Source organism: Rhizobium laguerreae (assembly GCF_002008165.1).
GTDB classification, from domain to species: domain Bacteria; phylum Pseudomonadota; class Alphaproteobacteria; order Rhizobiales; family Rhizobiaceae; genus Rhizobium; species Rhizobium laguerreae.
The window spans coordinates 287363-402705 of record NZ_MRDM01000017.1 but is presented as its reverse complement, the minus strand read 5'-3'; the positions used below and the strand labels follow the sequence as shown (position 1 = coordinate 402705).

Here is a 115343-nt window from a genome sequence, read left to right as displayed (position 1 = left end):
CCGGACCGCAATGGAGCGCTCGCACCATCGGCGTCTTCGCGACCCCCATTCTGGAGCGGAATGCCAGAGGCCGGTGGCAAGCACCACCAGCCTGACGCGAGATATGAGGATTGTTCAATCTTTGCCTGAAGGCGCCTCTGTACAGCGCATGAGGAACGATTACAGTCCCGCCTGATCGATGAAACAACGGACCCGCCCATGTCGTTCGAGCAAGCATCCCTGCTGATCCTTCTGCTGGCGATGCTCATTCTCTTCTCGCTCGATCGCATCCGCATCGAGGTGGTCTCGATCGCCGGCCTGCTTGGCGGCTATGCGCTCGGCCTTTATCCCGCCGAGCAGATCTTCACGGGCTTCGCCAGTCCCGTCGTCATCACCGTCGTCGAGATCCTGCTGATCGTCCAGGTGCTGGCGCGCGCTAGGCTCTTCGACAGTCTCGCCGCCCGTTTCGCGGCCGCAAGACCCTCGGACTTCAGGGTTATCTGCGGCACTTCCGCGCTCGCCGGCTTCATGTCCATCTTCATGAACAATATCGGCGCCTTTGCGATCACCTTGCCGGTCGCGCTACGCTTGGGCACGGTCCTGACGATCCCCCGCCGCCAGCTCGTCATGCCGGTCTCGTTCGCGGCTCTGCTCGGCGGCCTCGTTTCGCTGATCGGCACGCCGGCCAACCTGCTCGTCAGCGATGCACTCGCCAAAGCGACCGGAACCGGCTTTCACTTCTTCGATTTCACCTATGTCGGCCTGCCGGTGGCCATCGCCGGCATTTTGCTCATCGCCTTTCGCGTGCAGCACCTGTTTCCGGAACCGGACGAAACACCCGCAACAATCTCCACGGCGGCGCGGCGCATCGTCGTCGAGCGTCGCATCCCTGACGTCTCACCGCTGATCGGCGTGCGGCTTTCCGATTGCCTGGCACGGTTCGCCATCAAGCCGTACGCGCTGATCCGTGACGACAACTTCGCGTTCGGTCCGCTCGACCAGTTAATGATCGAACCCGGCGACGTACTGCTTGCCGAGGGCGCCGATGCGACCTTTGCCGATCTTGCCGCCACACGGGCGCTGATGGCCGACGCCCACGCGCTTGGTCTGCAGCCGGATTTCACCCGTATCGAAGCCGTGGTCATGCCGGAAAGCACGCTGGTCGGTTCGCGCGTCCGCTCACTTGAAGTCTTCCATTCTCGCGGCGTTGCTGTCACCGCCCTTTCCATGCGCGCGCCACGCATCGAGGGCCGCTTCCTCGACCTGCAATTGTCGATCGGCGATATATTGACGCTGGAGGGGCCCCGCATTGCCATCGGCGAAGCGTTGGAGGAAAGCGAGTGCCTGCCGCTCGCCTCGACAGCGCAGAGCGAACCGGCGCTCCTATCCTGGCGGCCCTTCGCGCTCTTTGCCTGCGGCGTCGCCGCCTCGGCGGCCGGCCTGCGTCCCGACGTCGCTTTTGCCGGCGTCGTGCTCGTGCTCGCTCTGCTCAATCATCTGAACATCCGTCAGGCGATGGCCGATCTCAACTGGCCGATCATCATCATGCTGGCGGCGATGATCCCGATCGGCCAGGCGGTGGCAAGCACCGGAGCGGCCGAAACCATTGCCGGCTGGCTCAGCCTCGTCGTGCCGATCACCCACCCGCTCTTCGGCATCGCCCTCATCCTCTTCCTCGCCATGGCATTGACGCCTTTTGTCAACAACGCGACGGTCGCAATCGTCCTGACCCCGATCGCACTGGAATTTGCAAGAGCCGGCAGGCATGCGCCGGACGCCTATCTGATCGCGGTGGCCGCCGGAGCGTCGCTGGATTTCCTGACGCCCTTCGGCCATCACAACAACACGCTGGCAATGGGCATCGGCGGCTACCGCTTCCGTGACTTCATGCGCGCCGGCTGGCCGCTTGCCGTCGCAAGTTATGGTCTCGCCCTGCTTCTTACCGGTCTGTTCTGGCTGTGATGCGATACTCGATCGGCTTGACTTCCCCAGCAATGAAACTAGAGCAGGAAGTCTTCACCCAATAATTAAGGACAGTCGAGCGCCGTGCGAATTCTCTCCGAAGCCCATTTCCCGGAATTGCCGAACTATTATCGCGGCAAGGTGCGCGAGAATTACGATCTTCCGGACGGACGCCGCATCATTATCAGCACCGACCGGCTGAGCGCTTTCGACCGCATCCTCACCTGCATCCCCTATAAGGGCGAGGTACTGACGCAGACGGCGCGCTACTGGTTCGAGGCGACGAAGGACATCTGCCCGAACCACGTTCTCGACTATCCCGATCCGAATGTCGTCATCGGCAAGCGGCTCGACATCCTGCCGGTCGAGATCGTCGTGCGCGGTTATCTCGCTGGCACCACCGGCACCTCGATCCTGACGCTTTATAAGAAAGGCGAACGCGAGATGTACGGCATGCGTCTGCCCGATGGCATGCGCGACAACCAGATCTTGCCGGAACCCGTCATCACGCCGACCAGCAAGGAATTCGACGGCGGCCACGATGAGCCGCTGACCCCGGCCGAAATCATCACGCGTGGCGTTCTCACCAATGAACAATGGCAGACGCTGTCGACATATGCGCTCGCCCTCTTTGCCCGTGGCCGGGAGATGGCGGCGAAAAACGGGCTGATCCTGGTCGATACCAAATACGAGTTCGGCACCGATGGTGACGGCAACATTATCCTCGCCGACGAGATCCACACGCCGGACAGCAGCCGCTACTGGCTTGCCGAAAGCTATCCGGCAAGCTTTGCCGCCGGAAAACGCCCGGAAAGTTTCGACAAGGATTTCGTCCGCGCCTGGGTGGCGGAGCGCTGCGACCCCTATAAGGACGAGATCCCGGAAATCCCCGCCGAACTGATCGAGCAGACCTCGGCCGTCTATATCAAAGCCTACGAGGCGATCATCGGCGAGCGCTTTGTCCCAGACGATAGCGGCGAGACGCCGCTTGCCCGTGTCCGAAACAACCTCGCTCCCTATTTTCCTTGAAAAGGCGACAGACGAAAGCCGCCGGCCCGATCATCAGCTTGCGGCATCCCTTCCAATCGCGCTAGCATCGGAAAAAAGGGGTATCGGGCTCAGCCCGGCGGGGAACAAATGACAAGAAGGCCAAGACGCAAGGCCGAGGAAACGCGGGAAGACATTCTCTCCATGGCGGAGATGCTGTTTCGCGAGCGGGGCTTCGTTGCGGTGTCGATCGCCGATATCGCCGGCGCGCTCCACATGTCGCCCGCCAATGTCTTCAAGCATTTCCGTTCCAAGGTCGCACTGGTCGATGCGATCGCAGGACGTCATCTCGACGATGCCGCCGAGCGCTTCGCCGCCTTCGATGAGAAGCTGCCGCCAAAGGAACAACTGCTCCGCTTCATCCTGCGCCTGCTGGAAAGCCACCTGCAGGACATCCAGAAGAACCCTTACATCTTCGAAATGGTGCTTTCGACGATCGAAGCCAAACTCGAGGCCGGCAATCGCTATCGCGCCCGCATCGAGGCAAAGCTCGGCGAGATCATCCGTGAGGGCATGGCGGAGGGAAGTTATCATTGCCGCGATCCCGAAAGCGCGGCGCATACGGTGGCAGACGTCCTGGCCTGCGTGCTGCACCCTGTCCTGATCGCTCGCGACGACAAGGAGACGCTCGTGCACCGCGCCGAAAAAATCGTGTGTTTCGTCCATGCCGCACTGCAAAATAGCGCTTGCTAAGTGATGATTGCTGAATTACGTCACTTCGTAAAGCTTTTCTTAAATTCGGATGACGGCATTTGAAGCCAACGCAATCCTGACGCTTATGTAAGCCTGCGCTCGATCAAGCCGAGCCCGCAGGCCCGAGCTCGTAGATTGAACGGCGATTGCCACCGCACAGGAATTCAGCATGATACGGCGTGCCCTCCTCATCTCCTCGGCCCTGGCATTCGCAGCCCTTCTCGCCGCTTGCAGCGACAGTGGCTCCAAGCCCGCCGGCAATGCGGGTGCAGGCGCGGCGCAGCAGGCTGCCCTCGTCGGCGTGATCGCGTTGACGAAGGGCACGTTCCCGATCACCACGATCCTGCCCGGCCGTGCCGAGACATTTCAGACCGCCGATATCCGGCCACAGGTTAGCGGCCTGATCCGCGAGGTCGCCTTTAAGGACGGCGGCGAAATCAAGAAGGGCGACCTTCTCTACCAGATCGAGGATGCACCCTACATCGCCGCCGTCGAGCAGGCCAAGGCGGCGATCTCCAAGGCGCAGGCGAGCGTGCCGAGCGCTGAAAGCAATCTCGACCGCTACCAGCGCCTCGTCGGCAGCGGCGCCACCCAGATCGAATTCGAAACAGCCAAGACGACGCTGCTCCAGGCCAAGGCCGAAGTCGAGTCGGCGAAGGCCTCGCTTTCCGCTGCACAGATCGACCTCGACCACACCAGGATCGTCGCCCCCTTCGATGGCATCATCGACCAGACGGCCGTTAATGTCGGCAACGTCGTCTCGGCCAACCAGACGACGGCGCTGACGACGATCCGCCAACTCGATCCGATCTACATCTCGCTGACGGAATCGAGCACCAACCTCTTGAAGCTGCGCGATGCTATGGCCGCCGGCGACATCAAGGGCGAAGCCAACGTGGTCTTCCATCTGATCCTGGAAAACGGCAAGGAATACAATCAGCAGGGCAAGCTCGACATGTCGAAGCAGGTGGTCAGTGAGACGACCGGCACCTTCATCATTCGTGTGCTCTTTCCCAATCCCGACCGTATCGTGCTGCCCGGCATGTATGTGCGCGCAACCGTCGAGCTCGGCGCCGAGGCCGGCTATGCGCTGCCGCAGCTGGCGACGAGCCGTGACGCCAACGGCCGGCTGACGGCACAGTTCGTTTCCGCCGACGGCAAGGTCGAAACCCGCGCCTTCGAGAACAGCTCGCCCTCCAACAATTCCTGGCTCGTGACCGAAGGCATCAAGGACGGCGATCAACTGATCGTCAGCGGCCTGCAATCGATCACCTCAGGCATGCCGGTGAAGCCGGTCCCGATGAAGATCAATGACGCCGGCGTGGTCGTGCCTGCCGAGCAGCCCGCGGCCGGTGACGTTGAGAAGCCCGCGGCGAAGTAATCGCCGCAGGCCCGCATCGTCACCGTCTCAGCCGCACAGGAACAACCGATGGCCAAGTTTTTCATCCGACGTCCGATTTTCGCCTGGGTCATTGCGATCACCATCATGCTCGCCGGCCTGCTGGCGATCTTCACGCTGTCGATCTCGCAATATCCCGACATCGCCCCGACGACGGTTCGCATCAACGCCACCTATCGCGGCGCCAGCGCCCAGACTGTCGAGAAGTCGGTGACGACGATCATCGAGGACGGCATGACCGGCCTCGACGACCTCACCTACATGACCTCGACCTCGTCGACGGGTTCGGCCAGCATCCAGCTCACCTTCGGGACGAGCGCCGACCCCGATATCGCCCAGGTGCAGGTGCAGAACAAGCTGCAGCTGGTTCAGTCGCAGCTTCCAAGCGACGTCATCGACGCCGGCATCAGCGTCACCCGCTCGACCTCGAGCATCCTTCTCGTCGGCTCGCTCGTTTCGACCGACGGCAAGCGCAATTCTGTCGACCTCGGCAATATCATGTCGACCTCGATCGAGGATCAGATCCAGCGCCTGGAAGGCGTCGGCAGCATCAATGTCTTCGGTTCGGGATACGCCATGCGCGTCTGGCTCGATCCGTTCAAGCTTTTGAAATACCAGTTGACGCCGAGCGACGTGACGTCTGCCATCCAGGCGCAGAACACCCAGGTTTCCGTCGGTTCGCTCGGTGCCCAGCCGACGATCCCCGGCCAGCAGCTGAACGTCACCATCACCGCCCAAAGCCAGCTGACCACCGTCGCCGATTTCGAGCACATCATCCTGAAGGTCGAAAAGGACGGCGCGACGGTGCGCCTGAGCGACGTCTCGCGCATCGAGATCGGTCAGGAAAGTTACGGCGGCAGTTCGCGGTACAACGGCCAGCCGTCGACCGGTTTCGCCGTCAACCTTGCGATCGGCGCCAACGCCATCGATACCGCCGCCCGCGTGCGCTCCGCGCTCGAGGTTATCGGCCGCGGTCTGCCGGCAGGTGTCGAGATCACCTATCCCTACGACACCACGCCCTTCGTGGAACTGTCGATCGAGAAGGTCGTGCACACGCTGATCGAGGCGATCGTGCTCGTCTTCGTGGTGCTGCTCGTCTTCCTGCAGAATCTCCGCGCGACGCTGATCCCGACGATTGCCGTTCCCGTGGTGCTGCTCGGCACCTTCGGGGTGCTGGCGGTGACCGGCTACTCGATCAATACCTTGACGATGTTCGCCATGGTGTTGGCGATCGGTCTTCTCGTCGACGACGCGATCGTCGTCGTCGAAAACGTCGAACGCATCATGTCCGAAGAAAAGCTTTCGCCGCTCGAGGCGACGGAAAAATCGATGGGGGAGATCACCGGCGCCATCGTCGGTATCGCGCTCGTCCTCACTGCCGTCTTCATTCCGATGGCCTTCTTCGGCGGTTCGACCGGCATCATCTATCGCCAATTCTCGATCACCATTGTCTCGGCCATGCTGCTGTCGGCACTCGTCGCCCTCGTACTGACGCCCGCACTTTGCGCCACCATGCTGAAGCCGGTCGGCGAGCACAGGAAGCACCGCGTCGGCGACTGGTTCAACCGCAACTTCACGCGCTCGACCAACGGCTATATCAGCGCCATCGGCTATCTGCTGAAGCGGCCGATCCGCGTCATGCTGGTCTTCCTTCTGGTTGGCGTCGGCTGCGCCTATCTCTTCACCCGCCTGCCGAGCTCCTTCCTGCCGCAGGAAGACCAGGGCGTCCTGTTGACCATCGTCACCACGCCGCCGGGCTCGACCACGCAGCAGACCCAGGCAGTGGTCGAAAAGGTCGAGAAATATTATCGTGAAAACGAGAAGGACGCCGTCGATTCCGTATTCGGCGCCCTCGGTTTCGGCTTCAGCGGTTCTGGCCAGAACAGCGCCATCGTCTTCACCAAGCTCAAGGATTTCTCGCTGCGCACCGATCCGACGCTGAGCGCTCAATCGGTCGTCAACCGGGCGCTTGGCAATTTCTTTGCGATCCGTGAGGCGCAGGTCTTCGCGCTGCTGCCGCCGGCGATTCAGGGTCTCGGCGTGTCGAGCGGCTTCTCCATGTATCTCGTCGATACCGGCGGTCATGGCAACGACGCCCTGACGGCCGCCTCCAAGCGGTTGATCCAGATGGGCAATAGCTCGGGCAAGATTGTCGCGCTGCGCAGCAGCAACAAGGAAGTCGAGCCGCAGATGCGCATCGTGCTCGATCAGGAAAAGATCGGCGCCATGGGCGTCGACATTACCTCGGTCAATTCGATGCTGTCGATCATCTTCACCGGCCGTGACGTCAACGACTTCACGCTGAACGGCGAGATCAAGCCGGTCTACGTCGAAGGCGATGCGCCCTTCCGCATGCAGCCGAGCGATCTGAACCACTGGTACGCCCGCAACAATGACGGCGAAATGGTGCCCTTCTCCGCCTTTACCCGCACGGAGTGGGTGAAGGGCGCGCCCTCGCTTGCCCGCTTCAACGCCGTTAGCGCCATTCCGCTCGACGGAGCGTCTGCACCCGGAGTTTCCTCCGGCGATGCGATGAACGAAATGGAAGCACTGACCAATCAGCTCGGCGGCGGTTATACGGTCGCCTGGCAGGGCATCTCCTATCAGGAGCGGCTGTCCGGTTCGCAGGCGCCGATGCTTTACGCGATCTCGGTTCTGGTCGTCTTCCTCTGCCTGGCAGCGCTTTACGAAAGCTGGTCGATCCCCTTCTCGGTGATCATGGCGGTGCCTGTCGGCATCCTCGGGGCGCTGACGGCGGCAACGGTCTTCGGGCAGGCAAACGACGTCTATTTCAAGGTCGGCTTGCTCACAACTATCGGGCTGGCGGCGAAGAACGCGATCCTAATTGTCGAATTCGCCAAGGACCGCATGGAAAGCGGCATGGGGCTCTACGAGGCGACATTGGAAGCGGCGAGGTTGCGGCTGCGGCCGATCATCATGACCTCGCTCGCCTTCATTCTCGGCGTCGTGCCGCTGGCGATCGCGACAGGCGCGGGCTCGGCGGCGCAGAATGCCATCGGTATCGGCGTTCTCGGCGGCATGCTGGCGGCCACAATGCTCGGAATTTTCTTCGTGCCGTCGTTTTTCGTCGTCATTCGACGCATCTTTGCCACACGCGCCAAAAATGCGGCAGGACTGTGATATAAATACACTGTGATAATGCAGTTCCCGTTGCTACATTGCGCCCGACTGCTTCGGTGTGTTTTTTTGGTATGACGAGGCGCGGCGGCGATAGTGAAGCATGAAGCTTCGGACAAGAATTGACTTGCTCGAGTACAGGATGAAATGAATGGTATCTCTTCGTTTTGCCACACCGGCATTATTGTTATTGTTGTCGGGCTGCGTCGTAGGCCCGGATCATGCTCCTCCTGAAATGCCGCTGCCCGCCAAATTCGGAGAAGGCGGAACGAAGAGTGTAGGCGACGTTGCAACCGCAGCTTGGTGGACCGCCTTCAGCGATCCCAAACTGAATGGCTATGTCCAGGCCGGACTCGATCAGAACCTGACCGTCCAGCAGGCGATCGAACGCATCAATTCGGCTTCCGCCAACGTCATCGCCGCCGGCGCCGGCGGCCTGCCGAACCTGAACGTCGGCGCTTCGCACACGATCAGCGGCCAGAAGGGCGAGCTCCGCACACAGTTCGACACGCGCAACACCAGTGCCGGCGACGTCCAGCTGAGCTGGCTGCTCGACCTCTTCGGCCTCTACAAGCGCAGCACCGAGAGCGCGCTTGCGTCGCTCGATTCAGCATACGCATCCGCTGATGTCGCCAAGCTGACCCTCGTGCAGGATCTCGTCTCGAGCTATATCGACGTTCGCTATTATCAGCAGCGCCTGGCGCTTTCGAGGGCCAACCTGAAGTCTCGTCAGGAAACCTACGAACTGACCAAGTTCCAGCTTGAAGCCGGCGCCGCCTCGCGTCTCGACGTCGTTCAGGCCGAAGGCCTGGTGCAGTCGACGCTCGCCGAAATTCCCGGCCTCGAGACCAACATCCGCATATCGGCCCATCACATCGCCACGCTGCTCGGCCTGCCGGCCTCGTCTCTCGTCGATGAATTGCTGAAGGGCCGTGGCCAGCCGGTATTCCGCGGCGGCATCACCTCCGGCATTCCGGCAGATCTGATCCGCAACCGTCCCGACATTCGCGTAGCGGAGCGTGATCTCGCCGCCGCAACGGCCAATATCGGCGTTGCCCAGGCGCAGCTTTATCCGAGCATCTCGCTCAGCGGCTCGATCTCGCCGTCCTACATCAACCAGCGCGGCGTCCATGGCGGCCTGACCGGCTGGTCCTTCGGCCCGACCCTCAATCTGCCGATTTTCGACGGCGGTGCCCTGCGCGCCAACGTCAAAACTGCACAGTCCAATGCCGCCAGTGCCTATCTCAACTGGAAGTCGACGGTGCTGTCCGCCGTCGAACAGGTCGAGAATGCACTTTCGGCCGTCCGGCGTGACGCGCGCACGGTCGCAGCACTTCAGGCCCAAGTGAAGACCACGCAGGAAACGCTTGAGCTTTCCACAGCATCCTACAAGGACGGCGCCTCTTCGCTGCTCGACGTTCTGGACGCCCAGCGCCAGGTTTCGCTCGCTCAGGCAAGCCTTGCCGCAGCCGTCCAGCAGATGGCCAAGGACTATGTCTCGCTGAACATCGCAATCGGCGGCGGTTTCGCCCCCGGGGGCAAGACCACCGCACCGGCGGTGAAAGCTGTAGCCGTCAAGAGCTGATCTGCGTTTCGCCCTTCTAGAAAATACAGAGCCCCGCGATCATCTCGCGGGGCTTTTTCGTAGGTGCCGCGTGCCGCCACCGATAACTGCGCATAAGATGAATTTGGATTCGACAAGCTTCGATCTGCCGCTTGCCGGCGCGGCAAGCCTCAAACGGTTCGGGTGAAATCATGGGCGTCTGGATCGACACTGACATGGGCTTCGACGACATCGCCGCCATTCTGGTGGTGGGACAGTCGGAATTCGAGATCGACGGAATATCACTGGTCTTCGGCAATACGCCGCTGCCGCAGGTGAGGATAAACGCCGCCGGCGCCGCCGGCGCCTTCGGCTGGACGTTCCCGATCCACACCGGCCGCGCCATGCCCGTGCTCGGCAAGCTCGAAACCGCTCAGGCGATCCTCGGCGAAACCGGCATCTCCACCATCGGCAGGAGCCTGCCGCAGGCGGCTGCCCTTGCCAAAAGCGATGCCTTCGCAGCACTCTGCCGCTGGCTGCACCGCAAAGGCCAGCACCGTATCCTGGCGCTTGGCCCGCTCACCAACATCGCCGCCGTGGCACTCGCCCGGCCCGATCTTGCCGCCCGCATCACCGAACTTGTCTGGATGGGCGGCGGCGTCACGTCAGGCAACCATACGGCCTCCGCCGAGTTCAACGCGCTCGCCGATCCCGAGGCACTCTCAATCGTCATTGCCCATGGCCTGCCGCTGCGCATGGTCGATCTCGACCTCTGCCGCAAGGTGCTGGCCAGGCCCGAAGACGCCGAGCCGATGCGCAATGCCGGCGGCGCCAACGCCGAACTCATCGCCGATATGTTTTCGGGTTATATCCGCATCGGCACCAGCCGCGGCCGCCCGGCGATGGCGATCTATGATCCTTCCGCCGCCGTCGCCTTCGTCGCTCCGGATATCGTCAGCTTCCGCCCTGCCCGTATCGACGTCGAGCTGCAGGGCGCCTTGACCCGCGGCCGTACCGTCGTCGAGACCCGCGCCACGCATGCGACCTTCAATGCTCAATTCGCCGCCGACATCGATGCCGACATGGCGCGTGTCATCATTCTCGCTGCCCTGGTCAACGAGGCCCGCAAATGAACGTCACCGCTCGCCAAGAACCCGCCGATCTCAACGATCCCGCTTTGCGCGCCCGCGCCGTCACTGCTGCGCGCGGCGATGCCCCTTTCGACATGCTGATCACCGGCGGCCGGCTGCTCGATACGGTGACGGGCCTGATCCGGCAAGTCGATATCGGCCTCGTCGGCGCGCTAATATCAAGCGTTCATGCCCCGGCGAGCCGCACCGATGCCGCCGAGATCATCGATGCAGCGGGCAGTATCCTGACGCCCGGCCTGATCGACACGCACATGCATATCGAAAGTTCGATGGTGACACCCGCCGAATATACGAGCGCCGTCTTGCCACGCGGCGTCACCACGATCGTGTGGGATCCGCATGAATTCGGCAATGTCCATGGGCTCGACGGCGTGCGCTGGGCGATCGAGGCGGCGCGCAGCCTGCCGCTGCGTATGATCCTGCTCGCGCCCTCCTGCGTGCCCTCCGCGCCGGGCCTGGAACTTGCCGGCGCCGATTTCGATGGCTCCATGATCACCGAGATGCTGCACTCCTCCGCCATCGGCGGCGTCGCCGAAGTGATGAATATGCGCGGCGTCATCGACGGCGATCCGCGCATGACTGATATCGTCAATGCCGGCCTTGCCGCCGGCAAGCTCGTCTGCGGTCATGCACGCGGCCTCGAAGACGCCGATCTCAACGCCTTCATGGCATCGGGTATCACCTCCGACCACGAACTTACCTCCGGCGCCGATCTCCTCGCCAAGCTTTCCGCCGGCCTGACCATCGAACTGCGCGGCTCTCACGACCATCTGCTGCAGGAGTTCGTCGAGGTGCTGAACGGTCTCGGCCACCTGCCTGCGACCGTCACGCTCTGCACCGACGACGTCTTTCCCGACGAACTCCATGAAGGCGGCGGCCTCGACGACGTCATCAGGCGCCTGGTGCGCTACGGCATGAAGCCGGAATGGGCGATCCGTGCCGCGACCTTCAACGCCGCACAACGTCTGAAGCGCTCCGATCTCGGCCTCGTCGCCGCCGGCCGCCGCGCCGACATCGTGCTCTTCGAAGACCTCGCGGAATTCCGGGCGCGGCTCGTCATATCAGGCGGCCGCATAATTGCCCGCAACGGCAGCATGCAGGTTGCCGTCCAGCAGATCGATACGGCGCCGCTTGTCAATTCGGTGAAGCTGCCGCCGCTGACCGAGAATGATTTTCGCATTCCGGCGAAGGGCGAACGCGTCCGCGTCGCCACCATCGACCGTCCGCGCTTCACGCAATGGGGCGAGGCCGAAACCGAGGTCAGGGACGGTTTCATCGTGTCGCCGGCCGGCAGCGCCATGATTTCGGTCGCCCATCGCCACGGCAAGGCCGCCGCTGCCCCACGCATCGGCTTCCTCACCGGCTGGGGTGAATGGCGCGGCGCGTTCTGTACCACCGTTTCGCATGACAGCCACAACCTCACCGTCTTCGGCGGCAATGCAGGCGACATGGCGCTTGCCGCCAACGCCGTCATATCAGCCGGCGGCGGCATGGCCGTCGCCAAGGACGGCCGGATCGAGGCGATGTTGCCGCTGCCGCTCTCCGGCCTGGTGACCGATGCCTCGCTGAAGGACACGGCCCTGGCCTTTGCCGGCATCCGCAAGGCGATGGAAAAGATCGTCACGTGGAAGCCGCCCTATCTAGTCTTCAAGGCCTGCTTCGGCGCCACGCTCGCCTGCAATGTCGGCCCGCATCAGACCGATCGGGGGATTGCCGATGTTGTAACGGGCAAGGTGCTGGAAAACCCGGTACTGGCTGTTTGGTAGATCGACAAAGCGCGGCTCCGCCAGAAGGCGCGCCGTGTGCTCCTCAAACATCTAACCGATCGAAGCATATCCCGGTATGCGTTGTTCGATGAGGTTGGCCAGCCCGTCGAGCCCTGCCGTCATCTTTTTCGACCTCTCGTTCGGATCATTGTTGCAATTCATTCTTAATTGCACAATAGTCGAAGCAAGGGTCGTCAAGTATTTTTTGCAAATCATTCCGAATCGCAACTTGTTCGACTCTCCGCGAATTTTGCAATTCGGTCGCAATAGCAGAAAGAGGAGAAACATATGCTCTATGGGGAAAGACGGTCGGTTTTGGCCGGACTGATAGGGGTGGCATTCGCAGCCGTGCTGGTGGCCTTTCCCGCCGCTGCCCAACAGACAACCAATTCGAAGTTCAAGGTGGTGACGACCTTCACCGTAATTGCCGACATGGCAAAAAACGTGGCCGGTGATGCCGCGATCGTGGAATCGATCACCAAGCCGGGCGCGGAGATCCACAACTATGCGCCGACGCCGGGTGACATCCAGCGAGCACAAGGTGCACAACTCATTCTCTGGAACGGCCTCAATCTGGAGCGCTGGTTCGAAAAGTTCTTCCAGAACCTGCACGACGTCCCCGGTGCCGTCGTCTCCGATGGCATCGAGCCGATGGGCATCTCGGAAGGCCCCTACGAAGGCAAACCCAATCCCCACGCCTGGATGTCGCCGAAGAACGCCCTGATCTACGTCAACAATATCCGTGATGCTTTCGCAAAGTATGATCCGGCGAATGCGGAGACATACAAGGCCAACGCCGAGGCCTACAAGCAGAAGATCGAAGCGACGATCACGCCGATCCGCGCCACCCTCGAAAAAATTCCCGAGGACAAGCGCTGGCTGGTTTCCAGCGAGGGCGCCTTTTCCTATCTCGCACGCGATTTCGGGCTGAAGGAACTCTATCTCTGGCCAATCAACGCCGATCAGCAGGGCACGCCCCAGCAGGTCCGCAAAGTGATCGATGCGGTGAAGGCAAACCAGATTCCAACCGTCTTCAGCGAAAGCACCGTTTCCGACAAACCGGCCCGTCAGGTGGCGCGCGAAACCGGCGCGCATTATGGCGGTGTGCTTTATGTCGACTCGCTGAGCGAAGCCGACGGCCCGGTGCCAACCTACATCGACCTTCTGCGCGTGACCTCCGATACCGTCGCGAAGGGTCTTGCCGATGGGTTGTCGCAATGACCGTGCTGCTTGGCAATCTTGTCCGTCCCGCATCCTCGGATGCGGGATCGGGGATCACGGTAAAGGATGCGACCGTCACTTACCGCAACGGACATACGGCCCTGAGGGACGCGAGTTTCCAGATCCCCACGGGCACGATCGCCGCGCTGGTCGGTGTCAACGGTTCCGGCAAGTCGACGCTCTTCAAGTCGATCATGGGTTTCGTGCGTCTCGCCAGGGGCCACATTCGCGTGCTTGGCATGCCGGTCGAAGAGGCGCTGCGCAAGAACCTCGTCGCCTATGTGCCGCAATCGGAAGAAGTTGACTGGAACTTCCCGGTGCTGGTCGAGGATGTCGTGATGATGGGGCGCTACGGCCACATGGGCATGATGCGCATCCCGAAGGCCGCAGACCACGAGGCGGTTGCGGCCGCGCTCGCCCGCGTCGCCATGAGCGAGTTCCGCAAGCGCCAGATCGGCGAGCTCTCCGGCGGTCAGAGGAAGCGGGTGTTTTTGGCGCGGGCCCTGGCACAGGACGGCCGGGTCATTCTGCTCGATGAACCCTTTACCGGCGTCGACGTAAAGACCGAGGACCAGATCATCAGGCTCCTGCGCGAACTGCGGGATGAAGGTCGTGTCATGCTGGTCTCCACCCACAATCTCGGCTCCGTTCCGGAGTTCTGCGACCGGACCATTCTGATCAAGGGCACGGTGCTCGCTTACGGCCCGACCGTCGAGACTTTTACGCAGGAAAATCTGGAAAAGACCTTTGGCGGCGTGCTGCGTCATTTCGTGTTCAGCGAAGCGCAGAACGGCAGGCCAACGTCGATCGGCGTCATAACCGATGATGAGCGCCCCCTGATCCTGCAGGGTGGCAAAGCGACTGCCCGAGGCCCCGATGGTGGCAATGGGGGCGGGGAATGATAGCCGACCTCCTGCAGCCCTTCACCTATGAATACATGCTGAATGCCATGTGGGTATCCGCCCTTGTAGGCGGCGTCTGCGCCTTCCTCTCCTGTTATCTGATGTTGAAAGGCTGGTCGCTGATCGGCGACGCACTATCGCACGCGATCGTTCCCGGCGTCGCCGGCGCCTATATGCTCGGACTTCCCTTCTCGATCGGAGCCTTCTTTTCCGGAGGGCTCGCTGCCGCAGCGATGCTTTTCCTCAACCAGCGCACCAAGCTGAAGGAAGATGCCATCATCGGCCTGATCTTCTCCTCCTTCTTCGGGCTGGGCCTGTTCATGGTTTCGCTCAAGCCTATGGCGGTCAACATCCAGACGATCGTGCTCGGCAACATTCTCGCCATCACGCCCGAGGATACGCTGCAACTCGCCATCATCGGCTTCGTGTCACTCGCTGTCCTGCTCGTCAAATGGAAGGACCTGATGGTGACGTTCTTCGATGAGAGCCATGCCCGATCGATCGGTCTCAATCCGACCGTTCTCAAGGTCATTTTCTTCACGCTGCTGTCTGCCTCCACCGTCGCGGCGCTGCAGACAGTCGGTGCATTCCTCGTCATCTGCATGGTGGTGACGCCTGGCGCGACCGCCTATCTGCTGACAGACCGCTTCCCGCGGCTGCTTGTGATCGCGGTCATCATCGGATCGATGACCAGTTTCGTTGGCGCCTATGTGAGTTACTTCCTCGATGGCGCAACAGGCGGCATCATCGTCGTGCTACAGACGGCAATCTTCCTGATCGCGTTCTTCTTCGCACCCAAACACGGCATGCTGGCGGCACGTAGACGCGCCGCGCAGGCGCTGGAGGCAGCGCCATGAACATGGTCGAGACGCTTCTTTCGCCTTTCCAGTTCGGCTTCATGGTCAATGCGCTGGTGATCTCGGTGCTGGTTGCAATCCCGATGGCGCTGTTGTCCTGCTTCCTGGTTCTGAAAGGCTGGTCTCTGATGGGAGACGCCATCAGCCACGCCGTCTTCCCCGGCGTGGTCATCGCCTATATCGTCGGTATACCGTTTGCGGTCGGCGCCTTCGTGGCCGGCATGTTTTGCGCTATCGCCACCGGTTTCCTGAAAGATAACAGCCGTATCAAACAGGATACGGTGATGGGCATCGTTTTCTCCGGCATGTTCGGGCTAGGTCTGGTCCTCTATGTCAAGATCCAGTCCGACGTGCATCTCGACCACATCCTGTTCGGCGACATGCTCGGTGTCTCCTGGCGCGACATCGGGCAATCGGCCGTCATTGCCGCGATCACGGCTGTCATTCTTGGTGTGAAGTGGAAGGACTTCCTGCTGCACGCCTTCGACCCCGCCCAGGCGAGGGCGGTGGGCCTCAGGATCAACCTGCTGCATTACGGCCTTCTCGCCCTCATCTCGCTGACAATCGTCGGCGCCTTACAGGCGGTAGGCATCATCCTTTCGATCGCCATGCTGATTGCGCCGGGAGCCATCGCCTTCCTGCTCACCCGTAAGTTCAGCACGATGCTGCTCCTCTCTGTCGCCATTGCCGTGATCGGTTCCTTTGTCGGCGTCTACCTGTCCTTCTTCATCGACAGCGCACCGGCGCCGACCATCGTGCTTGTGCTGGCGATCGGCTTCGTGCTGGCCTTCATCCATGCCACGCACGGGACGGCCCGGGGGGAGGAATCGCCGATAGACTGATGGACATTGCGAAGTCGCTGTACGGACGGCAGTCGTTGACCAACGCAGGTTGACCAACGCAGAATGCAGAGAGGCGCGCAACGGTCGCCTTTGAATTGCTGCCTAATTCCTACAATCTATTCCGATTTAGGCAATTAGGCAGCAGATAATCAAACCTTCAACTCCCGCTCAACCAGCGCCACCCAATAGGCCGCCCCATGTCCAAGCGCTTCATCGTTGAAATCATAGGCCGTGTTGTGATGCAGCGCCCCATCCACCGCCGGACCGTTGCCGAGCCAGACATAGCAGCCCGGCGCGTTCTGGGCGAAGAAGGCGAAATCGTCGCCTGCCGTCGACGGTGGAAAGCTTGTCTGCACCTTCCCGCCGAAGACCGAGCCGGCCACTGCCAGCGCCCGTGCGGTCGCATCCGCGTCATTGATGACGGGCGGAATCCGCCGCTCGAATGCATAGTCCACAGCGATGCCGTACATGGCCGCAGTGCCATGCGCCAATCGTCCGATCTCGGTCTCCAACTGGTTGCGCACTTCGGGCGAATAGGCTCGCGCCGTCCCACCGATCTCGACGATATCAGGAATGACGTTCAGCGCCTTCGGGTCGCCCGCCTGCAGGAAACAGGCGCTGACGACGGCCGGCTGCAGCGGATCGACCACGCGCCCGACGATCGTCTGCAGCGATGACAGCAAGGTCCCGGCCGCCGTGATCGGATCGCGGCCGAGATGCGGCTTGGCGCCGTGCGTGCCGGTCCCACGGAAGGTGATTCGCCAGCTGTCGGAGGAGGCAAGCTGCGGCCCCTCGACCACGGCGATCTCATCGACCGCAAGCCCAGGCATGTTATGCAGCCCATAGACGGCATCGCAGGGGAAAAGCGTGAACAGGCCCTCCTCGACCATGCGCCTTGCTCCGCCTCGCCCTTCCTCGGCCGGCTGGAAGATGAAATGCACCGTGCCGGAAAAATCCTGCGTTGCCGCAAGATGCCGCGCGGCGCCAAGCAGCATCGCCGTATGGCCGTCATGGCCGCAGGCATGCATCTTTCCGGGCACGGTCGATTTATAGGGCCGCTCCGCCATTTCAGGCATGGCGAGCGCGTCCATGTCGGCCCGCAGCCCGATCCTGCGTGTGCCGTTGCCGAGCCGCAGTGTGCCGACCACGCCGGTACCGCCGAGACCGCGATGCACGGTGATGCCAGCCTCTTCGAGAAGCCTCGCGACGATGCCGGCGGTGCGCTCCTCCTCGAAACCGAGTTCGGGATGGGCGTGCAGGTCGTGGCGCAAGGCGGTCAGAAACGGCAGATCGTCTTTGATCCGGGCGGGAATGCTCATGAGCCTGGATATCCTGTCATACGAAACGGGCGCCCAACCGGCGCCCGCGTCAGATCATTCCTTGTTCACCAAGCGACCCACAAGTTCAACCCCCAGAACAGGATGATTTAGGCCGGCCTAAAATCCGAATCCTGTTCCAAATGAAAGAGTTAGGGCATGATGTCATCCGAAACCCGATCACGCTTTTCGGTATCATGCTCTAGGCCTCCTCGACGAACACCTCCTCGCGCTTCTTCTTGACGCTCGGCAGGAAGACGACGATCAGCACGGCGACCGCAATGGCCAGAAGAATGGCGCTGATCGGCCGAGTAACGAAGGTGGTCGGATCGCCGCGCGACAGGATCATGGCGCGCCGGAGGTTCTCCTCGAGCAATGGCCCGAGCACGAAGCCGAGCAGAAGCGGCGCCGGCTCGCAGCGAAGCTTCGCCAGCACATAACCGATGAGCCCGAAGAAGGCCACGGCGTAGAGATCGTAGACGTTGGCGTTGACGCTGTAGACCCCGATGGAGCAGAAGGCCATGATGATGGGGAAGAGTACGTAATAAGGCACGGTCAAGAGCTTCACCCAGAGCCCGATCAGCGGCAGGTTAAGGATGACCAGCATCAGGTTGCCGATCCACATCGAGGCGATGATGCCCCAGAACAGCGCCGGCTGCTCGGTGGCGACGTTCGGACCGGGTACGATGCCTTGGATGATCATCGCCCCGACCATCAGCGCCATGACGGGATTGGCCGGAATGCCAAGCGTCAAGAGCGGAATGAACGAGGTTTGCGCGCCGGCATTGTTCGCCGATTCCGGTCCGGCAACGCCGGCAATCGCACCCTTGCCGAATTCCTCCGGCGTCTTCGACATCCGCTTTTCCACCGTGTAGGAGGCGAAGGCCGCGAGAATGGCACCACCACCCGGCAGGATGCCGAGCGCCGAACCGATTGCCGTACCGCGAATGACCGGCGCAATCATCTCCTTGAATTCCTGGCGGGACGGCAAAAGGCCGGTGACCTTGGCCATCAGCACCGTGCGTGTCGACTCGCCCTCGAGGTTGCGCAGGATTTCCGCCACGCCGAACACGCCGACGGCAAGCGCCACGAAGTTCAGCCCGTCCGCATATTCACGGATGCCGAGCGTGAAGCGCGGCGTGCCGGTGTAGATGTCGGTGCCGACGAGGCCAAGCAGCAGCCCGAGCGCCACCATGGCCAGCGCCTTGACGACCGAGCCATGCGCGAGTGCGATCGAGGAGACGAGGCCGACTATCATCAGCGAGAAATATTCCGCCGAGCCGAATTGCAGCGCGATTGCAGTCAGCGGCGGTGCGAAGATCGCGACGAGGAAGGTCGAGACCGTGCCGGCAAAGAACGAGCCGAGCGCCGCGATCGCAAGCGCTGCGCCGGCCCGGCCCTTGCGGGCCATCTGGTAGCCGTCGATCGCGGTCACGGCCGAGGAGGATTCGCCCGGCATGTTGATCAGGATCGCCGTCGTCGAGCCGCCGTACTGCGCGCCGTAATAGATGCCGGCGAGCATGATCAGCGAGGAAACCGGTTCAAGCTGGAAGGTGATCGGCAAGAGCATGGCGATCGTCGCCGTAGCGCCGATCCCGGGCAGCACGCCGATCAACGTGCCGAGCAGCACGCCGATCAGGCAGAAGAGCAGGTTTTCCGGAGTGCCGGCTGTTGCAAAGCCGAGCGCGAGATTGCTGAAAAGATCCATCATCGTCTCCTAGAACCGGACCCAGGGGCCGAAGCGCTCGAACGGCAGGCCGAGCCCGTAGCTGAAGACCCCGACCGAAAAGATCGTCAGCAGCAGCGACAGCACGATCGCGAAGAACACGTTCATCTTTTGCGATGCGAAGCAGGCGATGAAGGCGGTGAGGAACAGTGACGGCGCGAAGCCGAGACCGCGCACCGTCAGCCCGAAGAACACCGGCGCCGGCAGGATGAAGAGCATGCCGCGCCAGGCAAACGGGTCGATCGGCTCGCCCTCGACCCGCAGCGCCTGAATGAAGATGATCGCGCCGAGAAGCACGAGCACGGCGGCAAGCACCAGCGGGAAATAACCAGGCCCCATGCGCACTGACGTGCCGAGGTCGAGCCCCAGCGACTGGATGGCGAAGAAAGCGCCGGTCGCGACGAAAAGCGTGCCGCAAATCGCATTGGTGGTATCGAAACTGATGGATTTCATGGTTTCTCCTGGGGAGATGGTTCGTGACGCTGCTGCTGCGATTGCCCTCATCCGTCTGCCGGCACCTTCTCACCGCATGCGGGGAGAAGGGAAGTAGCTGCGAGCCCTTTGCCCTCTTGCCGCCGTTGAGTGACGCAAGTCCCCTCTCCCCGTTCACGGGGAGAGGGTTAGGGTGAGGGGCTCATCCAGCATGTCCTGACGAGGATAATCCTCAGTCGGCATATTCGCCAGCGGCCTCGATCACCGTTTTCCAGCGGGCAATCTCGCTTTCGAGCTTGGCCTTCAGCGCAGCCGGCGTCGCATCGGCGTCGGAGGATGGCGCCGTGCCGAGCTCGGCGAAGCGGGCGCCGACATTTGGATCCTTCAACGCCACCTGCAGCGACTTCGACAGACGTTCGTTGATTTCGGCAGGCGTGCCCTTCGGCGTGTATATGCCGTGCCAGATGCCGACTTCAAAACCGGGCAGACCGGCTTCGACGGCCGTCGGAATGTCCTTCATCACGTCGAGACGCTTCGGCGAGGTCACGGCATAGGCCTTGATCGTGCCGCCCTGGATCTGCTTCGTCGTGTTGGTCGTCTGGTCGCACATGACGTCGACCTGACCGCCGAGAAGATCGGTCATGGCAGGGCCGGTGCCCTTATAGGGAACGGTCGTCAGCGGCGTCTGGATGGCGCTCATGAACATCATGCCGCAGAGATGCGAAGCCGCACCGATGCCGGCATTGGCGACCGTCACCTTGTCCTTGTTGGCCTTGATATAATCGATCAGCCCCTTGAGGTCGGCCGGCTCCATGTCCTTGCGGGCGACGATCGTCATCGGCACCTCGGTGACGAGGCCGACATAGTCGAATGCGCCGAGCGTGTCGTAGGCGAGCTTGCGGTAGAGCGTGGCGCTGGTCGCCATGCCGATATGATGCAGCAGGATGGTGTAACCGTCGGGATCGGCATTCGCCACGCGGCCGGCGCCGAGCGTGCCGCCGGCGCCGCCGACATTTTCGACGACGATCTGCTGGCCGAGATCCTTCGACATGGATTCGGCGACGAGGCGCGCGACGGTATCCGTCGGGCCGCCGGCCGCAAAGGGCACGACCATGGTGATGGTGCGCTCGGGATAAGTCTGCGCCGAAGCGGCGCCGGCGAGAAGAGAGACCGCGGCAGCCGCGGTCAGGCCGAGCATGGCCTTCAGAATTTTCATCGTTTCCTCCCTGAAAATAAGCAAGCCCGCCGACACATCCTCCGCGCCGGTTCGGATAGCCTATTTGCCGCCTGGAAAAATCGATCGGCAATCATTGCAGTCGCTTTCGAAGGACGATTTTACGACAGTGCGATGCAGCATGGGTCGATTTGGAAACAAACGGCTCTGGCGGTGGGTGGAAATCCACCCATCGCACCGCAAAAATTGCAGCGCGCCCCAGCACCCGGTTTAGCTTTCGGTGGTCAGCATCCGCTTGTCGAGACCATATTTCTGCATCTTCTCGTAGAGGGTCTTCCGGGAAATGCCGAGCGACTCATAGACCGGCCTGAGGCTGCCGCCATGCGCCACCAGCGCGCTGGCAATGACCCCGCGTTCGAATTCGGCGACGCGCTCCGCAAGCCCGGTCGCCTCCTCGGCTTGCCGCCCGCCATTGTCGAGACCGAGGACCAGACGGTCGGCTGCATTCCTCAGCTCACGCACATTGCCGGGCCAGTCGCGCTGAGCAATGTCGGAAATAACGTCTGGCGGCACGGTCATCTCGTCGCGGCCGTAGCGGGCCGCCGCCTCCCGCACCAGCTGCAGGAAAAGCAATGGAACATCCGCCCGCCGCTGCGACAGCGACGGCACGTGCAGCGTCGCGACGTTCAGCCGATAGAAGAGGTCGGCGCGGAAGCGCCCCGCCGCCACCTCCGCCTCCAGATCGACCTTGCTTGTCGCAATGAAGCGCACGTCGAGCGCCACCACCTCGTTCGAACCGAGCCTGGAGATCACCCGCTCCTGCAGCACCCGCAGGAACTTCGCCTGCAGGTCGAAGGGCATGGAGCCGATCTCATCGAGCAGGATCGTGCCGCCGCGCCCGTGTTCGAATTTTCCATAGCGCGGCCTTACCGCGCCCGGAAAGGCACCCGCCTCATGGCCGAAGAGCTCGCTTTCGATCAGGTTCGCCGGCAGTGCGGCACAATTGATCGCGATGAACGGCCGGCTCGCCCGGGCGCTTATGTCGTGGAGCGCCCGCGCCACCACCTCCTTGCCGGCCCCGGTCTCGCCGACGATCAGCGTATCGGCGTCGCTCGCCCCGATCGCCCGGATGCGGTAGCGCAGATCCACCATCACCTGCGTGCGCCCCGGCAGCCGCGCCTCGATATCGTCGCGCTTGCCGGCGACCGCTTTCAGCAGCCGGTTTTCGAGCACGAGGCCGCGCCGCTCCATCGCCCGGCGGATGACGCCGGCAAGCATCTCAGGCGTGAACGGCTTCTCGATGAAATCATAGGCCCCTTCGCGCATCGCCTTCACCGCAAGCTGAACGTCGCCGTGGCCGGTAACGAGAATGACCGGCACCTCCGGGTCGAGTTCGCGGATCTTCTGCATCAGCGTCATGCCGTCGATGCCGGGCATACGGATATCGCTGACGACGACGCCGGGAAAGCTGTAGCCGATCAGCTCCAGCACGTGGTCGCCGTTCGAATAGGTCTCGACACTGAAGCCGGAGAGCTCCAGCGCCTGCGCCGTCGAACGGCGCAGTTCCTCCTCGTCGTCAACCAGCAGGATCTTCGCATCGTTCATTCCGCTGCCTCCGGCATCAGCCCTGCCGCCGATTGCAGATCGATGCGGAACACCGCGCCCCCTTCGGGATGATTGGCAGCACCAAGGCTGCCGCCGAAATCCTTGATGATGTTGTAGGAGATCGAAAGCCCGAGGCCGAGCCCCTTGCCGACGCCCTTCGTCGTGAAGAAGGGATCGAAGATGCGCTCGGCGATCGCCGCCGGCACGCCCGGCCCATGGTCTCGCACCGTCAGCACCACCTTGCCGGCCTCCTCGAAGGCCGATACCTCGATGCGCCGATCATCCAGCCCCTCCACCGCATCGGCCGCATTCGAAATCACGTTCACCAGCACCTGCTGCAGACGCACCGAACCGGCGCGCACCACCGGCGGACGCGGCCCGAGAGCGAGCAGCAGTTCGGCATCCGCCGCCTTCAGCCGCCAGGCGATAATCTCGAGCGTATCGCGCATCGCCTCGTCGAGGGAAACGGGACCGAGCTTCTCGTTCGGCTTGCGGGCGAAGTTGCGCAGGTGCCGGCTGATTGCAGCCATACGGTCGATCAGCCCGCCGATACGCCGGATATTGTCCCGCGCCTCCTCCGTCCGCCCACGGTCGATGAGAACGGAGGCACTGTCCGTATAGGTCTTGGCCGCGGCGAGCGGCTGGTTGAACTCGTGCGAAAGGGCAGCAGACATCTGCCCTAGCCCAGCAAGCTTGCCCGCCTGGATCAGATCGGCCTGAGTCTGCCGGAGCTGTTGCTCGGTCAGCCGCCGTTCGGCGATTTCTTCTTCGATGCGGCTGTTGACTCGGGCAAGATCGGCTGTGCGCTCCTCGACGCGCCGCTCCAGCTCGTTGCGGGCTTCGGCTTGCATCTGCATGCGCTCGGCAAGCCGCGCCCGCCGCTGGCGCAGAACCGCGACTGCGAGCCCGGCGATGCAGAGGAAGAGAAAGACTGCCGCAAGCGCCGTGCGTGCCTGGGCACGGATGGAACTCGTCTCCATCAGCACGTTCACCGTCCAGTCCTCGGCCGGCATGTAATGCGAGAGCACCAGATATTCACTCGAACCGCGCTCGCCGGCCAGCGTCATCAGCTCATGCTGCTCGAAGTGGTGACGCGTCACCGGCAGCGCCGCCAGCCTGGCATTGGCATAACGTCGCGACGCCTCGGTGCGGGCGACGCGGTCGGCCGTCAGCGGCAGGATCGCGCCATAGAGCCATTCCGGGCTGCCGGACATGAAGATGATGCCCTCCGGATCGGAAACGAAAATCTTGTATTCGCCGCCGCCCCAGGAGGATTCGATCATGTCGATATCGACTTTGAAGACGATGACGCCGCGAATATCCGCGCCGGTTCGGATCGGTGCGGCAAAATAATAGCCGCGCTTCAGCGAGGTGGTGCCGAGCGCGTAAAATCGTGCCTGCCGGCCTTCGACCGCATCTTGGAAATAGGGCCTGTAGCTGAAATTCTGCCCGACGAAGCTTGCAGGCCCATCGTAATTGCTGGCCGCGATCGTCTCTCCGTCTGGCTTCACCACATAAATATCGGAGGATTTCAGCAGCCCGTTGATCTCCTTGAGATAGAGATTGGCCGCATCGCGCAGCGCCGCATCTTCAGGCGCGCTCACCAGTTCCTTGATGTCGTCGTGATCGGCGATCAGCGCCGGCAGCGCCTCGTAGCGGTTGAGATGACCGCTGAGTGCCGAAACGGCAAGGCGCAACGCCGTCCCCGCCTGCGCCGAGGCTTCCTCCATATAGGCGCGCGTCGCAATCGCGCTGCCATAGTTGAAGAAGGCGAAGATGATCAGCGGCACCACCAGCAACGCCGCTATCGCACGATATCTCGAAGACAGAACCGGCTCCTCCCCTTTTCTGCCTCCACTCCCCAGCGAGGCATATCCAACGGACCGAGTTTAGAGGGGTGGGTAGGGATTTCCAAGGGGCCGCCGAAACTTGACACCCGGCAGGGGCCGATGTCCTATTGCTGCACCGCAAGGAGGCTCCGCCCATGAGCGACGACCAGACGCCCGCCGACAGCAAACTCACCACATCCAAGCGTCGCTGGGCGGCAGAGGGCAAGTTCCTGACCGGCCGTATCAGCCGTCCCGAAACCGAGCGCCTGCCGCCCGGCCAGCACCTTGTCAAGAACTGGCCGGTGCTCGATCTCGGCCAGCAGCCTGTCATCTCGACCGAGACCTGGCGGCTCGACGTGCGCGGCCTCGTCGAAACGACGCTCGCCCTCACCTGGGCCGACTTCCAGGCGATCGAACAGAGCACTGGGGTGAGCGATATCCACTGCGTCACCACCTGGTCGCGCTACGACAACAAATGGAAGGGCGTTTCGACCCGCGATCTGCTCGACCTCGCCATGCCGAAGCCGGATGCGGCTTACGTCATGCTGACGAGTTACGACGGCTATACCACCAACTTGCCGCTCGCCGATTTCGCCGCCGAGGATGCGATTCTCGCCACCGTCTGGGAAGGCCTGCCGCTGACGCCGGAGCACGGCGGCCCGATGCGCCTCGTCGTACCGCATCTCTATTTCTGGAAAAGCGCCAAATGGCTGCGCCGCATCGAGCTGATGCCTGCCGACCAGGCCGGCTTCTGGGAAAAGAACGGCTACCACATGTATGGCGATCCGTGGCGCGAGCAGCGCTATTCCGACGATTGAGCTTTTGGCCGCGAGAAACGGCGAAGCGCAAACACGCCAAGGCCGAACAAAGAGGCAAGCCCCGTCAGTGATGCCACGCTGGCGGCATGGAATGGGATCCCGCTCCAGCGCGGCTTGACGATATCGGCTGTGTTGAAGGCTTCGCCGCTGAACCGGCAGCTGATCAGCGCAAGACCGCGCCGCACCATGTCGGCGTCGACCGCGGAAATGATTTCACCCGCCGCAGCAGCCTCCCGCGGCATCTCGCGCATCGAAAGCAAGACCGCCTTGGTCGCGGCGAGATAGGCATGGGCGCATTCGTTGAACGGGCTTTCCTCATCCGTCACGCTGCCCGGCATCCGGCCCCATAGACAGTAAGAATACTGGATCTCGGCATAATTCAGCACGCGCCGGAACGGCTCGTTCGTATCGACGGCGCGGGATGCAAGACCGATGATCCGACCGCGATAGTCAGACATGACAGCCATCTCGCCATGGGAAATCTCCGGGATATCCAGCCCGGCATGGCTGCCGCCGTCGCTGCTGCGGCTATGGGCAAAAGCGCTTCCAGCGACCACACAAAAAAACGCGGCGGCAGAAAGCGCCGTCAGCAGCAGTGATCTGGCTCTGTCGTTTTTCATAATCGCCCGAAAGTTCAGGGCGCCGGCAAAGCGGCGCCCTTCGATGCGTTCAGTGAAATGCCGTTGCCGGCCGGCTGCGTTGTCCGCCCCTGACCGCAAGTCGCTTTTCCGCCAGCGCCCCGAAGGCGAGACCGAGCGTTGCCCAGAGGATCACATGCATGCCGAGTGAGGTCGTGCGGAACCGCCAGAGCACCATCGCCGAGAAGTTCTCCGGCACCTCGTTGATCGGCGGCAGCAGGTAGAGCACGACGCCGATGAAGACGAGATAGGCGATGCCGGCGATAATCGCGCCGTTCCAGAGACCGAAGCGCTCGGAAAGACGACGCGACAGCGCCACAGCAGCGACGAGCGCAGCAAGCGACACGAAGATCATCAGGAAGAACAGTTCCGTCCTGACGCCGATCGTATCGGGATTGCCGACCGCCGGCGGGTTGGCCGGATACTTGATGCCGGGAACGAGAACAATCGCCACGAAGGCGGCAATGGCGGTGACGGCCGAGGTGCCGCGCGGCGAAAGGCTGCTGAAGCGGCCGTGCACGAAAGCGAAAGCGAGCGCGAAGAGCCCGCCGACGGCGACGCTGTAGGCCATGACGCCGGTGAAAAGGCCGAGACCGGCCTGCGTGGCGCGGCTGACGATTTCAGGTTCGGCAGCCTCGCCGGCCGTCTGGGCGCTCGCCTCTTCAAAGGCGATCGCCGCATCGACCAGCGGCTCGCCGAAGGTATGGGCGAAAGCGAAAACGAGAATGCCAGCCATCAGGCCCGCGAGCATGCCGCGAAGCAGAAGGTTTCCAACCATGTCAGGAACTCCGATCGCGACGCGATTAGTGGCAGGGAAAGCCGAGGAGATGGCGGCCGTCATGCACGAATTCATGCACATACATACCGTTGAACAGCGCTATTGCGCCTTCTTCGGTGCCGACGAAATAGAGGACGATGAGCATCAGCAGGCCGCCGAAGATCGCCCAGGGCAAGATCTCTCCTACAGGGATCGGCGCCGGTACGGCAACGGGCGCGAAAGTGGTGTCAGACATGTATTCCTCCGGGAATGACGCGTTCAGTCGAAAGAGTGCTTGTGCAGTAGGGTCTGACTTCCAGCGCGAAGAGCTTTCGACGCGCTGGTCACAGTGGCGCGACCGCGCCGGACTTACACCGGCTTCCAAACCCGCAACAGCACGGTTATATCTGCACGCCGAAGAGACTGTCAACGAAACTTCACAAGCCGGCGAAGGACGCCGTCACCGCATTCCGGGAGACAAGAACGACCGTGAACACGCGCCTCACCTGGATCTGCCATGGCGCGACGGCAGCGAGCCGCAAGGCCTTGTTCCCGCTCGACGAACCGCTGGAGGACAAGGCAATGGAGGAGGCCGGCAGGATGATCGCCCCGCCCCGCGCCGACCGTATTGCCACGAGCCCCGCCTTGCGCGCCCGTCAGACTGCTGACGCGCTCCGCCTCGAAGCCCGGATAGATCAGGCGCTTTGCGATTGCGACCATGGCCGCTGGGCCGGCAGGTCGATCGCGGCGATCGGGACCGAAGAGCCGGACAACCTCATAGGGTGGATGAGCGATCCGGAAGCGGCCCCGCATGGCGGCGAGAGCCTTGTTGATCTGCGCAAGCGCATCGCCGGCTGGATGGATGGCCAGACCGTCCTCGGCGGCCATGTCATTGCAATCAGCCATGCGGCCGTCATCCGGGCAGCGATCGTGCATGTGCTGCAGGCGCCGCTCTCCTCCTTCTGGCTGAGCGACGTCGAGCCGCTTTCCATCATCCGCATGACCAGCAACGGACAGCGCTGGTCTCTGCGCTTCCAGCATTAGAGACTGCTGATCTTATCCAGCTTTGCACAAGCAAATCGCGTCATCTCTGTTGAACCCGGCTTTGCGGGGACTACTTCCTTGTCCCAAGGAGATGGAAGAATGACATATGATTGGAGTGGCGAGCGCACGCGACGCCTGCGTTTCATGCGTGTCGCCACAGTCACGGTTCTGGTCGGTCTCATCGTCAGCGTCCCGCTGCTGATCGTCACCGCCTGAAGCACGAGAAAGGGCGAGCGATGCACTGGCACGCTCGCCTTCGTTCTTTTCCCGCATCAGCCAGTCTCCCGACCACGAGGGAATCGCGCTGACAACAACGCCTTGGTTCCCCACAAGCCCCGTCGGGACTCTCTGCGGCACAGCAACAGGCTGCCGCCTCCGATAATTCGCCTTCTGGTTTCAACAAACATTTCAGACTTTCGTGATATTTCCGCGAAGGTGGAGATGGAGAAGGCATAATGCCGGTGTTTTTCCAAAGCAGGGCCGGACGGCAGTGCGTGTCGATCGTGGTGTCTGGCGTGACCCTCTGGCTTCTCGGCACGCTGCTGCAGCTCGACGACAGCCTGGTCGCCTTCATGACCGGTTTCGGCGAGTACGGCGCCGACAAGCTTGTTCTGGCGCTCGGCATCGCCGGCGCCATGAGCTTCATCTATTCGGTGCTGCGTATCGCCGACCTGCGCAAGGAAACGGAACTGCGCGCCGCCGCCCAGGCAAAGGCCGATTGGACCGCAACCCACGACCATCTGACCAAGCTGCCGAACCGCTACGCCTTCGAGCGCAAGATCCTGTCACGGCCGATCACGGACGACGAGGCCGAGATCGAGGAGTGGGACCGCAACGTCACTATCTTCTGCGTCGACCTCGACGGCTTCAAGAAGGTCAACGATCTCGTCGGGCATAAGGGCGGCGACATCCTGTTGATCGAGGTTGCCAGACGCATCTGCGCGCTCGGCAATGCCGACTGCGTCTATCGCTTCGGCGGCGACGAATTCATCATCGTCGCCTTCGCCCTGACGGCGCAGCGCGAGGAGCGTTTTGCCAAGCTGCTGATCCAGGCCGTCACCCGGCCGATCCATATCGATGGCTTTGCCGTCGAAGTCGGCGCCAGCGTCGGCTACGACCGCTGGGCCGAGGGAGCCGAACCGCTGGAAGATGCGGCCCACCGTGCCGACCTCGCCATGTACGAGGCGAAATCACGTGGACCCAACCACTATTTCGTTTTCGAAGCCTCGATGCAGAACAAAGTAACGGAACGCGCCGCGCTGGAAACCAGGCTGCGCGCTGCAATCTCCAACAAGGCGATCAAGCTCTTCTATCAGCCGCTGATCGACCTGAAGACCGGCCAGCTCTGCGGCTTCGAGGCCCTAGCGCGCTGGATCGGCGACGACGGCGCCAACATCCCGCCGCCGGTCTTCATCGGCATCGCCGAGGAAAACGGTATGATCACCGCATTGTTCGAGGATCTTCTTGCCCAGGCCTGCTGCGACGCCCTCACCTGGCCGGAGCATGTGATGTTGTCCTTCAACGTCTCGCCGGTGCAAATGGAAGACAAATTGCTGACCTCCCGCATCCTCAAGGTCCTTTCGGCCAGCCGGCTGTCGCCGCAGCGCCTGGAAGTGGAGATCACCGAAAATGCGCTGATTCAGGATCCCGCCGCGGCCGCGGCCATTCTCGATGAACTGCATGCAGCCGGCATCCAGATCGCCCTCGACGATTTCGGCACGGGCTATTCGAGCCTCGCCCAGCTCGCCCGCTATCGTTTCGACAAGATCAAGATCGACAAAAGCTTCATCGCCACCTACCGCGACGACGAGCGCCAGGAAAAGATCGTTCGCGCCATGCTCGGCCTCGGCAGGAGCCTCAACATCAAGACGACAGCCGAAGGCATCGAGGAGCACGGCCAGCTTGCCTTCCTGCTGCAGCTTGGTTGCGACATCGGCCAGGGCTATCTCTTCGGCAAGGCGATGCCCGCCGCCGAGGCGGGCATCTTCATCAGCGATCGCAATGCCAGTCTGGCCTCCACGGCCTGATGGTATACTTATAAGCGGAACTGTGGAGCGGGTGGGAAGCGTCGCTATGAACCCGGCTGGGGGCAATATCGGCCATGGCATAGGTCCTTATTCCGTTTTGCAAATTTGCCTTTTGTTAATAATTCCGCAGCGTGAAACTCTCATGACGCCTTGCCCGGCCCGGCCCGTAAGTCACTGACATCGGGCGATATTCACTGTCACATGCCTCCATCCCGGCACATTCATGCAGGATGCCGCGGCACGATCCCGGCGGCACAAGAGGACAGGCCGGGCAGCGACAAAAATGCGGGAATGGCGATGAGATACCTTTTCGTCCAAGGCCCCGGCACTAAGTTCGGCCATCGTCACCTCCACACGGAGTCTGAGAGGACATGTCATCGACCGACCTCCTGCTGACCTTCAACGCCGGCTCCTCCACGATCAAGATCGGCATCTTCGCGATAGATGGCGCCGAGGCGCGGCGCATCGGCAAGGGCGTCATCGATTTCCGCGCCGAACCGCTCTCGCTCGGTCTGACAAAAGGACAGCAGACAGTCGAGATGCCGTTGAAGGCCGAGGTGACGGAAGATCTGCACGGCGTCATCGATGAGACTCTCGCTCGTCTCGCCGATCACTTCGACATGACCGCCACGCGTGCTGCCGGCCACCGTGTCGTCCATGGCGGCGACCGCTTCACCGGGCCGATCGCCCTCGACGCCGCCGCAATCGATGCCGCCGATGCGCTGACCCCGCTGGCACCCCTGCACCAGCCGCAGGCGCTGCGTTTCATCCGCGCCCTCCGGCATCTGAAACCGCATCTTGCCCAGACGGCCTCCTTCGACACGGCTTTTCACGCCACGCAGGACGATCTCGTTCGCCGCTTCGCCATTCCCCGCGCGCTGCATGACGAGGGCATCAAGCGCTACGGCTTCCACGGCCTCTCCTATAAATTCATCGCCGGAGAGCTTCGCCGGAAGGCGCCGCACGCGGCAAAGGTGATTGTCGCCCATCTCGGCAGCGGCGCCAGCCTCTGTGCGCTGGATCACGGCGTTAGCCGCGACTGCAGCATGGGCTTTTCGACGCTCGACGGCATCCCGATGGCGACGCGCCCGGGCTGGCTCGATCCCGGCATCGTCCTGCATCTGGCCGGTCAGAGGAAACAATCCTTCGAGGAGATCGAGGACCTGCTCTATCACCGCTGCGGCCTGCTCGGCGTCTCCGGCATCAGCGCCGATACGCGCGACCTGTTGGAGGATGGACGCCCGGAGGCGCGCCAGGCGATCGACCTCTTCACGCTGCGCATTGCCGGCGAAATTGGTCGCATGGCGGCAACGCTTGGTGGCCTTGACGCCATCGTCTTCACCGCCGGCATCGGCGAACACCAACCGGAGATCCGCGCAGGCGTGGCCAAACGGCTGTCCTGGCTTGGCCTCGCGATCGATGAAAAGACCAATGCCGCCAATGATTTCACCATCAGCACCAGGGAAAGCCGCATCGCCGCCCATGTCATCGCCACCGATGAGGAGCAGATCATCGCCGATGAGGCATTGTCCGTTCTTCGCGGTGGCTGATCCAGATCAACAGCTTGCCGGCACCAGCCGGTAGAATTGACGTTGAAGACGTTTTCGAACGGGAGAAACCCATGGAAAAGCATGTCTCGACCGCCACCCTGACCGACACCGAACTCACCCTCATCGACCGCTACTGGCGCGCCGCCAACTATCTCTCGGTCGGCCAGATCTACCTGCTTGCCAATCCGCTGCTGCGCGAGCCGCTGAAAACAGAGCACATCAAGCCCCGCCTGCTCGGCCATTGGGGCACGACGCCGGGCCTCAACTTCATCTATGCGCATCTGAACCGCCTGATCCGCGCCCGCGACCTCGATATCATCTATATGTGCGGCCCCGGCCATGGCGGGCCTGGCATGGTCGCCAACACCTATCTCGAAGGCATCTACAGCGAGATTTATCCCGATATCTCCGAGGATGCCGAAGGCATGCGCAAGCTCTTTCGGCAATTCTCCTTCCCCGGCGGCATTCCGAGCCATGCGGCACCCGAAACGCCAGGCTCGATCCATGAGGGCGGCGAACTCGGTTACGCCCTCGTCCATGCCTATGGCGCTGCCTTCGACAATCCCGACCTGATCGTCGCCTGTGTCGTCGGCGACGGCGAGGCCGAAACCGGGCCGCTTGCCGCGAGCTGGCATTCCAACAAGTTTCTGAACCCTGCCCGCGATGGCGCCGTGCTGCCGATCCTGCATCTGAACGGCTACAAGATCGCCAATCCGACCATTCTTGGCCGCGCCAGTCACGAGGATTTGCAGAGCCTCTTTGAAGGCTATGGCTACGAGCCCTTCTTCGTCGAGGGTCACGAGCCGCGCGACATGCACCAGCAGATGGCCGCAACCTTCGACAGGGTCTTCGATCGCATTCGCGATATCCAGGAGGAAGCTCGCAATGGCAAGGCGCCCGATATCTGCCCGCGCTGGCCGATGATAGTGCTGCGCAGCCCGAAGGGCTGGACAGGACCGAAGGAAGTCGACGGCAAGAAGGTCGAAGGCTTCTGGCGCTCCCACCAGGTGCCGGTCTCCAACTGCCGCGAGAATGAAGGGCATCGCAAGATCCTCGAGGACTGGATGCGTGGCTATGATCCGGAGGACCTCTTTGGCAACGACGGCCGGCTGAAACCCGAGTTGCGGGCGCTAGCCCCCGTCGGCGAGCGCCGCATGGGCGCCAATCCGCACGCCAATGGCGGCTTGCTGCGCAAGGAACTCGATGTTCCCGATATCCGCGACTATGCGGTCGATATCGGCAAGCGCGGCAGCGCCATGGTGCAATCGACGGAGATCCTCGGCCATTACCTGCGCGACACGATGAAGCGCAACGAGAAGGCTGCCAATTTCCGTATCTTCGGCCCCGACGAGACGGAATCGAACCGTCTCGGCAGCGTCTTCGAAGTCACCGACCGTGTCTGGATGGAGCGTATCGAACCCTACGACGTCCACTTGTCCCGCGACGGCCGCGTCATGGAGGTGCTGAGCGAACATCTCTGCCAGGGTTGGCTGGAAGGCTATTTGCTGACTGGCCGCCACGGCCTGTTCTCCTGCTACGAGGCCTTCATCCACATCATCGATTCCATGTTCAACCAGCACGCCAAATGGCTGAAGGTGACGCGCGAGCTCGAGTGGAGAAAGCCGATCTCGTCGCTGAATTACCTGCTGACCTCGCATGTCTGGCGCCAGGACCACAATGGCTTCAGCCACCAGGATCCGGGCTTCGTCGACCTCGTCGCCAACAAGAAGGCCGATATCGTCCGCATCTACCTGCCGCCGGATGCCAACACCCTGCTTTGGGTCGGCGACCATTGCCTCCGCACCTATGACCGCATCAATGTGATCGTCGCGGGCAAGCAGCCGGAGCCGCAATGGCTATCGATGGACGAGGCGGTGAAACACTGCGAGGCCGGCATCGGCATCTGGCACTGGGCGAGCAACGAGGACGATACCATTCTGCCCGACCTCGTCATGGCCTGCGCCGGCGACGTGCCGACCATGGAGACGCTTGCCGCCGTCGACCTGCTGCGAAAGGCCATTCCGGAACTGAAAATCCGCACCGTCAACGTCGTCGATCTCCTGGCACTGCAATCCAGGGATCAGCATCCGCACGGCCTGACCGAGGAGGCCTTCGACGCGATCTTCACCGCCGACAAGCCTGTGATTTTCGCCTATCACGGCTATCCCTATCTCATCCACCGCCTGACCTATAAACGCACCAACCACCGCAACATCCACGTCCGCGGCTTCATCGAGGAAGGCACGACGACGACCCCCTTCGACATGACCGTCCTCAACGAACTCGACCGCTTCCACCTTGCCATCGAAGCGATCGAGCGTGTGCCGGGCCTGAAGGAAAAGGCAAGCGAAGCGCTCGCCGCCTTCCGCCGCAAGCTTGCCGAGCATCACGACTATGTCCGTGAATATGGCGAGGACATGCCGGAGGTGCGAAACTGGAAATGGCCGATGGCGTGAAGCGAAAACCAACGGCAGTCGCATGGAACTGGTCGGCGGAGATCATCCGGCGGAAACAATCGTCAAGCAAAGTCTAAAGTTGGTGAAAACCATTGGCGCACTGTTCCTGGAAGACCGCATCGTAGGCTATGTGTTTTGGGCAAGCTTCAAGGCCGTCGACCGAGGAAACGACATGAAAAGTTTCGCTGCCACGCTTACCGCCGCCCGGCTGGAAAAGGCGCTCGCCTTCTACATGACGCCCGAAGCCCAGCGCGATGGCTCAGACGATGCCGTCAAGTCAGCTGAGCAACGAGACGCATACGAGACCCGCGCCGGCGAACGCGCCCGCAACACGGAAGAGGGCGTCGAAGCCTGGTAGGCAGTTGCGCCCCCGCAACCCTTGCGGGTGGCCTATACACCTTCAAGCCGAACCTTCTCCTTCATGCGCCAGACCCGCGGCGTTTCTCCGGTGTATTTAACGAAGAAGCGCGAGAAATAGGCGGGGTCGGCAAAGCCGAGCCGAAACCCGATCTCCTGAACGCTGCCTAGCGTAAAAACCAGTTGGCGTTTCGCCTCTTCGACGAGTTTGCCGGCGATCAATTCATGCGGCGTGTTGCCGGTCATCGACCGGACGATGCGGGTGAGATGTGTTGGCGAAAGCCCAAGCTCCCTGGCGTAGAAGGACGCGGGCTTGTGTGATCGGAAATGTTGCTGGATGAGCTCGCTCAGAATTTCCATCCGCCGCTCGTTCTCGTTTGCCGGAAGCTCGTGCGCATTCCCCTCATGGGAAATCCTCGCCGTCAGCCGTAGCGCCAGAGCGACATAGGCGACCAACGCCTCGTTGCGGCCGCTGCGGCGGTTTTCGAATTCGTCGCCCAGCCGCTTCAACGTCTGCATGACATAGGCGGCCTCGGCATGATCGGGGTCGAGCGGCGTCAGGTGCGGCGCCGCCAGCCACTCGCCGAGCTGGCTTCTATCACCGAGCGGATGGCTGAGATGGGATCTCAACAGGGTGATCACAAGGCCGTCGATATCGCGTGAAAAACGAAAGCCGTGTTTGAGCCCGGGCGGCACGGTGATGATTGCCGGCGGACGGATGGCATGGCTGTTTTCGCCGAAGATCGCATCGCCCGAACCGCCTTCAATGTACAATATCTGAAAGAAACTCTCGTGACGGTGCGGGCGAATCTCCCATTGATGCAAGCTGCTGCGGGAGCGAATTGTTTCGCAATGCAACCAAAAATCGGGCTTTCGCCCGGTATTTTCACCGTAGAGTTCGTAGGTAGGGACATGTCTGCTCATGGGACTCCTCGGTGGCTCCTCCCGCACAATGTTCGATTAGTGCAATTTTTAGGTCGGGATGTCCATTGCTGCGGCAGGGACGACACGGCAGAATCCGGCAAAATGCAGAAATGCAGGGAGGAAGTAGTTGCGAACGCAGGTCGCCATTATCGGTTCGGGACCATCCGGACTGCTGCTCGGCCAGCTTCTGACCGAAGCCGGCATCGACAATGTCATTCTCGATCGTGTGAACAAGGATTACATCCTCGGCCGGGTTCGTGCCGGCGTTCTGGAGGAAGGCACCGTCGGGCTGCTGGATCAGGCCAAATCAGGCGCGAGGCTGCATGCCGAAGGCCTGCCGCATGACGGCTTCTCATTGGCCTTCGACGGACGCGACCATCGCATCGACCTCCACGAATTGACCGGCGGCAGGCGCGTGACGGTTTATGGACAGACCGAAATGACGCGCGATCTCATGGAGCGGCGTGAAGCGAGCGGCTCCCTGTCGATCTACGATGCGGTCGATGTCGCGCCGCATGATTTCGACGGCCATTCTCCCTTCGTCACCTATATGAAAGATGGTGTCGCCAAGCGCATCGATTGCGACTTCATCGCCGGCTGCGACGGGTTTCACGGCGTCAGCCGCAAGGCCGTCCCGGAACGGGCGATCAGGAGTTTCGAGAAGGTCTATCCCTTCGGCTGGCTGGGGGTGCTTGCAGACGTGGCGCCCGTCAGTCATGAACTGATCTACGCCAACCATCCAAGGGGCTTTGCGCTCTGTTCGATGCGCTCGGCGACCCGCAGCCGCTACTACATCCAATGCGCGCTCGACGAGAAGATCGAGGACTGGAGCGACGATCGCTTCTGGGATGAACTGAGGCGGCGGCTGCCGGTGCATCACGCCGAGGCCTTGGCGACCGCGCCGTCCTTCGAGAAATCGATCGCGCCGCTGCGCTCCTTCGTCGCCGAGCCAATGCGTTTCGGCCGGCTTTTCCTGGTCGGCGACGCCGCCCATATCGTCCCGCCGACCGGCGCCAAGGGACTGAACCTTGCCGCCAGCGACGTTCATTATCTTTTCTCCGGGCTGATCGAGCATTACCGCGAGGGATCGGATGGCGGCATCGACGCCTACTCGCAGAAGGCGCTCGCCCGTGTGTGGAAAGCCGTGCGGTTTTCCTGGTGGATGACGACGATGATGCATCGTTTTCCGGATACCGGGGATTTCGACCAGAAGATCCAGGAAGCAGAACTCGACTATCTCACGCATTCCCGCGCCGCCTCGACGGCGCTTGCGGAGAACTATGTGGGACTGCCATTCTGATAGGAGTGTCTGAGGCGGGCCATGGACCAAAATTCGACCGTAGAGCGGGCCGCCGATAGTTCCACTCCTCGACATACAATCATAATTGTACAGTTATGGATTACGGTATTTATTTCATTTTACATCACCATTTCGCATGACAGGTTAGCGCTAAATTTTTAGCGGCTAGCGAATACGGCGCTGGAGCGCGCCAAAAAGGGAGAGAGAGAGAATGAAGAAACTATTTCTGGCCGCCATTGCGGCAGTCGTCGTGGGCACGAGCGCCTATGCCGACACCATCAAAGTCGGGGTCATCGGTCCGTTCTCCGGTCCGTTCGCGCTCCAGGGCAAGAATTTCAAGGCCGGCATCGACGCCTATATGGGGGTCAACGGCAACAAGGTCGGCAACGACACGGTCGAGATCGTCTATCGCGACGTGCCGCAGGCCGATCCCGCCCAGTCCAAGGCGCTGGCGCAGGAACTGATCGTCAAGGAAAAGGTCCAGTATCTCGCCGGCTTTTATTTCACCCCCGATGCCATGGCGGTGACGCCGATCCTGAAGCAGGGCAACGTGCCGATGGTCATCATGAACGCCGCCACCTCGGCGATCGTGACCAAGAGCCCGCTCGTCGTCCGCACCTCGTTTACCACCTGGCAGACGTCGACGCCGATCGCCAAGGTCGCCTTCGACGCCGGCGTCAAGAAGGTGATTTCGGTCGTCAGCGATTACGGCCCCGGCATCGACGCCGAGAACGCTTTCAAGGCCGGCTTCGAAAAGGCCGGCGGCCAGGTGGTCGAGGCAATCCGCATGCCGCTTGCGACCAACGATTTCAGCCCGATCATGCAGCGCATCAAGGATTCCGGCGCTGAGGGCGTGTTCGCCTTCCTGCCGTCAGGTCCGACGACGCTCGGCTTCGTCAAGGCTTACAACGACAATGGCCTGAAGGCTGCCGGCATCAAGTTCTTCGCGCCGGGTGACCTCACGCAGGAATCCGATCTGCCGGCGCTCGGCGATGCCGCACTCGGCATCCAGACGACCTTCCACTACGCCGTGTCGCACGATTCTCCCGAGAACAAGGCTTTCGTCGAGGCGGCGACCAAAGCGATCGGCAACAAGGCCGAACTCTCCTTCCCTTCAGTCAGCGCCTATGACGGCATGCATGTCATCTACAAGATGATCGAGGCGACGGGCGGCAAACAGGATGCCGAGAAGGCCGTCGATGCGGTCAAGGGCCTTGCCTGGACGAGCCCGCGCGGCCCGGTTTCGATCGATCCGGAAAGCCGTCACATCACGCAGAACATCTATCTGCGCGAAGTGACGAAAGCCGATGACGGGACCTACATCAACAAGGAGCTCCAGACCTTCGAGAAGCAGGGCGATCCGGGCCTGGCGGCCGTCAAGTAACATCGAGCGTCAAGACATGCGACGGGTTTGGCGTACGATCAGGCCGAGCCCGTCGCTTGGAAGCAAGGTATTTCCATGCAGACAGTCTTCAGCATAGCCGTCGACGCGCTTGCCTATGGCATGGTGCTCTTCGTTATATCGATCGGCCTTTCGGTGACCATGGGGCTGATGCGTGTCGTCAACCTCGCCCATGGCGCCTTCGCGATGATCGGCGGCTATATCGCCTCCTATGTCGCACGCGACCTCGGCCTCGGTTATGCCGTGGCGGTTCTCGCCGCCGTTGTCGTCACGATCGTCGTCGCCATTCCGATTGAGCGTTTTCTTTACCGGCGGATTTACGGCGCGCCGGAACTGACCCAGGTGCTGATGACGATCGGCATCACCTTCTGCGTCATCGGCATCGCCAATTATACAATGGGGCCGACGCTGAAGACCATTCCGCTTGCCGGTGCGCTGCAGGGATCGGCCGATCTCGGCTTCCGCACCATTCCCGTTCACCGGCTTTTCGTCATCCTCTGCGGCCTCGCCGTGGCGCTCGCCCTCTGGTTTGCGATCGACAGGACCAGCTTCGGCGTCAAGCTGCGCGCCTCCGTCGATGATGCGGCAATGGCTGCAGCACTCGGCGTGCGCACCGAGATCATCTATGCGGTGAGTTTTGCCGTTGCCGTCGGACTTGCCGCCTTCGGCGGCGTGGTCGGCGCCGAACTCCTGCCCGTCGAACCCTATTACGCGCTGCGCTACATGGTCACCTTCCTGGTCGTCGTCTCCGTCGGCGGGGCGGGCTCCATTCCAGGCGCCCTGATCGCCTGTTTGCTGTTGGGCGCGATCGATACGACAGGACGGTATCTGATGCCCGAATTCGGCGAATTCTTCTTCTATCTCGCGGTGATCGCAATCATCTGCGTCTTCCCGCGCGGCCTTGCCGGAAGGGCGAAATAAGATGGCGCTTGTCATGAATGACGAAACCGAAGCTCTCCAGCATCGTCGCAGGTTCATCGGCCGCGATCTTATCGGAATAGCGGTCATCATGGCCATTGCCGCGACCGGCTATTTCGCCTTCCCCGATAATCTCGCCCTTCTGACCCGGATGATCACGATCGCGCTGCTCGTCCTGTCGCTCGATCTCGTGACCGGTTATTGCGGCGTCGCGACCCTCGGCCATGCAGCGCTTTTCGGCTCCGGCGCCTATGCCGCCGGGATCCTGTCGGCGCATTACGGCATCAATGACCCGCTGCTGATGATGCTTGCCGGCATTGCCGGCGGCGCAGTTGCCGGGCTACTCTGCGGCGCCATCATCCTGCGTGCGCATGGACTGCCGCAGCTGGTGCTGTCGATTGCGCTGATCAACCTCTTCCATGAATTCGCCAACAAGGCCTCGTCCTGGACAGGCGGCAGCGATGGACTGTCCGGCATCGCGCCGGATCCGGTCTTCGGCCTCTTCGAATTCGATCTCTATGGTCACACCGCCTTCTTCTTCGGAATGGCGCTGCTGCTGATCGTCTTCGTGCTGCTGAGGGTCCTGGTCCGCTCGCCCTTCGGCATGCTCTGCCGCGCCATCAAGCAGGACCCGCTGCGCATCCGCGCCATGGGCGCTTCGCCGAAGGCAACTCTCATCAGGATGTACGCAATATCAGGCGCCGTTGCCGGTGTCGGCGGCGCCTTGAATGCGATTTCGACACAGGTCGTCGGCCTCGACAGCCTGTCTTTCACGCAGTCGGCCGAAGCGCTTGTCATGCTGGTGCTCGGTGGCACCGGTTCTCTCTTCGGAGCACTTTCCGGCACTGTCATCTTCATGCTCTTCGAGGACTATGTCTCCGCCGCCAATCCCTTCCATTGGCTGACCATGGTCGGTGCGCTGCTGATTGCCGTCGTGCTCTTTGCGCCGAAAGGTCTCTATGGCACGGCCGCAGCCTTCATTGGCCGCCGCAGGGAGCAGCGCTGATGAGCCCGGTCTTCGAAGTCGCCAATCTCAAGAAAGCCTTCGGCGGCCTGGCCGTCACCAATAATGTCTCGCTCACGATGTCGCCTGGCGATCGCATCGCGCTGATCGGCCCGAACGGCGCCGGCAAGACCACCTTCGTCAACCTCGTGACCGGTAATCTCTCACCCGATTCCGGCGAGGTTCGCCTCGGCGGCGAGCTGGTGACGAAGGTCGATGCGATCGGCAGGGTCAGGCGCGGTCTTGTCCGCTCCTTTCAGGTGACACGGCTCTTCCAGGACATGACGCCGGCCGAACATGTGGGACTTGCCGTCCTTCAGCGCGATGGAAAGACCGGGCACATGTTCGGCAATTTCCTTCGTATGCCCGACGTGATGGCCGAGGTCGATGACCTCCTTGAAAAACTCGGGCTGGCTTTCCTGATGCATCGCAAGGTCAGCGAAATCGCCTATGGCCAGCAGCGGCTTCTCGAGATCGCCGTGGCGCTGGCGCTGAAGCCGAAGGTGCTGCTGCTCGACGAGCCGGCAGCCGGTGTGCCGCAGAGCGATACCGGCCGCATCGAGCAGGCGCTCGCCGATCTGCCCGCCGATCTCGCCGTGCTGATGATCGAACACGACATGGATCTCGTCTTCCGTTTTGCCAGACGCGTCATCGTGCTTGCATCAGGCGCGATCATCTTCGACGGCCTGCCTGAAGACGTCACCAAGGATGCGCTTGTGCGCGAGGCCTATCTCGGGAGCTATGCCAATGCCAGCCCTGTCGCTTGAGGTCGAGAACCTATCGGCCGGATATGGGCCGACGAGAGTGCTCGAAGGCATTTCCTTCTCGGTGCTGGCAGGCGCACGGCTTGCCGTGCTCGGCCGCAACGGCATGGGCAAGACCACGCTCTTGGCAACACTTGCCGGGCAGACCAGGCGATACGAGGGCAGCATCCGCCTCGGCGATTCGGATGTCACGACGGCGCCGAGTGCTGCACGCGCGCATAAAGGCCTCGGATATGTGCCGCAGGCACGCTGCGTCTTCCCGACGCTGACAGTCGAAGAAAATCTCTTCGTCGGCTTGAAGTCGCGGCCGAAGACGGCGCTGGAGGAAGCCTATGCGATGTTCCCGCGCCTGAAGGAGCGCCGCCGCAATCTCGGCAGCCAGCTCTCCGGCGGCGAGCAGCAGATGCTCTCCACCGCCCGCACCATTCTCGGCCGCCCCTCCGTTCTGCTGCTCGACGAACCGCTGGAGGGCCTGGCGCCCGTTATCTGCGAGGAACTGATGGCGGCCTTTACCGACCTCGCCAAGACGGGAGACATGACCATCCTGCTGGTCGAGCAGCGCATCCAGAGCGCGCTCGATTTCGCCGACCAGGTCGTCATTCTCGAACGCGGCAGACTGGCCTGGACCGGAACGCCGGAAAATCTCACCAGGGATCACGAGGCTGTCGAGAGCCTGCTTGGGGTCGGCGGCCTGCATTGATGGGGTGGTCGGCAGAAGCTCAGGCTCCGCCGATTGCTCCCCTTTCGCCATTACGATTGCTCTTGGCGCGTCGAGCAATTCATGCAGTATATCGTCATGACGATGTCATGATTGACCTATCATTATTATCTGCCCGAAAGTTATCCGCTGGCCGAATTGGTGGATCGCCTGAAAGGGCGAGAAACACCATGATCGATGAAGCGGCAGCAATGTAAGACAAGGCGTAAATCCTGGTTCATAATTAGGATCGACGTTTATGCGCTCCCTTTACTTGAATAGTTGAGCTGTAATCGACCGGAATCTGTGACGTTGACGGGTGGAATTGCTCTGACGCTCCCTCAATTTCGGTTGCCAGACACCCTATAGGGTTGCATAGTCGAAAAGAACATCAAACGGGGGGATAGAAATGGCGAACCACAAGCCGGTTGCAGGTGACGTATACCAGCCTATTTTCAACATCGACAATCCGATCGACGGCAACATTCTGGACAATACCAGTTCCACGGATGTCGACGGAGATCAGGTACGTCTCAACTTCGTCAATGGACAGCGAATTCCGCAACCGGCCGATCCGAACGGGCCTGCCACGACCACCACAGTCGAGGGAAAATACGGCACTCTGACCGTCTATTCCAACGGTAACTACACCTATGAGCTCGATCACACCAACCCGGTGGTAGCAGCGCTCGGCCCGGGAGACCAACTGGTCGACCAGTTCAATTTCAAGATCTCGGATGGCAAAGGCGCGACCGACTTCGGCTTGCTCAACATCGCGGTCGACCTGCCGGAACGCGGCGACGTCTTCGTCAATTTCGAGGATGTCGGCAATCACGACTTCCCGACGGGCTACAAAGGCTTCGATTGGGGCGCTTGGTACGATGGTGACGACGCGACTGTGCGGGAGGAAGCGGATGGCAACCACTATCTGGGAGGAGGCGTGTTCTGGACACCCATCCAAGCCGCCGATGGCGGCAACTTTCAGATCGAGCAATTCAGTGTCGCAAACGGCACATCGGACTATGACAACGTTCTGACGATCGAAGGTAAGCTGGACGGCGATACCGTATTCTTGGTCACGGTCAACGTCACCGCCGACAGCATTCATGACCCGCAAGTGATCGATCTCAGCGCCTACGGCGAAATCGACCAACTCGTGCTCGACACCGAACCCGTCATCAACGAAACGAGCGGCCCGGATTATTACGGCGCGCAATACGACAACTTTCACTTCATCGTTTGATTGATGGGAAAAGGCGCCGCATCACCGAAATCTGTGCTCCTTCACCGACTGCGTCCTGCGGCGCCTATCTGGGTACCAATTTCTTGCGATAGCTGACGGGCCTGCATCTTGCTAGCATTGGATCGTTCGAGGGGCACGATTATGCTGGGATGGAGGACATGATGCAGCCAGTCGGGATCAGGTTAGCGGCGGTCATGTTCTCGCTCGCCGTATGGGCTATTATTATCGCTGTCGCATCCCACCTTTGGACGACGAAGATGCCTCTGTTGTTTCTGACGCTCTACAGATAGGCCTGTCCTCGCCGTTGGCGCGAATCCTGCAGATCAGGGCCGGACTGGTTTTGTCCCTCGCCGCCACGCTTGGCGCTGCGACCAATGTGCCATAGCGGCCATCGAAGCCGGCTCAAAATCGAGCCGCAAAAATCGTTAATTGTGCAATGAGGAGATGGTAGCGGAGGACCGTAACAAACGATACGGCCCCACATGGTCCTTTGAAGCTAAAGCCGCGAAATAGTGAAAAGGCCCCGTGCGACAACACGAGGCCTTTGAGGAAGAAAACCATGGCCCTGCTAATGACAAAGGAAATCCTCTCGTGAATGATTGCTATGAAACATCCGATGTTGTCAACGACACTGATGCGTACAGCATCAAAGTGTCGTGCTCATTTTCGCAAGGAATGCGACATGATATTTTTAGCGCGACCGCCTCCCAAAGCCCTGTGGACTATCGGTTTTCTCCGATGCCAGCTACGCACGATGTCGCGTTCATAAGTCAATCTAATGTCGCCTGTCACACCGCTGAGAAAGCTCCCCCACTTCCGCGCGATCACATCGCTGACTGCGACACGCTGACCAAGATGGAACTGCGCAGGCGTTATCCACAGGAGGAGAATAGTCACAGAAACATGCTTTACAGGCGAAAGACCGAAGGCGCTCTCATCCACCCCGATTTATACGAATTCAGATCGTTTCTTCGTATCTTGGGACCGAAGCCCGCGCGCGGCGTGACGGTCGAGCGTATAATCAACGATGATCGTGAATACGCACCTGCCAAAGTTTGTTGGGCTGATAAACGCACCCAGAATAGCAACAAGGGCGACAGTCACGTCTTTTTCGAAGCGGCGACTGGTCAGTCAGTAACCACGTCCCAACTTGCACGCCGTCAAGGTGTTAGTCCGGCAGCGATCCGCAAGCGGCTCGAACGAGGTTGGAAGGATAATGAGATCGTCGCAGGGAAAACACACCGCATTGCATCGGTTCCATCCGCAAGATCGAATACGGCTGGAATGGCTTCTAGCGTTCCCAAGCGCCGAGAGCTGACGTGGGCCGAGCGTGAGTTCGCTTCCACAGCTGCTACCTACCGCGAACAACGCGAAGAGGACGGCACCGAGGCCTTCCTCCCAACCTATGAGTTTTGCAAAGAATTCCGAGCAGAGTGTGGTCTTCCATACAGCGAAGCAGAGTATGAGGGATATGCAAGGCGACTTTGGCCACAGCATCGTCCTCATCTTAACTATTTCAATCCGAAACTACCGGAAAGCCAAAGGCAATTGATCGCAAAGATCGATCCAGGCTATGTGCAGCGGATAACGGCAGAACGAGCTGCAAGATCAAACCTCAAAGAGGTACTGTAGTGTTTCGAACTGTCGACGTGATTTGTCACCACCATCGGCACGACAGATGTCGCCCACAAGTTACTCATCGCGAATTTTAACGCACGTCCGTTTTCAAATAAGGGATTACGCCGTTGCTTGGCTGCGAGAATACGGGCGCTCTTTTTTCCTAGACACTTCTTGCAAATGAGGTCGACTAAGTCAGAGTACGTCGTGGGTCACCAGAAACTAATCGGCCTCCTTTTTCACAGGAGGTTAGAATGCCTACTTCATTCCAAATCCCGCCAATCGACGCCTGGACCGCCAGCTCTTTAATGCAGAAGGCTATTCGCCGTGGCGAGGTCGAATATGCTGAAGCGGCTGCGCTGGCATTTCACCGTATGCGCGGAAATTCAATCTGGCGACGACTGACGTTAATCTCATTCGAAGATATTGGGCCGGCGGACCCAAGTCTCTGCACCCTCGTTACCGAGCTCTCAATAAACATTTCCGCCAGACGACAGATTGGTAGCGATCAAGAGACAATTATATTCCTCGTGCGCAAAATGTGTGCGGCCGCGAAAAACCGCGAGGCAGACTATTTGATTTGCGCCGCAAAGCAGGCGCCATTTAATGAGCCGATCAGGTCTCTCATGGCCGGAAGATCATTAAGTGAGCGGATAGCTATCGCAATCGATCCTGATGCTCCTCTTTTGAACCGCGCGGTCGCGGCCTGGATGGCCTCGGGTATCAATGGCGGGGGTCCCGTCGTACTCTCACGTGGCGATATGTCCGGCTTGATGCAGAACTTCACTCGCGCCAGTAACACCCATGCGTTCATCAACGCCGTTGTCTATGCTTGCGCAAAGACGAGTGAGCCCATCGTTCTAATGGCGCCGCTTCTCGCTCTGGCTTCCGGCGAGCGCAGTGAAGTTGCATCCATCATTGAGGAACCGTTGCCGCCAAGCTTGATGTGTGCGGGGCTACCGAGCTGGACTTTTGACAAACACACCCGGCTCGGCAAATCGGCGATCAGGCAGTTGCTAGTTCAAGACCAACCTTTTCGGGATTGCATTGCAGATTTTGTTCCCGAATATCGTTCGCTTGAGACCGCCGCGATGGCGGCCTTCTATGCCGATGCAATTTCCGTCAAACGCAGAGCAGCTTGGAGCCTCTCATCTGAGCTGTACGCTCTTGGACTTCGCACTGACATGACCAAAATCGGCGTCCCGGAGAATGGTGTTGAGCCAATAGTCTCCGCTATGAATTGTGCGCTGGAACACCTCAACGATATTCGGCAACGCTTGCGGATCACTGCCACGTGTCGCTTCACGTGGCATGCAGAAGAGCTGGAGACAGGCCAATGCCCGAGTTAACCTTTGATAACTCTCATTATCGGAGCTCTCCCGGAAGTAAATTGGTCGACCAGATCGATCAATTGCAATTAATTGCACAAAAAGATCGATCAATTGATGTACCGACTTCCGTACGGGATTTGGTAGCCGCGAGTGTCGCGGACAATAGTCGGAGAGCATATACTGCGGACCTGCGTCGCTTCAGCTCGCACGGGGGCGCTTTGCCATCCGATAGCACCGCGGTCGCGGTCTGTCTGGCGGAACATTCAGACACACACTCCATCTCGACCTTGCGGCGCTGGATGGCGTCGCTCTCCAAGGCGCACATAGCGGCGGGATATCCTGACCCGACGAAGATGGAACCAGCGAAATCCACCCTTAGGGGCATTTGTCGAAATCGTGGAGAAGCGGTTCACAATGCAGCACCGCTCTTGCGAGATGACATCTTCGCAGTCCTTGATGAAATCGGAAGCGGTATCCGTGATGTCAGAGACCAAGCATTGCTGCTGATCGGCTTTGCAGGTGGCTTCAGGCGGAGCGAACTCGTGGGGTTAGACGTTTCCGATATCGTATTCGTTCGCCGAGGGCTCGTCATCAACCTCCGCCGCTCGAAAACCGATCAGGCGGGCATTGGACGAGAGATTGGCATTCCTTTGGGCAAAACCCGCCACTGCCCAGTTTCGGCTTTGGAGGACTGGCTAAGGGTCGCATCTATCGAAAGCGGTGCGGTCTTCCGGCCAGTGGATCGGCATAGCCACGTTGGGGCAGGTCGACTTTCGAGTGAAGCTGTGTCTGTCATCGTCAAGGAACGTGTTGCGGCAGTAGGTATCGATCCTGGGCGATATTCTGGGCATAGCCTTCGAGCTGGTTTCTGCACTTCAGCAGCACAGGCGGGTGTATCAAGTTGGAAAATCCGGCAGCAGACCGGACACGCCAGTGACGCGATGCTAGCGCGCTACATCCGTTCGGCTGAGCTCTTTGACGGGAATGCTGCTGGAGCCGTCTTATGAAAGTACGAAGCTAGTAGACATATGGATCGAAGCTGATAATCGTGCTTTTGGGGGTGAGCATGGTTCGGTCGCTGAATTTTGAGTTTCTGAAAATCCACGACAATCGCCTCACCGTTTTGGGCGGGTTCGCCGAACAATATTTCCGTGACGATCCACCCACTGCGATCTTTAAGCTTCGGCAATTCGCCGAACTGATAGCCAAATTGATTGCTGCCAAGCACGGAGCTTATCGCGACGAGCGTGAGACTTTCGAAGAGACGCTTAGACGGCTGTCGTATGATCGCATCATACCAAGAGAGGTATCCGACATCTTCCATACCCTTCGGAAGATCGGGAATTCTGCCGTTCACGAAGCTAAAGGCGGACACACTGAAGCGTTAACCGCCCTCAAGTTCGCTCGCTCGTTGGGGGTATGGTTTCACAGGACCTACGGCTGGCAACGTGATTTTCGGCCTGGAGCGTTTATTCCCCCTACCGAGCCTGAGGATGCCACCGTTGCTCTGAAGGAAGAGATCGAGATTTTACGACGCAAGGTCGCGGAGAGCGAAGATGCAGCCGCTGCTGCCCGTCGCGAAGCCGACGAACATGCACATGCTCGCGAGACGGTCGAGGAGCGGTTAGGACGAGAGGCAGAGGAACGAGTTGTTTGGGAACAACTGGCCCAGGAGACAGAGGCCGAAAGGGCAAGTATCGCCGCTAAGTTGGCCAGCCTTCAGGCTGAGGCTGAAGCCGCACCTCGCATGGCATTCGTAGAATTCCTCGAGCGCGGGGAGGAAGCCGCCGCCAAGCTTGATTTAGACGAAGCTGAGACCCGCACCCTGATAGACCAACAGTTGCGCGACAACGACTGGGAGGCTGATACCAAGACTTTCCGCTACAGTGTGGGCAGTCGACCTGCGAGGGGCCGCAACATGGCGATCGCAGAGTGGCCCACAGGCAATGGTCCTGCCGATTACGCACTCTTCATCGGCACTACCCTGGTTGGCGTGGTTGAAGCGAAACGTAAGCGTAAGAACATCTCCGCAGCCATTGACCAGGCGCAGCGATACTCTGTCGGTATCAGGGATAGTGTCGACTTCGTATCTGCGGGCGGACCGTGGGACGAGCACCGTGTCCCATTCGTCTTCGCCGCGAATGGTCGGTCCTACCTCAGGCAGATCGAGACCGAGAGTGGTATCTGGTTCCGCGACACACGCCGCAGTGCTAACCATCGTCGCGCTCTAGTCAACTGGCCGACGCCGCAGGGATTGAGCGGGCTTTTGGAGGTCGATCAGGATGCCGCAGACGCCGCGTTGAAAGCCCAACCGTTCCAGTTCGGATTTCCGCTCCGCCCATATCAGGAAGCCGCCATCCGAACTGTTGAGACCGCACTGTCGCACGAGCAGCGGTCGATGCTAGTGGCCATGGCGACCGGCACCGGCAAAACCAAGCTCGCGATCGCGCTGCTCTACCGCTTGCTGTCTGCTAAACGCTTCCGTCGCATCTGCTTCGTCGTGGATCGCTCCGCCCTTGGACACCAGACTGAGGGCGAGTTCTCGACCACTAAGGTTGTGTCCGGTAAGACTTTTGCTGAGATTTTTGGGCTGAAAGGGTTGGGCGACGTGTCGCCTGATGTCGAGACAAAGGTCCACATCTGCACTATACAGGGGCTCGTGAAGCGGGTGCTCTATGCCGCTGATGCCTCCGAGACACCGCCCGTCGATCAGTATGACCTAATAGTGATAGACGAGTGCCATCGCGGCTACTTGCTCGATCGTGAGATGTCTGATCAGGAGATGAGCTTTCGGGGGCAAGAGGACTATATCTCGAAATACCGACGCGTCCTGGACTACTTTGACGCAGTGAAGATCGGCTTGACGGCTACGCCGGCACTGCACACGACCGAAATCTTCGGTGATCCGATCTTTCGCTACTCTTATCGGGAGGCCGTGATCGACGGCTTCTTAATCGACCACGAACCGCCGATCAGGATCGAGACCGCGTTGGCGCGCGCGGGGATAAAGTTCGAAAAGGACGCGCAACTTAATCTTCTGAACACGCAGACCGGCGAGATCGACCTTGCCTATGCTCCCGATGAAATCCGCTTCGAAGTCGAGCAGTTCAATAAGCAGGTTATCACGCCGCAGTTCAATCGGGTGGTTGCTGAGGAGCTCGCGAAACACATCGACCCGGCTTTACCCGGCAAGACCTTGGTCTTCGCCGCCACTGACGCGCATGCCGACATTGTGGTCAGTGCGATCAAGAAAGCATTCGCCCAAGCTTATGGTGAGATCGACGACGACGCTGTGCGGAAGATAACCGGCAGCGTCGACAAGGTGCAAAATCTGATCCGCTCTTTCCGCAATGACTCCAACCCCAAGATCGCTGTGACTGTTGATCTACTCACCACCGGCATTGATGTGCCGAAGATCACAAATCTCGTGTTCTTACGCAGGATCAATAGCCGCATCCTCTACGAACAAATGATCGGGCGGGCGACCCGTAAGTGCGACGAGATCGGCAAAGAAGTCTTTCGTATCTTCGATGCCGTTGATCTTTACCCGCATCTTCAGAACCTAACCGAGATGAGGCCGGTCGTGGTCAATCCGTCGATCAGCTTTGAGCAGCTTGTCGCCGAGATGATCGGAGCATCCGAAAACGCCCTGCGTGAGACAATCCGAGAGCAGATCGCGGTGAAACTGCGCCGCCGAATGAAAAAGCTGCCCGATGACGCGCGGCAGAGGTTTGAGGCCGTGGCAGGGGAGACACCCGAGGCGATGCTACACCGCCTGCTGTCGGGGGATGCGTCCGATCTCGCCGACTGGCTGAGGGATCGGACAGCTCTTGGTTCGATCCTCGACTGGCAAGCGGATGGTGACAATCCTCGATACATCCCGATCGCTCATCATTCTGATGAGGTCCTCGCTGTCAGCCGTGGCTACGGCGATGCCGATAAACCCGAGGACTTCCTTGACAGCTTCTCCGCCTTCGTGCGCGACAATATCAACCATATCGCTGCGCTGAAAATTGTAGTTCAGCGTCCACGTGATTTGACGCGAGCCGATCTGAAGGAACTTCGCCTGGCGCTCGACCGTAAGGGCTACTCCGAGGCGAACCTGCGGCGCGCGTGGGCGGACGCGAAGAATGAGGAGATCGCGGCCTCCATTATCGGCTTTGTGCGGCAGGCAGCCATCGGCGATCCTCTTGTGCCTTACGAGGATCGTGTCCGAAAAGCGATGCGCTCGATCTTGGTCAGCCGCCAGTGGTCCGAGCCGCAAAAGCGGTGGCTCAGGCGCATTGGCGACCAGGTCGAGAAAGAGGTGATCGTTGATCGTGACGCCATCGACAAGGAACCGTTCATCGCGGATGGGGGCTTCGACCGACTTAACAAAGTTTTCGGAGGTGAACTTGAGACCATTTTAAGCGGTATTAATGATGAGATGTGGCGGCAGCAGGCCTCTTGATGCGACATCAACAGCAAATCAACCGATCCACTGGTTGCGGCGTTGCGTGCATCGCGATGCTTGCAGGAGTGACTCAGGAGTACGCGGCCCAGGTCATGTTCGGCGACAACAGACGAAATCTCCGCTCACACTGGCCCGATCTGCGTAGAGCCTTGAAGGAACTTTCAATCCTGCATGCTGACCGTCCACTGAGAAAAACTCGTTGGGATGCCATTGACAAGATTTCGTTAGTCGCGTGTGGGCTAAGGCTAAAACCTGATGGGACACGCGAGTGGCATTGGGTTATTTTCGACCCAAAAAATGGGTTGGTTTATGACCCATTTCGCAATCATCCAATCTCTTTCAAATCCTTGAGGCGTAGGCCTTTCTCGTACCTGCCTGTGGAACCAAAATGACCAACACCATCGACATCGTGGCTAAGCTGTGGAGCCTGTGCAACGTGCTCCGCGACGACGGGGTTACGTACAATGAGTACGTCACGGAAATTACCTATCTCCTCTTCCTAAAGATGCTGGAGGAGACGGGGCGTGAAAATCGCCTGCCGGACGGTTATCGCTGGGGCACCCTTACCAAGAAGGAGGGAATGGAACAGCTCGACCACTACAAGGCGCTACTCCTTGATCTTGGTAAGGCAAAGGACGGTCTTGTCGCGGCAATTTTCACGGATGCACAAACCCGGCTTCGCAAGCCGACAAATCTGAAAGCACTTACTTCGAATATCGACTCGCTCGACTGGTTTTCCGCCCGCGAGGAAGGGTTGGGCAAGATGTACGAAGGACTGTTGGAGAAGAACGCGGCTGATAAAAAGTCTGGCGCTGGCCAGTATTTCACGCCGCGACCATTGATCGACTCCATCGTGCGTCTCATGCAGCCGCAGGCGGGTGAGATAATTCAGGACCCGGCAGCGGGTACGGCTGGCTTCCTCGTGGCGGCTGATCGATACATTAAGGATCACACCGACGATCTCTACAAGTTACCGGAGGCAAAAGCTTACTTTCAACGCCACAATGCATTTGCTGGAGCCGAGCTTGTTCCGGATACGCACCGGCTCTGCATGATGAACCTTCTGCTGCATGGCATAGAGGGTGGCGTTGAGCTGATCGACACGCTCTCGCCCGACGGCGAGGCTCTGCCCAAGGCCGATCTGATCCTGACAAACCCGCCCTTCGGCTCCAAAAAAGGTGGTGGACGCCCGACCCGCTCAGACTTCTCCATAACGGCGGACTCGTCGAACAAGCAGTTCGCCTTTGTCGAGCACATCGTTCGCGCCCTGAAGCCGGGAAGCCGCGCCGCCGTAGTCGTGCCCGACAACGTTCTATTCGAGGACAATACGGGCCGCCGCCTGCGCACGTGGCTGATGGACCTAACCAATCTCCATACGATCCTTCGCCTTCCTACCGGCATCTTCTATGCGCAGGGCGTTAAAACCAACGTACTGTTCTTTCACCGTGGCAAGACCGACAAGGCGAACACGAGCGCAGTGTGGGTCTATGACATGCGGGCCAACATGCCCGCGTTCGGCAAGACCCGGCCATTGGCTGTCGCTGACTTTGCAGATTTCGAGACCGCCTATGGCTCCGATCCAAATGGCGGGGCTGAGCGGATGCCACAGGGCAATGACGGGCGCTGGAAGATGTTCAGCCGCGAGGCCATCACCGCCCGCAATGACAACCTCGACCTAGCATGGCTGCGCGACACCGAGGCTGAGGCCGAGGAGGCCCTTACTGAGCCTGAGGACATCGCCGCCGCTATCATCGGCCACCTCAAGGCTGCATTGGAAGAGATCGAGGCGCTGGCGGAAGAGATCGAACCGGACAGTGTCGAGGAAGCCGCCGTAGTCGCGGAGGCCGCGGAATGAGTGAGTTACCGAGCAATTGGAGTTCGTCCAGCCTGGGTGATGTTTCGAATAGCATTACGTATGGCTTTACAACGGCGTCTACGATGGGCGGCACGCGACCGAAACTGTTGCGTATAACCGACATCCAGAATGGAGAGGTAAACTGGGATACCGTCCCGCGGTGCACAGATGCGCCGGACGACCGCGCGCTCCTTGATGCTGGTGACATCGTAATTGCTCGCACAGGCGCAACAACTGGCAAGAGCTTCCTGATCGGCACTGTTCCGGAAAAGGCAGTTTTTGCTTCTTACCTTATTCGCGTTCGCTTGGGTAAGCAGGTTGACCCTCGATATGCGTGGGCGTTCATGCAATCGAATGAGTACTGGTCACAGATACAAACCGTATCGAAAGGGACGGCGCAGCCCGGCGCTAACGCGTCCATCCTATCAGAACTTAGCCTGCCTGTTCCTCCATTCCCCGAACAGCGGCGGATCGTAGCGAAGATCGACAGCCTCACCAGCAAAACCAAGCGTGCGCGAGATCACCTCGACCACATCCCCCGTCTCGTTGAGAAATACAAGGAGTCCGTTCTGGCCGCGGCGTTCCGGGGTGATCTCACGCGGGCGTGGCGTGAAGAAAACGCGGCAGCCGCGTGGCAAAGCACCACTCTCGGCATGGTCGTGAACATCGCCAGCGGACAAACGCCGAAAGGGATCGAGGAGCGGTTGTCGCCGAATGGCGAGATACCATGGTTCAAGGTATCGAGCATGAACGAGCCCGACAATCTTACCGGCCTTCGTACCTCCCAATTCAGGTTGTCACGGGAGGATGCGGGCGCGCTCGGCCTACGAATAGTCGCTGCAGGTTCGATTACCTTTCCCAAGAGGGGTGGTGCCATAGCCACCAACAAGAAGCGTAGATTGTTGGCGGACGGTGCTCTCGATCTAAATCTCATGGTGTTGACTGCAACGATTATCTCCGCAGACTTTTTATGGTGGTGGATGCAAAAGCTAGACTTGGCTTCAATCAGCAATGGTTCCAATGTCCCGCAGATTAACAATGGTGACATCGCGCCGCTTCCCATCGAGGTCCCGTCGCCGTCAGAACAAGCAGAAATTGCTAAGCGCCTCGGCACTGCATTTTCGTGGATCGACAGCCTCGCTTCCGAGGCGACCAGCGCTCGCACGCTCGTCGACCGGCTCGATCAAGCTGTTCTCGCCAAAGCATTCCGAGGCGAACTTGTGCCGCAAGACCCCGACGACGAGCCGGCCAGCGAGTTGCTGGAACGGACCAAGGCCGAATGCAGAGCCGCGCCGAAGGCCAAACGCGGGAAGAAAGCCAAGTCGGCATGAAGGTTTTCATCACCAACTTCGGGCGCGAAACAGCGATTTCACGGAGCGGCTTTGAAGCAGGCCAATATCGTTGTCGTTAACGACAATGTGCTGCTGAATTTTTCAATAAAGCAGATTGGCGCCACTTAACTTTCGTCCGACGGCGATTAGAGCGTCGGCGTTTTCTCGACGGCTGTGGATTAGGCTCAGGCATCCAAACCATGAGCCTCCGCAGATGCGAACTTTAACCTCGCCCTCTTGGTCTGAGCGCAACATCAAGAAGCGCCTTGACCCAGGCAATATCCTCATCGGATAGAGCAGAAAGGCGAGCAACGAGATCGCCGAGGCTTTCACTGAACCTACCATCGTCTATGTCTATTTTGAAAAGCGCCGCAGGCTCTACAGAGAATGCGCTGGAGAGCTGCTCGATGGTCGTGAAGCTCGCTCCACTGGAGCCACCCTCGATTTTTGCAATCATATCAAGCGATAGCCCGCTACGCTCAGCCAAGGCCTCCTGGGTTAAATTTTGGCGCCGTCTATACGCCCTAACACAGAGCCCGAATGTTTTACGCAAATCGCTCATGCAGCCTCCGTGATGGAGTTAGCCTGAACGCAGGAAAAACAGTGATGGAATGAAATTACATGTTTGCAATTAATTGCAATTGCAAGGCGTCAAGCTATAGCTACTGAACAGACCAAATTTTTGGGGATCACATGGCTGAAGGCGCTGCGAAACCGGGATGCCGTTCCTACGTCGTCGGCGGCACGGCAATTTTGTTCGTTTTGACAATTTTATCTTTTTGCGTACAGCCAAGCGCCGAGGAGCAAAGGGAAAGGAAGCAGGCGGGATTTCATTGCCTTGATTATTATTACGGTGCGCTTCCTGCGCTGGAAGATGCCGTTAAAGAGACACTTCGAGAACCTGATCGTTTTGAGCATGTCTCAACTAGAGTCACGCCCGTCGCGGCGGACGGTACACACAGCATCGTTATGAGCTATCGAGCGCGAAATGGTTTTGGCGGCGTCAATGTTGAGGAGGTGATCGGGCGATATTCTAACTCCGATTGTGCTCTTCTATCGTGGGCGCCGAGACATTAATCGAACAGACGTCTGGTGGTGGTAAGCAAAACTACCGTCGAACAGTCTGTTCAGCGGATGGCGGATTACCAACGACATGCGCGGCAAGGGTCTCCGTCGCGAGCGTCAAAAATGATCGGTGTCTTTCTAACGGGCAGGCTACCGCCCTGTTCTATTAGCGTTTATGAGTGGTTGAGTTCATTCATCGGGGCAATACATGGCAGTTGTAAAGGACGCGCGTGACCTTCTCTTCTATGATCTTACCGTGCAGCGCCGCGCGCAGCAGGCACCATACCCGGACTTGATTGACCTGGCCTTCTACTGGCTGAAGGCGGCCCAGAACAAAAAAACTCCATCAAAGAAGTTCAACAAGGGGTCCATTACCGCGATTTTGAAGGAAGTTCACTTAGACGCAGCGAATGATATTATGACGCTTCTCTTGGAGATGTCTGATCGAAACGCGCCGGATACGACCTACCTGGATCATGAAGTGAGGACGTCGCGTCATATTGCAAAGGGTGAAAAAGAAGGGAGCGGAGCATCTGCTCACGTCTTCATTTCGACTAAGCAACAAAGGGATTTTCCCAACACATATCTTACGCTGATCGAGGCTATTCCCGCAGTTCCGGTTCAAAAGATACAGGCGACACTAAACACCATAATCAGGCAGGCTTGTGATGCGGACCCGAAAGCCTTCACTTATCAAAAACCGGGAGGCATCAATAAGGACATCACCTATCAGCCGCATATTGCTTTGGGAGGGTATCCCTCGGACCGGCTTATCGAGGACTTGGAGCATGGCAAAATTCTCGGCATGAAGTTGGTTTCACCCACTGTAAAGGAACCGTTAGGACAGAGCCCATTCCTCAAACTTGAAGAGTATTCGGTGAAGGTGCGCGTTTCTAAGGATTTACCCGAGGGACAACGCTGGGGGACGCTCCTCGGTGAAGCGAGAATGAACAAGACTGACTATCCTACTGCACGTATCTACGTGCAGCCTGAAAAAGACGGTAAGTCATTCAGCGTGGACGTTGACGCGGAGACTGGCAATATCATCGGGCAAGCTTATGTGAAAACGAGGCGGGTCGGGAACATTGATCCCCCTATCTCAAATGCTTCCCCCGACGATATCGTGCCGCAGCTTCAATCACGGGCAGTTGAAATCCTTCTGAAGGAGCGCTCGGTGTGACTTCAGCATATCAGTTCTTGCGGCCGTTTGCGTTTCTGGCCGTTAAAGGACCGACCCTTGATCTATTTCGTTGGACGCTTCCGCTTGCGACCACAGTTGCGGTCTGCGCGGTGTATGCATGGCTTCCGATAAAACTTGAACTTGTCGGTGACAAGTCGGCCTCAGACTATTTAATTCCGTTTTTCTCAAGCCTCCCGGGGTTCTTCATCGCCGCGTTGGCGGCTGTCGTTGCGTTCGCGGGCGGCGACTTAGACAAGGCAGTGCCAGGCGTTAAGGTAAGCATCACGGTGAATGGAGATACTGCGGACAACGAGATTTCGCTCCGTGTTTTCCTTTCATATTTGTTTGCCTACCTCACCATGGTTTCATTTTTGGGGTTCTTTTTCTGCGTGGGCGGGTCTCTCCTGGCTGGAAATGCAGTCGCCGTGATGAACGCCGTCTCCGAGCCCGAGACTGCCGCCCGGGCTACGTGGTGGCTAAAATGCAGTTTCCTTGCCGGGATGACCTTCTTCGCGTCATCGATTGTGTTTTGTACGGTTCAGGGCCTTTATTTCTTAGCAGAACGCGTGCACCAAAAGCTGCTCTAAGCGCTGCATCGCTCACTGCCACAGATTGGTCACTCCTCGTGGTTCTCTAACGCGGCGACCCTAAGCGAAAGCTCCTTGTAGCTGTCATTCGTTGCCACAATATCGTACTCAAGCTTGCGAAGGCGCATAGCGTGAGCGCTTCGCTCACTTTCCGCCGACCGAAGCTCAGTCCGCAGGCGTTCGATTTCATGAAGAGCTGCGCTCTGGTTATCCTCGGACGCCTCAGGCTGCCTCACGCTCGCCGCCAATCGCGCGACAATCTCAGCATTCATCGAGCGACGGTTTTCAACTGCAAGCAATTGAATTTGCACCTTTAGCGCCTCTGGCAGTCGTATTCGAAGGGGGGGATCGGTTCTAGACATGCGCGATAATGGTCCACCGTGGGGTTGACTTCAAGGAGTTACGCAGCAATATCCACATGGTCCACCGTGGGCATACAGTGAGGCGCAAATGAGTTTCGATACCGTAGATTTGATGAGAGTTAGAATTCCAACCACACTCAAGACGAAGCTAAGGGAAGCGGCCAGTGCAAATGATCGATCTATGAATGCTGAGCTACTTCAAATCCTAAAAGCCCACTTCGTGTGCCACCAATCTGAGAGAACGGGAAATCCATAGGGTCGTCACTGCGCGAGACAAGTGAAGCGACGCAAGTAACCTACTGCGATATCTCCCATTCCGTCCTGGCAGTTGCACGCTCTTAGGCATTAGGCGGCGAACCTGAAAGGGCCAGATAGCGGGATCGAGAACAGGCCAAACTTTGGGGACGTCATCCATGACCCACGGACCGCGAGCAGCCATCTACGGCCGCTTTTCCACAGACTTACAAAATGAACGGTCGACCCAGGACCAAACCGACCTCTGTGATGCGTTCGCTAAGCGCGAAGGATATCATGTGGTGGCGCGTTATGCGGACAAGGCCAAGTCCGGAGCTTCGCTGCATGGGCGCGATGGTATTCAGAGGCTACTGGGCGACGCACAAGCCGGTTTGTTCCAGATAATCATAGTTGAGGCTCTGGATCGCCTTTCCCGCGACATGCACGACTTAGCTGGAATGTACAAGCGGCTTCAGTTTATCGGCTGCAAAATCATCGAAGTTCATGGGGGTGAGGCAAGTACCATGACCGTTGGAATGCGTGGCCTATTCGCTCAGCTATTCCGTGAGGACAACGTTCATAAAGTCCGGCGCGGAATGAGTGGCCTTCTCAAACAAGGCCTTTCAGCGGGCGGAAAGGCGTTCGCATATCAACCCGACCCATCAAATCCTGGCAAACCTCGCATTGTTGAAAGCGAGGCGGAGATCGTGAGGCGAATTTTCACTGAATACGAACGGGGACGATCACCAAAATCCATTTGCAAGATGCTCAATGGGGAGGGCGTAAAGCCGCCGAGGGGGAAGCTTTGGACACCCTCTGCACTCATCGGAGCGGAGGAGCGCGGTTCCGGCATCCTCCGCAATTCTCAGTATGTCGGACGGATCGTGTGGAATAAGAACCAAATGGTGAAGGACCCCGACACGGGCAAACGTGTGAGTCGGGCCAACCCCGCTAATGAACGGCAAGCCGCCGATGCTCCTGAACTTCGTATCATCTCGGATGAGCTTTTCAGGGCAGTGCAGGCGCAGTTGACCGAACGGGCGCACAAACGCCGTCCTGACAACATGGTCGCCCAACGCCGCCCAAAGAGATTGCTTTCCGGTCTCATCAAGTGCAAGGCGTGTGGCGCAGGCATGTCGGTTTCCGGCGTGGACAAGTCAAACCGGACTAGACTGCGATGCTCCGCTCATACGAACAGCGGCGCCTGCCCTAACCCAAAGACCTTCTATCTTGAGGAAGTGGAGGCTTTAGTTATCGACAGCCTCACCCGCGAGCTTGCCTCCCCCGCTCAAATCCAAGCCTATGCCAAAGCCCACATGGAACAACGCCAGGCCGAAGCCGCGCATGAAGGCCGTCGCCAGACGCAGATCAAAGCGCGTCTCGCGGACATTCAGAAGAAAAATGGACGCCTGCTGGAGTTAATCCTCAACGATGTCGGTGACGCTGCGACGCTTTCAGCCAAGATGAAGGAACAAGGAGAGGAACGGGACCGGCTCGAAGAAGAGTTGACCTCCCTACCCCCGGAAAGGCGGATTATCGTCAATCCCGCTAGCATTGCTAGCTTTGCGGAACGTCTCAGCGCTTATAGGCCGAAGCTGGAGATGGCGCTTTACATGCTGGACGAAATGGGAGAGCTGCCCCGGATCGTGCGAGAGCTTATAAAATCTATCAGCGTCACCCGCGATGAGGATGGCAAGCTCTCTCTAGCAGTTACCAGCTGGCTTAAACCATTTCTTGCCGAGGAAGGTGCCCCCGTGAAGGCCTCTCGCGGCTGGGGGGTTGTAACGTTGGTAGCGGAGGACCGTCGTGGTCTTTATCGCCGACTGGATTCGCCAGGTTTGATCGATTTCGGAAACTGGCAGGTCTCACTTCGCGACGCAATCCTTGAATACCTTAGCGGTGATCCCCGCCAGCCCAAGCCTGATAATGATCTAGTTCGTGAGATCAGACCGTCGAAAGCGACAGGGCATCCCCGAGACCTATAACGGCTTTCCATGCCATTCCTTTCCGCAGACTGAGCAACACATATCCCATGAGATGCTCAAGGAGGATTGGCATGAGCAAGGTTTCGCAACGTAGCAGGACCTCGGTCCTGGATACTCAAAACTTGCCGACGGTCACGCACCGACGGGACAAGCCGATCACGGCGAAACGCATTGAGCGGGCGCTTGATAGACTCGCTGAGAGGTCAAAAGTGTCTGCCGATCTATAAGCGCCTTGAAGCCGAACTCGCGACATATCGCGCGCTGGAAAGGGACATGGCCGCCGTTCGCGAGCGCAAAAAGATCAAAGGCGCAGCGAGCGTGCCGCAATTCTTCTGGTGATGGTCATTCAGGATGAGCGTAGTTGTCTGCATTTGAAAATGTGCGCTGCTTCCCGCCGAACCATACCGTGCGCGCAGGCAAGCCGTAGTGAGGAAAGTCAATCAGATTTGGCCAGTCGGGGTGAGGCCTCCTGGCCTGAAGTGTGGCGAAATCCGTTTTCCACCACCTATTGAGAACCGTTACGCTTCTATCGGGCAGCGTTTTGGTTCTCAGATCATTGAGAGGAAGCTTCATAAAGCGCGCATGAAGCCACTCCGAATAGTTCAGGGTGGCTCTAGTGATCTTCATTTTCTTCCCGCCAGGTTCCGCAGTCGTTACTTCGCCGAGCCAAAGTCGGAGCTCTCGAATCCCACGCGCCTCGATCGCCTCAGATCCAAGCTTATGATGTCGAGCCGTGAGCCGTCCGCTGAGCGACGCGCTGATTCCAACATATTGAGCCCGGGACGCCTCCTCTTCCCCGACCTTACCAATCAACATGTACAGGCCCGGCCAATCATAAGGTCTCGCAGCGTCACGTGCTTCTTTGACCGACGAGTAAGGCCCAAACCAGTCTACAGCGATCATCAAGTGCTTAAGCAAGCGTGCGGCCCTCCCTGTAATTCTGAACCCGTGTATGACTGTTCGCACTAACCGGCAAGAAGCCGTGAGCGCCAGACTAGACATGGACAACACCCGACCGGCGCACCGGCCATGTAGCCGAGCCTCAAATCCAAAGTGCATAAACATGTGGATTAAACGCCGCCCATGCGCACGGCATCAATGATTTGCGTCATAGTGCAACGGCCGCCAAGGAAACGACTGTGCCTGGAAAACACAACGATGTCGTCCCTCAGCGGCTGGAGCTGTACCCGCAAAGGAGGGGATGGTCAGGGCCATTCCCTCCGGATCCGGTAAAGCTACCGTGCAATATGTACGCCGGTTGCGCAACATGCAACGTGTCGATATCCACCGTTCCACGCGGACGTTCTTCCGCACGACCAACCGGAATGTCACCCGCGAAATGAATTCCCCCGACACCGCCACCCTCCTCGAAGACGCCGCCGATCGGATCGGAGATATCTCGCGAGCGGACCTCCAGATCATGCTGCGCCGCGCGGCACTGCGGCTGCGCAATGCCGGCACCGTCTCGATGGAAGATGATGTCGAGGACGCTCTGCGCGACCTAGCCGGCGAGCTCGGCAAGACGCGTAACGACATGATCAGGTTTATCGTCCGCGAGTGGATGGAGAAGAACACCTATCTGCCGATGCATGCGTTGGATGAAGACGGCGATGTTGATGGGTCAGCATGACCCCTTGCGAGGTCTGGAAATGAGAATTCTGATGGTTGTGCTGGCATTCTGCTTTGCTGTACCCGCAGCAGCGAGCACGCTTGAACTCGACAAGGCAGTAATGTCCGCTACCCACTTTGGGATGACGCCAATGGGTGTTGCTGACCGCAGAGCACTCGCCCGGACCGGGCTTGCGTATTGGGAGAGCTTTGATAGCCGGATACCACGGAACTCTCCGACGGTGTTGGCCTGGCTGAAAAAGGAGATGAACACTACCGATAGCGCTCGTATCAGCCGGCTCACCGCCACACCTGAATATGCACTGTGGGAGCTTTCGGAGACGTCAACGCTCTGTGTTGAATTGTTTCGATCTACCAATGAATTAGTGGGTCTCGGAGCCTTCAACGAACTATACATATGGACCAAGACGCTGGGCTGTTATGTTTCTCGGAGCGATCTTCTTTTACATTTGAAGCGGGCCGGTCTTTCCGACGGAAAGGAAGATGGCCTCTTCAGCCTTCAGCATTTCGGCATCTACCACAAGGAGATCACTGGTATCGTGGCCAATACACTCCTGGACGAAGCTCGGGGTTCGAAATAGCGGGAAAGCCTTGCGGAGCCGATAACGATAGCTCGCATCAGTGCTCACCCTCAGGAGCTGAGGCAATTTTGCGGAGAACCTATGAACCACCGTACCCACCTTATCGACAAAGCTAATCTTCTGCGAGACCAGCTTCGCTTAATCGAGATGGCGGCCCACGCGATCGACGATCGAGACCAACGAAGCGCGCTCATAGGAGGCTTTGAGCAGGCAAGAGAATCTATGGAAGAGCTGCTTGAGATCATGCGGAGCATTCCGAGGGGCGAGCCAATCATGGCCTCGAACGAATAGATGCTGCGATGATTGCTGGACTGATTATCTGCGCATCGCTGAGCGTCGTCGACGGTGACACGGTCAAATGCGACGGGCAGAACATGCGACTGCTGGGAGAAGGCGTTCCTTTCGTCTCGGGCATCGATACACCAGAAATCGGTTCGCACGCAAAGTGCGTGAAGGAACGGAAGCTGGCGCTGATCGCCAAGGGAAGGCTCAAGGAACTTTTGGCCGAAAAGGGATTGCGTGTCGTGTCGAGCGGCGCGGTCGACAAGACCTCGTCGCACCGGCCGCTCGTCAACATCTACCGAACGAACGGTGAAGAGATTGGGAAGACGCTGCTCAAGGAAGGGTTCGCGCGGACGTGGAGTCCGAGGCGGCGGAATGACTGGTGTGACGCGAAGCCATAAGTGCGCCTCCCCCTAGCACAGTACGAAAGGTCAAAACTGTACCGGGGCAAGTGTTCCACCTCTTTTCAGCGGATCTAGATCAGGATGAAGTTTCGCCCAGTTTCTGAGTAGACCTGTAGCATATTCGATGCCTTCTGCGCTGTATGCAAGCTTCACACCGGAATCATCAATGGGATTTCCAGTTAGCAGGGAAAACGAAAGCTCCCCGGCTCCAATAATCGGTAGCGCCAACCGTATGAGCTCGGCCTGGTCACGGCCCGTGTCCTTGTTGAGCGCGGCAAACCAGGTGCCCATTACGAAGTACTGCCTCAGTGCTACCGGCGGATAATTGCTGTTTTCTATATTCTCCAGGCTTGCAGCATCGTTAAAGCAACGCATCGCCAGATAGATCGCGAAATTTCGGATAATCAGAAACGTACTCCCCTCCCCGAACTCCTTCTCCCAACCGGGGTTCACTGGCAGCCAGTCCTTCTCTGGAGTCGGATATGTCGCCATTAAACGGCCTGCATAACAATCGGCATCCATCTCGAGTGTTTGTCTGTCGATCGGGCTCAATGGCACTTTTTTACCGCGCTCGATCTCCGTTAATCTCAAGCCATATCGATTACGAAATAAACTAGTGTGGCCGTTCCAGACATGCCCCATCTCATGCAAAAAGACAAAATCCAACGCGATACCAGTCATCAAATGCGCGAGTTTGGTTCTGAGTTCGTCGAGCTCCCCAGGTGGATGCGGAGGTCTGTTGTCAAGCGCAAAAAGAATATCCTCTGCTGTAATGGGTTCTGGATCGACATGGCTGTCGTCGAACTTGCCAACCCAAGGCATTATGCCTCTAAACAGCATCGCGCGCTTGAATAGTAGCGCAAGCGAGATTGGGACATTTTGGGCGATCGCTATTATGTCTTCACCTTGGATGGTATCGGCGAACGCGTTGAAATCATTGTCATCGCTGTAACCGATTGCGATTTGATGGGCAGCCGTGGCATGGGCTGCAGACCTGGAATCCGACAATCTTCTGAAGCGCTCTAGCGTAGTCTCGATTAGCGTGGCCCAAGGACCTAATTGTTTCGGATCGCAGCTTGCCATCCCGCTTGCAAGAATCAGCTTTTCGAAATCTGCGGGCAAAATTCTTTACTCCTGTTGAGGCCGGGCAAACGGTAACAGAATTCCACTACAAGTCGAGCACGCGTCACCCACATTCCCGGTTCGAGTGCCGTTCATCGCGGCACATTTAGCACCCTTTGGCCGAGCGCAAGTCGTGTTTCGCTAGGTACTGTAAGGTCAGATTAGAATTCGACACTATCGAACTTAAGCACGGCGATGCTAAAGGTTGCTCTCATTGACAAAGATTCAACCGAAGACGCGACATGACCGGCTTACCGCAAACCCGACTTCAACAGCTGTATATATCGGTTACACGGCCGTTCGTGATGGCCGCCTATCAGCTTCGCGAACGTCGGCGATTTAGAAAAAACTTTCCATTGATTTGGAAGACGCCAGGCGAGATCACTCAACTTGACCTCGCAAATTATGAACCTGAAGGCGATGACTTCAAACTGGACAAGAAATTCGTCGACGACCTGCTTCCTGCACGTGATGCGGCCAGGACGAAGGCAAACCGGATTATATTCGTCAATGCGATGATATTCGCGTTCTTGCTCACCGACTATTTCTCAATCGGCCTAAAGTTCTCGATACCGGGCGTTTCGGTGGTAGATCCGAAAGGCGTTAGAGATTTCCTAATATTTTTCTCAAGCCTAGCAGGCATTTATTGTTTGCTTATACAAAATAATATTTACACAATTGAAAGCGCAATGAAATATTCGATACTAAACAATTTTCCGGTGGAGCTCCGCGGTATTTACACAGCAAAGTACTTTTACTTCGAGAACTTTTCCCCTCCATCGCCGATCCAGCTTCCTCATATCAGCTACTCTCGGCTGTACAGCAATTATTTCATTGCGGCGTCGGTGGCATTCCTTGTTTTATTGTTATTATACTTTTGCCTCTATACCGCTCTCTACATCACGATAGCGATTGATGTATGGAAAAGTGCTCGTCTCGGCATGTGGAGTTACATCATCGCTGCCGCGTCTATCGCGAACGGTGCTCTCAGCATCAGCTATGTCATCCTCACCCGGATGAGGATGCCCTATAGGGATTACACAGTGCTTCACGAGCTTCAGGGCCTCCCGGAAATCGCGCCCTCTCAACTCGAAAGGCGACAAAAGGAGGTCTATGGCGAAGGTAGTGCGGACTATCTAACTCTCGTTGAACGGGGATACATAAAACCTGACAGAGTGAGTAACGGCTAGAAGCCACCTCCAGTATGATGGGGCTCGTTTTTGTCCGGCCTCTCCATCTAGACGAGAGGATGGAATTTTGCCTTCTCTGCCTGTGGGATGCGGCTCACCGTCCTGAGAATTCCGTGAAGCGTCGGGTGGACAAAGGAGCTGACGTCCAGATTCATGCCATGCGCCAGAAGGGTCGCGTCGTCTTGGACGATGGTCGCGAAGATTCCATCACCCGTGACCTTGTAGTCAGCGGTTCCGTCACCGTTGTCTGTTCGACTCATCAGCAGGCGGCTTGTCCACTGCCCCGGTTGATACTCAAACATGATGCGCGACCCGATCGGCACCGAGGTGTGCAGCTTTATCGTGTCCCACGTGGTTACGCCGTCCTGATTGCCGGGATGGCCGATGACATTCCCCAATTGGAACATCTCGGCGGCCGGCCCCTTGGTCGGGTCGCTGTCGGACATGAAGGCAGGTACCATGTCGATGACAGCATTATATCGCGGCGACGATTTGATGCTGTCGTTCACAGTTTTTAGGGTGCCCGTCACGGGGTTCCACAATGCCGAAACAGCAAACCCCGCCACTGTCCTGCCCGCATCTGTTGAGGTGAATGTCGGCATGAGGGTGATGCCAACGACGTGGATACCCGCTCCATAACGACTTTTCACGCGATCGACGAGACCGAACTTGGCACTGGACCAAGTGCTTGCGGTGGCGCTGTTGTCATTTCGGCCCGACTGGTCGAGGACGAAAGTCCAGATGTCCTTGCCCGCGTTATAGGTCGTCTTGATGGTGTCTATGAGATCCCACCGTTTGGTAGCCGAGGCGGCAAGTTCCTGAACGGATTTCGAGCCTGGCACGCCCATGACAAGCGGAATGTAACTCCCCCAAATCGAATCTCTCTGGTCCAGCCACCGCCGCCAAATGCCCATGTTGCCTCTGTCATCCGCCGACGCGGCAATTTCTTGCCGCTCCACGAGGGAATCCGCAAGCACGAGAGGGACCGGCCGACCATCCCACCCTTTTGCCAGTACTAGAGCCGGACCATAAGCGAGCTGCTGTGAGTTGGTCGCAGTGCCGACGAGGTTATACCAATTGTCAGGATCCATCGCTGGCGTGCTTGGACCATTGGAGGCAGCGAGCGCACGCACCGAGGCGATGTCACCTGCGGCCCAAAGTTTCTCCCCGCGGTGGCGCTGGCAGCGATAGGCACCAATGTAAGTGTTGCCGACGGTGCCGTGATAGACCGTGCGAATGCCGAAGATCGACCAAGCAGGAAGATCAGTCGGCAGGGTCACCTGCCCGTAAACTATCCCCGTAGCAGCCGTTGCGGTCGCCGCAGCGCTACCTCCGAAGAGGATTGGATATTCGGTGCCACTCGGATGAACGAAGAACGCCTCGTCGATCAACATATCAGCATTGGGGTTGATCGTTTCCTGCGGAGCGCTGCCGCCCTCGGTCAAGCCGAAGCCGACGAAGGGGATCAGGAAATCATTGGTAGGGTAATCAGGAGAGCCAAAGAACAGCTTCGAGCATTGATAATTCAGGCCGGAGGCATAGGTCATGGTGAAGCCGGCCGGCCAGTGCGTACGCGTAGCGGCCGGCATATAGCGGTTGGGATCCGCAATCCATTCCGGACGATTCCCGCCGCCGCGCTTGTAGTGGCGAACGTTAATGCCGACACCAATCCTGCTGATACCTATTGGCGTCATGATTACAGTCCTCAATCAGTTCGAACTCGTCGCGCTCTTCGGCTTGAAGCCGGCGTCTTCTAGCGCCTGCTCGATCTTCGCCATTGTCCGGCCGTTCGAGTGGGACAGGCCTGCGAGACCATTTCCGTCTGTCACCAGTGAAGGGTGCACGCCCGGCTTAACCGCAGACTTGTCAGTAACCGTGCCGTACGAGGAGCGCGGCGGGAAACCTGCATCTCGGAGTGCTTGCTCGGCCTTCGAGAGTGGCTGCGCTCGCACAATCGGCTCGGGCGATTGCAGCGCCATGGAATTTTTCGTGGTCATGGAGTCTTCCTTTGGACCGGATAGATACGATGCAAAATCTGCAATGGCGCCGTCGAGCACTCCGACCTTGTCAGCCAACCCGATCGATACCGCCTCATCAGCGCCAAACGTGAGGGCTTCGGTGTCCCGGACCGCCTGAGGGTCCATCGCTCTGTTCCGCGCCACGGTGGACACGAAGAGCTCGCCTAAATTGTCGATACGCGCCTGGATCCTGTCCTTGACGTCGGCCGGAAGCGCCTCGTAGGCGTTACCGTCTACCTTGTGCTTGCCGTAGTGGATGAAGGTCACCTTCAGCCCTGCGCCATCCATCGCTTTGCTCGCGTCCAAATGGACGGTCACGACACCGATGGAGCCGACGCCTCCCGTCCTGGCAACAGTCACGGTCCTGCATGCCGAAGCGATGGAGTAGGCAGCCGAATAGGCGTTCTCAGCCGCAAAAGCATGGATGGGCTTTTGACCACGAGCATTGAAAATCTTGTCAGCCAGATCGAAGTTGCCGGCAACATGCCCGCCAGGCGAGTCGATGATGAAGGCAATCCCTTTAACCTGAGGATCGGCCAGGCCGCGCTCGAGCGCCTTCGTAAGGTAGACATAGCCGGTCGCGTAGTCGCCGATCGCGTAACCGACGCCGAACAGAAGCACGCCTTTAACGGGGATCATCAGGATCTCGTCCTTGACGATGTAAGGACGATAGGCGGCCAGCCAGCTATCGGGCGCCGGCCAAAAATCGTCCTGCATGACAACGTTGCTGGTTGGCGCCTCGATACGGGTGAGCGAGACTTGCGCTGAGCGTAGAAACGCTTCGAACCGATTCTGCATGCCAGGATGCAGCATGGCCGGCGCGTCATGGAAGGTGGAAAGGAGGGCGTTCATTTCCATCTTCAGGCGGCCTTCTTTTCATGGTTCGTGCTGTCGGTCGGGTTCTGAAGGATCTTGTAGAAATCCTTCCACTCCATCTCGCGCTTCATCTGCCGCATGCGCTTGCGCCAGTCGGAGCCAAGGCGTGCATTCTCGGTTTCGAGATCGGAGAGACCGTTATTGATGCGCAGGATCGCCGCCTGCGTTTCCTTGAGTTCGTCGACCTGGCCACGGCTGGCGCCGACCCAATCGCAAGCGGTGTAGGCGTCCTTGAACTGCTTCTCGTAGAAGCTCGGCATATTGCGGCGAACGGAGGTGATCTCACCCTTGTTGATCGCCTCTTCCAGCCAGAGAGAATAGATGCTCGAGGCGAACCGATCGGCCACCATGCGCTTGATCGACAGCATGGCCTTGTAGGTCTCTGTCATCGCTGCGCGGGCCGAGGAATAGTTGGTCTTCGAGTAGTCGCGCGAAAGCTGCTCATAGGAGACGCCGAGCGCTGCTGCGATATGACGAAGAAGGGACTGCTCGAAGTCACTGCCGAGCGGACCCCCCGCCGCCACTGGCGACTGCATCTTGAATTTCGTGCCGGGCGGCAGGTGCGGGATCTTCAGCCCGTTGACGTGCAGGTTTTTCGCACCCGCCATGAAGTCGTCGAGCGTCTGATAGTGGCCGCTCATATATCCGGACAACGCAGCCTGGATGGTCTCGGGCGTCATCGACTCGCCGCCGAGCTGCGCGAAAATCGCTTCGGTCGGCAGTTCGGACTCGATCGTCGCCGCGTAGCTGGCGTACATGACCGCCTGCTGAAGAACCATCTGGCGGAAGTTCTTCGTCATCTTCATTTCGGAGAGCGCGGCCACCATCAGGGAGATGCCGCGGCTCTGATCCGGACGAAGCTGCTCGAAGATGTGGATCATCTGCAGCCGGCCCCACGGCTTGCGAATGTCGACCGGCTTCCACTTGTAGGAATCGGGCGTCATCCAGTCGCTCGGATGGGCCATGCGAATATAGTAGGTCTGCGGCGCGCCATACTGGTTACGGCGAATGCCACCGCGCACCGTCAAGTCGCCGGCATATTCAGGAGGCGTGGAGAGACGATCGGTGTCGATCATCTGGATTGACGTCGAGAACATGCGCGGCTGATCGCGCAGCCACTCAACGGACGCGAGCGCCTCGCCATAAACTGTGTGGGTGTCGACGGCCATGCGGACCAGACCGGTCAACGTGTTCTGACGCGCGGCGTCCGGCCAGTTGTCGAGCGACTCGGCCCACAAGCCAAATTTCTCCTCGGTCTCTTCCTGCCACTCGCCTTCCCACTTGTCGTCTTCCTTACCGAACAGCACGGTGCTCGCCGGCTTGGCGTTCAGCATGTAGTAGCTGCCGACGATATTGTCCTTGCGGAGAGTGGCGCCGCCCTGGACATAGGCGTCATTCCGAACCGTGTCGCGTGTGCGCGCATCGGCCATCGACTTCGCAGGCAGCAGATCGGCGTCGGCCGAGCGGATCATCGGGCTGTAGCTGGCGAGCTCTTTGCTGAAACGGGACGCGCCTTCGTATGCGTCTCCGCTCAAGGCATTGGCGCTCAAGCCAAGGAGTTCTGCGGTTTCGGAATCGTGGAATGTCATTGGGCCCGGTCACTGATGAGCGGCCATTATGGCACGCGATCAGCCGATGACAATCCCATGTTGAATGCAACATTGCTAATTCAACTTTTTATTGAATAAAGGACGCCGGTCCATCTTGTTCAACAAACTTCGATCCTGGCACAGTTCCTTAATTCTGAAGTCGGCATGAAAACATGTTGCTGCGCTCTGACTGGTAGCGCAGAAGAAAACTTATCGGAAAGGAAAACGTGGCTGCAATCCGTGAATTCGCTTTTAAGCGGCGCGATGAACAGGGTAAGACGCGGTGGAAGTATGGGTTGCAATTGATTGCAACGTAGCCTCACTGTTGGAGATAAGGGACGCGCATGGCGGCTCCGATCGTCACTGGACAGATGGCAGTTAAACCCACTGGGTCGGTCTGCCCTTGCATCCAGGCAAACAAAAATTGTTAGGGCTAAGACGAAGAAGAGTGTAGCCTGCTGGACAGATCTTTGATCATCGGTAACCACGATGTTCACAGGACCACAGTAATCTCAAACATGCCGAAACGGCGAAATCTAAAGGGTAGTTGACGGAATCCTGAAGAGTGACCACAATCTCCCTAGTTAAGATTTGATTACGCGTAGCAGTTTTGTGGACTAGGCAATCCCTAAGTTCGCACGGTAAGTATCCATAGTCCGCTACGACCGGACCTAATGGACCGAAGGAAAACGATGAAATGAAAGTGAGGTGAAACGCAATTTGAGCGCAGAAGCAATTGCTCTTATGATTATCGGGATACCTGCTGCAGTAGTGGCTGCTATCCAGATTTACGATAGGTTCCGACGCAAGAAGGAGCCGCCGCAATAAGCTGCGGATAAAAAGAAAGCTCGTCTAGGCTACGACCCCTGACGAGCTTTCGATTTTGAGGTCAAAACGAAATTTGACCGCAGAAGCGATTTAACTATTGGACAGTTCTAAGTGTTGGTCAACGATAAATTTTACGCAAAATTAATTGGCACGCATTGACAAAATGATTTTATTCGGCGCCGCAATCAATTTCACACGCACCAAATCATTTTGAAAGCCGCTAATTGTCGCAAAGTGATTTCGTCAGCTTCGTCGTAGGTGGTCCAGCTGACAAGGCGAGTCCGAAGCGCAAAAGCAACGGCTTCTATCGCAATAAGATTTCTACGCCAATCCGGCTGAATCTTCGAAGCCCAAAGGCCGCCGAGAAATTAATATTTCCTTTTCCAGCAAGGAGTTAAACGTGGACATGTCTGAAAACCCTGCAAAACCCACGGCGCGCCCACGCCTTCGCAGAGCCGATGTTCCTGCGTATCTGGCTTCAACTCATGGAATCGACGTTGCGGTTTCGACGCTCGCGAAATGGGCGACAGTCGGCGGCGGTCCAGCGATGCAATACAGCGGGCGTATCCCGCTATATTCGATCACAGAACTGGATCTATGGGCCACGCAACGCCTATCGAAAACGGTCCGATCCACCTCAGAACAGCGCTAGTCGCTTAGTGAGCAATCGGTAGATTGATGGCGCACCACAGATGAGGGCGCCAAGTCGCGAGCTAATGCATACCTCCCCATTATCCATGGATGTAATCGACAGTTGACAACAGCAATCCCTTTTACCAATTTACGCGCGTACGAGGGGCTCCTTTAAAATGACACTGATTCTCGATCCCGCTATGCGGGTGATCGAAAAAGATCATCAGATCTTTGTTCTCCATCCTGGTGACGGCAAACGTTTTTATAACGACTTCATCGCCACTTCATCCATTTTCCTCGATATTCCGGGTATCAAGTTTGAAACCTCTCCGGATATTGGTGATGAAGGAGTGCGCCAGCAGCTCAGGATGTCCAGAGCAATCGGTGGCTGGCACAAGAGTGGCAGGCCCGAGGCCCGAAAGCCAAGTCGGTTGATCGAGGACTATGGCGTCAAGCTCGAAGGCAGAGACGCTCCGCGATATATGCGGGAGGTGAAAAACCTCTACGTCGATGCGAAGCCGGGTGATCTCTTTGTGATCCCAGGTCCCGGCTATAACTCGAGAGTTCTACTTGCTGAGCTTTCCGAGGATTTCGATCCGGACTTCCGAGTTGATATTGCACGCTATGGCGCCGATCGCGTCCCCGCTCGGCGGGTTACGTTCATTCAGACGGAGTCCGCAAAGTACGAATTTGGCCAACGAGCCATTCAGCTGATGCAGAACCGGCAGGCGATCATCCGCGTAAGCGACGATCATGACCGGCACGAATTTTACGAGCATGCGTACGGGGACTATGTCTGGGGCGACGTTTCAGGCAGCTATATGGAGGTGACCGAGCAGGTCATCGATCAAAAAGACCTCACTGACGTTCTCTTCCTGACCAATCTTTACGGGGCGATGTACGTCGCTCTCAAAGCGGGGGAACTTGAGACCTTTATTGGCCTGCCGCTCCACGTAGCGATAAATCAGTATTATAATCGCGAGCTATTCGGCGATATCTCTATTGAAGTACATTCGCCGGGTTTTTTCGGGCGCCCAATGAAGAACCCGGCGATAGCAGGTTTTGTCGCAGCCATGACGGTCCTCGCAACGATGGGGGCGAGCCCTCTGGCCGCCACCACCATAGAAGTTCAAAATTCAGCCAACGGTCGGGTGTCCGCCTGTGATCTTGAGTTAGAGGCCGACGTCAGATCAACGATGCAAATTGTTACGAACGCTCACGCTTGGTGGGACGATCTTTGTAAGACACAAAAAGCAGCTGCTGATCAAACAGGTCTGAAGACTAAAGCGAAGATCGTCGACAAGCCTACCGATAATGATTAACACGCCCCATATTATATCTGATCTTCAAAGGAGATCATCTAGATGGCCGGCTTTGTAGAGTTTGTCAGGGACAACGTTAAGAAGGCATTTGCTGCCGCGCTCGCTGCAGGCGGCCTTTTTGGCGCGGTCGGCGGTGGTGCTGTGACCTACTATTTTACGGTTCAGCAAACACGAGTTGAGCGATTTGAATCGACGATGCTGACAGAGTACCAAGCCGTTGCCACTGCCAAGCGCCAACTGTACGCCTCGATCGACGCGCTGACTGCTGGGCTTGCGAAAGGCAAGAAGCCAGACGCCGCGCTCGTCGCGGATATCAACAAGCAAGTGCTCGAATTACACCAACGCGTAGACCTTTTCAGCATTGGTTTGCCAGTGGCTGACAAACAAAAGGTCGCTGCGGTGAAGGTCGCACTTGCCGGCATGAAGGCCGAGCTCTCTCGTGCAAAGGTGAAAGAGGATCTACCCTTTATCGCGGGTCAAGTTGTGCAATTCGAAACTGCCTACAAGGCGGTCGAACCTATTGTTGAGCGACAAATAGGCATGCCGAGCGAAATGCTAAACGGATAATCGCCGCGCGCATCTGACACCTAAAATCTGTATTTCCTGTTTCAGATGCGGTGTGCAGCTAATCCTTGCTATCGAACTTCTAGCGTTTTCAAGAGCCATTGTGGATATACGATCTGATTCAGCGTGGTCAGCATAACGTTTGTATCGCCTAACAAGGATCCAGTGAATGGGGGTGCCACGCGTTCCCCGGCGGGGTAGTAGCGAAGTGCGTCGGTCAGGTCTCGATTTAGCGCAATGGGGTTCTGCCCTCGGCCCTCGACGCCCCACACAAATTGGCAACCTAAGGAGTGAAGATCGCGATAGGAAATCTCGAACTCACCTTCGTGTTTATCCGCGAGAACAAGCTTGCTGTAATCGGGCTTCACAACTCGGCCGATCACAAAGAGCGTCCTGATCGAAGCGAGTGCAGTCAGATCACCAGGATAGCTTACGATATCCAACCAAAGTTCACCTCCTTTTCGGGTAACCTCGAATTTGATCCCGTCGAACACCGGCGCCTTATCCAAAAACGACTGCAGGCTGCTAACGTCTATGGAGTCAACTTGATGCTCAGGCAACGTTCCTGGCCAGTAGTTACCGCCGCAGCTATCGCCATCGGCCGCCAGTGCTGCCAGGCTCATGCCGAAGAACGCGCCGCAAAACCACATGGCTGCTTTCACCATTTGCATTCCTCGCGAACCGGCTTGGCCGCATTCTCAATATCTGTGATGTCAAATGTCGTCGTAATGGGGGACTCATTGTAGGGCGTGACACGAATCACCAGTTTCTTACCTCCAAAAAGTTGCTTCGCGAACGGTATAGCAGACCCACCGGACCAAAGCCCCAAGGCCTGATTGTCGGTCGAAACATCGAACGATTTTTGTGCCGCTTTCCTTTCGTCAACGCGGTAGGAGATCACGCCATAATCTTGGATCTCGGCCAAAAACATGTCACCCATGATGAAATACAATGAGGTGACATGCTCGTCGCATCGAAGGATCATCGTCGCTCGTTGCGTGCCGCCAAATTTGCCTGCAAAGCTGTCGTCTGAGGTTAGCGTGAGCGTCTGCGTTGCGCTGTCATCCATTTCGGATTTGGATGTCGCTAGCTGCCATTTGCTGTTCGTCGGTGTTGGCTGCGCCGCCTCGCTTTTGTCTTTGAAAATCTCATCGTAGCAGACAAGCCGCTTGTCTCCGTCCGCCAGGGCGGTGCACTCTTGCGGAGATTTTTCCGCATGTGCCGCTGACGAACCAAGGAGGAGCATCATGGCGCCGGCACGGAGTGGCGACAATATCGAGTCGGTAGCCCTCAATTGGCCGGTGATGAGGTTGAGAAAAGACCTGCAATCAAGATGAGACGAGAAGACCACGATTCCCCCGAGCGTAGATTGTACATCTCACTCATCCTGTCGCTGAGCGCGTCTCGTCAAGAGCATTTCTGAAGATGAGCAAGTTTCGAAACACCTTATTGATGAAACTACCCGCGGTTGGCCCCTGCGTGATCTTCCTGTGCCCATCTCTTCGCGAGTGCGACGACCCACTCATCAAGAACCCTTTTCACCTTTTCGGCCGATTGTTCTCGAGTAAAGCCTTCCATGACAGCATCGCCGAAAACGATCGAATATGCTGGCGGCTCATTCGACGACACGTCTCTCATCGCAACTCCTCATCGCGCATGCTTCTGCACAACACAACAGACACTATGCTGAGTCTCGGCACATGGGACTCGTAGAATGACGATTTGCACAAGGGACATTGCACAACGGACATGGTCATCTGAAGGTCTGCACAATGGACAGGGTTAACCGGTCTACTGCAAAACGGACATCGACAAAGGTCGCTACGGGTCCCATCTAGCGTTACAGTGCACTGCGAGGGGCGCTGAGCCCCGGTCCATAAAAATTTTTTGCCGGAATTTTCAGAAATATGTCCTTTGTGCATTCAACTTTTCCCGAAAATCTAGGGACACTAGGGACAAACAGCCACCAACCAGGGACAGCTTTTTTCTTTATATTTCAATTATATACTATCCTCTGTCCCTAGGGTCCCTAGTGTCCCTAGTGAAAAAATCACGTGTATAATCTTAAGTTCTGGCGAATACTGCACAACGGACATTCAACTTCGCCCATTGGCTGTTTCGAGACGTAATATAAGCGATTGCGATTTCACTAGGGACACTAGGGACACTAGGGGCAGCGCGAATTTAATCGAACGAATTCAGCTGGATAACCCGTCCCTAGATCGAGCGTACATTTGGCACCTGTCCCAGGATGATCTAGGGACGGTTGAATGGCGGTAGCAACGGGTCGCTATTTATTTCTTGTGGTTCAGCTCTTTGAGGTGGGCGATTATCAATCGCTCTAGATAGCTCGCAACCGAACGTCCGTCGTTTTTGGCCGCCTGTTCGAGCGCATCCTTCACAGCCGGCTCAACGCGAATCCCGATAGCTGCACTTCTTACCATGACAATTCCCTCTATCTAAATTGTTTGCAGATGTTTGCAGATTCCCTTTGACATACGCAAACATTGATCGCATTCTGCACACAGTTGCTTGCAACGCAACTTGAAATCCAATTTTGGAAACCAGGAGAGTTCACATGGTTAACAGCACAAGCGTATTGCTTCAGCCGGCCCTCGGCGATTGGGCATCACAGAACCGCCAAGGCCGCGAAATGGCTGATGCCCTGGTCCAACGGATGATTAGCGAGGAGAACCCGTTGCTACTCGGTCGCATGTTGAGCAGCTTCTATTCCGGCGGCGAGCATGCGGGCGTGAAAACCGGGTTTGTCCAGCAGCTTGCCGAAAAGCTAATGACTTCACGGATCTAGACCGAGACAACGGACGCGAGCGGAATTATCGTTACACCATGACTTCTAAAGATGATGATTTAGCTATCGAACTAGAAGCGGCGCCCGTTGTGCCGCTTCGTCATATCGCCAGCCTTGAGGTACTGTCTGCACATGCCAGTGAGGCAGTGCGACAGCTGCAGGCTGAAGAACGCCAACGTCTCCGCAGTGATCACCCATCAACTGCTTCCGCGCTGTTGGATATCGCAAGCTGTTTGATCGAGCATGGCGTTCACGAACAGCATCGCGCATTCGTTGATGCTCTGATTGCTAAATCATCCCGCGATCTTGTGCAGGCTTTGCAGGTAGCTTGGGAAGCTCAAAAACCTCGCGAGCCATGGACATTCTGGACCATTAAACGCGAGATTCTTCTGCTTTCGTTTCACGATCAGGCTGCACAGAAGGCGAATCCAAAGGATCTCAGTAAAGACTCCTTCTATCCCCGGCTTCGCAAGCTTGGTCCTGTCGTAGGGGAGTTTCTTGGGGTTGAGCGTTACGAAAACAAAGACGGTGAGACGATTGATGATTTCACGTCTAGCAATGCGAAAAGGCACAATGAGCTTCATGACAAGCGAACAGAGTTTGAAAAATTGGCCGACCGAATGGTTCAGAAACACCTTCGCGCCCTCCTGTTCGCCCGCCAATCTGTCGCCTTGACCGACCACCTGTTCGGCGACCTTCTCGGCGACTTACTCGGTCATCTTCGACCCGGATTCGATGCACAAGTTTTGTCATAAATAACCCCTCCTCTATTTATGACAACGAATGCTTTGCTTTCGGCCAATCCATCGGCTCTCATGCTGTCAGATTACAGTTTGAGGTTATCCCGATGCCTATCAGTGAGCGCTACATAGATCCAAGTGATCCGGAATATCTCGTAGGGCAGATGAGGCCGACGCCGCTCTCCCGCTCGAGGGGGAACAAACCTAACGAGATGACAACGAGGTATGCTCCCTTAGCACCCCGTACTGAATTGCTCCCTTTGCGAGCGCGCCGTGATCAAGATTTGCGTATGATAGCGAATGTCGATCACGAGATTGCACAGAACAAGGCAAGGCTGGATCGCGCAAGTTCGACGTTGCAGCGTACAGCCAGTTGGTCCGCCGAAGCTGAAGCTCTGCAGGAGAAAATCAAAAAGGCCGATGTTCGCGCCTTCCTCGCGGAGACAGAGGCGGCCACGACCGAGGCGCACGAGCGGCTTTCCTTGCTGCGCAAGGTGATCGCTGACTCTGAAAAAGAGTGCGAAACGGCAACGCGGGTGATCGAACTCCTTCAAACGAAACAGATAGAATTGAATGAACGACGCAAGAAGCTGCAAGCCGCTGCGACTTTGTCGACAGAGAAGTGGCTACGGGCGAAGCACGCGCACGTGATTGACGACTTTCGCCACCGCTTGCACGATCTCCATGATGGCCTTGCGGCAATCATCGCTGTTGAAGAGCATCCTGACTTCAACAAATATGATCCAAAGCATGGACAGAACCTCCTGGCACGTTTTGGAGAAGCCATCCGCTTTGACTCTCCTCTTCGGCCACTTTGGTTCAACGTGTCCCAAACGGCCGCGTTCCCCGGCTTTGCGGCGGCCACGGGAGCACTGCACGCAGAGCTGTTCGATGAGGAGAGTGGGCTGTGACCAAACTCACCCGCGACTTCGAAAAATGGCGCCGTGCGCGCCGTCGCGAATTGATCGATCTTGGAATTCCAAGTTCTGCAGCTCATGCGGCTTCGAAAGATGAAGCGTTCAGCCGACAAGCCATGGTGGCGATTGTCGGAAAAGATGCTGCGTTGACCTCAAAAACCATGGTGAAACTGAGGCCGGACGGCACTTGTTCGATGCTTTTGGTTACGCCGGAATGCAAAATTCCGCCACAGCTTAGGAACCGCGCCGAAGCTTGGGCCGCCGCCCCAGATCGGCCAAAAGCCGGATCCCCAGCAAACTAACCAACCTGACAACACAGTCTCTTTGATGCGCTTAGCTGCGCAAACGACGACCTGCACCTTGCTGATCAACAAAATGTGGATTTCCGATGACTGTGGCCTTCCCATACCAACTCGAGCGCCTGGCGAAAGCCGGATTCGCTCTTCATTGGCTACATCCAAAATCAAAACGGCCGATCGGCAACGATTGGGCCGCCAAGCCTGTAGCATCGCTCTCAGAGCTCAATCGCACATACCGCGACGGAAATAACGTTGGTGTTCGTCTCGGAAAATGGTCGAAGGTTGACGACCTTTATTGCCACGTCGTTGACCTTGATATTCGCGTTGGTGAAGAGGTGGACATCGCACTCAGTCGCCTCGAGAAACTGTTCCCCGATTATCGTTGCTATCCCGTCGTACAGTCCGGCTCGATGGGCGAGAGCCGCCACTTCTATATCCTTTCAGACAAGGCGTTCTCCTCGAAGAAGCTCGCCCACAGCAGCACGAAGATGCTCGACGACGAGGGGAAAGAGCATTGGACCTGGGAGATCGAGCTATTCGGCACCGGTAAGCAGGTCGCCATCCCGCCTTCCATCCACCCCGTAAGCGGAAAGCCTTATCGCTGGCTGCGCGAGATCGATTTCGACCTACTGGACATGGGCCTCGGCCCGATCGTGCCGTCGGCATACCTCACCGAGATCACCGAGGCGCGCGACGAGGAAGACGCTGGCGAATCAGGCACTGAACGACAGCAGCCCCTAGGCCTAGACGAAGACGAGATTATTGCAGTTCTCGACGATCTGCCGGCCGCCGAATGGTTCGAGGATCGCGAGGGATGGTATCGAGTCGGGATGGCTCTGCACCATGAAACGGACGGATCCGACGAGGGATTCGATCTCTGGTGCAAATATTCCAAGATCAGTGAGAAGTTCGACCCGAAAGACCAGAAGCGCGTCTGGAAGTCGTTCAAGAATCGCGCGGCGGCACCGTTCCGCATGGCAAGCCTCGTCGCCGTCGCCCGTGAGGTGCGCGCCGAACGCCAGCTGGAGTCGATCGAGGATGATTTCGATGAGATCGAAGAGGTCGACGACAGCAGAACCGACATGTTCGACGATTTGCTCGGCGCCGGTAACGGTCCCGAGAAAGCGAAGCTGTCGAAATCACAGCTGAAGCTCAAGAAAGCGGAAGTCGAGTTCGAGCTCGGCCGCGGCGCGCCGCCCAAGATAGCCAGGATGAACAAAAGATTCGCTGTCGCCCGCGTAAGCAGCAAGACGGTGATCATGGACTTCCACGACGACAACACCGTTACTTATGGGTCTGTCAACGATCTCCATAATTTCCACGAAAACGACCGCGTGCCCAAGGACGGAACGACCGAGCCTGTCTCTAAGCAATGGATGCGCTCGAAGCATCGTCGATCGTATCCCAACGGCATCGTCTTCGCGCCGAATCGCGATGTCGAGGGCGCCTATAACCACTGGCAGGGTTTTTCCGTCGAGCCCGACGATAGCAAGTCGTGCGCGCTCTTCATGGATCACCTGCTGCGGATCTTCTGCAACGGCAATGAAGATCATTTCTGGTATCTGATCGGTTGGTTGGCTCACATGGTCCAGAAACCGGAAGAAAAACCGGGCGTTGCGGTCATCGCCATTGGCAAAAAAGGGGCTGGTAAAGACACTATTTCAGATTACGTCGGCGGCCTGTTCACCAACCATTACGTCACCGTCGGCAACCAGGAGCAGATGACGGGCAAGTTCAATGCCCACCAGGAACGTTGTCTTCTCCTCAGCGTCCAGGAAGGCTTTTGGGCCGGCGACAAGAAGGCCGAAGGGCAGCTCAAGTACCTCATCACATCCAACAACGTGATGATCGAGCCGAAGGGCATGAATGCCTTCCCGATCAAGTCGGTCCTGCGCCTGTTCATCTCATCGAATGAGCGTTGGGTAGTTCCAGCCACGCAGGACGAGCGGCGCTTTTTCGTCGTCAATGTCTCGTCCGAACGCTGCAACGATCACAAGTATTTCGAGGCCCTGCGCAAGGAGATGGAGAACGGCGGACGCGAGGCCCTGCTTGCCTACCTCATGGATTATGACATCTCCGATTTCCAGGTGCGCGCGGTGCCGGACACCGAGGCACTGGCCGAGCAGAAGGTCGAAGGTCTGAAGAACGTCGAGCGCTGGTGGCATGGTGTGCTTTACCACGGTGCCTTCGAGGGCATGGGCCATTCGATGGAAGACGCGTGGCCGACCGAACATCTCAGAGTCGTCAAATCAGAGTTTCGGGACGCCTACACTCGTTGGTTCCACAAGCAGCGTTACCAGGGCCTCGAGGCGAGTGAAGTCGCGTTCTCCAAAACTCTTAAAGGGATGTTGCCACAGTTCGAGCCGCTCCGAGTTCGTGACGAGGGAAGGCGTTTGCATGTCTGCATAATTCCTCCTCTCCCGACCTGCCGCGCGGAGTTCGATACCTGGCTTGGGGCTGAACTCGATTGGCCTGAAGACCTCTCAGCCATTGATCTTCCGCGCGATTCCCGCAATACTTTCATTTCTGACGATCTATTCAACTAAATGTTGAATAGACTTACAAAGGTTGACTGAGATGCTTGATATCATAACAGCGTTTCTTGCCCCGAATGTCAGAGCTCTGACGGAAGCGGAAATCAATTTGGTCATCGATGAATTCGGCCCGACTGAGATCGCCAATATCGTGGACGCGTATGCCGCACAAGCTGCCAATGTGGGTCTGGATCCGATCGCCGAGCATGTCGCGGGGCAGGTATTCCATCGCTGTGGACCAGTAATCGATGCGATCGCCGCGATTGGTGCAGGCATCCCTCGCGAGCAAATCGGCGCTTCCGGGCAGCTTTTCCGAATCGCTGTCGCTCATCAGGCGTTGGTTCTCACGTTTCCAGGGCGTTCGCTTGAGGAAATCCTCGCACACATCGTGACACTGGCCGTTTCAAAGGCGCGTCAAACCTCGGTGTTCTCGAGCGGCAGCGACCGGAGGCACTGACAATGGCCGGTAAAGATATCGATCTCGTCATCAGGGCGCGGGACAAGGCTTCCAACGAGATCGACAAGATCTCGAAGGCGCTCAAGCAAAACGTTGAAGATCAGCAGAGCCTTGCCAGGGGTGCTTCGAAAACCTCGGACGCCCTTGGCAAACTCACTGCTGATGCCGCGAAATTCCAGAATGAACTATCGAAGCTGCAATCGGCCGGCAAAGTCGCCGCAGAGCTCGACAAGGCTACGGCTGCCGTCGGTCGCATGGAAGGCTCGCTGCGCAGCAACGCGGCTGAACTTGCCAAGCTGGCGCGCGACAGTGATGCGGCTGCCCAGGCAGCAACGCGCCTCAAGGCTCAGTTGGCAGCCGAAGAGAACGCACTCACCGGCAACAAGATGGCGCTTGCCGCTAGCCGGAAGGAATTGACTGAGGTCAATAAACTCGTCAGGCAGGCTGAGCAGAACCAGATCAAATATAACAAGTCGCTCGGCACGACGCCCGATCACTTCGTCCGACCAGCTGCCAAGTCGGCCGGCGCATTTATTGCTGCCGATCTGCCGGCGCAGAAAGCCGCTCAGGCGCAGATTAACCAGCAGATCCGCGAATACGAAAACGCGATCAAACAGTCTGCCGATGCCATCAAGGGTCTGCGCCCACAGATCTCGTCGGCGTCGTCGTTGCAAAATCAGCTCGGCAATGAGGTCACGCGCACCGCCACCGCGCTGACGAATGAGCGCGAAGTTCTCGGCCAGGCGCGCAATGAACTCGCTTCGATCCGTGGCGTGTCGGCTCAGGCCGGTGAAGCGCTCGGTAACGTGGCGATTACGCAGGATGCCGTCAGTGCTGCTGCTCAGCGCATGAGCGCGAACCTGGCAGCAGCCAAGGCCCGGATCGAAGGGCTGTCGAACGTCAAGGTAGCCGCTCCGTCGACAACACCTGTCGCCGCGGGCGGTGTCGACGTTCAGGCTCTCGCTGTGCAGCGCCGGGCAGTGCTCGAGGCGCGTCGTGAGTGGGTGGCGGCGCAGAGTGACGTTAAGTCGCTCGCACAGCAGATGCGTGCGGCCGAGGCTCCGACCGAGGCGTTGGGCGCAGCATTCGGCGCCGCTCAGGCAAAGGCGAATCTCGCAAAGACGGCTTACCAGGATCAGCGTGATGCGCTTGCCAAGCTCGGCGGCTCGGCTCGGTCGAGTTTCCGTGACCTCGGCCGTATCGCGCCGGCCTTCCAGCAGACCAGTACGTCAATGGCGAGCGCGTCCGTCCAGACGTCCGCTTTCAGCCGAGCGCTCGCAGGTATCGGCAAAGAAAACACCCGAACGGTATCAACCTTGCAATCCTTACGCGGTGAGATTCTATCTCTTACAGCCAGCTACATCGGATTTCAGGCAGCGATCGGCCAAATCGGCGGCGCAGTCGATTCCTATAAGCAGCTTGAGGCTGTCCAGAGCCGCCTTGGTTCCGTGTTCAATCAGGATACAGGCAGGGTCGCGACTGAAATTGGCTTCCTTCGCGAGCAGGCCGATAGGCTCGGCATCGCCTTCGGAACATTGGCCGATGAGTACGGCAAGTTCTCAGTTGCGGCGAAATCCGCAAACCTCACGAACCGAGACACTCGAAGGATTTTCCTTTCAGTTGCGGAGGCCGCACGCGTCAACCAACTTTCGGTTGACCAGACATCGGGCGTTTTCCTAGCGCTGACTCAGATGATTTCGAAGGGCAAGGTTTCGGCCGAAGAGTTGCGAGGCCAGATGAGTGAGCGGCTACCGGCTGCCTTCGACATCTTCGCCAAGGCGATCGGCAAGTCCACGGCCGAGCTCGATCAGATGATGCAGAAGGGCGATGTCCTTGCCGATCGTTCAACCCTGCTTAAATTTTCCGACGAATTGACACGTCGGTTTGGTCCACAGCTTGGCGCCTCTCTCATGAGCCTGACCACTGACCTCGGTCGGTTTCAAAATGACATTCAGAGCTCTCAGGCTGCCGTGGCAAATGGATTTGTCCCCGCGTTGCGCGAGGTCCTGCAGTCCATCCACGCCTTTTCTCAGTCAACCGACGGCCAGGAAACATTCACCTCGATCGGCAAAGCGGTCGGCGAAGTCATCAAGATTTTGGCCGAGCTTCCGAAGTATTTCGATGTCATCACCAGTGCCGCCAAGCTGTTTATCGCCGTCAAGATTGCCGACTTCTTCGGCGGGGTGGCCGGCAAGGCATTGCAGGTCGCACAGTCCTTGCGGACGTTCAGCGCCGAGCTGACACTTATTGGCCCGCGCACGCAAGCCGCGGCGAACGCGCAGACGGTCTTCGGCCGCACCCTCGCACAATCCGTAAGCACGCTCGGCAGCTTCCGGCAAAGCCTGCTTGCCACGACCAGCCAGAGCGCCCTCGCCCGTGCCGGCGTCGTCGGCTTGGCTGGTGCGGTTGGCGGCTTGCAGACGACCCTTGTTGTCACGGCCGGCGCATTTCGTGCGTTGTTGGCTGCCTTCGGTGGTCCGATTGGAATCGCCCTCACTGCCATCACCTATGCCGTAGGCACCTGGCTGACCAGCATCGGCAACGCTACCTCCGCGCTTGCCGAGCACAAGCGACAAGTTGATCTGATCGCGGCGGGGTATGACAACGCCAAGGACAAGGCCTCGGATTGGGCTAAGTCCATTCCAGGCGCGACACCGGCTGAACTCATCAACAATCGCGATCAACTCAAAAAGCAGTTCGGCGATATCGTCGGCGATGCTGAAGAGCTCAGCCGGGTCCTGAAATACGCCTTCCAGGATTTCGCGCCGGATAGCTCAGAGATCCGACAGCTCAATCAGTTGACCGATGCTCTCAAGGGCGTGCGCGACGGTTCCGTTTCTGTCCAACAGCTGGCGGGGATCCTCAGTGACATCTCGCTCAAGCCCGCGGCTGATGGCTTCAAGGAAATCGCCGATCAGATCCTTGCATTGCTTCACTCGGCCGAGGATGGAAAGCCCGGTCTCGACGAACTCAGCGATGCAATCGCCAAGGCTGAAGCGCTTATCCGTGTGCAGGCCAACACGGCGACCGACGCCGACAAGGCGCTGCTCGGTCTCGGCAAGCAGGCACAGGAAACTGCGCAGAACCTCGACTACCAGGGCAAGACGACCGCTTTCAATAAACTCCTTGTCGAGATCAAAGAGAACATTCCCGGCCTCGGCGATGAGTTGAAAAAGCTCGAAGCCCTCAAGGGCCTGGAAAAACAGTACAAGGATGCGCTGAACCTCGCGACCACCATGGGGCAGGTTCTGGACGCGACGAAGTCCTATTCGGACGCGGTCGCCGGCATCAATACGTCGTTCATGCAGAAGCAGTTCGACTCGTTGCCGGACACGCGCAAGGGTCTCATCGATCGCATCATTTATAAGGAGGGCGGCCAGGATGGCACGGGGCCGTCGTCATCGAGCGCCCGTGGTATCGGACAGTTCACTGAAGGCACATGGCTGCCGATCTTCAACGAACTATTCCCGGCTCTTCGCCAGTTGTCGGATTCGGCCAAGCTTCAGTATCGTGCGAATGAGGCTTTCGCCCGACCGGTGCTCGAGGAGTTCACCAAGCGCAACCAGCTGCAGCTCGCCAACGCGGGCGTGGCTCCAACCGACGGGAACACCTATCTCGCTCACTTCCTCGGTGCTGGCGATGCCATCAAAGTCGTGCTCGCCAATCCTGATGAGCTTGCGAAGAACCTCGTCAATCCCGCCTCGGTGGCAGCCAACCCGACCGTTATCAAGGACGATACGACGGCGCGCGATCTCATCTCCTGGGCTTCTCAGAAGATGGGCGGTGGCTCGCCGATCATGGCTGGCGGCCAGACCAAACAGGAGTCGTTCGACGAGAATATTTCCGGCCGGGTGAAGGCATGGAAGGAAGAGGCCGAGGGCCGTAAGGAATCCAACAGAGAAGCGGTCATCGCCCGCGAACTGGCGCAGGCCGAGAACGAAGCGACCAAAGAGGGTGTGACGCTCACCCAGGCACAGCGAGACGCGATCCGTGAGGCTGCCGCGGCAAAGTACGATTCCGCACACGCCGACGAGCAGCTGAAGGCCAACCAGCAGGAAGGCCGCGACCAGCTGAACGACATCATCGGTCTCGACCAGCAGCGCAAGACCCTGTTGCAAGAAATCAATATGGCGCAGAACGCTGGCGACAGTGGGAAGACGCAGGAACTCGTCACGCAGCTGCAGGGTGTCAACGAGCAGCTCACAGCGGCCATCCCGAAGGCTTTGGAACTTGCTCGTGCGCTCGGCGACGAGAAGATGGTCGCTCAGCTTCAGAGGGTGCAGCTGAACACAGCAAAGGTTGGGAGCGGTCTGACGGCGTTCGGCCTGTCCGCATCCAATGTTCAGAATCTGGTTGGATCGTTCGCTGATGGCCTGGTCGGTGCATTCGACTCTTTCGCGCAGTCGGTCGCCAATGGCGCCAACGCTTTCCAAGCACTCGGTCAAGCGTTCCTGCAGTTCGCAGCGGACTTCCTGCGACAGATCGCGACGATGATCCTGCAGCAGATCATCCTCAACGCCTTGGCTGGAATCGGCGGTCCAATCGGCACAGCCGCAAAGGGTCTCGGCGGTGTAGCCAAAGTCATCACCGGACACACGGGCGGCTTGGTCGGATCGGCTGCCATCGGTAGCGGCAACATGTCTCGCCAGATTGCGCCCGAATGGGTGAGCAATATCATGCGCTACCACTCTGGCGGAATCGCCGGTCTGCGTCCGGATGAAGTGCCGGCCGTCCTGAAGAAGAACGAAGAGGTTCTGACCGAGCAGGATCCTCGTCACCGCTTCAACGCGGGCGGCGAAAAGGAGGGCGCATCGGGTGGTGGTCAAGCTATCAAGCAGGTCCTGGTTCTCGATCAGAGAGATCTGTCGAACGCTATGGCGGGCTCGCATGGTGAGAAAGTCTTCATCACCCACATCAAGAATAATGCGCCGACGATCCGCAAAATGTTGGGTGTGTAATGACGACGCCCGCGGACACCCCCCTCATTGAATTCGTGAAGGCCCTCGCTCGCCGGCAGGCACGGCTTGACGCGATGGCGCCGCATCCTGCTAATGAGAATTCCCCGAAAGACCAGCAGGCCAAGAAAAAATGAAACGTGCCGTTATATACGCCCGGTACTCGACGGATTTGCAGACCGATAAATCCGTCGAAGATCAGATCAGCCTTTGCCGCGACTTCGCCGGGCGCATCGGCGCTGTCATCACCAACCTTTATTACGACAAGGCAAAATCCGGCGCATCGATGTTCGGCCGGCCGGGCCTTGCCGAGCTCATGGTGGCAGCTGAGCAGAACGATTTCGATATTCTGATCACAGAATCCACCGACCGCGTATCGCGCGATATCGCCGACTTGGCGCACGTGCATAAGGTGCTCAAGTTCCGTAATATCCAGCTTCAGTGCGTCAACGGCGGCCTGATGGATACTGTTCAGATTGGCATGTACGGGATTGTCGGGCAGATGCAGCGCGAGGAAGGTGCCCGCAAGGTCAAGCGTGGCATGATGGGCGTGGTTCGCTCGGGCCGCAACGCAGGTGGCAAGGCTTACGGATATCGACCGGTCCCTGGCAAGCCAGGCGAGCTAGAGATCATAGAGGAAGAAGCGTCGGTTATTCGCCGGGTGTTCGACCTGTACGCGGCAGGTGTGTCGCCTCGCGCGATCGCCGGCATTTTGAATAGGGACCGGATCCCCGCGCCCCGCGGCAGGCAGTGGAACGCTTCAACGATCAACGGTAACGGCCAGCGCGGAAACGGCATTCTCCGCAATCCTATCTATGCTGGAAGGATCGTCTGGAACCGCGTGCACATGGTGAAGGACCCTTCTACCGGCAGGCGCGTTTCTCGCACGAACGATGAGGCTGACCTCGAGACGGTTGACGCACCCCACCTTCGCATCATCCCACAGGATCTGTTCGATGCGGTCCAACTGCGGAAAGATGACGCGTCGAAGATGGGATCAAAAACCCCGCGCTCGAAACGCATCCTATCCGGCCTTCTGCGTTGCGGAGCCTGCGAAGGCGGTATGACGCTGGTTGGCGCCGATCGCAATGGCCGGCGCATTCAATGCTCGACGCACCGGGAATCCAGCACCTGCTCGAACAGTCGGCGCTACTATCTGAATCGCATCGAGGCGCTGGTTTTGAGCCGGCTGCGCTCACAATTCGCCGATACAAGCATCATCGAAGCCTACGTGTCGGCCTATCAAGACGAGCAAAAGCGCATTCGATCGAGCGCCCTTCGAGATCGCGCCGGTGCCGCACGCCTCCTCGAGGAGGCGAAGAAAGAGATCACCGAGATCGTTCGGATGCTGTCAAAGGGATTGATCGAAGAAGATGAGGCCTCCGAGCTGCTCGGGCCATTGCGTCAACAGCGCGACGAGCAGCAGGTATTGCTGGAAAGCATCGAAGAGCCAACCAATGTGATTGAGCTTCAGCCGAAGGCAGTCCGTCGTTTCAGAGAGAACATCGAAAATCTATCCGCCATACTCGCCCAAGGCGAAGAAGAACCGCCGCCTGAACTGCTCGGCCCTTTTAGGCAGCTCGTGGCCGCCGTCGTGGTCTATCCCACTGAAAACGGACAGGTTTATGAAATTGGCATCAAAGGCTACCTGTCTAGCCTGATCGATACGGATCTGTCGGTGATAAAGATGGTAGCGGAGGAGGGATTTGAACCCCCGACACAAGGATTATGATTCCTCTGCTCTGACCTACTGAGCTACTCCGCCACTGGTCAACGATACCCGCTCGCGAAGCGATGCCGGTTCGTGGGATGAGCGGCTTATAAGGTGCGCTTCGGCTTTGTGTCAAGCGCATGATCGAGAAAAACGGTGGGCTTTGCCGGCCGTCGTTACCTATGGGTTTCAGGCGGCGACGGGGCTGGCCAAAAGGGCCTTCAGGCAGGCTTCTGCCGCAGGTTCGCGCTCGGAGCGTTCGATGAAACCGCCACCGAAGACGCGGGCGTTGTCGCCGGGCGCCGAATAAAGCGCGCAGGCCTGGCCGGGCGCGATGCCCGCCTCGCCGACCGTCAGGTCGACATAGATGCCGGTTGCATCGACATGCAGCTCGGCGGGCGCTGGCGCCCGTGTCGATCGGACCTTGGCGTAACAGGCGAAGCCTTTGCCGGAGGCGGCTTCCGCAAGCGTCTCGTCGCCCAGCCAGTTGACGTCGCGCAGGTAGACGCGGTGCGTTTCCAGCGCCTCCTTCGGCCCGACGATGACGCGGCGCGAGCGGGCGTCGAGAAAGACGACGTAGAGCGGCTCGCCGGTGGCGATGCCGATGCCGCGGCGCTGGCCGATCGTGAAGTGCAGGATGCCCTCATGGGTGCCGAGCACGCGACCATCGAGATGGACGATCTCGCCGGCGAGCGCCGCATTCGGCTTCAGCTTGGTGATGACGTCGGAATATTTGCCCTGCGGCACGAAGCAGATGTCCTGGCTGTCGGCCTTCTTGGCAACGACGAGGCCCATCTCTTCGGCCAGCCTGCGGGTCTCGGCCTTCGGCAGGCCGCCCAGGGGAAAGCGGAGATAATCGATCTGTTCCTGCGTCGTGGCAAAAAGGAAATAGCTCTGGTCGCGGTCGGCATCGGCCGGGCGGAAAAGCGCACGGCGGCCGGGGTTTCCGGGAGAAGGGTTCAGGCCCGAGCGGATATAGTGGCCGGTCGCCAGCGCATCGGCGCCAAGTTCCTTGGCGGTCGCCAGAAGGTCAGCGAATTTGACGGTCTGGTTGCAGGATACGCAAGGGATCGGCGTTTCGCCCGCCACATAGCTTTCGGCGAAGGGGTTGATCACCGTCTCGCGAAAGCGCTTTTCGTAATCGAGCACGTAATGCGGGATGCCGAGCGTTTCGCAGACGCGGCGCGCATCGTCGATATCCTGGCCGGCGCAGCAGGAGCCGGCGCGGTGAACAGCAGCGCCATGATCGTAAAGCTGCAGCGTAATGCCGAGCACGTCGTAACCCTGCTGTTTGAGAAGGCCAGCGACGACAGATGAATCGACGCCGCCCGACATGGCGACGACGACACGGGTCTCTTCCGGCTTCTTGTCAAAATCCAGTGTGTTCAACGGGTGCTGCCAAATTCTGTGTTGTTTCGATCCGCCGTTCTGACTTCGGAATGTGGCGGATTTCCTGCATTTCCGGCGGGATCGGCCGCCGGCTTTCATGGGCGACGGATATAGAAACTATTGCGCCCGCGCGCAAGTGCCGGCTTTCGGCCGAACTTGGCGGCGTCATAGGCCATGACGCCGATGGAAGCTGATGCGAAGGCGCCTGCGAGATAGATCCTATTCCGCCGCTTGACGGCGATCTCGCGCCGGCGCCTCGCTCATCACTGCCCGCATGCGCGGAAGTGCTTCGGGATATTCGCGGCGGATGAAATCGATCAGTTTCTCCCGTACCTCGCAGCGAAGGTCAAAGGTGCGGTTGGAATTCGATGCCGATACGAGGACGCGGATCTCCATGACCGTCTCACGAAAATCCGTGACGGCGACATTCACGACGCGGCGGTCCCACAGCGTCGAAGCCTTCGCGATCTCCTCGACCTTTCCACGCACCACATCGACAGGCACGCTGTAGTCCAGATAGATCATCACCGTGCCGATCAGCGCTGAACTTTCGCGCGTCCAGTTTTGAAACGGATTCTCGATGAAATAGCTCAGCGGCAAGATAAGACGCCGCCAGTCCCACAATTGCAGGACGACATAGGTCGAAGTGATCTCCTCCACTCGCCCCCACTCGCCTTCCACCAGCAACGCATCGTCGATCCGGATCGGCTGGGTGATGGCAAGCTGGATGCCGGCAAACAGGTTCTTCAGCACCGGCTGAAGCGCAAGGCCGACGACGATACCGGCAACGCCTGCAGATGCGAGCAGGCTGACGCCATATTGCCGGACCGCATCGAAGGTCATCATGCAGGCTGAAATCGCGATGACGACGATCAGCAGGTTTATGACACGCTCCATGATGCGTGTCTGCGTCACATGCTTGCGCGCCAGAAGATTGTCCTCGGCGTCGAGCTTGAACTGGCGCAGATAGACCGTCATCCAGATATGCTTGGCGGTCTTTGCCATCCAGGCGACCAGGATGATGAAGAAGATCAGCAGGAAGTGGCGCACGGTCGCCGACTGATATTCCGTCAGCGGCGAGACCGTCGCACCGAAGGAAAGGGCGGCTGCCAGCATCGCAAGTCTCACCACCCGTTTTAACCGGGAGACGAGGGAGCGCCAGAAGAGATCCTTGCTCTCGACGAAGCGCGTCAGCAAGCGAAAGAGAATGCGATGCGCAAAGAGCCCCACTGAGATGACCGCCGCGAAGATGACGGCGCTTGCAAGCCAGTCGGGGAGCCAGATGCCTCCGGCGCGAATGTCGTCCAGAAATTCCGTCATGCAGGTGCAGTTAGAGTGCAATGCAACATCGGAAAGTGACGAGTCGAAAAATGGCTTCACACAAGAAAGGCGCAGCCGAAGCTGCGCCTCATGAAAGGCAGGGGTGCGGCTCAGGTGCCGATCAGCTTGTTACAGGCGAATGCGATGCCCGGATTGGCGATGATGGCGGTTACGAGCGCCAGTCCGATCATCGAGAATGAATAGCGTTTCATACACATCCTCCTTTCCAGCCCACGACAATTATGCCGCTTCTGCCGCCTTTCTCAAAATGACGAATGCTTGATAGCGCCAGGCGGCATGCGCCGGGCGGCTGATCCCAGCTGCCTCGCAAGCACGCCTATCTGAGAGACGAAGCGGCCTTCAGCGCGCGCCCGTGGATCAGCGCCTCCGCCTCGTACTGCGGCATCGGCCGGCCGAGCAGATAGCCCTGCACTTCACTGAAGCCTTCGGCGCGCAGCCTCTGCAATTGCTCCTCCGTCTCGATCCCTTCGGCCAGCGTCGTCGCGCTGAAGCCGGAGCCGATGCCGACGACGGCGCGCACGATGGCGAGATTACCGGCATCCGTCTCGATGCCCGAAACGAAGCTGCGGTCGAGCTTGATCTTGTCGAAGGGAAAGGACCGGAGATAGCTCAGCGACGAATAACCGGTGCCGAAATCGTCGATGGCGATATGCACGCCAAGCTCCTTCAATGCACGCAGCCGCGGCAGGCTTTGATCGGCATCGGTAAGGAATACGGACTCGGTGATCTCGATTTCAAGCCGGTCGGCATTGAGGCCCGTCTCGTCGAGCGCCGCGATCACGGTCGAAAGTAGGCTCGCATGCCGAAACTGGCTGACGGAGAGATTGACGGCGATCCTCAGATGGGCGGGCCAGCCGGCAGCCGTGCGGCAAGCTTCCCGGATCACCCAGTCGCCGATCGGCACAATAAGGCCGGTTTCCTCGGCGAGCGGAATGAATTCCATCGGCGCCACCAGCCCGCGCTTGGGATGGCGCCAGCGGATCAGCGCCTCGAAGCCGCCGATGCCGTCATTGTCGAGCTGCACGATCGGCTGGTAATGCAGCTCGAACTGGCGCTTCTCCAGCGCTTCCCACAGCTCGGCGGTCATCACGTGCCGGCGCTCGGCGGCAAGCCGCATTTCCGTCTCGTAGAAACGATAGGTCGAGCGTCCACTCTCCTTGGCGGCATAGAGCGCCAGATCAGCGTGCCGCATCAGCACATCCGCGTCGCCGGCGTGGTCGGGCGCCAAGGCGATGCCGATACTGCAGGTGACATGCTCCCGGGCGCCGTCGAGATCGAAGGCACGGCTCAGCGCCTTGAGCAGCCGCTGCGCAAAACGCCCCGCCCGCTCCGGCTCGCCGAGCTCCAGCACGAGGGCGAATTCGTCGCCGCCGAGGCGGGCGACGAGATCGCCCTCCTCCGCCAGCCGCAGCAGCCGCTCCGACACCTGGCAAAGCAGCGCGTCGCCGGCGGCATGTCCCTTGCTGTCGTTGATATGCTTGAAGTGATCGACGTCGATATAAAGCAGCGCGATCGGGCTGTCGGTGGTTGCTTCGACCACCCGCTGGTTGATACGCCTGGAAAATGCCGCCCGGTTCGGCAGGCCGGTGAGCGAATCGTGCATGGCGAGATGGGCAAGCTTTGCCTCGACGGTGCGCTCCTCCGTCACGTCCTGCGAGATGCCGAGCAGATAACGCGGCGCATGGCCCTCCGGCGTCGGCAGGGCGCGTTTAACGGTGCGCAGGATGCGCGGCACGCCATCTGCGCGCAGCATCGTCTCCTCGAAGCTGATTGCCGCATTGGTTTCGAAGGCCCGGCGATCCTGCTCGCGGAAGGCGTCTGTCTGGTTAGGAGGAAACAGCGCCCGGTCGGTTCGGCCGACCACGTGCTCCGCCCTCATGTCGACGATGTCGCCGCAGGCCTCGTTGAAGAGAACGTAAAGGCCGTCCGCTTCCATGTCCTTGACGAAGACGCCGACGGGCAGGTTATCGACGATGCTGTCGAGAAGCGAGCGGGTATCGCTCATCTGGCGTCTGGCGGCGTTGACCTCGGTGCGATCCTGCACGATTGCCAGGATTGCGGCCCGACCCTCGAAACGCACTTCTCGGCCATAGGTCAGCACTTCGAAGGTCTCGCCGCTCGCCTTGAGGTGAACCCAGCGCTCTGCCTTTTCCATGTCGGTACGGCCGCTGACGGCGTCGATCATCCGCTCCCGTTCATGCTCGGGGCGGATCTCCAGAACCGTCATGCGCTGGTACTCGTCCGCGCCGTAGCCGTAAAGTACTGCCGCCGCCGCGTTGACGATGAGAAAGCGCAGCGTTACCGGATCATAGACCCACATCGGCGACGGATGCGTTGCAAACAATGACCGGAAGTCGTCGTTTAATGCTTGGGTCTGCTCGGTCTTCTGCAAGAGGGCCATGGAAATTCGCGTGCGGTTGATGCTGATCTCAGCTCTATACCGGGAAAAGTTAAATAAAATCAGAATCATAATCAGGGCTAAACTTTAGGCTTCCGCCTTCAGAATGTGCAAAAGCGGCGATCTGCCATCGCGATCTCGGGCCTCGATAAAATAATTGAGGCACCATGGAACAATTCTCTCGATCGTGCATTCCTGGGCATCGAAGTCGCAAGCCAGTTGCTGAGGAGGGTTTCATGGGCAGGTTCGGCACGACGACGGATTACAGCAGGATCAGACACTGGATCGAAGAACGTGGTGGCCATCCCGCCCGCATCAAGGACGCGAGCGATAGCGAAACCGTCCGCGTCGATTTTTCCTCGGAAACACAGGAAGAAATTTCCTGGGACGAATTCTTTCAGGGCCTCGACGGCAGCAGGCTCGCCTTCCTTCACCGCACCAAGGCTGAAGACGATGTCGCCCGTTTCGGCAGGCTCGTCCGCCGGAAACGTCGGCACCGTTAATTTGTCTGTTCCTGAAACAGCAAAAACCCGGCGCCGTTTCCAGCGCCGGGTTTTTCATTTCCTTGGGAGGAAAAACTCAGTCGATATTGAAGGTCAGCGGTTTTGCCTGGCGTACTGCCTGGTGGGCGGTCAACTCAGCAAGCACGGCGTCATCAACCTTGCCGTCGACATAGAGCAGTGCGATGGCGTCGCCGCCCTGCTTGTCACGGCCGAGCTGGAAGTTGGCAATGTTGACGCCGGCAGCACCAAGCGTCGTGCCGATGAAGCCGATCATGCCGGGAACGTCGGTATTGGTGATATAGATCATGTGCGAGCCGACATCGGCATCGAGGTTGATGCCCTTGATCTGGATGAAGCGCGGCTTGCCGTCCGAAAACACCGTGCCGGCGACGGAGCGCGTCATGCTTTCGGTCGTCACCGTCAGCTTGATATAGCCGTCGAAGACGCCGGTTTTGTCGCGCTTGACCTCGGAGAGCACGATGCCCTTTTCCTTGATCATGATCGGCGCCGAAACCATGTTGACGTCGGCGACCTGCGGGCGGATGAGGCCGGCGAGCACAGCACTCGTCAGTGCCCGCGTGTTCATGTTGGCAGTGATGCCGTCATAGAGGATTTCAATTTCCTTGATCGGCTCTTCGGTGACCTGGCCGACGAAGGCGCCGAGAACGTCGGCAAGGCGGATGAAGGGCTTCAGGATCGGCGCTTCTTCAGCCGTGATCGACGGCATGTTGATGGCGTTGGAGACGGCACCGTTGACAAGGTAATCCGCCATCTGTTCGGCCACCTGCAAAGCGACGTTTTCCTGCGCCTCGGTCGTCGAGGCACCGAGATGCGGCGTGCAGACGACGTTCGGCAGGCCGAAGAGCGGGCTTTCCTTGGCGGGCTCGACCTCGAACACGTCGAAGGCGGCACCGGCGACATGACCCGACTTGATCGCCTCGGCAAGCGCGGCCTCATCGACCAGGCCGCCGCGGGCGCAGTTGATGATGCGCACGCCGGGCTTGGTCTTCGCCAGCGCTTCCTTGTTGAGGATGCCGCGTGTCTTGTCGGTCATCGGCACATGCAGCGTAATGAAGTCGGCGCGGGCGAAAAGCTCTTCCAGCTCGACCTTGGTGACGCCCATCTCTTCGGCACGCTCCTTGGAAAGGAACGGGTCGTAGGCGACGACGTGCATTTTGAGGCCGATGGCCCGGGCGCAGACGATCGAGCCGATATTGCCGGCGCCGATGACGCCGAGCGTCTTGCCGGTGATCTCGACGCCCATGAACTTCGACTTCTCCCACTTGCCGGCCTGCGTCGAGGTATCGGCGGCCGGAAGTTGGCGGGCGACGGCGAACATCAGCGCGATCGCATGTTCGGCCGTCGTGATCGAGTTGCCGAAGGGCGTGTTCATGACGATGATGCCGCGGCGCGAGGCGGCCGGGATATCGACATTGTCGACGCCGATGCCGGCACGGCCGACGACCTTGAGGTTCGTCGCCCCCTCGATGATCTTTTCAGTCACCTTGGTAGCGGAGCGGATGGCCAGGCCATCATACTTGCCGATGACTTCGAGCAGACGGTCTTTGTCCTTGCCGAGCTGCGGTTCGAAATCGACTTCGACGCCGCGGTCGCGAAAAATCTGGACGGCGGTTTCCGACAACTCGTCGGATACGAGAACGCGAGGTGCCATGAGGGCCTCCTTCAAAAGTGTTCAGCGATGAATGAATCAGGAATAGGCTCCGCCCTATGGCGGAGCCGGATGCGATCACCTCAGGCGGCGGCCTGAGCGAGCTGCGCCTTCTGTGTTTCGAAGGCCCAGGAAAGCCACGGCATCAGCTTCTGCATGTCGGATGCCTCGATCGTGGCGCCAGCCCAGATGCGCAGGCCCGACGGCGCGTCGCGGTAGTGGCCGACGTCATAAGCGACACCTTCTTTTTCCAGGAGGCCGACCAGGCCCTTGGCGAAATTCGCCTGGCCGTCGTCATCAAGCGCTGCGATGTCCTTGTCGACGATCTTCAGGCAGACGGAAGTGTTGGAGGCCGTTTCCGCCTTGACGGCGAGATTGGCGATCCAGTCGTTTGCCGCGACGAAATCGTGGATGACCTTGGCATTGGCATCGGCACGCGCGATCAGCCCCTTGAGGCCGCCGAGGCCCTTCGCCCAGACAAGCGCATCGATATAGTCCTCGACGCAGAGCATCGACGGGGTGTTGATCGTCTCGCCCTGGAAGATGCCCTCCGTCAGCTTGCCGCCCGAGGTCATGCGGAAGATCTTCGGCAGCGGCCAGGCCGGCGTGTAGGTGACCAGACGCTCGACGGCACGCGGCGAAAGAATGATGACGCCATGGGCGCCCTCGCCGCCCAGAACCTTCTGCCAGGAGAAGGTGACGACGTCGAGCTTGGCGAAATCGAGTGCCTGCGCGAAAGCGGCCGAGGTGGCGTCGCAGATCGTCAGGCCCTTGCGGTCGGCTGGGATGAAATCGGCGTTCGGCACGCGCACGCCGGAGGTGGTGCCGTTCCAGGTGAAGACGACGTCGCGGTCGAAATCGACGGCGGAGAGATCGGGAAGCTCGCCGTAACCGGCTTCGAGCTTGCGCACATCCTTGAGCTTCAGCTGCTTGACGACATCGGTGACCCAGCCGGCGCCGAAGCTTTCCCAGGCGAGCATGTCGACACCGCGTTCGCCGAGCAGCGACCAGAGCGCCATTTCGACGGCGCCGGTGTCGGACGCCGGAACGATGCCGATGCGGTAATCCGCCGGCACTTCGAGAATTTCACGGGTAAGGTCGATGGCCTGCTTGAGCTTGGCCTTGCCGACCTTCGCGCGGTGCGAACGGCCAAGGGCCGCGTCGGAAAGGGCTTCGAGCGACCAACCGGGGCGCTTCGAGCAGGGGCCAGAAGAAAAATGGGTATTGTGCGGACGGATGTCCGGCTTTGCGGTCTTCGCCATGATGCTATCCTCTCAGATAGAAAGCCCTTCGTTGGGGAAGGGTGTCCCGCCGCCGTGTGTATGGATCCGGCGCGTCATAGTCAAGATCGAAGCGTCGCGGCGGGAACATATTTTGACGCCGAGCAGTAGGGCCGCAATACGAAAAGCCGCCCGGTTGGGGGCGGCTTCTGGTGTCAGGGAGATCGAACTTACTTGTAGACAGGCTGCTGCAGCGGGATTTCCGGCGGCGGTTCGTAGCTCGCCTGGGCGCAGCCCCCGAAGAGATAGCGGGCACCGACGCGGGCTTCGTGAACGCTGAGACCCTTGTCGCGACCCGGGCCGCCATTGTCGGCATATCCGAACATGTTGCCGCCGTCGATATGCAGGTAGCGATAGCCGACATCGGCCTTGACGTTGCAGGTCACGTCGATCGAGGCGCCGGCCATCAGGGCGTAAGTGAAACGCCAGTTGCCCTTGCCGCCATGCGTGACCTGGTCGTCGCAGAAGCTGCCGTCATCGGCGCAGGCAACGTTGCGCAGGTTCTTCCACTTCACGTAGGAACCACCGATACCAGCACCGACATAAGGCGTGACGTAGCCATAGGTGCCGAGATCGACATAGGCATTGGCGAGCAGTGTATAGGCCGTCAGCGAAGAGCGGTCGCTCGAGGTGCAATCCACCAGCGGAAAGCCGCACTGCCCAACCGTCGAACCCTTGAAATCCGCCTGGGTGAGATAGTCGAAGGTCAGATCGGTGCGCAGATAGCTGTTGATCTGATAACCGACACCGCCACCGATCGTCCATGCGTCATCGAGATCAGCGTCGTCGAAATCGACTTCCGTGGCGTTGCTGCCCTGAAAATAGCGGGCGCCGCGCAGATCGGTAAAGGCATAACCGACGTCACCGCGCAGGTACCAGCCGGTCGCTTCGGTGACCGTTACCTCAGGCGGCTGCTCCGGGATAGGTTCGGCAGGGGCGAAGTCCGCGGAATAGGCATTTGTCGCGATCAACAATGCGGCGAAGATGCCGGACAAGCTTCTTTTCATGGATCCCACTCCAAAATCTCGTTGCGTCGGCAGGCTCAATCGCCGCCAATCTGGTACGCTTCGTATGGATAATGAATTGGAAACGTTAAAAGCTGCTTAACTATAAATGGGAAGAAACGTTAAGAGAGAGATTGGCGGCGAGTTCCTCGCTATCGTGGAGTTAGGTTCAGGCTGGCAGCCGCCGGACTCACCGAAGACCGCCAACTGCAAAGCCCAAGAACCCCGCCCCTTCAAATCGCCAGGTCGGTTTCCTTCGCCGTCAGATCCATCGGCTGCTCCAATCGACAAATCTTGCTGTTACTTCCATTGCGTCGCGTTTTCGGCAGCGCAGCCGTATGGTGGCAAGGAGGTGCCAAAGGTCGTTTTGAGCTTGGCACAACCCCAGGCATTGATCGGGCCCGGCATGGCATTGTTGAGCGTGATGCCGATTTCATCGTAAGGGCTGTCGGTGTTGGTGATGTAGCGATACCAGCGGAAACCGGTAAAGACGACGAATGCCAGAGCGATCGTCAGCAGCAGGCGCACCAATTTTTTCATGATATTTCCCTTGAATGCAAATGCCGCCGTGTAGCATCCACGTGTGGAGGTTGACAGCGTTGTCACCAAGGCATCGGCAAATTTCCGTGGATGCCGTCTCAGTGCTCACTGCGCTCCGACATGCTGCGATTGCCGAGGCTTGCTCCCTACCGGAAGCCAAGCTGGCAAGTCACTGACATCTTGTCTTCGGAACGGCGGAAACGGTCCCGGGCGGGAAGTCGATCCGGAGTAAATCTTCGAACCGAAGGCACCAATAACGAAAAGCCGGTACTTCCGTACCGGCTTTTGACATTTCATCCCGAAAAAATCAGGCGGCTGTCCGGACGTTCGAGATCGTACCGATCAGCTCGTTGACGATGCGTTCGATCTGGGCGCGGTCGTCGCCCTCGGCCATGACGCGGATCAGCGGCTCGGTGCCCGAAGGGCGGATGACGAGGCGGCCGTTCCTGGCAAGCTCGGCTTCGGCATCGGCGATCGCCTTCTGCACCTGGATATCCTCCAGCGGCTTGCCGCCGCTGATGCGGACATTGCGCAGGAGCTGCGGCACCGGCTCGAAGCGGCGGCAGACCTCGCTGACGGTCCGGCCGGTGCGCTTGACCGCGGCCAGGATCTGCAGCGCCGCGACGAGACCGTCGCCGGTCGTGCCGTAATCCGAAAGCACGATGTGGCCGGACTGCTCGCCGCCGACATTGTAATTATGCTGGCGCATATGCTCGACGACGTAACGGTCACCGACCTTCGTCCGGGCAAGGCCGAGGCCCTTGTCATCGAGGAAACGCTCGAGGCCGAGATTGGACATCACGGTCGCAACGATACCATTGCCGCGCAGCTGCTGGCTCTCGGCCCAGCTCTCGGCGATGACGGCCATCAGCTGGTCGCCGTCGACGATCGAGCCGTTCTCGTCGACGATGATGACGCGATCCGCATCGCCATCGAGCGCGATGCCGATATCGGCGCGCACCTCGTCGACCTTCTTCTGCAACGCGACGGGGCTGGTGGAACCACAATTGAGGTTGATGTTGATGCCGCTCGGCTCGTTGCCGATAGTGACGACCTCAGCACCGAGTTCCCAGAGCACGGCGGGCGCCACCTTGTAGGCGGCACCGTTGGCGCAATCGATGGCGATCCGGAGACCCTGCAGCGTGACGTCGCGCGGCAGCGTGCGTTTGACATGCTCGAGATAGCGATAGATATCGCCATCGACGCGCTTGGCTCGGCCGATTTCCTCAGCCTTGGCAAGCTGCCCCGATAGATCCTTCTCGAGCAGATCCTCGATCTGCGCTTCGATGTCATCGGAGAGCTTGTAGCCGTCCGGACCGAAAAGTTTGATACCATTGTCTTGGAACGGATTGTGCGAGGCCGAAATCATCACCCCAATATCGCATCGCAGGGAACGCGTCAGCATGGCAACCGCAGGTGTCGGAATAGGGCCGAGCAGGAACACGTCCAGTCCAGCCGCGGTAAAACCGGCCACGAGGGCATTCTCCAGCATGTATCCTGACAGGCGCGTGTCCTTGCCGATCACCACACGATGACGGTGGGCGCCGTTACGGAAAATCGTTCCTGCGGCGATGCCAACCCGCATCGCAAGGTCCGGCGTCATCGGGAAGACGTTGGCCTGGCCGCGAATGCCGTCCGTACCGAAATAGCGTCTTTTCATCTGCACTCCTGCGCTTTCCGCGCGCCATTCAAGGCAGCGCATCGTTCCAAGCGAATCCGGCTTCAGTGGAATGTCGTCAATCCAGGAGCGTGATTCATGCTTGCCTCAATTCAGCGGAATGCCACAAAATGCGGCGATCAGCACGTAAATTAGCAAGAAAAATGATTATATCCCGTTACCAATAGAAAAGGCCGGATCTCCCACTTCGGAAATCCGGCCTTGTTCAAGGGAGTGCCGCTGTTCAATGCGGCTGCGGTTCGAGGCCGGCTTCGGGCTCGTCACCCTTGGTGGCAGGCCGTGCGCCGGCCTTCGGAACGGCTGAGCCGCGGCTTGGCGGCGAATCATCACCGAGATCGCGGGAAGGCTTTTCGCCGCGGATCAGCGCCTTGATCTCTTCGCCGGTCAGGGTCTCGTATTCGAGCAGACCTTCGGCAAGGGCGACGAATTCGTCGTGCTTTTCCGTCAGGATCGTGCGGGCCTGCGTATAGGCTTCGTCGATCAGCCGGCGCACTTCATTGTCGATCTTCTGCGCGGTTGCTTCCGAAACATTCTTCGACTGCGAAACCGAGTGGCCGAGGAAGACTTCCTGCTGGTTCTCGCCATAGGCGACCTGACCGAGTTGATCGGAAAAGCCCCACTGCGTGACCATGGCGCGGGCAAGTTTGGTCGCCTGCTCGATATCGGAGGAGGCACCCGAAGTGATGTTCTCCTTGCCGAAGGTGAGCTCTTCGGCGACGCGGCCGCCCATCATGATGCAGAGGCGCGAGACCATCCACTTGTAGCTCATCGAGTAGCGGTCGCCCTCGGGAAGCTGCATGACCATGCCGAGCGCACGGCCGCGCGGAATGATCGTCGCCTTGTGCAGCGGATCGGCGACGGCGACATTGAGCGCGGTGATGGCGTGTCCGGCTTCATGGTAAGCGGTGAGCTTCTTTTCCGCCTCGGTCATTGCCGAGGAACGGCGCTCGGCGCCCATCATGATCTTGTCCTTGGCGTCCTCGAATTCCTGCATGGTGACGACGCGCTTGTTGCGCCGGGCGGCCATGAGGGCGGCTTCGTTGACGAGGTTCATCAGATCGGCGCCGGAAAAACCGGGCGTTCCGCGGGCGAGGATCTTGAGATCGACATTCGGCGCCAGCGGAACGTTGCGGGCATGCACCTTGAGAATGCGCTCGCGGCCGACGATGTCGGGATTCGGCACCACGACCTGACGGTCGAAACGGCCGGGACGCAGCAGCGCCGGGTCAAGAACGTCGGGACGGTTGGTAGCGGCAATCAGGATCACGCCTTCATTCGCCTCGAAGCCGTCCATTTCGACCAGCAGCTGGTTCAGCGTCTGCTCGCGTTCGTCATTACCGCCGCCGAGACCGGCGCCGCGATGACGGCCGACGGCATCGATTTCGTCGATGAAGATGATGCAGGGCGCATTCTTCTTCGCCTGCTCGAACATATCGCGCACACGGCTTGCACCGACGCCGACGAACATTTCTACGAAGTCGGAACCTGAAATGGTGAAGAAGGGCACATTGGCTTCGCCGGCAACCGAGCGGGCAAGCAGCGTCTTGCCGGTGCCCGGAGGGCCGACGAGCAGCACGCCGCGCGGGATCTTACCACCGAGACGCTGGAACTTCTGCGGATCACGCAGGAATTCGACGATTTCCTCGAGATCCTGCTTGGCCTCGTCGACACCGGCAACGTCTTCGAACGTCACGCGGCCATGCGCTTCGGTGAGCAGCTTGGCCTTGGATTTGCCGAAGCCCATCGCCCCGCGTGAACCGCCCTGCATCTGCCGCATGAAGAACAGCCAGACGCCGAGAATCAGAAGCATCGGCAGCAGTGTTCCGAGATAGCTCAGGAAGCCGGAAGAACCATCAGTCTCCGGACGCGCGGTGACGGCCACGTTCTTGGCTTGCAGGCGGTCGAGCAGACTGTCGTCGATCACAGGCGAATAGGTCTGGAAGGTATTGTTGTTCTCCAGATATGTCCCGGTCAACCGGTTCCCCGTGACCACGACATCCTTCACCCGGCCCGCATCCACCTCACGCAGGAACTGCGAATAAGGGACTTCACGGGAGCCCGTCTGTGCCGGCGCCGTCTGGAACATACTGAAAAGGGCGATCAGCAGAAGCGCTATGATCGCCCACAAGGCGAAATTACGTAAGTTAGGGTTCATTGAACTCCCCAGCATGGAACAGCCGCCTCATGGCGACCGTCTTATTCCTCTCTAACATAGGGTTGCGCCGTGCGATTGCCAAGGCGACACCCCAGGTCAGATGGTTTTTCCGTCAATACTTCTTAAAGGCAGCCTCGCATAGGGCGCCGTCACGAAAACCGCCGAAAGCCTATTGGCAAAGATGAAGTCAAATCGTGTCAAAAAGCGGTCGAAGGGTGCGAAATAGGGTGTCAGTTCGATCATGCGGGCGAATTCCTCAGATAAAGGAGCTCCTTCGGAGGTTAAAGCCGGCGCGGAGGCGACGGCGCGCTTCCATGCAGCCTTGGGAAGGAGCGCAATACGATCCTCCCTCATTCCTGTGCTCGGACTTGATCCGAGGGATGTCACAGGAATCCAGCCACCGCGCATCTGCGCGGTGATTGACTCAACAATGCGTGAAGCGTCTTTCGCGCCCAAGAATTCGGGCGCGCTGGATTCCTGTGACAAGCACAGGAATGAGGGAGCGTATGTTGCAGCGGCCTCGATTTCAACTGAAGCGGTTGATCCATTGCAGGCATAAAACCTGCCATCCCAAACCCCAGCCTCTCCCGGCCGCAGAACCAGGGGCAATATCCCCCGGCTCTCGCGCGCCAGATAAAGCCCGTCGCGCCTGAGATCGAACACCACCCTGCCGGCGGTCATTCGTCCAAGCCCGCCGCCGGTGGCAAATGTAAAAACCCGCTCCATCTGCGCCCTCCCCGGCGCAAACGGCTGCCCACCGAAAACGGCTGCCAGACGGCCGAGCGCATAATTGAGAACTGCACGATCCTGCCGCAACCCATCAGGCATCACCTGCCCGAGCAGGCCGCCGTGAAGCGTGAAATGACGATCCAGCCATTCGGCTCCCTTGGCCGAGAGAGCCATTCGCTCTTCCCATACCCCGCGGATATTGCTCTCAGCACCTGCATCGGCCGAAAGCTGCCGGCGCATCCGCACGCGCTCGTACTTGGTATCCTCGTTGCTTGGATCGTCGATCCACGGCACGCCCCGCTCTCTCAGGAAAGCGCGGATATCTGCCCGGGTGGAAAAAAGAAGCGGCCGTAAAATCCACAAACGCCGGTCGAAGAGCACCGCATCTGCAATACCGGTCGAAACCTGCTCCGTTCGCATCCCACGCATCTGCAGTGTTTCGCGCTGGTCGTCGAACGTATGGCCAGTGACGATGAGATTGGCTTCGAAACTTTCGGCCGCCGCCGCAAGCAAGCCATAACGTGCCTCTCGGGCCGCAGCCATGATACCGGTTTTCGGCTTGTCGCCCTGCCAGATCATGATGATGTGGGGAATGCCGAGCGATGCGCAAAGGGCTGCGACTTCACGCGCCTCGTCTGCGGAGCCGGCGCGCAACGCATGATCGACGGTCGCCGCGCAAAGGGAAATCTTGAGATGCGGCGCGGTCTTCACGGCTTCATCGAGCAGAAGAAGCAGGCCGGTGGAATCGCTGCCGCCTGATATCGCGACGAGAATGCGCGCAGGGCTTTGGAGCGACGTGAGAAACTGGAGGATCGCCAGTTGAGGCGATGCGGCATCCGGAGACATTCCGGAAGACCTTAGCAGGAGAGGCGCTTCTGTTCGCTCGCAACCTTGCTTATGACGGCACGCGAGGCCTTCGGATAACGCTTCGACACTTCGCGCAGCGTTGCACAGGCCGTCTCGTTATTGTCGAGGGCGGCAAGCGACATGCCGAGCTTCAGCAGCATTTCCGGTGCCTTTTCCGATGTGCCGTATTTCTGATGCGCGTTGAGGAAGGTCTTGGCCGACTCATTGTACTTGCCCTGCGAATAGAGCGCTTCGCCGAGCCAGAAATTGGCGTCCGCCGCCCGCGCACTGCTCGGGTAGCGGGCGATATACTGCGTGAATTCCTGTTCGGCCGTGCTGTAATCGCCGGATAGCACGTGGCCGTAGGCGGCTTTGTACTGGTCGGCCTCGCTGCCGAGCGAGGCGGTCTGCTGCGGTGTTTTGCGGCTGGCATCGGGAATCGGCCCGGAACCGATCGTGGCGTTTTCGTCGACGCTTCCGCCGATCGGATTGCCGTTCTGATCGAAATCGATCGAGCCGAGCTCCTTGGGCGGCTGGCCGAGGCCGCTATTCTCAGGCACGCTGGTAGAGGGAGCCGTTTCGGCTCCCTGCGGTGCTTGGATCACCTTGGCAATGTCGTCGCCGCCGGAGGCTGCCGGAGCAGCATCGGTCTCGCTCTTCTTGACAGGAGCCTTGCCGCCGCCGCTGGCACCCGTCTTTTCGAGCTGCTGGAAGCGGAATTCATTGTCTTCCTGCTGCTTGCGGATCGTCTCCTGCATCTGCAGAAGCTGAAAGCTCATCTCCTCGATCCGGCCGTTCAACTGCCGCAGCTGCTCTTCGAGCTGCTGCACGCGGACCTCCGCATCGCCGCTCTGCACCTTGACGACGGGCGGCGCCGCCTGGTTTTCCGCCGATCGGCCGCCGAGATGTAGCCCGAAGAACGAGGCCGAATAGGCCGCCCGTTCGCTTCCGGTCACAGCCGCGAGGCACAGCATGCCTGCCACGACAAATTTCTTCATATGCATCGTCCTGTCCCAGTGATTCTTCGCACCTCGATGGCACGAACAGGAGATTTTTCCAATTGCTTTCAAAAAGCAACGGAGTCTGGCCAAAGTGTGGTCAAAAAGAAAAGGCGGCCCCTGAGGGGACCGCCTTTCGAAAAAGCGAATTGTCGCTCGGCAATTACATGCCGGCGCCGCCAAGCACGGTAACCGCGCGGCGGTTCTGCGACCAGCAGGAAATATCATCGCAGACGGCGACCGGACGTTCCTTGCCGTAGGAGATCGTCTTCAGGCGCTGTGCCGGGACGCCGCGCGAAGCGAGATAATCCTTGGCGGCAGCGGCACGGCGGGCGCCGAGCGCGAGGTTGTATTCGCGCGTGCCGCGTTCGTCGGCATGGCCTTCGACGGTGATCTGGTAGTTCGGGTAGCGGCCGAGCCACTGCGCCTGACGGTCGAGGGTCTGCGAGGCATCGGCGCGGATCGACGAGGAGTCGGTATCGAAGAAGATACGGTCGCCGACGTTGACCGTGAAGTCCTGGGCCGAGCCCGGCGTCGCAGCGCCGCCAGCACCTGTGCCGAGGCCGAGGTCGCCGGCGCTGTTCGGCGGCTTCTTGGCGCAGCTTGCGAGCGCGAGGCCGGCGATAAGCGCGATCATGACGGGGTTGCGGGCGAAATTCTGCATGCGGCTCATTGCCGGGGTATGAATTCGGCTCATGGCCGGTCTCCTTGCGATTTCATCAGGGTTTCCGGACAGTAACCGCACTCGGTTAACCGCCCCTCAAAGATTATGGTTAACAATTCGCTACTTTGTCCCTTGGCCGCTCGGTTCCATGACTTTGAGGCGACAAGAAGGCAGCAGCGCATCGCCTACTCCATAAGCGGCGACCAAGCCGGGTCGGAGCCGTAGGTCGGCGTCTTCACGAGCTGCTCGTTGTAACCGGTCAGATCGATCGAATAGAGCTGCGGACCGCCCGACCCCGCAGCTTGGCGGAAGAACATCAGCACGCGGCCGTTCGGCGCCCAGGTCGGGCCCTCATTGTGGAAGCCGGTCGTCAGGATGCGCTCGCCGGAACCATCCGGCTTCATCACGCCGATCGAGAACTTGCCGCCGGCCTGTTTGGTGAAGGCGATGAGATCGCCACGCGGCGACCAGACCGGCGTCGAATAGGAGCCGTCGCCGAAGGAAATACGGGTCTGGCCCGAGCCATCGGCGTTCATCACGTAGATCTGCGGCTTTCCGCCGCGGTCGCTTTCGAAGCTGACGCGTGCGCCGTCAGGCGAATAGGAGGGCGACGTGTCGATCGCCGCCGTCGAGGTCAACCGGGTCGTCGTGCGCGAACGCAGGTCCATCGTATAGATGTTGGAATTGGCATCCTGCTGCAGGCTCATGATCACCTTCTGACCATCAGGCGAAAAGCGCGGCGAGAATGTCATTCCCGGGAAGTTGCCGACGACCTCGCGCTGCCCGGTTTCTAGCTGCAGCAGATAGACCCGCGGCTGCTGGTTGGCAAAGGACATGTAGGTGACTTCCTGCCGGCTCGGCGAGAAGCGCGGCGTCAGCACGAGATCGCTGCCATCGGTCAGCATCCGCACGTTGAAGCCATCCTGATCCATGATCGCCAGCTGACGCTTGCGCTGCTGTTTGGTGCCGGATTCGGAGACGAAGACGACGCGGGTGTCGAAATAGCCTTCCTCACCGGTGATCTGCTTGTAGATCGCATCGGCGATGATGTGGGCAACACGCCGCCAGTTCTCCGGCTGGGTATAGAACTGCTGGCCGGTCATCTGCTGTCCGGCGAACGGGTCCCAGAGGCGAAACTCGGCGCGAAGGCGGCCATCCGCTTCCTTGGTAACCCGGCCGGTGACCAGCGCCTGTGCATTGATGACCTTCCAGTCCTCGAACCGCGGCGCGGCATCAGGATTGGAGATCTTTTCAATAAAGGCTGTCTTGTTGATCGGGGCAAACAGGCCGGAACGCTGCAGGTCGGCGGCGATGACTTGCGAGACCTGCGCGCCTATGTCGCCCTGGAAGTCAGTCACCGCAATCGGCATCGGCTGGACATTGCCTTTTCGGATGTCGAGGGTGACCAGCGCGTTGGCCGGCGTTGCAAAGACGGCAGTGGTCATCAGACCGACTGCAACCAAAATGGCGCGGAAAAAGGAACACTTTGTCATACCAAACAGCCTTTCAGCATCTATGGAGTCGGATCGCCGGATTCAAAGTGCAGGACGACTTCGTTCCAGGATTCGTATTTTTCTTTCGGGAGCATCGGGAATGGCGACGAGCGCTGTACCGCCCGGAGCGCCGCAGCCGACAGGCTTTCTCGAGCAGCTTCGTTGCCGCCCGAGGCTGTTACCTCGGGTGAACCAACGATCGCCCCATTCTTGTCGAGCCGCAGATGGACGGTGATCAAAACTCTGCCGCCCCTTGCCTGCCCCGGAGGAACATCGAAGGAGGAAGCAATTGCGTGCTGTAAATCCATGGCTGACTTCTTGGAGGTCGCCGCGTCGACCGATTGTGCCAACGCCTCAGGCGCACAAGCCAGAATCGCTCCAAGCATGATGGCGGCTGCAAAAGGCTTGTTGCCATGGGACAGATCCGTCAGCATCTAGATTCCCATGGAACTCGGATCGAAATTCAGGTCGAACTCATTCCAAGCCTCATACTTGTCCTTAGGAAGCATCGAGAAGGGGGCGGACTTCATGACAGCTCTATAGGCCCCGCCTTCCAACGCACGGCGTGTGGCATCGCTGCTACTGCCGCCCGATGACTCGACTTCTGGCTGACCAATAATATTGCCATCCTTGTCGAGTTTCATATGCACCTTAATGACCATGCCGGAAAGGCCTTCCATCCCCGGGGTGACAAGCCAATTGCCCTCAATCAAGCCGCGCACCGCATCTTCTTCGCTCTGGCTGAGCTTGGAACCACCGTTGCTCTTCTTCGCACCAAGCGACGCTTCCTGCGTCGAGCGCTTGGCGCCGCCGGCGGAAGGATCGGTCTTGTTCAGCAAGATCGAAATCTCGTCAGCATTGAAGTCGCTCTTCATCGACGAAGCGGATTTCGCCGTTTCCTGCTTCTTGTCCGCCTTCTTTTTGTCGGTCGGCACGTCGGCGGTCTTCGGCTGGTCCGGGGTCTTTTCCGGTGGCTTTTCGGCGGGCTTCTGCGGTTCCGGCGGTTTCACCTGCGGCTTGGCGACAGGCGTCGGCACATTGTCCGGCAGCGCCTCGGCGTCCGGCTTCGGCGGCTCCTCGGGCTTGGCCTGCTCTTCCGGCGGCTTTTCCTCAGGCTTCGGCGGCGTTACTTCGACCGGCTTCGGCGGCGGAATGGAGGCGACCTGCTTCGGCTGCTCGACTTCCGTTTCCTCCTTGATGATGTCCTTGACATCATTCGGGACAGGATCGGTCTTCGGCATCGGCTTTTCGCTCGAATTCGCCGCGGCAGCTTCGCTATTGCTGGGCTTGGCGTTCGGGACCGGCGGCGTCTTCAAGTCGACATTGTTGTCGCCGGCATTCTCGGCCGGCTGTGCGATTGGCGGCCGCGTCGTCGGCACGGGCGCGGAAGTCTCCTTCTTCGGAGCCTTCTTGTCGCCTTGCTGCATCTGAGTAATGGACTCCACCGGCACGAGATCGACCGGCATCGCCTCGAAATCCTCTACCTTGAAGGATTCCGGAGCGCCGAGCGACACCATCGCCCAGGTAAGCACCAGGCCGTGCAAAACAGCAGATGTGATGACACTGGCCTTCATTTTGAGCGCTATTGGTCCTTCTTCTGCTGCGTCACGAGGCCGATATTCTTGAAGCCTGCGCCCTGGATACGGGCCATGACGTCGGCGATGACGCCATAAGGCGCTGTCGCGTCGCCGCGCACGAAGATGCGTTCGTTATAGCCGGTGGTGGCGATCGCCTCGAGCTTGGCGGCGATCTCCGCTGCCGGGATCGGTGTTTCCTGCAGGAACACCTCGCCGTCATTCTTGACGGAAATGGTGATCGGCTGCGTCTCGGAATTCAGTGCCTTGGCCTGCGTTTCCGGCAGGTCGATCGGCACGCCGACAGTCATCATCGGTGCCGCGACCATGAAGATGATCAAAAGCACCAGCATGACGTCGACAAGCGGCGTCACGTTGATTTCGGAAATCACGGCCCTGTTCCGACCGCCGCGACGGCGGCGTCCGCCGCCCCCGCCGCCATTGCCTCCAACAGCCATACCCATGTCAGAATACTCCGTTGCTTACTGAGCGGCAGCGCGCGGCTGCAGTTTCTCGTCGATCTGGCGCGAAAGTATGGCGGAGAATTCATCCGCGAAACCTTCCATGCGGCCCGAGAGCTTGCCGGCATCGGCAGAGAACTTGTTGTAGGCGATAACCGCGGGGATAGCGGCGACGAGGCCGATCGCGGTGGCAAGCAGCGCTTCGGCGATACCGGGCGCAACCACCGCAAGGTTGGTCGACTTCGAACCGGCAATCGCCTGGAACGAGGTCATGATGCCGACGACCGTGCCGAACAGACCGATGAACGGACCGGCCGAGCCGATGGTCGCGAGCGATCCAAGGCGGGCGCCGAGAAATTCGGTCTCACGGGCGAGCGTCACGTCCATCGCGCGATCGATACGCATCTGCAGGCCGATCGGCGAGCGGGCGCCGCGTTCGAAGGATTTCTTCCATTCGCGCATGGCGGCCACGAAGATTGCCGCGAGCCCTGTATTGTTGCGCTCCGACAGCGAGCGGTAGAGTTCTTCCAGCGACTGGCCCGACCAGAACACCTGTTCGAACTTGTCGAACTGGCGCCGTGCGCGGCCATAGGCCAGGTATTTGTCGATGACGATCGCCCACGTCCACACCGAGGCCGCGATGAGCCCGAGCATGACGAGCTTGACGACGATGCCGGCCTGCATGAAAAGCGACCAGAGGCTGACGTCCGTCGTTGCTGCTGCCAATCCTACTTGTTCCATTGGTCCAAAATCCCCGAATCCAAACGCCCGGTGCTGGACCGGGCGGCACAAACTGATCTCGCAAGAAGTGTCCGGCGGCCGCCGCCCAAAGCCCTGGTCAAACTTCCAAGCTCATCTTCCGCCTTCTTGCCGTCAAATTTGGTCAAAGGAAGGCGTGCACCGCACAAACCCCGACTTTCCCAGTAAGACACTATTATGGTTAATAGATCGTTAGTGCCGGACTGTGACAGTAAGCCTGTGTTTGGAAGATTTCGTTCCATGGATTACTTGACCGGAGCAAGGTCCGGCTGCCGAAAGAGCGCTCATCCTGCGGCGCGGGAATTCCTTCACATAAAACTCAAGTTCTGACAAGACCTGAATTTCAAGCGATTCTCACTACAACGGCGTGCTGCCCTCCAGGAATTTCACCGCCAGTGTTTCCGGCAGCCGCCTCGGCCGCCCCCGGGCGTTGATGACGGCGATGATCACCTTGGCGGCGATCAGCAGCGTCTCGCCTGAGCTGATCTGCTGATTGAGCACCATCTTGGCGCCGCCGGCTTTTTCCGTATGCGTCAGGATCGTCAGCACATCGTCCATGCGCGCCGGGCTCTTGAAGTCGATCTCCATGCGGTGAACGACGAAAACCAGCCCCTCCTCGTCGGCGCTGACGAGTTCGCGCTGCTCGACGCCGAGGCAGCGCAGATAATCGGTGCGGCCGCGCTCCAGGAAATGCAGGTAGCGGGCGTGATAGACCAGGCCGGAGAAGTCCGTATCTTCATAATAGACCCGCTGGACAAGGCGGTGTCCGGCCTCCGTCAGCTCTCCCGAAATGGAAAAAGGGCGTTCCGTCATAATTTTCTCCAAACTGAGGTGCCCTGTTTGGCGCAACGCTTCCAGACAGGCAAGCATTGAATGATTGTCACAATTCCTAACTATTCCCGATAATGAGCGACCAATCAGGAGACGATGCGATGAAGATTGCGGTTATGGGCGGAGACGGTTTCATTGGTTGGCCAACGTCGCTGCATCTCTCCGATGCCGGTCACGACATCCATATCCTCGACAATCTCTCGCGCCGCTGGATCGACACGGAACTCGGCGTGCAGTCGCTGACGCCGATGGATTCGATCCAGGAGCGCACCCGCATCTGGCATGCCGAAACCGGACGCCGCATCCACTTCAATCTGATCGATCTCGCCAAGGATTACGAACTCCTGAAGAACTGGCTTTCCGAACATCGCCCGGATGCCGTCATCCATTTCGCCGAACAGCGGGCCGCGCCCTATTCGATGAAGAGCGACCGCCACAAGAACTACACGGTCAACAACAACGTCAGCGCCACGCACAACCTGCTGAACGCACTGACGGAACTCAATCTCGATGCCCATCTCATCCATCTCGGCACCATGGGCGTCTACGGCTATTCGACGGTCGGGGCGGCGATCCCAGAGGGTTACCTGCCGGTCGGCATCGAGACTGCAGGCGGCGAGACGGTCAGCCAGGAGATCCTCTACCCCTCCAATCCCGGCTCGATCTATCACATGACCAAGTGCCTGGATCAGCTTCTCTTCCAGTTCTACGCGCGGAATGACGGCCTAAGGATCACCGATCTGCACCAGGGCATCGTCTGGGGCACGCATACCGAGCAGACGCGCCGCCACGCGCAGCTGATCAACCGTTTCGACTATGACGGCGATTATGGCACGGTACTGAACCGCTTCCTCATCCAGGCGGCGATCGGCTATCCGCTGACGGTGCACGGCACCGGCGGCCAGACCCGCGCCTTCATCCACATCCAGGATTCGGTGCGCTGCATCGAGCTGGCACTGAAAAACCCGCCGGCCCGCGGCGCCCGCGTCGAGATCTTCAACCAGATGACCGAAACCCACCGGGTGCGCGACCTCGCCGAGATGATCGCCAGGATGAGCGGCACCAAGATTGCCTGGCTGCCCAACCCGCGCAAGGAAGCCGCCGAGAACGAGCTGATCGTCCGGAACGAAAAATTCCGCGATCTCGGCCTCGAACCGATCACGCTGGAAGCCGGCCTGCTCGGCGAGATCGTCGACGTCGCGAAGAAATTCGCCTATCGCGTCGACCGCGCGCGAGTGCCGGCCGTCTCCGCCTGGACCAAGGACATCGCCGCGACGATCAACCACGATCCGGAAGGCAAGCGGCTGAAGTCGGTTTCATGAGTCCTGCAATATGACGAGCGCCAGCGGCACACCAGCCCGTTTCGCCTATGTCACACTCGTCACCAATGTCGACTACGCCATGGGCGCGACCGCGCTTGCCCGCTCCCTGCGACGAACCGAGACTGGGGCTGAGATTGTCATCCTCCACACCGGCGGCGTCGATGCTGCCGCCCTTTTGCCCCTGAAAGCGCTCGAATGTCGCCTGATCGAGGTCGAGCACCTGCCGCTCTCTGCGGCCTTCAACGAGCGCCACGCCCGCGGTCAGCTCCATTCGACAGCTCCTTTCACCAAGGGCCGCAAGCCGGATTTCCATTCGCCGCTCGACAATTTCTGCAAGCTCAGGCTCTGGCAGCTCGTCGAATACCAGCGCTGCGTCTTCATCGACGCCGATGCCCTCGTGCTGAAGAACGTCGACAGGCTCTTCCTCTATCCGGAATTTTCCGCCGCCCCGAATGTCTACGAAAACCTCGCCGACTTCCGCCGGATGAATTCCGGCGTCTTTGTCGCCACGCCTTCGCATGACACGTTCCGGCACATGCTCGAAAGGCTCGACAGGCCGAACGCTTTCTGGCGGCGCACCGATCAGACCTTTCTCGAGACATTCTTCCCGGATTGGCACGGCCTGCCGGTTTATTTCAACATGCTGCAATATGTATGGTTCACCATGCCGGAGCTTTGGGACTGGAAGAGCATTTCGATCCTGCACTACCAGTATGAAAAACCGTGGGAAAAGGATCATCCCAAGGCAGCGCGACTACAACCTTTGATCGATCTGTGGCACCGTTTCCACGATGGCGGCGACGTGCCTGAGATCACGGCGCTGGACAATCCGGAAGGGGCAGCATGAAGGTACTGGTATCGGGTGGAACGGGTCTCGTCGGCCGGTATGTCGTCGAGGAACTGCTGGCCGCCGGATATCAGGTGATCGTCGGCGGGCGCCGCGCGCCACTGCCCCGCCTCTTCTCCCGCTCGGTCGAGTTCGCAGCGCTTTCGCTCGATCCCGACAAGGATCAGATCGATGTCTTCGATGATGCCTATTTCTTCGTCCACGCCGCTTTCAGTCATGTTCCGGGCAAATATCGCGGCGGCGAAGGCGACGATCCGAAGACCTTCCACAGGTTGAACCTCGACGGCACCGTCCGGCTTTTCGAAGCCGCCAAACGCGCTGGCACGCGCCGTTGCGTCTTCCTGTCCAGCCGCGCCGCCTACGGCGAACATCCCGAGGCAACCGAACTGACGGAGACGATGCTGGCCAAGCCCGAAACACTCTACGGCCAGGTCAAGCTCGATGCCGAGCGCACGCTTGCCCATCTCTCCACGCCGGGCTTTGCCGGCGTAAGCCTGAGGGCGACCGGCGTCTATGGCGATCTCGCGCCGAACAAATGGGACGGCCTCATCGCCGATTACCTCGCCGGCCGGCCGGTTGCTGCCCGCCTGGGAACGGAAGTTCACGGCCGCGACCTCGGTCGGGCGGTACGGCTGATGCTGGAGACGGAAAGTACCCGTATCTCCGGCGAGGTCTTCAACGTCTCGGACCTGTCAGTCGACACGCGCGATATCCTTTCATCCATCCGCCGCGAGACGGGCTGTCGGCACGCGTTACCGGCCCCTGTCGATAACGTCGCGATCAATCCCATGAGCACTGCGAAAATCCGCGCGCTCGGCTGGGCGCCCGGCGGAGCCCCTCTGTTCGAGGAGACGATGCAGCGGCTGGCCGCTGCGCTTCCCGGATCCCCAAGACACAGGTCCACGCAAGTCTGACGCTGCAGAATGCGCCCGAATCGCAATCGGGGCCTGAATTAAAAATCGGGGAATTGTTCATGCAGATCGCAACCACGTCTGCCTCCATCATCTTGCGCGGCGCGTCTTCGACGGCAGCCATGTCAGCCGCTGGAAACGAGACTGATCAAGGCGTGCTGAAGCTTCAGCGCGCCACCCAGGCGCTGCAGCAGATGCGCCAGACCTTGGCGAACTCGGGAGACGAGGCCAAGGCGAAGGCGCAACGCAGGCTCGACGAGGCAAAACAGCAGTTGGAGATGCTCCGCAGCTCCAACATGGCTCCTGAGGTGGTCGCCCGGCTGGCCGCCGAACTGGCGCGCAAGGTCGGCACCGCCGCCTCCGAATTCGCATCATCGGTCGCGACCGGCAGCCCGGCAACGGCTGTTCCAATGGATGCAACCACGGGCGCTGCGGCCGTCGCAACGAGCGCGGCCGCTGCTGCGCTGACGGATACTTCAGGAGAAACTGCGGCCGGCGAGACCGGCTCGCAGGAACCGGACGCCGCCGCCAACGCCCGCAAAGCCTATGCGAGCGTCGCCGAGGATGCCCCGAAATTCTCAGGAATCTCGGCCGATGATCGCGAAACGATGGAAGAGTTCAAGGCGGTGGTGCGCGAACTCAAGCAAGTACTCGAAAAGGCGATGCGCGAGTTGCGGCAGCAGGACCGGCAGGCCGGGGCCAATATGGCAGGCTTCTCCATCGCCACGGCGACAATACCGACAAGCATCGTCGTCTGACCATCGCTGCCGCCGGCGGCCGAGGCGTGAAACGAGCGTGATACCGTCGCATCCGGCATTTGCATCGGACATTCAGCCGTCTATGCTCGGTCAAATCTCTCAGAACCGGCAGATCGAATGACCGCGAAAGAATTGAAAGCGCAGCTGCGCGACGAACGGCTGTCCGCACGCGACGCCATCCCCGCCGAGAAACGCGCCTCCAAAAGCCTCGCAATGGCCGACCATGCCGGCGAGGCCGTCGGTTTTGCGCTGGATACGATCGTCTCCGGCTTCCTGCCGATCCGTTCGGAAGCCGATCTCAGGCCGCTGATGGCGCGCTTTGCCGTGCGCGGTGCGCGGCTCTGCGTGCCGGCGATCCTCGATCGGCAGACGATCGTCTTTCGCGAGCTGGCGGAAGGTGCGCCCCTCGTCGATACCGGTTTCGGCACGGTCGGCCCCAGTGCGGATGCCGCCATTCTTGATCCCGAAATCATGTTGGTGCCGCTTTCGGCCTTCGATGCCCGCGGCCACCGCATCGGCTACGGCGCCGGCCACTACGACCGCGCCATCAGCCGGTTAAGGCAAAAAGGCCTGCATCCGAAGCTGATCGGCATTGCATTCGACTGCCAGGAAGTGGCACATGTGCCCGACGAGCCGCATGATATAAGCCTGGATGCCATCCTGACAGAAAGCGGCCTTCGCTTTTTTGCCTCTTGGATTGGATAAGGAATGCGGCTGCTTTTTCTGGGTGACATGGTCGGCAAGACGGGACGCACGGCGGTGTGGGACCGCCTCCCCGGCCTGATTTCCGACCTCAAGCTCGATTTCGTCATCGTCAACGGCGAGAATGCCGCCGGCGGCTTCGGCATCACCGAGGACATCTTTCTGGAAACGATCAATGCCGGCGCCGACGTGGTGACGACAGGCAATCACGTCTGGGACCAGAAGGAAGCCGTCGCTTTTGCCGGCCGCCACGATCAATTCCTGCGGCCAGCTAACTATCCGCAAGGCACGCCCGGCCGCGGCTCCGGCCTCTTCTATGCCAGGAACGGCGCGCGCGTGCTCGTCGCCAACGTCATGGGCCGGGTCTTCATGCATCCGGAACTCGACGACCCCTTCAAATCGGCGGAGGTCATCCTCGATGCCTGCCCGCTGAAGGAACAGGCCGATGCGATCATCTTCGATTTCCATGCCGAGGCGACCAGCGAAAAACAGTGTTTCGGACATTTCGTCGACGGCCGCGCCAGCTTCGTCGTCGGCACCCACACACATGTGCCGACCGCCGACGCACAGATCCTGAACGGCGGCACCGCCTATATGTCGGATGCCGGCATGTGCGGCGACTATGACTCCTCCCTCGGCATGGACAAGGAGGAGCCGCTCAATCGTTTCATCTCCAAGATGCCGAAGGGCCGCATGGAAGCCGCAAACGGCCCCGCGACGATCTGCGGCGTCGGCGTGGAAATCTCGGATACGACGGGCCTTGCCGAAAAGATCGCGCCACTCCGGCTCGGACCCCGGCTGGCCGAAACGGTGCCGGAATTCTGGCGGTAACAGGCGGCGCGCGACCGTCCAACACGCAATTGTGAGCATCCTCGGTCTGGACCCCTGCGGCCTCATGCCGCATCCTCCCCGCCACTCGCGCATAACCCCGAAAATCGGGATCGATTTTCGGAAAGGATTATGCGCCGATTGAAGGGTGATAGAGCGCCGGAGGGGTGGCATGAAGCCGCGATATCTTGTCCTCGCTATCGCATGCCTTGCGGCCTTCGCCGCGCCGAATCTCGCCGGGGCACAAGAGCAGCGGCCGCCGGTCAGCCAGTGCCAGGCGATCGCGCAAACCATCCCCAAAGTGACCTTCGCAAGCTTTTCCGGCACCCCGCCGCTGGTGCCTGCCGTCTCCGAGGGCGAGGACGTCAAACTCACCTTCCTCGGCCACTCCACCTTCGCGATCGAGACCCCGGGCGGCATCGTCATCGCGACAGACTATAATGGCTGGTACAGGCCGGCGACGATGCCCGACGTCGTGACCATGAACAAGGCCCACTCGACCCACTTCACCTTGGCGCCCGATCCGGGCATCAAGCACGTACTGCACGGGTGGAGCGATGTTCCGGACGAGAAGGCCAATGTGAATCTGGTCGTCGGCGATGCCTATATCCGCAACGTCACGACGGATATCCGCTTCAGCTATGGCCTCGGCGGCTCGCACGAGAACGGCAATTCCATCTTCATCTTCGAGATCGCCGGCCTGTGCATCGGCCATCTCGGCCACCTGCATTACGAACTGACGGATACCCATTATACCGAGATCGGCCGCCTCGACGTCGTCATGGTCCCCGTCGATGGCGGCCTAACCATGGGCGCCGACAGCATGAGCCGCGTCATCAAGCGGCTACGCTCGTCGCTGATCCTACCGATGCACCGGCGCGGCCCGCCGGTCGAAGCCTTCGTCTCGATGTTCGGCAAGGATTTCGACGTCGCCAATGCGCCCGATGACAGCATCATCGTCTCGATGCGTACGCTGCCGAAAAAGCCGCTGATCTATGTGTTGAAGGGCGTGCAGTAAAAAGGCCCCGCGGTTTTCCTACTTTACAGCGCCGCGCGTCTTTTTAGACGCGCAAAGGACGCTGTAGCACTTTGAATTATGCAGGAGCACTGCGCGTCAGGCGAACTGCAGATGGCGCTTGATGCCGACATCCGGCATCTTGTCGTCGTCGAGATTGGCCTTGGCGATCTCCCAGCCGAATTTCAGCTTGTTGCCCGTGGAAACCCAGATCTCGGCATCGTCGACATGGAGGGACAGCATAGTGAGCTTGGGGTCCTTCTTGCCGCCGTCATACCAGGCCGCGACGATCGAGCTCCAATATTCCTCGATCTTGGAGGGGTCAGGATGCACCTCGATCACACCGGCGAGGCAGGCGTGATAGTCGTGATCCTTGCCGATAACGCAGAAATGCGCGCGGCTGCCGGGCTTGATGGCACGCACGATGTCGGCATCGGTCTTGGTGTAGAACCAGATTGTGTTGGTGGTGGGATCGGCATGCGGCGCCATCGGCTGCATGTGCATGTCCAGTCCGGAAATTCCGAGCATGCCGGCATGAACATCGTTGACCTGATCCCAGAGCTGACGTGCTGGATGTTCCTGCGCCTCACTGAGACTTGCCATGACCGTTCCTTTCCGTTGGATGGAGTTCGGTTGAAACGTCATCCCCTCACCTTTGTTCCGAACTGCTTTTTCCTTGAACGGGTGCCGTTTCGCTCTTATAAGGCG

General features: G+C 59.3%; 100 protein-coding genes and 1 tRNA gene (1 of these 101 cut by a window edge). 61 read left to right on the top strand and 40 right to left on the bottom strand.

The annotated features are described in order from the left end of the window. From BS630_RS25865 to BS630_RS25805, 13 genes are all read left to right on the top strand, one after another. A protein-coding gene (locus tag BS630_RS25865; RefSeq protein WP_077979650.1) for a phosphoribosyltransferase crosses the window boundary here: on the top strand, positions 1-95 show its 3' end. It extends 592 nt beyond the left edge of the window; the window shows 95 of its 687 coding nt (coding positions 593-687); the start codon falls outside the window, past its left edge; it ends in the stop codon at positions 93-95. Positions 96-198: 103 nt separating this feature from the next. After that, positions 199-1941, top strand: coding sequence for an SLC13 family permease (locus tag BS630_RS25860; RefSeq protein ID WP_077979649.1), 1743 nt, complete (start codon positions 199-201; stop codon positions 1939-1941). An 84-nt stretch (positions 1942-2025) separates the two neighbouring features. After that, positions 2026-2970: a phosphoribosylaminoimidazolesuccinocarboxamide synthase gene (locus BS630_RS25855; RefSeq protein WP_077979648.1), complete on the top strand. Its 945-nt coding sequence runs from the start codon at positions 2026-2028 to the stop codon at positions 2968-2970. A gap of 108 nt (positions 2971-3078) precedes the next feature. Next, positions 3079-3681 carry a TetR/AcrR family transcriptional regulator gene (locus BS630_RS25850; RefSeq protein ID WP_077979647.1) on the top strand — a complete coding sequence of 201 codons (603 nt, stop codon included), beginning with the start codon at positions 3079-3081 and terminating at the stop codon, positions 3679-3681. A gap of 169 nt (positions 3682-3850) precedes the next feature. Next, complete coding sequence (locus BS630_RS25845) at positions 3851-5062, top strand: efflux RND transporter periplasmic adaptor subunit (RefSeq protein WP_077979646.1); 1212 nt, start codon at positions 3851-3853, stop codon at positions 5060-5062. 48 nt (positions 5063-5110) lie between these two features. Further along, positions 5111-8221, top strand: coding sequence for an efflux RND transporter permease subunit (locus BS630_RS25840; RefSeq protein WP_077979645.1), 3111 nt, complete (start codon positions 5111-5113; stop codon positions 8219-8221). Positions 8222-8369: 148 nt separating this feature from the next. Next, positions 8370-9803 (top strand): efflux transporter outer membrane subunit, encoded by a 1434-nt coding sequence (locus BS630_RS25835; protein WP_077979644.1) that lies wholly within the window; start codon positions 8370-8372, stop codon positions 9801-9803. A gap of 170 nt (positions 9804-9973) precedes the next feature. Further along, positions 9974-10894: a nucleoside hydrolase gene (locus BS630_RS25830; protein WP_077979643.1), complete on the top strand. Its 921-nt coding sequence runs from the start codon at positions 9974-9976 to the stop codon at positions 10892-10894. Continuing rightward, a complete protein-coding gene (locus BS630_RS25825; RefSeq protein WP_077979642.1) occupies positions 10891-12678 on the top strand; it encodes an adenine deaminase in 1788 nt (595 codons plus the stop codon). Before BS630_RS25830 ends, BS630_RS25825 begins: the two co-directional genes overlap by 4 nt. Positions 12679-12966: 288 nt before the next feature. Continuing rightward, positions 12967-13899: a metal ABC transporter substrate-binding protein gene (locus BS630_RS25820; protein ID WP_077979641.1), complete on the top strand. Its 933-nt coding sequence runs from the start codon at positions 12967-12969 to the stop codon at positions 13897-13899. Beyond that, positions 13896-14801, top strand: a complete 906-nt coding sequence (locus BS630_RS25815) for a manganese/iron ABC transporter ATP-binding protein (RefSeq protein WP_025395881.1) — start codon at positions 13896-13898, stop codon at positions 14799-14801. Before BS630_RS25820 ends, BS630_RS25815 begins: the two co-directional genes overlap by 4 nt. After that, a complete protein-coding gene (gene sitC / locus BS630_RS25810; protein ID WP_077979640.1) occupies positions 14798-15658 on the top strand; it encodes an iron/manganese ABC transporter permease subunit SitC in 861 nt (286 codons plus the stop codon). The genes BS630_RS25815 and sitC overlap by 4 nt, the downstream gene beginning before the upstream one ends. Beyond that, positions 15655-16500 carry a metal ABC transporter permease gene (locus BS630_RS25805; protein WP_077979639.1) on the top strand — a complete coding sequence of 282 codons (846 nt, stop codon included), beginning with the start codon at positions 15655-15657 and terminating at the stop codon, positions 16498-16500. The genes sitC and BS630_RS25805 overlap by 4 nt, the downstream gene beginning before the upstream one ends. A 149-nt stretch (positions 16501-16649) precedes the next feature. Here the strand turns inward: BS630_RS25805 and BS630_RS25800 are convergent, their stop codons facing one another. The 6 genes from BS630_RS25800 to BS630_RS25775 all read right to left on the bottom strand — a co-directional run bounded on the left by BS630_RS25800 (position 16650) and on the right by BS630_RS25775 (position 24549). Further along, the gene (locus BS630_RS25800) at positions 16650-17819 is read right to left on the bottom strand and encodes a M20 aminoacylase family protein (protein ID WP_077979638.1); all 1170 of its coding nucleotides are present in this window, start codon (positions 17817-17819) and stop codon (positions 16650-16652) included. A 199-nt stretch (positions 17820-18018) separates the two neighbouring features. Continuing rightward, on the bottom strand, positions 18019-19524 hold the full coding sequence (locus BS630_RS25795; RefSeq protein ID WP_020051484.1) for a tripartite tricarboxylate transporter permease: 1506 nt from the start codon (positions 19522-19524) through the stop codon (positions 18019-18021). A 9-nt stretch (positions 19525-19533) separates the two neighbouring features. Beyond that, positions 19534-19995, bottom strand: coding sequence for a tripartite tricarboxylate transporter TctB family protein (locus BS630_RS25790; RefSeq protein WP_077979637.1), 462 nt, complete (start codon positions 19993-19995; stop codon positions 19534-19536). A 211-nt stretch (positions 19996-20206) separates the two neighbouring features. Then, the gene (locus tag BS630_RS25785) at positions 20207-21190 is read right to left on the bottom strand and encodes a tripartite tricarboxylate transporter substrate-binding protein (RefSeq protein ID WP_077979636.1); all 984 of its coding nucleotides are present in this window, start codon (positions 21188-21190) and stop codon (positions 20207-20209) included. A gap of 228 nt (positions 21191-21418) precedes the next feature. After that, entirely contained in the window at positions 21419-22753 is a 1335-nt protein-coding gene (locus tag BS630_RS25780; RefSeq protein ID WP_065281141.1) for a sigma-54-dependent transcriptional regulator, read from the bottom strand. Then, a complete protein-coding gene (locus BS630_RS25775) occupies positions 22750-24549 on the bottom strand; it encodes a sensor histidine kinase (RefSeq protein WP_376774334.1) in 1800 nt (599 codons plus the stop codon). The genes BS630_RS25780 and BS630_RS25775 overlap by 4 nt, the downstream gene beginning before the upstream one ends. A gap of 188 nt (positions 24550-24737) precedes the next feature. Here BS630_RS25775 and BS630_RS25770 point away from each other — a divergent pair, with 188 nt between their 5' ends. Then, entirely contained in the window at positions 24738-25400 is a 663-nt protein-coding gene (locus BS630_RS25770; RefSeq protein WP_077979634.1) for a sulfite oxidase-like oxidoreductase, read from the top strand. Here BS630_RS25770 and BS630_RS25765 read toward each other — a convergent pair. Genes BS630_RS25765 through BS630_RS25755 form a run of 3 tightly spaced genes read right to left on the bottom strand, consistent with a single transcriptional unit; the run spans position 25385 to position 27051 of the window. Further along, positions 25385-26020, bottom strand: a complete 636-nt coding sequence (locus BS630_RS25765) for a hypothetical protein (RefSeq protein ID WP_077979669.1) — start codon at positions 26018-26020, stop codon at positions 25385-25387. The genes BS630_RS25770 and BS630_RS25765 overlap by 16 nt on opposite strands. Before the next feature lie 49 nt (positions 26021-26069). Beyond that, positions 26070-26816: a CbtA family protein gene (locus tag BS630_RS25760; protein ID WP_077979633.1), complete on the bottom strand. Its 747-nt coding sequence runs from the start codon at positions 26814-26816 to the stop codon at positions 26070-26072. A gap of 25 nt (positions 26817-26841) precedes the next feature. Then, positions 26842-27051, bottom strand: a complete 210-nt coding sequence (locus BS630_RS25755) for a CbtB domain-containing protein (RefSeq protein ID WP_020051492.1) — start codon at positions 27049-27051, stop codon at positions 26842-26844. Between the two features lie 233 nt (positions 27052-27284). Between BS630_RS25755 and BS630_RS25750 the strand changes: the two genes are divergently transcribed. From BS630_RS25750 to BS630_RS25730, 5 genes are all read left to right on the top strand, one after another. Further along, complete coding sequence (locus BS630_RS25750) at positions 27285-27839, top strand: histidine phosphatase family protein (RefSeq protein ID WP_077979632.1); 555 nt, start codon at positions 27285-27287, stop codon at positions 27837-27839. Positions 27840-28294: 455 nt separating this feature from the next. After that, complete coding sequence (locus tag BS630_RS25745) at positions 28295-29866, top strand: putative bifunctional diguanylate cyclase/phosphodiesterase (protein ID WP_077979631.1); 1572 nt, start codon at positions 28295-28297, stop codon at positions 29864-29866. Between the two features lie 371 nt (positions 29867-30237). Next, positions 30238-31416, top strand: a complete 1179-nt coding sequence (locus BS630_RS25740) for an acetate/propionate family kinase (RefSeq protein WP_077979630.1) — start codon at positions 30238-30240, stop codon at positions 31414-31416. A gap of 71 nt (positions 31417-31487) precedes the next feature. Beyond that, complete coding sequence (locus BS630_RS25735) at positions 31488-33872, top strand: phosphoketolase family protein (RefSeq protein ID WP_077979629.1); 2385 nt, start codon at positions 31488-31490, stop codon at positions 33870-33872. 22 nt (positions 33873-33894) lie between these two features. After that, positions 33895-34230 carry a hypothetical protein gene (locus tag BS630_RS25730; protein ID WP_077979628.1) on the top strand — a complete coding sequence of 112 codons (336 nt, stop codon included), beginning with the start codon at positions 33895-33897 and terminating at the stop codon, positions 34228-34230. Between the two features lie 32 nt (positions 34231-34262). Here BS630_RS25730 and BS630_RS25725 read toward each other — a convergent pair whose 3' ends face one another. Continuing rightward, a complete protein-coding gene (locus tag BS630_RS25725) occupies positions 34263-35153 on the bottom strand; it encodes a helix-turn-helix domain-containing protein (RefSeq protein ID WP_077979627.1) in 891 nt (296 codons plus the stop codon). A 127-nt stretch (positions 35154-35280) separates the two neighbouring features. Between BS630_RS25725 and pobA the strand changes: the two genes are divergently transcribed. The 13 genes from pobA to BS630_RS25665 all read left to right on the top strand — a co-directional run bounded on the left by pobA (position 35281) and on the right by BS630_RS25665 (position 53067). Further along, on the top strand, positions 35281-36453 hold the full coding sequence (gene pobA / locus BS630_RS25720; protein WP_077979626.1) for a 4-hydroxybenzoate 3-monooxygenase: 1173 nt from the start codon (positions 35281-35283) through the stop codon (positions 36451-36453). Positions 36454-36664: 211 nt separating this feature from the next. Continuing rightward, positions 36665-37837 carry an ABC transporter substrate-binding protein gene (locus BS630_RS25715; protein ID WP_077979625.1) on the top strand — a complete coding sequence of 391 codons (1173 nt, stop codon included), beginning with the start codon at positions 36665-36667 and terminating at the stop codon, positions 37835-37837. A 75-nt stretch (positions 37838-37912) separates the two neighbouring features. Further along, positions 37913-38776, top strand: a complete 864-nt coding sequence (locus BS630_RS25710) for a branched-chain amino acid ABC transporter permease (protein ID WP_077979624.1) — start codon at positions 37913-37915, stop codon at positions 38774-38776. A gap of 1 nt (position 38777) precedes the next feature. Further along, the gene (locus BS630_RS25705) at positions 38778-39779 is read left to right on the top strand and encodes a branched-chain amino acid ABC transporter permease (RefSeq protein ID WP_077979623.1); all 1002 of its coding nucleotides are present in this window, start codon (positions 38778-38780) and stop codon (positions 39777-39779) included. Continuing rightward, a complete protein-coding gene (locus BS630_RS25700; RefSeq protein ID WP_077979622.1) occupies positions 39779-40543 on the top strand; it encodes an ABC transporter ATP-binding protein in 765 nt (254 codons plus the stop codon). The genes BS630_RS25705 and BS630_RS25700 overlap by 1 nt, the downstream gene beginning before the upstream one ends. Next, positions 40524-41240, top strand: a complete 717-nt coding sequence (locus BS630_RS25695; RefSeq protein WP_077979621.1) for an ABC transporter ATP-binding protein — start codon at positions 40524-40526, stop codon at positions 41238-41240. Before BS630_RS25700 ends, BS630_RS25695 begins: the two co-directional genes overlap by 20 nt. Before the next feature lie 406 nt (positions 41241-41646). Continuing rightward, entirely contained in the window at positions 41647-42480 is an 834-nt protein-coding gene (locus tag BS630_RS25690) for a VCBS domain-containing protein (RefSeq protein ID WP_077979620.1), read from the top strand. Positions 42481-43005: 525 nt separating this feature from the next. Beyond that, a complete protein-coding gene (locus BS630_RS36725; protein WP_143529507.1) occupies positions 43006-44112 on the top strand; it encodes a hypothetical protein in 1107 nt (368 codons plus the stop codon). 239 nt (positions 44113-44351) lie between these two features. Then, positions 44352-45446, top strand: a complete 1095-nt coding sequence (locus BS630_RS25685) for a hypothetical protein (protein ID WP_077979619.1) — start codon at positions 44352-44354, stop codon at positions 45444-45446. Between the two features lie 41 nt (positions 45447-45487). Next, entirely contained in the window at positions 45488-46435 is a 948-nt protein-coding gene (locus tag BS630_RS25680; protein ID WP_245310490.1) for a site-specific integrase, read from the top strand. A 59-nt stretch (positions 46436-46494) separates the two neighbouring features. Then, on the top strand, positions 46495-49878 hold the full coding sequence (gene hsdR / locus BS630_RS25675; protein ID WP_077979617.1) for a type I restriction-modification system endonuclease: 3384 nt from the start codon (positions 46495-46497) through the stop codon (positions 49876-49878). A 391-nt stretch (positions 49879-50269) separates the two neighbouring features. Then, complete coding sequence (locus BS630_RS25670; RefSeq protein WP_077979616.1) at positions 50270-51736, top strand: class I SAM-dependent DNA methyltransferase; 1467 nt, start codon at positions 50270-50272, stop codon at positions 51734-51736. Then, positions 51733-53067 carry a restriction endonuclease subunit S gene (locus tag BS630_RS25665; protein WP_077979615.1) on the top strand — a complete coding sequence of 445 codons (1335 nt, stop codon included), beginning with the start codon at positions 51733-51735 and terminating at the stop codon, positions 53065-53067. The genes BS630_RS25670 and BS630_RS25665 overlap by 4 nt, the downstream gene beginning before the upstream one ends. Positions 53068-53290: 223 nt before the next feature. Here the strand turns inward: BS630_RS25665 and BS630_RS25660 are convergent, their stop codons facing one another. Next, entirely contained in the window at positions 53291-53629 is a 339-nt protein-coding gene (locus tag BS630_RS25660) for a helix-turn-helix domain-containing protein (RefSeq protein WP_077979614.1), read from the bottom strand. Between the two features lie 131 nt (positions 53630-53760). Between BS630_RS25660 and BS630_RS36720 the strand changes: the two genes are divergently transcribed. The 3 genes from BS630_RS36720 to BS630_RS25650 all read left to right on the top strand — a co-directional run bounded on the left by BS630_RS36720 (position 53761) and on the right by BS630_RS25650 (position 55899). Next, positions 53761-54144, top strand: a complete 384-nt coding sequence (locus BS630_RS36720; protein WP_143529505.1) for a hypothetical protein — start codon at positions 53761-53763, stop codon at positions 54142-54144. Positions 54145-54340: 196 nt separating this feature from the next. Further along, a complete protein-coding gene (locus tag BS630_RS25655; RefSeq protein WP_077979613.1) occupies positions 54341-55312 on the top strand; it encodes a hypothetical protein in 972 nt (323 codons plus the stop codon). Beyond that, positions 55309-55899, top strand: coding sequence for a hypothetical protein (locus tag BS630_RS25650; protein WP_077979612.1), 591 nt, complete (start codon positions 55309-55311; stop codon positions 55897-55899). Before BS630_RS25655 ends, BS630_RS25650 begins: the two co-directional genes overlap by 4 nt. Positions 55900-55928: 29 nt before the next feature. On the opposite strand, the gene BS630_RS25645 is transcribed toward BS630_RS25650, so the two are convergent. Then, entirely contained in the window at positions 55929-56261 is a 333-nt protein-coding gene (locus tag BS630_RS25645; RefSeq protein ID WP_077979611.1) for an Arc family DNA-binding protein, read from the bottom strand. Between the two features lie 88 nt (positions 56262-56349). Between BS630_RS25645 and BS630_RS38735 the strand changes: the two genes are divergently transcribed. The 3 genes from BS630_RS38735 to BS630_RS37690 all read left to right on the top strand — a co-directional run bounded on the left by BS630_RS38735 (position 56350) and on the right by BS630_RS37690 (position 58819). Further along, the gene (locus BS630_RS38735) at positions 56350-56517 is read left to right on the top strand and encodes an Arc family DNA-binding protein (protein ID WP_077979610.1); all 168 of its coding nucleotides are present in this window, start codon (positions 56350-56352) and stop codon (positions 56515-56517) included. A 157-nt stretch (positions 56518-56674) separates the two neighbouring features. Then, positions 56675-58480, top strand: coding sequence for a recombinase family protein (locus BS630_RS25635; protein WP_077979609.1), 1806 nt, complete (start codon positions 56675-56677; stop codon positions 58478-58480). A 171-nt stretch (positions 58481-58651) separates the two neighbouring features. Then, positions 58652-58819, top strand: a complete 168-nt coding sequence (locus tag BS630_RS37690) for a hypothetical protein (protein WP_208623367.1) — start codon at positions 58652-58654, stop codon at positions 58817-58819. 3 nt (positions 58820-58822) lie between these two features. Here BS630_RS37690 and BS630_RS25630 read toward each other — a convergent pair whose 3' ends face one another. Further along, on the bottom strand, positions 58823-59398 hold the full coding sequence (locus tag BS630_RS25630) for a hypothetical protein (protein WP_077979608.1): 576 nt from the start codon (positions 59396-59398) through the stop codon (positions 58823-58825). A gap of 421 nt (positions 59399-59819) precedes the next feature. Between BS630_RS25630 and BS630_RS25625 the strand changes: the two genes are divergently transcribed. From BS630_RS25625 to BS630_RS25610, 4 genes are all read left to right on the top strand, one after another. Next, complete coding sequence (locus BS630_RS25625; RefSeq protein ID WP_077979668.1) at positions 59820-60110, top strand: ribbon-helix-helix protein, CopG family; 291 nt, start codon at positions 59820-59822, stop codon at positions 60108-60110. A 31-nt stretch (positions 60111-60141) separates the two neighbouring features. Continuing rightward, entirely contained in the window at positions 60142-60690 is a 549-nt protein-coding gene (locus BS630_RS25620; RefSeq protein WP_143529503.1) for a hypothetical protein, read from the top strand. A gap of 81 nt (positions 60691-60771) precedes the next feature. Continuing rightward, complete coding sequence (locus tag BS630_RS25615) at positions 60772-60981, top strand: hypothetical protein (RefSeq protein WP_077979606.1); 210 nt, start codon at positions 60772-60774, stop codon at positions 60979-60981. Between the two features lie 8 nt (positions 60982-60989). Further along, positions 60990-61373 carry a thermonuclease family protein gene (locus BS630_RS25610; protein ID WP_143529501.1) on the top strand — a complete coding sequence of 128 codons (384 nt, stop codon included), beginning with the start codon at positions 60990-60992 and terminating at the stop codon, positions 61371-61373. 30 nt (positions 61374-61403) lie between these two features. Here the strand turns inward: BS630_RS25610 and BS630_RS25605 are convergent, their stop codons facing one another. Then, a complete protein-coding gene (locus tag BS630_RS25605; protein ID WP_077979605.1) occupies positions 61404-62498 on the bottom strand; it encodes a hypothetical protein in 1095 nt (364 codons plus the stop codon). 242 nt (positions 62499-62740) lie between these two features. Here BS630_RS25605 and BS630_RS25600 point away from each other — a divergent pair, with 242 nt between their 5' ends. Continuing rightward, on the top strand, positions 62741-63688 hold the full coding sequence (locus BS630_RS25600; protein ID WP_077979604.1) for a hypothetical protein: 948 nt from the start codon (positions 62741-62743) through the stop codon (positions 63686-63688). A 47-nt stretch (positions 63689-63735) separates the two neighbouring features. Here the strand turns inward: BS630_RS25600 and BS630_RS25595 are convergent, their stop codons facing one another. From BS630_RS25595 to BS630_RS25585, 3 genes are read right to left on the bottom strand one after another with little or no spacing between them, the layout of a single operon-like run. Beyond that, entirely contained in the window at positions 63736-65382 is a 1647-nt protein-coding gene (locus BS630_RS25595; protein ID WP_245310487.1) for a hypothetical protein, read from the bottom strand. Between the two features lie 15 nt (positions 65383-65397). Next, positions 65398-66558 (bottom strand): S49 family peptidase, encoded by a 1161-nt coding sequence (locus tag BS630_RS25590; RefSeq protein ID WP_245310486.1) that lies wholly within the window; start codon positions 66556-66558, stop codon positions 65398-65400. Positions 66559-66566: 8 nt separating this feature from the next. Next, positions 66567-68117, bottom strand: coding sequence for a phage portal protein (locus tag BS630_RS25585; protein WP_158081427.1), 1551 nt, complete (start codon positions 68115-68117; stop codon positions 66567-66569). A gap of 1691 nt (positions 68118-69808) precedes the next feature. Between BS630_RS25585 and BS630_RS25575 the strand changes: the two genes are divergently transcribed. Next, positions 69809-70954: a hypothetical protein gene (locus tag BS630_RS25575; RefSeq protein ID WP_077979600.1), complete on the top strand. Its 1146-nt coding sequence runs from the start codon at positions 69809-69811 to the stop codon at positions 70952-70954. 42 nt (positions 70955-70996) lie between these two features. After that, entirely contained in the window at positions 70997-71521 is a 525-nt protein-coding gene (locus tag BS630_RS25570) for a hypothetical protein (protein WP_077979599.1), read from the top strand. 68 nt (positions 71522-71589) lie between these two features. Here the strand turns inward: BS630_RS25570 and BS630_RS25565 are convergent, their stop codons facing one another. The 3 genes from BS630_RS25565 to BS630_RS37465 form a co-directional block, all read right to left on the bottom strand. Next, positions 71590-72183: a hypothetical protein gene (locus BS630_RS25565; RefSeq protein WP_077979598.1), complete on the bottom strand. Its 594-nt coding sequence runs from the start codon at positions 72181-72183 to the stop codon at positions 71590-71592. Beyond that, on the bottom strand, positions 72177-72767 hold the full coding sequence (locus BS630_RS25560; protein ID WP_143529497.1) for a type VI secretion system-associated protein TagO: 591 nt from the start codon (positions 72765-72767) through the stop codon (positions 72177-72179). The genes BS630_RS25565 and BS630_RS25560 overlap by 7 nt, the downstream gene beginning before the upstream one ends. Before the next feature lie 1045 nt (positions 72768-73812). Continuing rightward, the gene (locus BS630_RS37465; protein WP_167383836.1) at positions 73813-73962 is read right to left on the bottom strand and encodes a hypothetical protein; all 150 of its coding nucleotides are present in this window, start codon (positions 73960-73962) and stop codon (positions 73813-73815) included. A gap of 134 nt (positions 73963-74096) precedes the next feature. On the opposite strand from BS630_RS37465, the gene BS630_RS25550 reads away from it, so the two are divergent. From BS630_RS25550 to BS630_RS25520, 8 genes are all read left to right on the top strand, one after another. Further along, positions 74097-74327, top strand: a complete 231-nt coding sequence (locus BS630_RS25550) for a hypothetical protein (RefSeq protein WP_077979595.1) — start codon at positions 74097-74099, stop codon at positions 74325-74327. A 38-nt stretch (positions 74328-74365) separates the two neighbouring features. Further along, positions 74366-75082: a hypothetical protein gene (locus BS630_RS25545; RefSeq protein WP_077979594.1), complete on the top strand. Its 717-nt coding sequence runs from the start codon at positions 74366-74368 to the stop codon at positions 75080-75082. A 275-nt stretch (positions 75083-75357) separates the two neighbouring features. Further along, positions 75358-75978 carry a hypothetical protein gene (locus BS630_RS25540; protein ID WP_143529495.1) on the top strand — a complete coding sequence of 207 codons (621 nt, stop codon included), beginning with the start codon at positions 75358-75360 and terminating at the stop codon, positions 75976-75978. Further along, the gene (locus BS630_RS36715) at positions 75975-76286 is read left to right on the top strand and encodes a hypothetical protein (protein WP_143529493.1); all 312 of its coding nucleotides are present in this window, start codon (positions 75975-75977) and stop codon (positions 76284-76286) included. Before BS630_RS25540 ends, BS630_RS36715 begins: the two co-directional genes overlap by 4 nt. Before the next feature lie 86 nt (positions 76287-76372). Beyond that, a complete protein-coding gene (locus tag BS630_RS25535) occupies positions 76373-78829 on the top strand; it encodes a DUF5906 domain-containing protein (protein WP_077979592.1) in 2457 nt (818 codons plus the stop codon). 31 nt (positions 78830-78860) lie between these two features. Then, positions 78861-79274: a hypothetical protein gene (locus tag BS630_RS36710; protein ID WP_143529491.1), complete on the top strand. Its 414-nt coding sequence runs from the start codon at positions 78861-78863 to the stop codon at positions 79272-79274. A gap of 2 nt (positions 79275-79276) precedes the next feature. After that, positions 79277-84232: a tape measure protein gene (locus BS630_RS25525; protein ID WP_077979590.1), complete on the top strand. Its 4956-nt coding sequence runs from the start codon at positions 79277-79279 to the stop codon at positions 84230-84232. A gap of 130 nt (positions 84233-84362) precedes the next feature. Then, positions 84363-85961: a recombinase family protein gene (locus BS630_RS25520; RefSeq protein ID WP_077979666.1), complete on the top strand. Its 1599-nt coding sequence runs from the start codon at positions 84363-84365 to the stop codon at positions 85959-85961. Here the strand turns inward: BS630_RS25520 and BS630_RS25515 are convergent. The 4 genes from BS630_RS25515 to BS630_RS25500 form a co-directional block, all read right to left on the bottom strand. Continuing rightward, a tRNA-Met gene (locus tag BS630_RS25515) sits at positions 85918-85994 on the bottom strand. The genes BS630_RS25520 and BS630_RS25515 overlap by 44 nt on opposite strands. Before the next feature lie 135 nt (positions 85995-86129). Beyond that, complete coding sequence (gene mnmA / locus BS630_RS25510; RefSeq protein WP_077979589.1) at positions 86130-87329, bottom strand: tRNA 2-thiouridine(34) synthase MnmA; 1200 nt, start codon at positions 87327-87329, stop codon at positions 86130-86132. A gap of 219 nt (positions 87330-87548) precedes the next feature. Then, on the bottom strand, positions 87549-88649 hold the full coding sequence (locus tag BS630_RS25505) for a mechanosensitive ion channel family protein (RefSeq protein ID WP_077979588.1): 1101 nt from the start codon (positions 88647-88649) through the stop codon (positions 87549-87551). Positions 88650-88986: 337 nt separating this feature from the next. Continuing rightward, the gene (locus tag BS630_RS25500; protein WP_077979587.1) at positions 88987-91140 is read right to left on the bottom strand and encodes a putative bifunctional diguanylate cyclase/phosphodiesterase; all 2154 of its coding nucleotides are present in this window, start codon (positions 91138-91140) and stop codon (positions 88987-88989) included. 164 nt (positions 91141-91304) lie between these two features. Here BS630_RS25500 and BS630_RS25495 point away from each other — a divergent pair, with 164 nt between their 5' ends. Next, the gene (locus BS630_RS25495; protein ID WP_077979586.1) at positions 91305-91571 is read left to right on the top strand and encodes a hypothetical protein; all 267 of its coding nucleotides are present in this window, start codon (positions 91305-91307) and stop codon (positions 91569-91571) included. Between the two features lie 76 nt (positions 91572-91647). On the opposite strand, the gene serA is transcribed toward BS630_RS25495, so the two are convergent. The 15 genes from serA to ybgC all read right to left on the bottom strand — a co-directional run bounded on the left by serA (position 91648) and on the right by ybgC (position 108234). Beyond that, positions 91648-93243: a phosphoglycerate dehydrogenase gene (gene serA / locus BS630_RS25490; RefSeq protein WP_003542699.1), complete on the bottom strand. Its 1596-nt coding sequence runs from the start codon at positions 93241-93243 to the stop codon at positions 91648-91650. Between the two features lie 80 nt (positions 93244-93323). Beyond that, on the bottom strand, positions 93324-94502 hold the full coding sequence (locus BS630_RS25485; RefSeq protein ID WP_077979585.1) for a phosphoserine transaminase: 1179 nt from the start codon (positions 94500-94502) through the stop codon (positions 93324-93326). Positions 94503-94690: 188 nt separating this feature from the next. Next, positions 94691-95527, bottom strand: coding sequence for an outer membrane protein (locus BS630_RS25475; RefSeq protein ID WP_003542702.1), 837 nt, complete (start codon positions 95525-95527; stop codon positions 94691-94693). Between the two features lie 297 nt (positions 95528-95824). Continuing rightward, complete coding sequence (locus BS630_RS25470) at positions 95825-96064, bottom strand: hypothetical protein (RefSeq protein WP_062945198.1); 240 nt, start codon at positions 96062-96064, stop codon at positions 95825-95827. Between the two features lie 307 nt (positions 96065-96371). Continuing rightward, positions 96372-97724 (bottom strand): phosphoglucosamine mutase, encoded by a 1353-nt coding sequence (gene glmM / locus BS630_RS25465; RefSeq protein ID WP_077979583.1) that lies wholly within the window; start codon positions 97722-97724, stop codon positions 96372-96374. Positions 97725-97965: 241 nt separating this feature from the next. Continuing rightward, positions 97966-99897: an ATP-dependent zinc metalloprotease FtsH gene (gene ftsH / locus BS630_RS25460; protein ID WP_077979582.1), complete on the bottom strand. Its 1932-nt coding sequence runs from the start codon at positions 99895-99897 to the stop codon at positions 97966-97968. Between the two features lie 96 nt (positions 99898-99993). Then, complete coding sequence (gene tilS, locus BS630_RS25455; protein WP_077979581.1) at positions 99994-101472, bottom strand: tRNA lysidine(34) synthetase TilS; 1479 nt, start codon at positions 101470-101472, stop codon at positions 99994-99996. A gap of 11 nt (positions 101473-101483) precedes the next feature. Then, the gene (gene ybgF, locus BS630_RS25450) at positions 101484-102470 is read right to left on the bottom strand and encodes a tol-pal system protein YbgF (protein WP_077979665.1); all 987 of its coding nucleotides are present in this window, start codon (positions 102468-102470) and stop codon (positions 101484-101486) included. Positions 102471-102633: 163 nt separating this feature from the next. Next, entirely contained in the window at positions 102634-103167 is a 534-nt protein-coding gene (pal, locus tag BS630_RS25445) for a peptidoglycan-associated lipoprotein Pal (protein ID WP_027683223.1), read from the bottom strand. Between the two features lie 152 nt (positions 103168-103319). Then, positions 103320-104627: a Tol-Pal system beta propeller repeat protein TolB gene (gene tolB / locus BS630_RS25440; protein WP_077979580.1), complete on the bottom strand. Its 1308-nt coding sequence runs from the start codon at positions 104625-104627 to the stop codon at positions 103320-103322. Positions 104628-104647: 20 nt separating this feature from the next. Further along, positions 104648-105061: a TonB C-terminal domain-containing protein gene (locus BS630_RS25435; RefSeq protein ID WP_077979579.1), complete on the bottom strand. Its 414-nt coding sequence runs from the start codon at positions 105059-105061 to the stop codon at positions 104648-104650. After that, a complete protein-coding gene (locus BS630_RS25430; protein ID WP_077979578.1) occupies positions 105062-106201 on the bottom strand; it encodes a hypothetical protein in 1140 nt (379 codons plus the stop codon). Between the two features lie 8 nt (positions 106202-106209). Further along, the gene (tolR, locus tag BS630_RS25425) at positions 106210-106665 is read right to left on the bottom strand and encodes a protein TolR (protein WP_003542730.1); all 456 of its coding nucleotides are present in this window, start codon (positions 106663-106665) and stop codon (positions 106210-106212) included. Between the two features lie 18 nt (positions 106666-106683). Then, the gene (gene tolQ, locus BS630_RS25420; RefSeq protein ID WP_003542733.1) at positions 106684-107403 is read right to left on the bottom strand and encodes a protein TolQ; all 720 of its coding nucleotides are present in this window, start codon (positions 107401-107403) and stop codon (positions 106684-106686) included. 375 nt (positions 107404-107778) lie between these two features. Beyond that, positions 107779-108234 (bottom strand): tol-pal system-associated acyl-CoA thioesterase, encoded by a 456-nt coding sequence (ybgC, locus tag BS630_RS25415; protein WP_077979577.1) that lies wholly within the window; start codon positions 108232-108234, stop codon positions 107779-107781. A 119-nt stretch (positions 108235-108353) separates the two neighbouring features. Here ybgC and BS630_RS25410 point away from each other — a divergent pair, with 119 nt between their 5' ends. From BS630_RS25410 to BS630_RS25380, 7 genes are all read left to right on the top strand, one after another. Then, positions 108354-109574 (top strand): NAD-dependent epimerase/dehydratase family protein, encoded by a 1221-nt coding sequence (locus BS630_RS25410; protein ID WP_077979576.1) that lies wholly within the window; start codon positions 108354-108356, stop codon positions 109572-109574. 10 nt (positions 109575-109584) lie between these two features. Further along, a complete protein-coding gene (locus tag BS630_RS25405; RefSeq protein WP_077979575.1) occupies positions 109585-110421 on the top strand; it encodes a glycosyltransferase in 837 nt (278 codons plus the stop codon). Then, positions 110418-111335, top strand: a complete 918-nt coding sequence (locus BS630_RS25400) for an NAD-dependent epimerase/dehydratase family protein (RefSeq protein ID WP_077979574.1) — start codon at positions 110418-110420, stop codon at positions 111333-111335. The genes BS630_RS25405 and BS630_RS25400 overlap by 4 nt, the downstream gene beginning before the upstream one ends. A 59-nt stretch (positions 111336-111394) precedes the next feature. Next, a complete protein-coding gene (locus BS630_RS25395; RefSeq protein ID WP_077979573.1) occupies positions 111395-112090 on the top strand; it encodes a hypothetical protein in 696 nt (231 codons plus the stop codon). A 117-nt stretch (positions 112091-112207) separates the two neighbouring features. Continuing rightward, positions 112208-112795, top strand: a complete 588-nt coding sequence (locus tag BS630_RS25390; RefSeq protein WP_077979572.1) for a 5-formyltetrahydrofolate cyclo-ligase — start codon at positions 112208-112210, stop codon at positions 112793-112795. 3 nt (positions 112796-112798) lie between these two features. Continuing rightward, positions 112799-113623, top strand: coding sequence for a TIGR00282 family metallophosphoesterase (locus BS630_RS25385; protein ID WP_020051528.1), 825 nt, complete (start codon positions 112799-112801; stop codon positions 113621-113623). A gap of 169 nt (positions 113624-113792) precedes the next feature. Further along, positions 113793-114638, top strand: a complete 846-nt coding sequence (locus BS630_RS25380; protein WP_077979571.1) for an MBL fold metallo-hydrolase — start codon at positions 113793-113795, stop codon at positions 114636-114638. Between the two features lie 96 nt (positions 114639-114734). Here BS630_RS25380 and BS630_RS25375 read toward each other — a convergent pair whose 3' ends face one another. After that, on the bottom strand, positions 114735-115238 hold the full coding sequence (locus BS630_RS25375; RefSeq protein WP_012758860.1) for a pyridoxamine 5'-phosphate oxidase family protein: 504 nt from the start codon (positions 115236-115238) through the stop codon (positions 114735-114737). Positions 115239-115343: the final 105 nt, after the last annotated feature.

Bases quoted from the DNA above. Each gene is read 5' to 3' on its own strand.
- BS630_RS25860 (WP_077979649.1), top strand. From the start codon at position 199: ATGTCGTTCGAGCAAGCATCCCTGCTGATCCTTCTGCTGGCGATGCTC.
- BS630_RS25850 (WP_077979647.1), top strand. From the start codon at position 3,079: ATGACAAGAAGGCCAAGACGCAAGGCCGAGGAAACGCGGGAAGACATT.
- BS630_RS25845 (WP_077979646.1), top strand. From the start codon at position 3,851: ATGATACGGCGTGCCCTCCTCATCTCCTCGGCCCTGGCATTCGCAGCC.
- BS630_RS25840 (WP_077979645.1), top strand. From the start codon at position 5,111: ATGGCCAAGTTTTTCATCCGACGTCCGATTTTCGCCTGGGTCATTGCG.
- BS630_RS25835 (WP_077979644.1), top strand. From the start codon at position 8,370: ATGGTATCTCTTCGTTTTGCCACACCGGCATTATTGTTATTGTTGTCG.
- BS630_RS25830 (WP_077979643.1), top strand. From the start codon at position 9,974: ATGGGCGTCTGGATCGACACTGACATGGGCTTCGACGACATCGCCGCC.
- BS630_RS25825 (WP_077979642.1), top strand. From the start codon at position 10,891: ATGAACGTCACCGCTCGCCAAGAACCCGCCGATCTCAACGATCCCGCT.
- BS630_RS25820 (WP_077979641.1), top strand. From the start codon at position 12,967: ATGCTCTATGGGGAAAGACGGTCGGTTTTGGCCGGACTGATAGGGGTG.
- BS630_RS25815 (WP_025395881.1), top strand. From the start codon at position 13,896: ATGACCGTGCTGCTTGGCAATCTTGTCCGTCCCGCATCCTCGGATGCG.
- sitC (WP_077979640.1), top strand. From the start codon at position 14,798: ATGATAGCCGACCTCCTGCAGCCCTTCACCTATGAATACATGCTGAAT.
- BS630_RS25805 (WP_077979639.1), top strand. From the start codon at position 15,655: ATGAACATGGTCGAGACGCTTCTTTCGCCTTTCCAGTTCGGCTTCATG.
- BS630_RS25800 (WP_077979638.1), bottom strand. From the start codon at position 17,819: ATGAGCATTCCCGCCCGGATCAAAGACGATCTGCCGTTTCTGACCGCC.
- BS630_RS25795 (WP_020051484.1), bottom strand. From the start codon at position 19,524: ATGGATCTTTTCAGCAATCTCGCGCTCGGCTTTGCAACAGCCGGCACT.
- BS630_RS25790 (WP_077979637.1), bottom strand. From the start codon at position 19,995: ATGAAATCCATCAGTTTCGATACCACCAATGCGATTTGCGGCACGCTT.
- BS630_RS25785 (WP_077979636.1), bottom strand. From the start codon at position 21,190: ATGAAAATTCTGAAGGCCATGCTCGGCCTGACCGCGGCTGCCGCGGTC.
- BS630_RS25780 (WP_065281141.1), bottom strand. From the start codon at position 22,753: ATGAACGATGCGAAGATCCTGCTGGTTGACGACGAGGAGGAACTGCGC.
- BS630_RS25770 (WP_077979634.1), top strand. From the start codon at position 24,738: ATGAGCGACGACCAGACGCCCGCCGACAGCAAACTCACCACATCCAAG.
- BS630_RS25765 (WP_077979669.1), bottom strand. From the start codon at position 26,020: ATGAAAAACGACAGAGCCAGATCACTGCTGCTGACGGCGCTTTCTGCC.
- BS630_RS25760 (WP_077979633.1), bottom strand. From the start codon at position 26,816: ATGGTTGGAAACCTTCTGCTTCGCGGCATGCTCGCGGGCCTGATGGCT.
- BS630_RS25755 (WP_020051492.1), bottom strand. From the start codon at position 27,051: ATGTCTGACACCACTTTCGCGCCCGTTGCCGTACCGGCGCCGATCCCT.
- BS630_RS25745 (WP_077979631.1), top strand. From the start codon at position 28,295: ATGCCGGTGTTTTTCCAAAGCAGGGCCGGACGGCAGTGCGTGTCGATC.
- BS630_RS25740 (WP_077979630.1), top strand. From the start codon at position 30,238: ATGTCATCGACCGACCTCCTGCTGACCTTCAACGCCGGCTCCTCCACG.
- BS630_RS25735 (WP_077979629.1), top strand. From the start codon at position 31,488: ATGGAAAAGCATGTCTCGACCGCCACCCTGACCGACACCGAACTCACC.
- BS630_RS25730 (WP_077979628.1), top strand. From the start codon at position 33,895: ATGGAACTGGTCGGCGGAGATCATCCGGCGGAAACAATCGTCAAGCAA.
- BS630_RS25725 (WP_077979627.1), bottom strand. From the start codon at position 35,153: ATGAGCAGACATGTCCCTACCTACGAACTCTACGGTGAAAATACCGGG.
- BS630_RS25715 (WP_077979625.1), top strand. From the start codon at position 36,665: ATGAAGAAACTATTTCTGGCCGCCATTGCGGCAGTCGTCGTGGGCACG.
- BS630_RS25710 (WP_077979624.1), top strand. From the start codon at position 37,913: ATGCAGACAGTCTTCAGCATAGCCGTCGACGCGCTTGCCTATGGCATG.
- BS630_RS25705 (WP_077979623.1), top strand. From the start codon at position 38,778: ATGGCGCTTGTCATGAATGACGAAACCGAAGCTCTCCAGCATCGTCGC.
- BS630_RS25700 (WP_077979622.1), top strand. From the start codon at position 39,779: ATGAGCCCGGTCTTCGAAGTCGCCAATCTCAAGAAAGCCTTCGGCGGC.
- BS630_RS25695 (WP_077979621.1), top strand. From the start codon at position 40,524: ATGCCAGCCCTGTCGCTTGAGGTCGAGAACCTATCGGCCGGATATGGG.
- BS630_RS25690 (WP_077979620.1), top strand. From the start codon at position 41,647: ATGGCGAACCACAAGCCGGTTGCAGGTGACGTATACCAGCCTATTTTC.
- BS630_RS25685 (WP_077979619.1), top strand. From the start codon at position 44,352: ATGCCTACTTCATTCCAAATCCCGCCAATCGACGCCTGGACCGCCAGC.
- hsdR (WP_077979617.1), top strand. From the start codon at position 46,495: ATGGTTCGGTCGCTGAATTTTGAGTTTCTGAAAATCCACGACAATCGC.
- BS630_RS25670 (WP_077979616.1), top strand. From the start codon at position 50,270: ATGACCAACACCATCGACATCGTGGCTAAGCTGTGGAGCCTGTGCAAC.
- BS630_RS25665 (WP_077979615.1), top strand. From the start codon at position 51,733: ATGAGTGAGTTACCGAGCAATTGGAGTTCGTCCAGCCTGGGTGATGTT.
- BS630_RS25660 (WP_077979614.1), bottom strand. From the start codon at position 53,629: ATGAGCGATTTGCGTAAAACATTCGGGCTCTGTGTTAGGGCGTATAGA.
- BS630_RS36720 (WP_143529505.1), top strand. From the start codon at position 53,761: ATGGCTGAAGGCGCTGCGAAACCGGGATGCCGTTCCTACGTCGTCGGC.
- BS630_RS25655 (WP_077979613.1), top strand. From the start codon at position 54,341: ATGGCAGTTGTAAAGGACGCGCGTGACCTTCTCTTCTATGATCTTACC.
- BS630_RS25645 (WP_077979611.1), bottom strand. From the start codon at position 56,261: ATGTCTAGAACCGATCCCCCCCTTCGAATACGACTGCCAGAGGCGCTA.
- BS630_RS38735 (WP_077979610.1), top strand. From the start codon at position 56,350: ATGAGTTTCGATACCGTAGATTTGATGAGAGTTAGAATTCCAACCACA.
- BS630_RS25635 (WP_077979609.1), top strand. From the start codon at position 56,675: ATGACCCACGGACCGCGAGCAGCCATCTACGGCCGCTTTTCCACAGAC.
- BS630_RS25625 (WP_077979668.1), top strand. From the start codon at position 59,820: ATGAATTCCCCCGACACCGCCACCCTCCTCGAAGACGCCGCCGATCGG.
- BS630_RS25620 (WP_143529503.1), top strand. From the start codon at position 60,142: ATGGTTGTGCTGGCATTCTGCTTTGCTGTACCCGCAGCAGCGAGCACG.
- BS630_RS25615 (WP_077979606.1), top strand. From the start codon at position 60,772: ATGAACCACCGTACCCACCTTATCGACAAAGCTAATCTTCTGCGAGAC.
- BS630_RS25610 (WP_143529501.1), top strand. From the start codon at position 60,990: ATGATTGCTGGACTGATTATCTGCGCATCGCTGAGCGTCGTCGACGGT.
- BS630_RS25600 (WP_077979604.1), top strand. From the start codon at position 62,741: ATGACCGGCTTACCGCAAACCCGACTTCAACAGCTGTATATATCGGTT.
- BS630_RS25595 (WP_245310487.1), bottom strand. From the start codon at position 65,382: ATGACGCCAATAGGTATCAGCAGGATTGGTGTCGGCATTAACGTTCGC.
- BS630_RS25590 (WP_245310486.1), bottom strand. From the start codon at position 66,558: ATGAACGCCCTCCTTTCCACCTTCCATGACGCGCCGGCCATGCTGCAT.
- BS630_RS25575 (WP_077979600.1), top strand. From the start codon at position 69,809: ATGACACTGATTCTCGATCCCGCTATGCGGGTGATCGAAAAAGATCAT.
- BS630_RS25570 (WP_077979599.1), top strand. From the start codon at position 70,997: ATGGCCGGCTTTGTAGAGTTTGTCAGGGACAACGTTAAGAAGGCATTT.
- BS630_RS25565 (WP_077979598.1), bottom strand. From the start codon at position 72,183: ATGGTGAAAGCAGCCATGTGGTTTTGCGGCGCGTTCTTCGGCATGAGC.
- BS630_RS25560 (WP_143529497.1), bottom strand. From the start codon at position 72,767: ATGATGCTCCTCCTTGGTTCGTCAGCGGCACATGCGGAAAAATCTCCG.
- BS630_RS37465 (WP_167383836.1), bottom strand. From the start codon at position 73,962: ATGGTAAGAAGTGCAGCTATCGGGATTCGCGTTGAGCCGGCTGTGAAG.
- BS630_RS25550 (WP_077979595.1), top strand. From the start codon at position 74,097: ATGGTTAACAGCACAAGCGTATTGCTTCAGCCGGCCCTCGGCGATTGG.
- BS630_RS25545 (WP_077979594.1), top strand. From the start codon at position 74,366: ATGACTTCTAAAGATGATGATTTAGCTATCGAACTAGAAGCGGCGCCC.
- BS630_RS25540 (WP_143529495.1), top strand. From the start codon at position 75,358: ATGATAGCGAATGTCGATCACGAGATTGCACAGAACAAGGCAAGGCTG.
- BS630_RS25535 (WP_077979592.1), top strand. From the start codon at position 76,373: ATGACTGTGGCCTTCCCATACCAACTCGAGCGCCTGGCGAAAGCCGGA.
- BS630_RS36710 (WP_143529491.1), top strand. From the start codon at position 78,861: ATGCTTGATATCATAACAGCGTTTCTTGCCCCGAATGTCAGAGCTCTG.
- BS630_RS25525 (WP_077979590.1), top strand. From the start codon at position 79,277: ATGGCCGGTAAAGATATCGATCTCGTCATCAGGGCGCGGGACAAGGCT.
- BS630_RS25520 (WP_077979666.1), top strand. From the start codon at position 84,363: ATGAAACGTGCCGTTATATACGCCCGGTACTCGACGGATTTGCAGACC.
- BS630_RS25505 (WP_077979588.1), bottom strand. From the start codon at position 88,649: ATGACGGAATTTCTGGACGACATTCGCGCCGGAGGCATCTGGCTCCCC.
- BS630_RS25500 (WP_077979587.1), bottom strand. From the start codon at position 91,140: ATGATTCTGATTTTATTTAACTTTTCCCGGTATAGAGCTGAGATCAGC.
- BS630_RS25495 (WP_077979586.1), top strand. From the start codon at position 91,305: ATGGGCAGGTTCGGCACGACGACGGATTACAGCAGGATCAGACACTGG.
- serA (WP_003542699.1), bottom strand. From the start codon at position 93,243: ATGGCACCTCGCGTTCTCGTATCCGACGAGTTGTCGGAAACCGCCGTC.
- BS630_RS25485 (WP_077979585.1), bottom strand. From the start codon at position 94,502: ATGGCGAAGACCGCAAAGCCGGACATCCGTCCGCACAATACCCATTTT.
- BS630_RS25475 (WP_003542702.1), bottom strand. From the start codon at position 95,527: ATGAAAAGAAGCTTGTCCGGCATCTTCGCCGCATTGTTGATCGCGACA.
- BS630_RS25470 (WP_062945198.1), bottom strand. From the start codon at position 96,064: ATGAAAAAATTGGTGCGCCTGCTGCTGACGATCGCTCTGGCATTCGTC.
- glmM (WP_077979583.1), bottom strand. From the start codon at position 97,724: ATGAAAAGACGCTATTTCGGTACGGACGGCATTCGCGGCCAGGCCAAC.
- ftsH (WP_077979582.1), bottom strand. From the start codon at position 99,897: ATGAACCCTAACTTACGTAATTTCGCCTTGTGGGCGATCATAGCGCTT.
- tilS (WP_077979581.1), bottom strand. From the start codon at position 101,472: ATGTCTCCGGATGCCGCATCGCCTCAACTGGCGATCCTCCAGTTTCTC.
- ybgF (WP_077979665.1), bottom strand. From the start codon at position 102,470: ATGAAGAAATTTGTCGTGGCAGGCATGCTGTGCCTCGCGGCTGTGACC.
- pal (WP_027683223.1), bottom strand. From the start codon at position 103,167: ATGAGCCGAATTCATACCCCGGCAATGAGCCGCATGCAGAATTTCGCC.
- tolB (WP_077979580.1), bottom strand. From the start codon at position 104,627: ATGACAAAGTGTTCCTTTTTCCGCGCCATTTTGGTTGCAGTCGGTCTG.
- BS630_RS25435 (WP_077979579.1), bottom strand. From the start codon at position 105,061: ATGCTGACGGATCTGTCCCATGGCAACAAGCCTTTTGCAGCCGCCATC.
- BS630_RS25430 (WP_077979578.1), bottom strand. From the start codon at position 106,201: ATGAAGGCCAGTGTCATCACATCTGCTGTTTTGCACGGCCTGGTGCTT.
- tolR (WP_003542730.1), bottom strand. From the start codon at position 106,665: ATGGGTATGGCTGTTGGAGGCAATGGCGGCGGGGGCGGCGGACGCCGC.
- tolQ (WP_003542733.1), bottom strand. From the start codon at position 107,403: ATGGAACAAGTAGGATTGGCAGCAGCAACGACGGACGTCAGCCTCTGG.
- ybgC (WP_077979577.1), bottom strand. From the start codon at position 108,234: ATGACGGAACGCCCTTTTTCCATTTCGGGAGAGCTGACGGAGGCCGGA.
- BS630_RS25410 (WP_077979576.1), top strand. From the start codon at position 108,354: ATGAAGATTGCGGTTATGGGCGGAGACGGTTTCATTGGTTGGCCAACG.
- BS630_RS25405 (WP_077979575.1), top strand. From the start codon at position 109,585: ATGACGAGCGCCAGCGGCACACCAGCCCGTTTCGCCTATGTCACACTC.
- BS630_RS25400 (WP_077979574.1), top strand. From the start codon at position 110,418: ATGAAGGTACTGGTATCGGGTGGAACGGGTCTCGTCGGCCGGTATGTC.
- BS630_RS25395 (WP_077979573.1), top strand. From the start codon at position 111,395: ATGCAGATCGCAACCACGTCTGCCTCCATCATCTTGCGCGGCGCGTCT.
- BS630_RS25390 (WP_077979572.1), top strand. From the start codon at position 112,208: ATGACCGCGAAAGAATTGAAAGCGCAGCTGCGCGACGAACGGCTGTCC.
- BS630_RS25385 (WP_020051528.1), top strand. From the start codon at position 112,799: ATGCGGCTGCTTTTTCTGGGTGACATGGTCGGCAAGACGGGACGCACG.
- BS630_RS25380 (WP_077979571.1), top strand. From the start codon at position 113,793: ATGAAGCCGCGATATCTTGTCCTCGCTATCGCATGCCTTGCGGCCTTC.
- BS630_RS25375 (WP_012758860.1), bottom strand. From the start codon at position 115,238: ATGGCAAGTCTCAGTGAGGCGCAGGAACATCCAGCACGTCAGCTCTGG.